At 67.4% G+C, this 115,343-nt stretch carries 97 protein-coding genes and 1 tRNA gene (2 of these 98 only partly in view); 51 read left to right on the top strand and 47 right to left on the bottom strand.

The features are described from left to right. From EYF70_RS14720 to EYF70_RS14700, 5 genes are all read left to right on the top strand, one after another. A protein-coding gene (locus tag EYF70_RS14720; RefSeq protein ID WP_131146084.1) for a bifunctional diguanylate cyclase/phosphodiesterase crosses the window boundary here: on the top strand, positions 1-1,263 show its 3' portion. Its footprint begins 1,494 nt before the window's first position; the window shows 1,263 of its 2,757 coding nt (coding positions 1,495-2,757); its start codon lies beyond the left edge, outside the window; the stop codon is at positions 1,261-1,263. Between the two features lie 63 nt (positions 1,264-1,326). Further along, positions 1,327-2,568, top strand: coding sequence for a SpoIIE family protein phosphatase (locus EYF70_RS14715; RefSeq protein ID WP_131146083.1), 1,242 nt, complete (start codon positions 1,327-1,329; stop codon positions 2,566-2,568). After that, positions 2,565-3,170, top strand: coding sequence for a SiaB family protein kinase (locus EYF70_RS14710; RefSeq protein WP_218943785.1), 606 nt, complete (start codon positions 2,565-2,567; stop codon positions 3,168-3,170). Before EYF70_RS14715 ends, EYF70_RS14710 begins: the two co-directional genes overlap by 4 nt. Positions 3,171-3,183: 13 nt before the next feature. Continuing rightward, positions 3,184-3,579, top strand: coding sequence for a DUF1987 domain-containing protein (locus EYF70_RS14705; RefSeq protein WP_131146082.1), 396 nt, complete (start codon positions 3,184-3,186; stop codon positions 3,577-3,579). Between the two features lie 5 nt (positions 3,580-3,584). After that, entirely contained in the window at positions 3,585-4,295 is a 711-nt protein-coding gene (locus EYF70_RS14700; RefSeq protein ID WP_218943813.1) for a GGDEF domain-containing protein, read from the top strand. Positions 4,296-4,391: 96 nt separating this feature from the next. Here the strand turns inward: EYF70_RS14700 and EYF70_RS31090 are convergent, their stop codons facing one another. Together EYF70_RS31090 and EYF70_RS14695 are read right to left on the bottom strand one after the other, a co-directional pair. Next, a complete protein-coding gene (locus tag EYF70_RS31090; RefSeq protein ID WP_165497669.1) occupies positions 4,392-4,532 on the bottom strand; it encodes a hypothetical protein in 141 nt (46 codons plus the stop codon). A 56-nt stretch (positions 4,533-4,588) separates the two neighbouring features. Further along, positions 4,589-4,834, bottom strand: coding sequence for a hypothetical protein (locus EYF70_RS14695; RefSeq protein ID WP_131146080.1), 246 nt, complete (start codon positions 4,832-4,834; stop codon positions 4,589-4,591). A gap of 270 nt (positions 4,835-5,104) precedes the next feature. On the opposite strand from EYF70_RS14695, the gene EYF70_RS14690 reads away from it, so the two are divergent. After that, on the top strand, positions 5,105-5,545 hold the full coding sequence (locus EYF70_RS14690; RefSeq protein ID WP_131146079.1) for a YsnF/AvaK domain-containing protein: 441 nt from the start codon (positions 5,105-5,107) through the stop codon (positions 5,543-5,545). Positions 5,546-5,563: 18 nt separating this feature from the next. Next, on the top strand, positions 5,564-6,772 hold the full coding sequence (locus tag EYF70_RS14685) for a YsnF/AvaK domain-containing protein (RefSeq protein ID WP_131146078.1): 1,209 nt from the start codon (positions 5,564-5,566) through the stop codon (positions 6,770-6,772). Between the two features lie 307 nt (positions 6,773-7,079). Here EYF70_RS14685 and EYF70_RS14680 read toward each other — a convergent pair whose 3' ends face one another. Further along, positions 7,080-9,959 (bottom strand): response regulator, encoded by a 2,880-nt coding sequence (locus EYF70_RS14680; RefSeq protein ID WP_131146077.1) that lies wholly within the window; start codon positions 9,957-9,959, stop codon positions 7,080-7,082. Further along, positions 9,956-11,125: an acyl-CoA dehydrogenase family protein gene (locus EYF70_RS14675; protein WP_131146076.1), complete on the bottom strand. Its 1,170-nt coding sequence runs from the start codon at positions 11,123-11,125 to the stop codon at positions 9,956-9,958. Before EYF70_RS14675 ends, EYF70_RS14680 begins: the two co-directional genes overlap by 4 nt. A 180-nt stretch (positions 11,126-11,305) precedes the next feature. Between EYF70_RS14675 and EYF70_RS14670 the strand changes: the two genes are divergently transcribed. Together EYF70_RS14670 and EYF70_RS14665 are read left to right on the top strand one after the other, a co-directional pair. Then, positions 11,306-14,449, top strand: a complete 3,144-nt coding sequence (locus EYF70_RS14670) for a glycoside hydrolase family 2 TIM barrel-domain containing protein (protein ID WP_229420869.1) — start codon at positions 11,306-11,308, stop codon at positions 14,447-14,449. 60 nt (positions 14,450-14,509) lie between these two features. Next, a complete protein-coding gene (locus tag EYF70_RS14665) occupies positions 14,510-15,040 on the top strand; it encodes a DUF2726 domain-containing protein (protein WP_131146075.1) in 531 nt (176 codons plus the stop codon). A gap of 75 nt (positions 15,041-15,115) precedes the next feature. Here the strand turns inward: EYF70_RS14665 and EYF70_RS14660 are convergent, their stop codons facing one another. The 3 genes from EYF70_RS14660 to EYF70_RS31930 form a co-directional block, all read right to left on the bottom strand. Then, positions 15,116-15,460 carry a hypothetical protein gene (locus tag EYF70_RS14660; protein ID WP_131146074.1) on the bottom strand — a complete coding sequence of 115 codons (345 nt, stop codon included), beginning with the start codon at positions 15,458-15,460 and terminating at the stop codon, positions 15,116-15,118. A 255-nt stretch (positions 15,461-15,715) separates the two neighbouring features. Next, positions 15,716-16,297: a PEP-CTERM sorting domain-containing protein gene (locus EYF70_RS14655; RefSeq protein WP_165497668.1), complete on the bottom strand. Its 582-nt coding sequence runs from the start codon at positions 16,295-16,297 to the stop codon at positions 15,716-15,718. A gap of 304 nt (positions 16,298-16,601) precedes the next feature. Further along, positions 16,602-16,934 (bottom strand): FxDxF family PEP-CTERM protein, encoded by a 333-nt coding sequence (locus tag EYF70_RS31930; protein WP_307722144.1) that lies wholly within the window; start codon positions 16,932-16,934, stop codon positions 16,602-16,604. 414 nt (positions 16,935-17,348) lie between these two features. Here EYF70_RS31930 and EYF70_RS14645 point away from each other — a divergent pair, with 414 nt between their 5' ends. After that, positions 17,349-17,669, top strand: a complete 321-nt coding sequence (locus EYF70_RS14645) for a terminase small subunit (RefSeq protein WP_131146072.1) — start codon at positions 17,349-17,351, stop codon at positions 17,667-17,669. Between the two features lie 325 nt (positions 17,670-17,994). Here the strand turns inward: EYF70_RS14645 and EYF70_RS14640 are convergent. Next, a tRNA-Leu gene (locus EYF70_RS14640) sits at positions 17,995-18,081 on the bottom strand. 167 nt (positions 18,082-18,248) lie between these two features. Here EYF70_RS14640 and EYF70_RS14635 point away from each other — a divergent pair. The 3 genes from EYF70_RS14635 to EYF70_RS14625 all read left to right on the top strand — a co-directional run bounded on the left by EYF70_RS14635 (position 18,249) and on the right by EYF70_RS14625 (position 23,118). Beyond that, positions 18,249-19,100 (top strand): hypothetical protein, encoded by an 852-nt coding sequence (locus EYF70_RS14635; RefSeq protein WP_131146071.1) that lies wholly within the window; start codon positions 18,249-18,251, stop codon positions 19,098-19,100. Between the two features lie 87 nt (positions 19,101-19,187). Beyond that, a complete protein-coding gene (locus EYF70_RS14630) occupies positions 19,188-21,383 on the top strand; it encodes a penicillin acylase family protein (RefSeq protein ID WP_131146070.1) in 2,196 nt (731 codons plus the stop codon). 364 nt (positions 21,384-21,747) lie between these two features. Beyond that, on the top strand, positions 21,748-23,118 hold the full coding sequence (locus EYF70_RS14625) for a hypothetical protein (RefSeq protein WP_131146069.1): 1,371 nt from the start codon (positions 21,748-21,750) through the stop codon (positions 23,116-23,118). Between the two features lie 34 nt (positions 23,119-23,152). Here the strand turns inward: EYF70_RS14625 and EYF70_RS14620 are convergent, their stop codons facing one another. Further along, the gene (locus EYF70_RS14620; RefSeq protein WP_131146068.1) at positions 23,153-24,406 is read right to left on the bottom strand and encodes a trans-sulfuration enzyme family protein; all 1,254 of its coding nucleotides are present in this window, start codon (positions 24,404-24,406) and stop codon (positions 23,153-23,155) included. Continuing rightward, on the bottom strand, positions 24,403-25,791 hold the full coding sequence (locus tag EYF70_RS14615; protein WP_131146067.1) for a pyridoxal-phosphate dependent enzyme: 1,389 nt from the start codon (positions 25,789-25,791) through the stop codon (positions 24,403-24,405). Before EYF70_RS14615 ends, EYF70_RS14620 begins: the two co-directional genes overlap by 4 nt. Before the next feature lie 235 nt (positions 25,792-26,026). Between EYF70_RS14615 and EYF70_RS14610 the strand changes: the two genes are divergently transcribed. The 5 genes from EYF70_RS14610 to EYF70_RS14590 all read left to right on the top strand — a co-directional run bounded on the left by EYF70_RS14610 (position 26,027) and on the right by EYF70_RS14590 (position 33,276). Further along, complete coding sequence (locus tag EYF70_RS14610; RefSeq protein WP_131146066.1) at positions 26,027-26,581, top strand: thymidine kinase; 555 nt, start codon at positions 26,027-26,029, stop codon at positions 26,579-26,581. Positions 26,582-26,815: 234 nt separating this feature from the next. Next, positions 26,816-29,059: a carboxy terminal-processing peptidase gene (locus EYF70_RS14605; protein ID WP_131146065.1), complete on the top strand. Its 2,244-nt coding sequence runs from the start codon at positions 26,816-26,818 to the stop codon at positions 29,057-29,059. 532 nt (positions 29,060-29,591) lie between these two features. Then, a complete protein-coding gene (locus tag EYF70_RS14600) occupies positions 29,592-30,083 on the top strand; it encodes a (2Fe-2S)-binding protein (RefSeq protein ID WP_131146064.1) in 492 nt (163 codons plus the stop codon). Beyond that, positions 30,080-31,090 (top strand): FAD binding domain-containing protein, encoded by a 1,011-nt coding sequence (locus EYF70_RS14595; RefSeq protein ID WP_131146063.1) that lies wholly within the window; start codon positions 30,080-30,082, stop codon positions 31,088-31,090. Before EYF70_RS14600 ends, EYF70_RS14595 begins: the two co-directional genes overlap by 4 nt. Continuing rightward, a complete protein-coding gene (locus tag EYF70_RS14590; protein ID WP_131146062.1) occupies positions 31,087-33,276 on the top strand; it encodes a xanthine dehydrogenase family protein molybdopterin-binding subunit in 2,190 nt (729 codons plus the stop codon). The genes EYF70_RS14595 and EYF70_RS14590 overlap by 4 nt, the downstream gene beginning before the upstream one ends. A gap of 130 nt (positions 33,277-33,406) precedes the next feature. On the opposite strand, the gene EYF70_RS14585 is transcribed toward EYF70_RS14590, so the two are convergent. Next, positions 33,407-35,044 (bottom strand): catalase, encoded by a 1,638-nt coding sequence (locus EYF70_RS14585; protein ID WP_131146061.1) that lies wholly within the window; start codon positions 35,042-35,044, stop codon positions 33,407-33,409. A gap of 121 nt (positions 35,045-35,165) precedes the next feature. Here EYF70_RS14585 and EYF70_RS14580 point away from each other — a divergent pair, with 121 nt between their 5' ends. Then, positions 35,166-37,349, top strand: coding sequence for an NHL repeat-containing protein (locus EYF70_RS14580; RefSeq protein WP_131146060.1), 2,184 nt, complete (start codon positions 35,166-35,168; stop codon positions 37,347-37,349). Between the two features lie 149 nt (positions 37,350-37,498). Here EYF70_RS14580 and EYF70_RS14575 read toward each other — a convergent pair whose 3' ends face one another. The 13 genes from EYF70_RS14575 to EYF70_RS14515 form a co-directional block, all read right to left on the bottom strand. After that, positions 37,499-38,458: a diacylglycerol/lipid kinase family protein gene (locus EYF70_RS14575; protein WP_131146059.1), complete on the bottom strand. Its 960-nt coding sequence runs from the start codon at positions 38,456-38,458 to the stop codon at positions 37,499-37,501. Between the two features lie 97 nt (positions 38,459-38,555). After that, complete coding sequence (locus EYF70_RS14570) at positions 38,556-40,394, bottom strand: rhamnogalacturonan lyase (RefSeq protein WP_131146058.1); 1,839 nt, start codon at positions 40,392-40,394, stop codon at positions 38,556-38,558. A gap of 331 nt (positions 40,395-40,725) precedes the next feature. Next, positions 40,726-42,216, bottom strand: coding sequence for an N-acyl-D-amino-acid deacylase family protein (locus EYF70_RS14565; protein ID WP_131146057.1), 1,491 nt, complete (start codon positions 42,214-42,216; stop codon positions 40,726-40,728). Next, a complete protein-coding gene (locus tag EYF70_RS14560) occupies positions 42,213-43,148 on the bottom strand; it encodes a MurR/RpiR family transcriptional regulator (RefSeq protein WP_131146056.1) in 936 nt (311 codons plus the stop codon). Before EYF70_RS14560 ends, EYF70_RS14565 begins: the two co-directional genes overlap by 4 nt. An 8-nt stretch (positions 43,149-43,156) precedes the next feature. After that, complete coding sequence (locus tag EYF70_RS14555; protein ID WP_229420868.1) at positions 43,157-44,515, bottom strand: amino acid deaminase; 1,359 nt, start codon at positions 44,513-44,515, stop codon at positions 43,157-43,159. After that, entirely contained in the window at positions 44,512-45,561 is a 1,050-nt protein-coding gene (locus EYF70_RS14550; RefSeq protein WP_131146055.1) for an ABC transporter ATP-binding protein, read from the bottom strand. The genes EYF70_RS14555 and EYF70_RS14550 overlap by 4 nt, the downstream gene beginning before the upstream one ends. 35 nt (positions 45,562-45,596) lie before the next feature. Then, positions 45,597-46,646, bottom strand: a complete 1,050-nt coding sequence (locus EYF70_RS14545) for an ABC transporter ATP-binding protein (protein ID WP_131146054.1) — start codon at positions 46,644-46,646, stop codon at positions 45,597-45,599. Then, positions 46,643-47,476 (bottom strand): ABC transporter permease, encoded by an 834-nt coding sequence (locus EYF70_RS14540; RefSeq protein ID WP_131146053.1) that lies wholly within the window; start codon positions 47,474-47,476, stop codon positions 46,643-46,645. Before EYF70_RS14540 ends, EYF70_RS14545 begins: the two co-directional genes overlap by 4 nt. 9 nt (positions 47,477-47,485) lie before the next feature. Next, entirely contained in the window at positions 47,486-48,430 is a 945-nt protein-coding gene (locus EYF70_RS14535; RefSeq protein ID WP_131149101.1) for an ABC transporter permease, read from the bottom strand. 8 nt (positions 48,431-48,438) lie between these two features. Continuing rightward, the gene (locus tag EYF70_RS14530) at positions 48,439-50,031 is read right to left on the bottom strand and encodes an ABC transporter substrate-binding protein (RefSeq protein WP_131146052.1); all 1,593 of its coding nucleotides are present in this window, start codon (positions 50,029-50,031) and stop codon (positions 48,439-48,441) included. A gap of 74 nt (positions 50,032-50,105) precedes the next feature. Continuing rightward, complete coding sequence (locus EYF70_RS14525; RefSeq protein WP_131146051.1) at positions 50,106-52,832, bottom strand: TonB-dependent receptor; 2,727 nt, start codon at positions 52,830-52,832, stop codon at positions 50,106-50,108. Positions 52,833-53,095: 263 nt separating this feature from the next. After that, entirely contained in the window at positions 53,096-54,823 is a 1,728-nt protein-coding gene (locus EYF70_RS14520; protein WP_218943783.1) for a beta-N-acetylhexosaminidase, read from the bottom strand. Between the two features lie 119 nt (positions 54,824-54,942). Then, positions 54,943-55,338 (bottom strand): RidA family protein, encoded by a 396-nt coding sequence (locus EYF70_RS14515; RefSeq protein ID WP_131146050.1) that lies wholly within the window; start codon positions 55,336-55,338, stop codon positions 54,943-54,945. Positions 55,339-55,659: 321 nt separating this feature from the next. Here EYF70_RS14515 and EYF70_RS14510 point away from each other — a divergent pair, with 321 nt between their 5' ends. Further along, positions 55,660-56,856 carry an acyl-CoA dehydrogenase family protein gene (locus EYF70_RS14510; protein ID WP_131146049.1) on the top strand — a complete coding sequence of 399 codons (1,197 nt, stop codon included), beginning with the start codon at positions 55,660-55,662 and terminating at the stop codon, positions 56,854-56,856. Positions 56,857-56,865: 9 nt separating this feature from the next. Then, positions 56,866-57,993 (top strand): acyl-CoA dehydrogenase family protein, encoded by a 1,128-nt coding sequence (locus EYF70_RS14505; protein ID WP_131146048.1) that lies wholly within the window; start codon positions 56,866-56,868, stop codon positions 57,991-57,993. Between the two features lie 335 nt (positions 57,994-58,328). On the opposite strand, the gene EYF70_RS14500 is transcribed toward EYF70_RS14505, so the two are convergent. The 14 genes from EYF70_RS14500 to EYF70_RS14435 form a co-directional block, all read right to left on the bottom strand. Beyond that, positions 58,329-58,907: a prepilin-type N-terminal cleavage/methylation domain-containing protein gene (locus EYF70_RS14500; protein ID WP_229420867.1), complete on the bottom strand. Its 579-nt coding sequence runs from the start codon at positions 58,905-58,907 to the stop codon at positions 58,329-58,331. A 53-nt stretch (positions 58,908-58,960) separates the two neighbouring features. Further along, the gene (locus EYF70_RS14495; protein ID WP_131146047.1) at positions 58,961-59,674 is read right to left on the bottom strand and encodes a hypothetical protein; all 714 of its coding nucleotides are present in this window, start codon (positions 59,672-59,674) and stop codon (positions 58,961-58,963) included. Next, the gene (locus EYF70_RS14490; protein ID WP_131146046.1) at positions 59,674-60,435 is read right to left on the bottom strand and encodes an ABC transporter permease subunit; all 762 of its coding nucleotides are present in this window, start codon (positions 60,433-60,435) and stop codon (positions 59,674-59,676) included. The genes EYF70_RS14495 and EYF70_RS14490 overlap by 1 nt, the downstream gene beginning before the upstream one ends. Before the next feature lie 131 nt (positions 60,436-60,566). Beyond that, complete coding sequence (locus tag EYF70_RS14485) at positions 60,567-61,280, bottom strand: prepilin-type N-terminal cleavage/methylation domain-containing protein (RefSeq protein ID WP_131146045.1); 714 nt, start codon at positions 61,278-61,280, stop codon at positions 60,567-60,569. Positions 61,281-61,311: 31 nt separating this feature from the next. After that, a complete protein-coding gene (locus tag EYF70_RS14480; protein ID WP_229420866.1) occupies positions 61,312-62,031 on the bottom strand; it encodes a hypothetical protein in 720 nt (239 codons plus the stop codon). Then, on the bottom strand, positions 62,021-62,485 hold the full coding sequence (locus EYF70_RS14475) for a hypothetical protein (RefSeq protein WP_131146043.1): 465 nt from the start codon (positions 62,483-62,485) through the stop codon (positions 62,021-62,023). Before EYF70_RS14475 ends, EYF70_RS14480 begins: the two co-directional genes overlap by 11 nt. Then, entirely contained in the window at positions 62,482-63,171 is a 690-nt protein-coding gene (locus EYF70_RS14470; RefSeq protein ID WP_131146042.1) for a hypothetical protein, read from the bottom strand. Before EYF70_RS14470 ends, EYF70_RS14475 begins: the two co-directional genes overlap by 4 nt. Then, positions 63,159-64,760 carry a hypothetical protein gene (locus EYF70_RS14465; protein ID WP_131146041.1) on the bottom strand — a complete coding sequence of 534 codons (1,602 nt, stop codon included), beginning with the start codon at positions 64,758-64,760 and terminating at the stop codon, positions 63,159-63,161. Before EYF70_RS14465 ends, EYF70_RS14470 begins: the two co-directional genes overlap by 13 nt. 1 nt (position 64,761) lies before the next feature. Then, on the bottom strand, positions 64,762-65,967 hold the full coding sequence (locus tag EYF70_RS14460) for a type II secretion system F family protein (protein ID WP_131146040.1): 1,206 nt from the start codon (positions 65,965-65,967) through the stop codon (positions 64,762-64,764). Position 65,968: 1 nt separating this feature from the next. Next, complete coding sequence (locus tag EYF70_RS14455) at positions 65,969-67,663, bottom strand: GspE/PulE family protein (protein ID WP_131146039.1); 1,695 nt, start codon at positions 67,661-67,663, stop codon at positions 65,969-65,971. A gap of 5 nt (positions 67,664-67,668) precedes the next feature. Beyond that, the gene (locus EYF70_RS14450) at positions 67,669-69,588 is read right to left on the bottom strand and encodes a tetratricopeptide repeat protein (protein WP_131146038.1); all 1,920 of its coding nucleotides are present in this window, start codon (positions 69,586-69,588) and stop codon (positions 67,669-67,671) included. Beyond that, positions 69,585-71,534 carry a pilus (MSHA type) biogenesis protein MshL gene (mshL, locus tag EYF70_RS14445; protein ID WP_131146037.1) on the bottom strand — a complete coding sequence of 650 codons (1,950 nt, stop codon included), beginning with the start codon at positions 71,532-71,534 and terminating at the stop codon, positions 69,585-69,587. Before mshL (EYF70_RS14445) ends, EYF70_RS14450 begins: the two co-directional genes overlap by 4 nt. 209 nt (positions 71,535-71,743) lie before the next feature. Beyond that, positions 71,744-72,682 (bottom strand): ExeA family protein, encoded by a 939-nt coding sequence (locus tag EYF70_RS14440; RefSeq protein ID WP_229420865.1) that lies wholly within the window; start codon positions 72,680-72,682, stop codon positions 71,744-71,746. Beyond that, positions 72,679-73,395 (bottom strand): ABC transporter ATP-binding protein, encoded by a 717-nt coding sequence (locus tag EYF70_RS14435; RefSeq protein ID WP_131146036.1) that lies wholly within the window; start codon positions 73,393-73,395, stop codon positions 72,679-72,681. The genes EYF70_RS14440 and EYF70_RS14435 overlap by 4 nt, the downstream gene beginning before the upstream one ends. A 167-nt stretch (positions 73,396-73,562) precedes the next feature. On the opposite strand from EYF70_RS14435, the gene EYF70_RS14430 reads away from it, so the two are divergent. The 16 genes from EYF70_RS14430 to EYF70_RS14355 all read left to right on the top strand — a co-directional run bounded on the left by EYF70_RS14430 (position 73,563) and on the right by EYF70_RS14355 (position 90,208). Next, positions 73,563-75,266 (top strand): GspE/PulE family protein, encoded by a 1,704-nt coding sequence (locus tag EYF70_RS14430; protein WP_131146035.1) that lies wholly within the window; start codon positions 73,563-73,565, stop codon positions 75,264-75,266. Then, the gene (locus EYF70_RS14425; protein ID WP_131146034.1) at positions 75,266-76,492 is read left to right on the top strand and encodes a type II secretion system F family protein; all 1,227 of its coding nucleotides are present in this window, start codon (positions 75,266-75,268) and stop codon (positions 76,490-76,492) included. Before EYF70_RS14430 ends, EYF70_RS14425 begins: the two co-directional genes overlap by 1 nt. Then, the gene (locus EYF70_RS14420; protein ID WP_131146033.1) at positions 76,492-77,010 is read left to right on the top strand and encodes a hypothetical protein; all 519 of its coding nucleotides are present in this window, start codon (positions 76,492-76,494) and stop codon (positions 77,008-77,010) included. Before EYF70_RS14425 ends, EYF70_RS14420 begins: the two co-directional genes overlap by 1 nt. A gap of 71 nt (positions 77,011-77,081) precedes the next feature. Further along, entirely contained in the window at positions 77,082-77,534 is a 453-nt protein-coding gene (locus EYF70_RS14415) for a type II secretion system protein (RefSeq protein ID WP_131146032.1), read from the top strand. 28 nt (positions 77,535-77,562) lie between these two features. Next, a complete protein-coding gene (locus EYF70_RS14410; protein WP_229420864.1) occupies positions 77,563-78,132 on the top strand; it encodes an MSHA biogenesis protein MshC in 570 nt (189 codons plus the stop codon). Next, positions 78,129-78,680, top strand: coding sequence for a PilV family protein (locus EYF70_RS14405; protein WP_131146031.1), 552 nt, complete (start codon positions 78,129-78,131; stop codon positions 78,678-78,680). Before EYF70_RS14410 ends, EYF70_RS14405 begins: the two co-directional genes overlap by 4 nt. Before the next feature lie 8 nt (positions 78,681-78,688). After that, a complete protein-coding gene (locus tag EYF70_RS14400; RefSeq protein ID WP_131146030.1) occupies positions 78,689-79,546 on the top strand; it encodes a prepilin-type N-terminal cleavage/methylation domain-containing protein in 858 nt (285 codons plus the stop codon). 56 nt (positions 79,547-79,602) lie between these two features. Then, positions 79,603-80,088, top strand: a complete 486-nt coding sequence (locus EYF70_RS14395; RefSeq protein ID WP_131146029.1) for an agglutinin biogenesis protein MshP — start codon at positions 79,603-79,605, stop codon at positions 80,086-80,088. 16 nt (positions 80,089-80,104) lie between these two features. Continuing rightward, positions 80,105-83,272 carry a DUF6701 domain-containing protein gene (locus tag EYF70_RS14390; protein ID WP_131146028.1) on the top strand — a complete coding sequence of 1,056 codons (3,168 nt, stop codon included), beginning with the start codon at positions 80,105-80,107 and terminating at the stop codon, positions 83,270-83,272. A 187-nt stretch (positions 83,273-83,459) separates the two neighbouring features. Then, positions 83,460-84,413, top strand: coding sequence for a type IV pilus biogenesis protein PilM (locus tag EYF70_RS14385; protein WP_131146027.1), 954 nt, complete (start codon positions 83,460-83,462; stop codon positions 84,411-84,413). Beyond that, positions 84,410-85,117 carry a PilN family protein gene (locus EYF70_RS14380; RefSeq protein ID WP_131146026.1) on the top strand — a complete coding sequence of 236 codons (708 nt, stop codon included), beginning with the start codon at positions 84,410-84,412 and terminating at the stop codon, positions 85,115-85,117. The genes EYF70_RS14385 and EYF70_RS14380 overlap by 4 nt, the downstream gene beginning before the upstream one ends. Then, on the top strand, positions 85,114-85,863 hold the full coding sequence (locus tag EYF70_RS14375; RefSeq protein ID WP_131146025.1) for a type II secretion system protein M: 750 nt from the start codon (positions 85,114-85,116) through the stop codon (positions 85,861-85,863). The genes EYF70_RS14380 and EYF70_RS14375 overlap by 4 nt, the downstream gene beginning before the upstream one ends. Then, on the top strand, positions 85,848-86,249 hold the full coding sequence (locus EYF70_RS14370; protein ID WP_229420863.1) for an MSHA biogenesis protein MshK: 402 nt from the start codon (positions 85,848-85,850) through the stop codon (positions 86,247-86,249). The genes EYF70_RS14375 and EYF70_RS14370 overlap by 16 nt, the downstream gene beginning before the upstream one ends. Before the next feature lie 41 nt (positions 86,250-86,290). Continuing rightward, complete coding sequence (gene mshL / locus EYF70_RS14365) at positions 86,291-88,048, top strand: pilus (MSHA type) biogenesis protein MshL (RefSeq protein WP_229420862.1); 1,758 nt, start codon at positions 86,291-86,293, stop codon at positions 88,046-88,048. After that, positions 88,048-88,944: an ExeA family protein gene (locus EYF70_RS14360; protein WP_131146024.1), complete on the top strand. Its 897-nt coding sequence runs from the start codon at positions 88,048-88,050 to the stop codon at positions 88,942-88,944. The genes mshL (EYF70_RS14365) and EYF70_RS14360 overlap by 1 nt, the downstream gene beginning before the upstream one ends. A 100-nt stretch (positions 88,945-89,044) precedes the next feature. Next, the gene (locus EYF70_RS14355) at positions 89,045-90,208 is read left to right on the top strand and encodes a tetratricopeptide repeat protein (RefSeq protein ID WP_131146023.1); all 1,164 of its coding nucleotides are present in this window, start codon (positions 89,045-89,047) and stop codon (positions 90,206-90,208) included. A 332-nt stretch (positions 90,209-90,540) separates the two neighbouring features. Here EYF70_RS14355 and EYF70_RS14350 read toward each other — a convergent pair whose 3' ends face one another. The 3 genes from EYF70_RS14350 to EYF70_RS14340 all read right to left on the bottom strand — a co-directional run bounded on the left by EYF70_RS14350 (position 90,541) and on the right by EYF70_RS14340 (position 93,278). After that, positions 90,541-91,419 (bottom strand): metal-dependent phosphohydrolase, encoded by an 879-nt coding sequence (locus EYF70_RS14350; protein ID WP_131146022.1) that lies wholly within the window; start codon positions 91,417-91,419, stop codon positions 90,541-90,543. A 5-nt stretch (positions 91,420-91,424) separates the two neighbouring features. After that, positions 91,425-92,657, bottom strand: coding sequence for a pyridoxal phosphate-dependent aminotransferase (locus EYF70_RS14345; RefSeq protein ID WP_131146021.1), 1,233 nt, complete (start codon positions 92,655-92,657; stop codon positions 91,425-91,427). Positions 92,658-92,729: 72 nt separating this feature from the next. After that, the gene (locus EYF70_RS14340) at positions 92,730-93,278 is read right to left on the bottom strand and encodes a putative toxin-antitoxin system toxin component, PIN family (RefSeq protein ID WP_131146020.1); all 549 of its coding nucleotides are present in this window, start codon (positions 93,276-93,278) and stop codon (positions 92,730-92,732) included. A 38-nt stretch (positions 93,279-93,316) separates the two neighbouring features. Between EYF70_RS14340 and yaaA the strand changes: the two genes are divergently transcribed. After that, positions 93,317-94,084 (top strand): peroxide stress protein YaaA, encoded by a 768-nt coding sequence (gene yaaA, locus EYF70_RS14335; RefSeq protein WP_131146019.1) that lies wholly within the window; start codon positions 93,317-93,319, stop codon positions 94,082-94,084. A gap of 42 nt (positions 94,085-94,126) precedes the next feature. Here yaaA and EYF70_RS14330 read toward each other — a convergent pair whose 3' ends face one another. After that, positions 94,127-94,936: an outer membrane protein assembly factor BamD gene (locus EYF70_RS14330; RefSeq protein WP_131146018.1), complete on the bottom strand. Its 810-nt coding sequence runs from the start codon at positions 94,934-94,936 to the stop codon at positions 94,127-94,129. 64 nt (positions 94,937-95,000) lie between these two features. On the opposite strand from EYF70_RS14330, the gene EYF70_RS14325 reads away from it, so the two are divergent. Together EYF70_RS14325 and pgeF are read left to right on the top strand one after the other, a co-directional pair. Further along, positions 95,001-96,146, top strand: coding sequence for an RluA family pseudouridine synthase (locus tag EYF70_RS14325; RefSeq protein WP_371861726.1), 1,146 nt, complete (start codon positions 95,001-95,003; stop codon positions 96,144-96,146). Next, entirely contained in the window at positions 96,143-96,934 is a 792-nt protein-coding gene (gene pgeF / locus EYF70_RS14320) for a peptidoglycan editing factor PgeF (protein WP_131146016.1), read from the top strand. The genes EYF70_RS14325 and pgeF overlap by 4 nt, the downstream gene beginning before the upstream one ends. A gap of 13 nt (positions 96,935-96,947) precedes the next feature. On the opposite strand, the gene EYF70_RS14315 is transcribed toward pgeF, so the two are convergent. Then, on the bottom strand, positions 96,948-97,166 hold the full coding sequence (locus tag EYF70_RS14315) for a hypothetical protein (RefSeq protein ID WP_131146015.1): 219 nt from the start codon (positions 97,164-97,166) through the stop codon (positions 96,948-96,950). A gap of 45 nt (positions 97,167-97,211) precedes the next feature. Between EYF70_RS14315 and phaC the strand changes: the two genes are divergently transcribed. From phaC to EYF70_RS14275, 8 genes are all read left to right on the top strand, one after another. Then, the gene (gene phaC, locus EYF70_RS14310; RefSeq protein WP_131146014.1) at positions 97,212-98,921 is read left to right on the top strand and encodes a class I poly(R)-hydroxyalkanoic acid synthase; all 1,710 of its coding nucleotides are present in this window, start codon (positions 97,212-97,214) and stop codon (positions 98,919-98,921) included. 273 nt (positions 98,922-99,194) lie between these two features. Beyond that, positions 99,195-99,761 (top strand): polyhydroxyalkanoate synthesis repressor PhaR, encoded by a 567-nt coding sequence (gene phaR, locus EYF70_RS14305; RefSeq protein ID WP_131146013.1) that lies wholly within the window; start codon positions 99,195-99,197, stop codon positions 99,759-99,761. 559 nt (positions 99,762-100,320) lie between these two features. Further along, positions 100,321-101,706: a GH1 family beta-glucosidase gene (locus EYF70_RS14300; RefSeq protein WP_174800404.1), complete on the top strand. Its 1,386-nt coding sequence runs from the start codon at positions 100,321-100,323 to the stop codon at positions 101,704-101,706. Between the two features lie 76 nt (positions 101,707-101,782). Next, positions 101,783-103,096, top strand: coding sequence for an ABC transporter substrate-binding protein (locus EYF70_RS14295; protein WP_131146011.1), 1,314 nt, complete (start codon positions 101,783-101,785; stop codon positions 103,094-103,096). Then, positions 103,090-103,989, top strand: coding sequence for a carbohydrate ABC transporter permease (locus tag EYF70_RS14290; protein WP_131146010.1), 900 nt, complete (start codon positions 103,090-103,092; stop codon positions 103,987-103,989). Before EYF70_RS14295 ends, EYF70_RS14290 begins: the two co-directional genes overlap by 7 nt. Positions 103,990-104,045: 56 nt before the next feature. Beyond that, entirely contained in the window at positions 104,046-105,005 is a 960-nt protein-coding gene (locus EYF70_RS14285; protein WP_229420861.1) for a carbohydrate ABC transporter permease, read from the top strand. A 4-nt stretch (positions 105,006-105,009) separates the two neighbouring features. Beyond that, positions 105,010-106,065, top strand: a complete 1,056-nt coding sequence (locus EYF70_RS14280; protein ID WP_131146008.1) for an ABC transporter ATP-binding protein — start codon at positions 105,010-105,012, stop codon at positions 106,063-106,065. Between the two features lie 159 nt (positions 106,066-106,224). After that, positions 106,225-108,666, top strand: a complete 2,442-nt coding sequence (locus EYF70_RS14275) for a TonB-dependent receptor (RefSeq protein WP_131146007.1) — start codon at positions 106,225-106,227, stop codon at positions 108,664-108,666. Between the two features lie 25 nt (positions 108,667-108,691). On the opposite strand, the gene EYF70_RS14270 is transcribed toward EYF70_RS14275, so the two are convergent. Beyond that, a complete protein-coding gene (locus EYF70_RS14270; RefSeq protein WP_174800403.1) occupies positions 108,692-109,711 on the bottom strand; it encodes a substrate-binding domain-containing protein in 1,020 nt (339 codons plus the stop codon). Between the two features lie 91 nt (positions 109,712-109,802). Between EYF70_RS14270 and rimO the strand changes: the two genes are divergently transcribed. From rimO to EYF70_RS14255, 3 genes are all read left to right on the top strand, one after another. Continuing rightward, positions 109,803-111,209: a 30S ribosomal protein S12 methylthiotransferase RimO gene (gene rimO, locus EYF70_RS14265; RefSeq protein WP_229420860.1), complete on the top strand. Its 1,407-nt coding sequence runs from the start codon at positions 109,803-109,805 to the stop codon at positions 111,207-111,209. 191 nt (positions 111,210-111,400) lie between these two features. After that, a complete protein-coding gene (locus EYF70_RS14260; protein WP_131146005.1) occupies positions 111,401-112,582 on the top strand; it encodes a cystathionine beta-lyase in 1,182 nt (393 codons plus the stop codon). Positions 112,583-112,727: 145 nt separating this feature from the next. Next, positions 112,728-114,143, top strand: a complete 1,416-nt coding sequence (locus tag EYF70_RS14255; protein WP_131146004.1) for a cytochrome B6 — start codon at positions 112,728-112,730, stop codon at positions 114,141-114,143. Between the two features lie 137 nt (positions 114,144-114,280). Here EYF70_RS14255 and EYF70_RS14250 read toward each other — a convergent pair whose 3' ends face one another. The 3 genes from EYF70_RS14250 to EYF70_RS14240 all read right to left on the bottom strand — a co-directional run. Further along, a complete protein-coding gene (locus tag EYF70_RS14250) occupies positions 114,281-114,637 on the bottom strand; it encodes a DUF4870 family protein (RefSeq protein ID WP_131146003.1) in 357 nt (118 codons plus the stop codon). Between the two features lie 96 nt (positions 114,638-114,733). Further along, the gene (locus EYF70_RS14245) at positions 114,734-115,081 is read right to left on the bottom strand and encodes a GFA family protein (protein ID WP_131146002.1); all 348 of its coding nucleotides are present in this window, start codon (positions 115,079-115,081) and stop codon (positions 114,734-114,736) included. Positions 115,082-115,141: 60 nt separating this feature from the next. Further along, positions 115,142-115,343, bottom strand: partial view of a hypothetical protein gene (locus tag EYF70_RS14240; protein WP_131146001.1) — the 3' portion only. 38 nt of this gene lie beyond the right edge of the window; only the last 202 of its 240 coding nucleotides appear in the window; the start codon falls outside the window, past its right edge — the gene reads right to left on this strand; its stop codon occupies positions 115,142-115,144.

The following is a 115,343-nucleotide window of genomic DNA, read 5'->3' as shown; positions in this document are numbered from 1 at the left end:
CAGCGCGACGGCACGCTGGCGCTGCTGCTGGTGGACCTCGACGGCTTCAAGCATGTCAACGAAACGCACGGCCACGACGCCGGCGACGACCTGCTGAAGCAGGCCGCGCTGCGCCTGGGCGGGCTGCTGCGGCCGCAGGATATCGTGGCGCGCCTGGGCGGCGACGAATTCGTGGTGGTGATCTCGCCCGGCGGCGCGGACGAGGAACTGGCCGCGATCGGCGGCCGGGTGGCTGCGGCGCTGTCGCGCCCCTATGACCTGGGTACCGCGCGCTACGCGATCAGCGCCTCGATCGGCATCAGCTGCTACCCGCGCGACGGCGAGGATGCCGCCACGCTGCTCAAGCATGGCGGCATCGCGCTGGCCGCCGCCAAGCGCGAGCACGGCGGCCGCTACCGCTTCTTCGATCCCGACCTGTATATCGCCGCCACGGCGCGCGCCCAGCTGCGCCACAGCCTGCAGGGTGCGCTCGCGGCGCGGCAGTTCGAGCTGTATTACCAGCCGCGCGTGAACCTGGCCACCGGCCGGCTGTGCAGCATGGAAGCGCTGCTGCGCTGGCGCCACCCGGAGCTGGGCATGGTGCCGCCGGCGAAGTTCATCCCCATCGCCGAAGAGTGCGGGCTGATCGGCCCGATCGGGCAATTCGTCATCGAGGAGGCGTGCCGGCAGATGGCGCTGTGGCGCGGCGCCGGACTGGCCGTGGTGCCGGTGTCGATCAACGTGTCGGCCCACCAGTTCGGCCATGGCGGCGTGCATGCCCACCTGGCGATGCACCTGGCCCGGCACCACCTGGCCGGCGCCATGCTGGAAGTCGAGATCACCGAATCGGCCATGTTCGCCGAGGGCGTGGACGTGCAGGGCGAGCTGGCGGCCTTGCGCGGCCTTGGCGTGCGGCTGCATGTCGACGACTTCGGTACCGGCTATTCGTCGCTGGCCCAGCTGCAGCGGCTGAACATGGATGTGCTGAAGATCGACCGCGCCTTCACCTCGGAGCTGACGGTGTCGCCGGAAGGGCGGGTGCTGTTCCAGGCCATCGTGTCGATGGCGAAGGCGCTCGACATGGCGGTGGTGGCGGAAGGCGTGGAAACGGCCGGCCAGCTGGCCGAGCTGATCGCGCTGGGCTGCGACGAAGGGCAGGGCTACCTGTTCGCCGCGCCCCTTCCGGCCCGCCAGGCGGCGGGATTGCTGGCACGGCCGCAACTGATGTCGGTACTGGCCGGTCCAGAGGAACTTGCAGTGCAAGCAACGCAAGTTGCAAATTAATATTTTCGTCATGGCCTCGTCACAATTTCTTCATAGAATGATTCGAGTCCATTTCGAATCGCCATGACCGAAACTTTCAACCCGTCGCGCCATTCCCTGCCGCGCTTCCGGCCCGCCACCGCGGCCGACCTGTGCGTCGCCACCCCGAGCGTTCCCGCCGATGCCAGCAACGGCGACGTGCTGGCGCTGTTCACCGAGCGGCGCGAGCTGATGACGCTGCCCGTGGTCGAGGATGGCCGCCCCATCGGCCTGATCAGCCGCAACATCTTCATGTCGCAGATGTCCAAGCCGTTCTACCAGGAGCTGTACGGGCGCAAGAGCTGCATCGCCTTCATGGACAAGTCGCCGCTGGTGGTGGAGGCCGGGCTGTCGATCGAGGCGCTGACCTTCCGCGCCGTGGAATCGGGCGAGAAGGCGCTGGCCGACGGCTTCATCATCACGCGCGGCGGCCAGCTGCAGGGCGTGGGCTTCGGCCTGCAGCTGATGAACGTGGTGGCCAACATGCAGGCCGAACGCAATCGCCAGATCATGCACAGCATCGAGTACGCCAGCGTGATCCAGCGGGCCATGCTGCGCGCCTCGGACGACGCGCTGGCCGAGGCGCTGCCCGATGCGGCGCTGGTCTGGCAGCCGCGCGACGTGGTCGGCGGCGACTTCTACCATGTGGCCCGCCATGCCGGCGGCTGGTGCGCCGTGATCGCCGACTGTACCGGCCATGGCGTGCCGGGCGCGTTCATGACGCTGATCGCCTCGTCGCTGCTGGCGCAGGCCCTGCAGGGCTGCGGACCGCGCGATCCGGCCGCGCTGCTGGCCGAACTCAATCGCGGCGTGAAGGACATGCTGGGCCAGCACGCCGGCGGCCGCCATGGTGGCGGTGCATCGCTGTCGAACGACGGCCTGGATGCGGCGGCGCTGTGGTTCGACGACACCACGCGGCAATTGTCTTACGCCGGGGCACGCCTGCCGCTGTTCGTGCTGGCGCCCGGCGAGGAAGCCTGCCGTGTCCTCGATGCCGGCCGCACCGGCATCGGCTATGCCGAGACCCCGGCGGCGCACGGCTGGCCTGTCCAGACCATGCATCTGCCGCCGGGCAGCCTGCTGTTCGCCTGCACCGATGGCCTGTTCGACCAGATCGGCGGCGAACGCGAGATCTCGTTCGGCAAGCGCCGCGTGCAGCAGCTGCTGCTGGAGCACCGCGACAGCAGTGCCGCCGCGCTGGCGGCGCTGCTGGCCGATGCGCTGGCGCGCTGGCAGGGCGGGCAGCCGCGCCGCGACGATGTCACGTATTTCTGCTGCAGGCCATGAACGGCCTGCCCGCCACCGATTTCACCGCCAACGGAGCGATACCCTTGCAATACCAACAGTTCCAGGAATTCTGGCGTGCCGCGAGCGAGCGCCAGGTCATCTTCTTCTATGCCGGCTATTTTTCTCAGCACGTGGTCAGCGCGATCGCCGAGACCATCCGGGCGCGCCTGGATGCCGCCGGAACCGCCGGCCCGACCAGCCGCCGGATCTTCTCCGCCTTCGTGGAAATGTCGCAGAACATCATGCATTATTCGGCCGACGCGCTGACGCCGGCCGAACAGCCGGACCGCCAGATCCGCGGCGGCGCCTTCTGCATCGGCGTGTGCGGCGAGCGCTTCCACCTGCTGTGCGCCAATCCTGTGGCCAGCGAGCGGGTCGAGGCGATCCGTGCCCGCATCGAGCCGCTGTGCGCGATGACGGTCGATGAAATCCGCTCCGCCTACCGCACCGCGCTGCGCCAGGCCGCGCCGGAAGACAGCAAGGGCGCCGGCCTGGGACTGCTGACCATGGCGCGCGACGCCAGCGCGCCGCTGGCCTTCCACTTCCTGCCCGACAGCACCGATGCCGGCCGTACCGTGTTCTGCATCGCCGCCACCATCTGACATTGAGCCCACCATGGAACCGTTCTTCCTTCCCGCATCGCCCACCTCGCCCGAGGTCTCGTTCGAATTCGCCCGCCACCACCTGTCGATCCGCGGCGAATCGTATCCGGAGAATGCCGCCGCCTTCTACGGCCCCGTGATCGACCGGCTGCGCAGCTACCTGGCGCTGTGCGACGGCCAGGCGATCGACGTGCATGTGGCGCTGGCCTATTTCAACAGTTCGAGCACGAAGATGCTGTTCGCGATCTTCGAGGCGCTGAACGACGCGGCCATCTTCGGCAACGAGGTGCGCCTGCACTGGTACCGCGACGAGGAAGACGACACGATCCAGGAATTCGGCCAGGAATTGCGGGACGATTTTTCCTCGCTGGAGTTCGTCGATTGCGTGCTGCCGGCAGGGCACGCATGACGGTGATGGAACAGCCGGACCTGTTCGCCGCCGAATCCCAGGCCCTGGTGCGCGCCCGGCAAGCCTTCGCCAGCGACGCGGCCGGCGCCGACCACCGCGGCGTGCTCGGCGAACTGATCGCGCACTACGAACGCCTGATGCGGGAAACCCGCCGGCTGATCGGGCGCAGCGACCGGGCCGAGCGCGACATGCAGCAGATGAACCGCGCCTTGCACCAGCTCGCGCTGCAGTTGCAGCACCGCGCCACGCACGATCCGCTGACCGGCGTGCTCAACCGGGGCGCGCTGATCGAGTACGCGGGTGGCGTGCTGCGGGGCGAACCGGCCGTACTGCTGGTGCTCGACATCGATCACTTCAAGGGCATCAACGACGATTTCGGCCACCCGGCCGGCGATGCGGTGATCTGCGCCGTGGTCGACTGCCTGAAGGCGCTGGTGCCGGCACCCGCCGCGATCGGCCGCGTGGGCGGGGAAGAATTCTCGATCGTGTGGCCGGCACTGGCGCCGTGCCAGGCGGCAGGGGTGGCGCAGCGGCTGTGCGACGCGGTGCGCGCGCTGCGGCACGCCGGCCCCGTGGACCGGGTTGTCACCGCCAGCATCGGTGCCGGCTGGTTCGCCCGCGGCACGGCGTTCGAGGCGGCGTATGGCAGGGCCGACGCGGCCTTGTACCGGGCGAAGCGCGAGGGCCGCGACTGCGTGCGGCTGGACGCGGACTGAGCCGCGCCGCCGGCGCCCCTCAAGCCGGCGGCATGTGCCGGATGTCGCTCATACTGGTAACGCTCGCTGCCGGTTGAGGTCCGCGCTAGCCGAGGTTCATGCCGGCCGTGCGCGCCGGGCGGCGTCTTCCGGCGCCAGCACCCTGGCGATCACGTCATCGGGTAGCTGCTCGCGCCGCAGCAACTGTTCCGCGCGGTCGCGGCCAAGCTGGTTCGCGATCGTGATCGCGGCCTCCACGATGGCCGCCTTGACCGTATTCCGGCGGCGGCCGGAGCTGCCATAGAAAATATTGTTCAGGTCGGGCGGCTGCGGGGCTGCGGGAGCACGTCCGCCGCTTCCGTCGCTTCCGCCGCTAGCGGCGCGGCGGTGTCCTGGTCGAGGCGGATAGTCTCGCCCGCAAGCACCCGTTCGATCACCGGTTCGGGAATGTTTTCGGCGCTCAGGTAGGCCCGCGCATCGTCGGGGCCGAGCATCTCCCGGAAAACCATGGCGATCCCGACTTTCTGGGCAGTCAGCTGGTCTTTGCGGATTTCTTTCATGGCTCAGTTTGCTTTGTGGGGCTGCTTGAGTGGTTGCGGCTGGTGAGGTTGGCGGCCCGCCCGATGCAGCACGCGGCGGCCTGCCGGCCGGGGCCGCCCGCATGCCTGCAAGCCTAACCTTTGTGACGCTGCTTGAAAAGGGAAGTAACGTTTCGTGCGCGCAAATTCGTCGGCTGGAGCGAGCGCCGGCGCGGCGCCGGCCTGCCGCGCAGAACATGCGGATGGGCAATGGAGCGCCCCCCCGAGGGTTATTACCGTAGACTTTTTGGCATGGACAAAACACCGGAATCATACGAGACCAGCAACGGACCAGTTTCCGTACCCGTGATGCGCGAGGAAATCGACGTCACCACCCGTGTCGTCGACACTGGCCGCGGCGTGCGTGTCACCCGCAACGTCACCGAGCAGCCAGCGGAAATCCACGAGCAGCTGTGGCACGAAGAGCTCGACGTGCAGCGTGTCGCCGTCGACCGCGTGGTGGCGGAAGCGCCGCCTTCGCGCTACGAAGGCGACGTGCTGGTGGTTCCGGTGCTCGAAGAGATCCTGGTCATCGAAAAACGCTACCGCATCAAGGAGGAACTTCGCATCACCCGGGTACGCAAGCAGCAGGAATATCGGGAAACCGTGCCGTTACGGGTCGAGGACGTGCAGGTCGAAACGTTCGACGACACCCGGCCGGACGGTGTTCCGCCACGAAACCAAGCCACTTGAAACAAGGAGATTGCCATCATGAGCCACACGCTAGCAGCCGTATTCGACAACCGCGCCGATGCCGAACGGGCACGGGATGAACTGGTCAGCTCGGGCATCGGGTCCGGCTCGATCAACCTCAGCACCAGCACCTCGTCCACCGCCGACGCCAGCAGCACCTCCACCTCCACCAGCAGCTACAGCAGCTCCAGCAGTTCCAGCACCAGCGGCGAGCACTCGATCGGCGACAGCATCAAGAACTTCTTCGGCAACATGTTCGGCGACGACGACGACGACCGCCACGTCTATGGCGAAGCGGTCAACCGCGGCAACGTGGTGCTGACCGTGACGGCCGCCACGCAGGACGAAGTGGAACAGGCCGCCGACATCGTCGAGCGCTTCGGCCCGATCGATATCGACGAACACCGCACCCAATGGGAAGCGAGCGGCTGGAACCTGCCGACCTCGCGCAGCGGCGGCGCCCTGCTGGGCGCTTCGCAGCAAAGCTCCTCGCTGCAGGACAACAACCTGCAGGGCACCACGGTATCGGGCACCCAGGGTCTGAACGTATCCGGCACCCAAGGCTCGGTGCAGGGCTACAGCGAATCCGGTTCGCTGCAGCGCGCCGAAACCCTGGCTGACACCGAATCCCAGGTGATCCCGGTGATGCAGGAAGAGCTGAAAGTGGGCAAGCGGATGGTGCAGCGCGGCGGCGTGCGCATCTACCAGCGCCTGGTGGAAACGCCGGTGCAGGAAAGCGTGAGCCTGCGCGAAGAGCACGTCAACGTGGAACGCCGTCCGGTGGATCGCCCGATCGATCCGTCGCAGGTGGGCGCGTTCCAGGAAACCTCGTTCGAGCTGCGTGAAAACGCCGAGGAGGCCGTCGTGCAGAAAACCGCCCGCGTGGTCGAGGAAGTGCTGGTCGGCAAGGAAGTCTCGCAGCGCACCGACCAGATCAGCGACACCGTGCGCCATACCGAGGTGGATGTCGAGCAGCTGGGCAGCACCGACGATGAAGACTACTATCGCAGCCACTGGACCAGCAATTTCGCTTCCGCCGGTGGCACATACGACGATTACGCGCCGGCCTATCGCTACGGCTCGTCGATGCGCAGCAACTACAGCGGCCGCTCGTGGGACGAGTCGGAATCCGGCCTGCGCAGCAGCTGGGAATCGCGTTATCCCGAATCCACCTGGGAAAAGGTGAAGGCCGCCGTGCGCCACGGCTGGGAACGCATCACGCAGTAAGGTCGCCACGTTACACCGTGAGACTGTAACGTTGTAACAGGTCCGCGGCGGCATTCCCGCCGCCGCCTGGGCAGCATGCGCAAGCCGCCGGCACCATATCGGTGCTTGGCGGCTTGCCGCGTTCTGGCCCTATTGACGTCAAGTTAAGCGCTTATTCAATGCATTGAGAGCGCATGCATTTACCCCAGAGGCGAAGGGCTGGGGTCAGACCCGCTGGGTCTGACCCCGGCATTTGCACTTGGGGTGGGCTGACGTTAACTGCATTACTTAGCGGCATCATGCGCTGCGTCGCTTTCCTCCGGTCTTTCTACGCTGCTCCCTTGAGCGCAAGCTCCAGCTGCGCCATCGAGAACGGCTTCCGGATCGCCGCCGCCGGGAAGTCCACGTCCGGCCGGGTGCCGCCGCTGGCGAACACGATGCGCACGCCCGGATGGTCGCGGTGCGCGTGGCGCGCCAGTTCCACGCCGGACATGCCGGGCAAGTTGACGTCGGTCAGCAGGATGTCCGCCGTGGCCAGCAATGGCAGCGCCTCCTCGGCCGTGCGCACGCCGGCCGCGTCGCAGCCGAGCAAGCCGATCATTTCGCACAGCAGGTCGCGGCCATCGTCGTTGTCTTCCACCACCACCACGCGGCGTAGGGCGGGTGGCGTCGCTGGCGCGGGTGGCGCGGCCGGGCCGGCCGGTGCCGCCTGCGCAGGCCGCCGGTCCAGCACCTGGCGCACGCGCGCGGCGAGCTGCTGCCGCGTGTAGGGCTTGCTCAGCAACTCGACGCCCGGATCGAGGCGGCCGGCATGGACGATGGCGTCCCGCGTATAGCCCGACGTGTACAGCACGCCGATGCCGGGCAATAGCTCGGCGGCGAGCCGCGCCAGTTCCGGGCTGCGCAGCTTGCCGGGCATGATGACGTCGGTAAACAGCAGGTCGACGCGGGCGCCGCCTTGCAGCACGGCCAGCGCCGCATCCGGATGCTCGGCCTGCAAGACCGTGTAACCCAGGCCGGCCAGGCCATCCGTGACGACGGCGCGCACCTCGGCATCGTCCTCGACGACAAGGATGGTTTCACTGCCGCCGCGTACTGCGCTGCCGGTCGGCTCCGTCTGGTACGCCGGCAATTCAAGCGTGCGCGGCAGGTAAAGCTGGACGGAGGTGCCCTTGCCGGGCTCGCTGTGGATCTTCAGGTGGCCGCCACTCTGCTTCATGAAGCCATAGGCCATGCTGAGCCCGAGGCCGGTGCCTTCGCCTTCCGGCTTGGTGGTGAAGAACGGTTCCACGGCACGGGCCAGCACTTCCGGTTCCATGCCGCGGCCGGTGTCGGACATGGCCAGCATCACATAGGGACCCGGCCGCAGGTCTTCCTGCCGGGCCGTGTAGCGCGCATCCAGCTCGACATTCGACAGCTCGATCGTGAGCCGCCCCGCACCCGCCATCGCGTCGCGGGCGTTGATGGCCAGGTTCAGCAGCACGTTCTCGAACTGCATGCGGTCGACCAGCGTGGCCCACAGGCCGGCCTCGGCCCTGGTCTCGATGTCGATCGCTTCGCCCAGTGCGCGGTGCAGCAGGTCGGACAGGCTGCGCACCACGACGGCCAGGTCCACCGGTTCGGGGCGCAGCGGTTGCCGCCGCGCGAAGGCCAGCAGCTGGGCCGTGAGCTTGGTGCCGCGGTCCACCGCGGCCAGTGCGCTGTCGACCCGCCGCGCCGCGCCGCCGGCGGGATCGACCGCTTGGCCCAGCAGCTCCAGGTTGGCCCGCAGGATCTGCAGGATATTGTTGAAGTCGTGGGCCACGCCGCCGGTCAGCTTGCCGATCGATTCCAGCTTCTGCGCATGGTGCAGCGCGGCCTGGGCGCTCTGCAGCTCGGCTGTGCGCTCCGCCACCAGCCGCTCCAGCTCGTTCTGGTGCGCCAGCAACTGGTCGCGCATCTGTTTTTGCCCGGTCACGTCGTTGCCCTGGCAGATGATGCCCCACACGCGCCCATCCTTGCCGGCCAGCGGCTGGTAGACGAATTCCAGGAAGCGTTCGACCGGTTCGGCGTCCGGGCGCAGGCGGACCTGGACCGGCACGTCGCGGCCCACGTACGGTTCGCCGGTGCGGTACACCTCGTCGCGCAGGCGCATGAAGAGCTGGTCGCGCAATTCCGGGAAGGCGTCGTGCATGGTGCGATCGAGCAGCGCGCGGCTGCCGAAGGTGGCGAGGTAGGCCCGGTTGGCCAGTTCGAACACATGGTCCGGCCCACGCGTGACGGCCAGGAAGCCGGGCGCGCGGTCGAACAGCATGGCCAGGTGGCGATAGCGGCTGTTCGCCACCGAGATGGCTTCGATGCTGCGCGAACGCTCCAGCGCCAGCTGCCGGTGGCGCTCGGACACGTCGCGCAGCAGCAGCATGGCGCCCGCGTAGGCCCCTTGCTCGTCGGCGATGGCGGACAGCGCCACTTCCAGCACGGCGACCGGGGTGTCCGGCACCGCCTGGACCTCGGCCACGGCGTGCTCGGCGCTTCCCCGCACGGCTGCCAGCGCCTGTGCGACAGCGTCGTTCCAGAACGGCAGCTCGCCGATGGCGCGGCCGCGCGCCTCGCGCGCCGTGGGACCGAGCAGGCGCGCGGCGGCATCGTTCCAGTACAGCACCCGGTCGCGCCCGTCGAGGCCGACGATGGCCTCGGCCGACTGTTCCAGGAAGCGGGTCAGGTAGCGTTCGGCGGTGACCAGGCGGTGGACATCGCTCGTGCCGGCGATGGCACCGGCCATGGCGGCGCTGGCGGGCGCGAGCCGGGCGTTGGCGCGCTGCAGCGTGGTGCGCAGCTGCCGGGCACGCGCCTCGGCCCGCACCGCCTTGACGATTTCGCCGGCCAGCGCGGGGTCGCTCTCTTCCAGCAGCGACACGTTCGGGCCCAGCATCGGCGTGTAGCTCAGGCGGCGGCGCAGTTCGGCCAGTTCATCGGCCGGGCAGGCCAGCAGCACGGGGCCCGACCAGCCCTGGCGCAATTCGCGCACCAGCGCCAGCGGCGCGGGCACGCCCGCCAGGATGCAGACGGCGGGCGAACTGCCGCGCTGCACGGCGGCCTCCAGCGTGGCAGCCGCTGTACCCGGCGCGGCCTGCAGCAGCGAGACATGCTCGGCTTCGAGGGCGGCGGCCAGTTCCCGCGCCGGCCCATCGCCGACCAGCAGCGCGGTGGCGTGCGCCGGCCCGCTCATAGCAGCGGCAGGCCCAGCAGGGCGCGCCCCGCCCAGATATTCAGCAGGTCGGTGGTGGGCGACATCACATGGCTGGCGCGGGCGTCTCGCAGCATCTGCGCGACGCGGCTGTTGTCGCGGTATGCGGTGCCACCGAAGATCGTCATCGCGTCGCTGGCCAGCGCGATGGCGGTCTCGCCGGCATCGGCCTTGCTGGCCAGGATGAACGGCAGCGCCTCCGGATCGCCGGCGTCGCCCCGCGCCGCCGCCTCGAACACGAGTGCGCGGGTCTTGCGGTAGGCGATCCACATCTTCGCGTAGCGCGTCTGCATGGTTTCGATGTCGCGCAGCGCCGTGCCCGAATGGGCGTAGCGCCGGTTGCGCAGGTGCGTGCCCGCCACTTCCAGCGCGGCCTGGGCGATGCCGAGATAGGTGCCGGCGATCGCGAGCAGGAAGTAGGGCGCCACCACCTCGAACGCATACCAGACCTGGTCGCCCTCGACGCCCAGCAGGTTCGCCGCCGGCACCGGCACGCCATCGAGCGCCAGCGTGCGCGACGAGTTGCCGCGCATGCCGAAACCGGCCCAGTCGCCCTGCCACGCCATGCCCGGGGTATCGCGATCGACCACCAGGCAGCTGAAATCGCCGCCGTCGGGGTTGCCGCCGCTGGCCACCGTGGAGACCACATACGAATCGGCGTGGCCGCCGTTCGTGACGAACTGCTTCGTGCCGGTGACGGTGTAGACGGCGTCGGCGCCGTCGCCCGCCAGGTCGAGCTGCGTTTCGGGCAGGTAGAAGTGGGCGCCCGTGCCCGCCTCGGACAGCGCCAGGGTGGTGATGTGCCGCCCGGCGGCGATCGGCCGCAGGTAGCGCTCCTGCTGGTATGCGGTGGCCTTGGCGGCGATGACGGCCGTGCCCACGCAATGCATGCCGAAACACAGCGACGAGGAGGGACACTCGCGGCCGATCTCGGCGCTGACGGCCGCCAGTGCCAGCAAGCCCTGGCCATGGCCGCCCAGCGCGGTGGGTACCTGCAGGCCGAGCAGGCCGGCCTGCGCGAAGGCGGCCATCGAGGCGGCTGGCCAGGTGCAGTGTTCGTCGACCTCGGCCGCGCGCGGCGCGACGACGCTGTCGACGATGCCCCGGGTCACGCCGACCAGCTGCTCGAGTTCGTTGGGAAAGATCATGGGGGGCACCATGGTGGATGTCCATCCAGTATAGGACAAGGTCGCGCCGGGCTCGCGCACGATGGCCCGGGCTGGGCTGGCGGCCCGGCGCGCGCATGATGTTGAGCGAATGGCCCGGAACGCTGACTTGGCGCGACGATGGGGATATGCTGGCGCGGTGCCAACTATCATTGCCATCCCATGCCCACGCCCATGCCCGCTTCGGCGCAGTTCATACCCGCTTCGGCCCGGCCGGCGGTCGCCGCCCTCCTGCTGGCATCAGCCGGCGCCGTGCTGGCCGCAGCCCCCGTCACCGAGCAGCGTTACCTGTCCGGCACCGGGCCGTCCAGCGCCGTGCCGTGGGAATTCAAGGTGTCGGATGGCCGGCGCGCCGGCGCCTGGAGCACCATTCCCGTGCCCTCGAACTGGGAACTGCAGGGATTCGGCGGCTACGACTACGGCGAGGGCGACAAGCGCCACGTGGAGCAGGGACAGTACCGCGTGAAGTTCGCCGTGCCGCCGGCCTGGAAGGGGCGCGCCATCAGGCTGGTGTTCGAAGGGGTGATGACGGAAGCCACCGTGCGCGTCAACGGGGTGCAGGCCGGGGCGCCGCACGTGGGCGGCTTCTACCGCTTCAGCTACGACATCACGGCGGCGGTGAAGCATGGGGACAGCGCCGACAATGTGCTGGAAGTCGATGTCAGCAAGAAGGCTGCCGACCCGCTGACGGACAAGGCGGAACGGCGCGGCGACTACTGGGTCTTCGGCGGCATCTTCCGCCCCGTATGGCTGGAGGCGGCGCCGGCGCGGTCGATCGCGCATGCCGCCATCGATGCGCGGGCGGATGGCAGCCTGGCCGCGCTGGTGACGCTGGCCGGCCCGGCGGCCGGCACCACGGTGGAAGCGCAGGTGCTCGACGCGGCAGGCAAGCCGGTCGGGCGTCCGGTCAGTAGCGCGGTCGGTAAACCGGCCGTTGCCGGCACGCCGCTGAAGGTGAACCTCGCCGTCGCCAGGCCGCGCCTGTGGTCGGCGGAGACCCCGCACCTGTATTCGCTCCGGCTGACCTTGCGCCAGGGCGGCAAGGCCCTGCACACGACGACCGAGCGCTTCGGCTTCCGCACGTTCGAGGTGCGCAAGGGCGATGGCCTGTACCTGAACGGCCGCAAGATCGTGATCAAGGGCGTCAACCGGCACAGTTTCCGGCCTGCGACGGGCCGCGCCCTCGACCCGGAAGACAACTACGCCGATGCGCGCCTGATCAAGTCGATGAACATGAACACGGCGCGCATGTCGCATTACCCGCCCGACCCGGCTTTCCTGCGCGCGGCCGACGAGCTGGGGCTGTACGTGATCGATGAACTGTCCGGCTGGCAGGCCGCGCACGGCACGGAGATCGGCCGCAAGCTGGTGGGGGAAATGGTGCCGCGCGACGTGAACCATCCCAGCATCCTGTTCTGGGCCAACGGCAACGAGGGCGGCTTCAACTTCGACCTGGACGGCGAATACCACAAGTATGACCCGCAGAAGCGCCCGGTGATCCACCCGTGGGCCATCTTCGGCGATATCGACACCAAGCACTATCCGAACTGGCAGCTGCTGAACGAGCGCCTGGGCGGGCCCAACCTGTTCCTGCCGACCGAGTTCCTGCACGCGCTGTACGACGGTGGCGGCGCGGCGAGCCTGGACGACTACTGGAACGCGATGATGGCGTCGCCGGTGGGCGTGGGCGGCGTGATCTGGGCCCTGAACGACGAAGGCGTGGTGCGCACCGACCAGGGCAACCGTGTCGACCCGTACGGCACCTATGGGCCGGACGGCATCGTCGGTCCGGCCCATGAAAAGGAGGGCAGCTACCACGCGGTGCGCCACATCTGGTCGCCCGTGCGGCTGACCAGTGCGGTGCTCGACCAGCGCTTCGATGGCAGGCTGGAAGTGGACAACCGGTATGACTTCCACAATCTCGACCAGGTGCGCTTCGCGTGGCGGCTGGTGCGCTATCCCGGCCCCTCGGCGGCGGCGGCCGATCCGCGCGTGCTGGCGAAGGGCGAGGTTGCCGGGCCACGGGTTGCGGCACGCCGCCGCGGCGTGCTGGACCTGCGCCTGCCGGCGAACTGGCGCAGCCACGCCGCCGACGCGCTGGAGGTGACAGCGCGCGGTCCTGATGGGGGCCAGCTGTGGACGTGGAGCTATCCGGTACCGGACCTGGCCGCCCGCGCCACGAGGACTGGCGAGGCGCTCGGCGCGCCGCGTGTCGAACAAGGTGACGGGACGGTTCGGCTGGTGGCCGGCAACGTCAGTGCGGACTTCGATGCCGGCGGCCAGTTGCGGGCGTTGCGTAACGGCGAGCGGGTATCGGCGCTGGCCAACGGCCCCCGGCTGGCGTTTGCCCGGCCGGCCAGGGATGCGGCGGTCGAGTGGCTGCCATTCGCCGGCGAAGAGCCCGGCAGCGGGATCCGGCGCCTGGCGAGCCCGCGGGTTGCCAGCGTGCTGGAGCTGATTCCCGACATGGACAAGAAGTCGGCCTATGCACGCTTCAAGGTGGAAATCAGCGCCGACGGGCAAGTGTGGAAAACCGTGTTCGATGCGTCGCGCCGCCGCTCGGATGGCAGCGAGTACCGTTTCCCGCCGCAGCCCGTGCTGGCGGTGCGGGTGTCGAAACCCGTGGACGAGCATGGCCAGCCGCTGGCCTTCAGCAGCGTGCGGCTGGGACATGCCGCGCAGCGCTTCCCCTCGCTGGCCGCAAGTGGCGCCAGCATCACCAGCGGCACGGATGCCCAGGGCACCGCGTGGCTGGAGGCGCGCAACAGTGGAGGGCTGGACAGCACGCGCTGGACGCTGCGGGCCGACGGCACGCTGCGGCTGGACTATGCCTACCGGCTCGAGGGCACGGTACAGTACCACGGCGTGACCTTCGACCATGCCGAAACGGCGCTGCGCTCGGTGCGCTGGCTGGGGCAGGGCCCGTACCGGGTCTGGAAAAACCGGCTGCACGGCACCTGGCTGGGCGTGCACGAGCTGGCGCGTTTCGACCAGCAGCCGGGCGAAACCTTCCGCTACCCGGAATCGCAGGGTTTCTTCGCTGGCGTGCGCTGGGCGCAACTGGCCACGCAGCCTGGCGAGCTGCTGGTGAGCGCCGGCCCGCAGGACGGCTACCTGCGCGTGGGCACGCCGCGCATCTCGCATGGGAACACGACGGTGGAATTCCCCGCCGGCGACCTGTCGTGGCTGCACGCGATTCCCGCCATCGGGGAAAAGTTCAGCGGTACGGAAGTGCTGGGGCCGGCGGCGGCATGGCCGGTGGCGCAGGGCGAGTATCGGGGGAGTTTGATGTTCCGGTTCAAATGAGACTGGCGCCGGCAGGATCGTGCGGCTAAGATGCCGAAATGATTCCTGGTGGATACTTTTATGATGGATGTGTTGAACTTGCTGGTGTTGGTCTTTGGCGCGCTGGCTTTGGTTGTAGCGATGGCCGCGGTGGCCTTGCTGTTCGCGCGGCGCCGTCCTTCCGGCACGCCGGGGACCTACCGCGGCCGGCCATTGATGACTGAGAACGAGCTGGAGTTCTTCGGCCGGCTCGTCGCCGCGCTCCCGCAGCACTATATCTTCCCGCAGGTGGCGATGTCGGCATTGCTCGAGCCGGCGAGCCACAGCAAGAAAAGCCGGCACAGCGACCGGCTGCGCGTTGCGCAACAGCGAGTCGACTACGTGGTCTGCGACAAGCGTTGCGACGTGGTTGCCGTGGTGGAGCTCGATGACAGGACTCACCAGCGTAGCAGGGACAAGATCCGCGACGAGCGCCTGCGCCAGGCCGGGGTACGGACGGTGCGCTTCGAAGCACGCGCGAAACCGACGGCAGCGGCGATCAGGTCGATCGTGCTGCCGGCCGATCCAGCCTCCGTCATCGCCGAGGCCAGTGTGCGCTTCAGTCCTGCCTGAGGTTCCCGCGCGGCAGCATGCCGCCGCTTACCCGTCGTACTGTTTATTCGTCGAACTGCTTATTCGTCGAACTGCTTATTCGTCGAACTCTTCGGCCAGGTTCTTCCAGCCGCGGCTCTTGGCGAAGGTGGCGAATTCCTCGGGCGCTTCCAGCACGATCAGCTTGCTTTCCTGCAAGCCGGGGTCGCTGAGCCCGAAGTCAGGCCCCTTGTAGCCCAGCGCGCGCAGGCGCTCGACGATCTGGCGCAGCAGGGCCGCGTCCTTGTGGCCGCCGTCGAGCGGCTTGGCGAAATCGACGTAGACGTCGATGATGCCGTAGCCCTCGTCGAAGATGCGGATGGCCTTCACTTCATGGGTGCGGCCGCTGCTGTCGGCGGCCTGGAACGGGCCGGACAGTTCAATATCGGAATCGGTAGTCATGGGCGAAGCATAGCAGGCGGCGCGCATGGCTGGCGCGTGTTCGGGAATCGCCGGGTACTTCGACAAGCTATAACGTCGCTTGCCAGCACGCGAATGCCTGCTTCAAGCGCGGCTGGCGCCGGGATACCCACGCTAATTGCGTTCGCGGCGATCAACCGATGTCGACCTGGTGGCGCCAGCGGTGCAGGCTGGGCAAGGGCAACCGGATGTTCGACCGTCTTGTCTTCTGGCTGATGGCGTGCGTTATCTCTTCGGTCAGCGGCCCTGGGACCGGCCGTGCTTGCGGATGGTTGCGACGACAAGGCCGAGGCCGCTGAGCAACATGATCCAGGAAGCCGGTTCCGGCACCGCCGCGATCTGGAATATCGTATCGTCCGTGATGCGGTACTCGTAGCCATCGCCGTGGTGAGCAGGCTCCCACGACATGCCATAGGGCGGCGAGAACCCGAACCAATGGTACGAGTCCCCTCTGTCTGAAATTTGATACGCGGCGCTGAAAGCCAGGTCGCCGCCGAGCTCGTACGTAAAACTGGTCAACATGCAATCGGAAGGGCCTACGACACTGGGTCCGGCTGCCGGACAGCCGACGACGAAATCAGGGTGATAGTCAGTCATGCGCAAGCTTGAAATCTCGTCCAGCCTGATCACACTATCGTGATCAATGTCTTCGCCCCGGAACGTGCCGCTGTAGGTAATGTTCGGATACCAGGCAATGAGCTCATCCATCGGGGACAGTTCTGCAAAGCCAGTCCATTGGAACGCATACTCGGTCTCGGCCGCTTGTGCCGTGACAGCGCTGGCGGCCAGTAGCCCGGCCGATAGAATCAGCTTCAACATAGTCCCTCCAATCGTTGAATGATTGCGCTTTCGCATTACAGGCGGGAGAACCGCCCAGACTTACAGCATAGGCTCAAGTCGTGGCCATGCGCTCGATAAGAGAGAATTTCGTGATTTTTTGCACTGAGCGATGCGTGCAATGCACCCTGATCGAGGATCACTCGTGTGCGGAGTTGGTCAGCAGGGCAGCCGGCGGCCACGCCATCGACTGACCAACGGCGAGGGGCCCCGGAGATGCGCGCCGTTCACGCGGAAGGCGCTTATGGCCATGCCGCCAAGTCAGCGCGCGCCGCTCACTTAGACATTAGCTTTGGCGACGGCGCAGTGCCACTCCGACCAAGCCCAGGCCTGCTAACATCATGCCGTACGTTGCTGGTTCGGGCACGGCCGAAATGGTTAGCGTGTAGCTGCCCGGGCCCATTGCCTCGGTCAGCACATGGGTACCAACCACGAAGTCGAAATCAGCTTCGCTGCCGCTGTAGAGCTGGGGGCCGCTGCTCAGGACCAGGGGCGAGTTGGGTCCGGAATCAACGATAAACAGGCCGCCACCTTGCGAACTGTTTCTGAAATATATGTCGGCAGTGCTCCACGTAGTGTCGGGAAACAAGCCGCCGACGCTGAGGTAGTAAAAGCTCACTCCGGGGTAGACAGCAGTCGGTGCCTTATCGGTATCAAGCTGCCACGTCGCCGAATAGTCGCCGCTTATAGCGAATTGATACAGTTCCGCGTTGGCCGCGTTGGCCCAAAGTAGTGTTGCCGCAGCGGCAGTGCCGCAGCGGCAGTGCCGCACAAGAGACGAGTCAGCTTCATTGCAGTCCTTGGAAGTGGTTGATATGGGTAGCACGCAACGGCGTACATGGCCACATGACGTTGTGACATTAGCATGTCTTCAACCGGCTTTGTTCGAAGCGGTTGCATTATTGCCATCGTGATGAGTAGGCCGGGAGGGCAACTGTTAGCAGAGGGGGGCGGGGCGAAAGTCTGAACCTTTCGGGCCGGACACCGCATTGTTCCTCACGCGAAGAATTTTTCTCCCTTGGAGGATTTTGTTATGGCTTTAACCGGCAAAAAGCGGGCCTTCGCCGATGCCGTTTTGGCCGGGCTCTCGAATAAAGACGCGGCGATTGCCGCAGGCTACAGCGCCGCGACGGCGTCGGCCGCGGGATCGCGACTTGTTAAAGACGCGGACGTTGCCGGCTACCTCGCTGAGCGCAAGAAGGAGGTGCGCAAGCGAGCAGCCGGCAAGCCTGCCGCGCCGCCGCCGAAGGAGCCAGCGCGCGCGGCCTTCGACCTGGCGTCCCTGGTGCACTTCTCCGACCCGAAGGCCTTCCTGAAGGCCGCGATGAACGAACGGGCCGCAGAGATCAAGTAACGCGTGGAAGATGACCGGTGCGATCAAAACCGCCGAGCGCAAGCTGGCCGAGGGCGTGATGGTAAAAAGCTCTTCGCCTCCCTCACCCCCAGGCACTGGATCTGGACGCGCCAGGACACACTGCTCTTGAGCTGCACCTTCTTGAAAGTCGCCATTCCTTGTTCGTGATTTGTTTGTGAAATGTTCGTGACGCGTAGCAGAAATCAGTGTTTTTTTTAGTGGTAAACAGTGCGTTCTGCCGAGTTGGCAAAAGTGCCTTAACTCGTTGATTTACATCGGGAAGTGAAGGAAGTGAGGGAAAGTGAGAGGTGGTGCAGATAGTCAGTGGTGCCCCCGGCCGGAATCGAACCGGCACGCCCTTGCAGGCAACGGATTTTAAGTCCGGTGTGTCTACCAATTTCACCACAGGGGCACAGCCCGCCATTATGACATGTCTGCACGCCAACTTCCAGAGCTGCCGTGCTATCGCGCCGGTCCTTCGCCAAAACAAGTCAGCCTTCCGCCAGCCCGCCCGATTGGTGTAGCATGCTGGACGGCACGCCATCGGCGTGCCGCTTGTTTTTCAAGGAACACGGAATAATGCAAATCCAGATCAATGACATGCTGCGCGCTTACATTGAGCCGCTGACCGAGGCCGAACACGAGGCGCTGGAGCGCAGCCTGCTGGCCGAAGGGTGCCGCGATGCGCTCGTGCTGTGGGGCGACGTACTCGTCGATGGCCATAACCGCTATGCGATCTGCCAGCAGCACGGCATACCGTTCAAGGTCGTGCAGAACGAGCGTTTCCAGAGCATGGAAGACGTGATGCTGTGGATGATCGACAACCACCTGGGCCGCCGCAGCGTTGGCGATTTCCAGCGCGGCGTGCTGGCACTTCGCAAGAAGGACATCCTGGCCAAGCGCCTGGAGGAAGACGCCGCGCGCATCAAGGCCGAGGACGCGGCCATCGCGCCGCCGGACCCGGATGCCGAAGCGTCGGCGGTGCCGAAAGTGCGCACGTCGCGCGAGGACATCGCCCGCGCCGCGCGCCTGTCCAGCAATACCATCTCGCAGATCGAGAAGATCCAGAAGACGGCCACGCCGGAGCTGGTGGAAGCCGTTCGCACCGGCACGATCTCGATCAACGCCGCCGCCACCGTGGCCACGCTGCCCGCCGAAGAGCAGGTAAGCGCGGTGGCCGGCGGGAAGAAGTCGCTGCAGCAGGCTGCCAAGGAAGTGCGCGAACAGCGTGCCGCCGCGCGCCCGGTGAAACCGGCCAAGCCGGCGCCATGGGAAGACGGCGGCGAAACGCCGTCGCAGCCGGACCAGCCGCTGACCGAAGTCGAGCACCTGCGCGCCGAAGTGGCGGAGCTGAAGGCGAAGAACGCGGCGCTGCGTGCCGAAAATGCCGAGCTGCGCGAGCGCATCGACCAACTGGTCGACGCTTCCTGAGCCAGCTGGTCGACGCCTCCTGAGCCGGCTGGCCGGCGCTTCCGGGCCGGCCGGCGACGCATCGTTATCCACCATCGAAAGGTCCGTATGCTGAAAACCGCCGCTGTACTTGGATGCCTGCTCCCGATCGCCGTCCTGGCGGCGCCGGCCGACCGGCCAGCCACAAAGCTGGCGCCCGCCGAAGTGCTGCGCTTGCAGGCGCAGGCGAAGCGGGTGACGATCCTGCGCGACAAGTGGGGGATCCCGCACGTGTACGGCAAGACGGATGCGGACGCGGTGTTCGGCATGCTGTACGCGCAGGCCGAGGATGATTTCCGGCGCGTGGAGCGCAATTTCATCACGGCGCTGGGGCGCATGGCCGAGGTGGAGGGTGAGAAGGCGCTGTACGACGACTTGCGGATGAAGCTCTTCATCCGTCCGGACGAACTGAAGGCGCAGTACAAGGCCAGCCCTGCGTGGCTGAAGAAGCTGATGAACGCGTGGGCCGACGGCTTGAACTGGTACCTGCATACGCACCCGCAGGTGCGGCCGCAGCTGCTGACGCGCTTCGAGCCGTGGATGGCGCTCAGCTTCTCGGAAGGCAGCATCGGCGGCGATATCGAGGAAGTCGACGTGCCGGCGCTGCAGCGCTTCTATGCGGACATGCCCGTACTGGCCGGGGCGCCGGATACGGGAAGTCTCGACCGGGAACCCGGCGGCTCGAACGGTTTCGCCATCGCGCCACACCTCAGCAAGAGCGGCCACGCGCTGCTGATGATCAATCCGCATACCTCGTTCTATTTCCGCCCGGAGATCCACGTGGTCAGCGAGGCGGGGCTGAATGCCTATGGGGCCGTGACGTGGGGCCAGTTCTTCGTCTACCAGGGATTCAATGACCGGCTGGGGTGGATGCATACGTCGGGCGGCGGCGACGTCATCGACGAATTCCTGGAAACCGTCGTCAAGAAGGATGGCAAGTACTGGTACCGGCATGGCAAGGAGCTGCGCCCGGTGAAGGAAGTGGCGATCACGCTGCCGTTCAAGGTACCCGGCGGCATGGCCGAAAAGAAGGTCACCGCGTACTTCACTCACCACGGTCCGGTGGTGCGGCGCGAGGGGGACAAGTGGGTGTCCGTGGCCCTGATGAACCAGCCGCTGAAGGCGCTGCAGCAGTCGTACCTGCGCACCCGTGCGCGTGACTACAAGGCGTTCTGGAAGGCGATGGAGTTGCGCACCAACTCGTCGAACAACACCGTGTACGCGGATGCGGACGGTAACATCGCCTACTTCCACGGCAATTTCATCCCGAAACGGGACCCGCGCTTCGATTTCACCAAGCCGGTCGATGGCAGCGATCCGGCCACCGACTGGAAGGGTTTGCACAGCGTGGAGGAAACCATCCGGCTGTTCAATCCGAAGAATGGCTGGATCCAGAACACCAATAACTGGCCGTACTCGGCGGCGGGACAGTACAGCCCGCGCCGGCAGGATTATCCGGCGTACATGTCGATGAATCCGGAAAACCCGCGTGGCATCCACGCCGTGCGCGTACTGCATGACAAGAAGGACTTCACGCTGGAGTCGCTGATCGCCGCCGCCTACGACAGCCAGCTGACTGCCTTCGAACCGCTGCTGCCGCTGCTGCTGCGTGCCTACGACGAATTACCCGCCGGATCGCCGGACAAGGCCGCGCTGGCGGAGCAGGTCGCCACGCTGCGCGGCTGGGACATGCGCTATGCGCTGGCATCGGTGCCCACTTCGCTCGGCATCTACTGGCTGCAGGATCTCGTGAAAGTCCACGGCCCGGCGGCGAAGGAGGCGGGCATCCCCGTGCTGGAATATGCCGAGAAGCGGCTCACGCCGGCGCAGCGGCTCGAAGCGCTGGCACGGGCATCGGCCACGCTGGAAAAGGCTTTCGGCACGTGGCGCACGCCGTGGGGCGAGATCAACCGCTTCCAGCGCGTGACGGGCGACATCGTGCAGCCGTTCGACGACAGCAAGCCGAGCATTCCGGTGCCGTACGCCTCGGGCAACTGGGGCGCGCTGGCCGCCTACGGCATGACGTCGCCGCAGACCACGAAGCGCATCTATGGCGAGCGTGGCAACAGCTTCGTGGCGGCTGTCGAGTTCGGGCCGCGGATCCGCGCCAAGAGCATCCTGGCGGGCGGGCAGAGCGGCGACCCCGCCTCGCCGCACTTCAGCGACCAGGCCGAGATGTATGCGCGCGGCGAATTCAAGGATGTGCTGTTCTACAAGGAAGACGTGCGGAAGAACCTGGAACGGCAGTACCACCCGGGGCTGTAGCGCTACTGGAAAACGGTAACAGGCTAATGGCGCTTGAATAAGCCCACCCCAAGTGCAGATTCCGGGGTCCGACCCGCCGGGGTGTAGCAGGGGTTTCGCGAAGCATGCTTCGCGCCTGCGGAACGATGCTGGCATGCAGGCCAGCATTCCTTCCTGACCCCGGCCCTTCGCCGTTGGGGTGAATGCATGCGCGTCGAATATGTAAAATATGGTGACAGGCTCCATTTAATTTGAAATGTTTCCCGAAAAATCGTGCCTGTCACCGTTTTTGAGTCTGAAATGTTTCAGGAAAAATGGTGCCTGTCACCGTTTTTCGTGGCGGGGGCGGGCGTAGAATCGATCCACCAGCACGGTGGAGGATGCCATGGCCGCAACCGACGACGAGCGTGCACCCGGCCCGGCGCCGGGTGACGGCGAGAAACTCCGGCTCGAGGAATTCATCTTCGTGCGCGAGCTGTACGAAGTCTTCCTGCTGCTCGACCATATTTCCGGCCGCTGGGACAAGGACTTGCGCGCCGAGGCGGGCGCGGACCCGGCGCAGATCATCCGCACGATCTGCGAGATCGGGCTGACACCGGCCGCCGATCCCGGATTGCGCCTGGAGCAGGCGGTGGCGCTGATGCGCGCCAAGGACATGCTCAACACCGTGGCACGCCCGGCCACCGGGCTCTCGGTGGCGTTCACGATCCTGGTGGTCGGCGAGGAAGACCGGCGCAAGAAGATGAACGTGCTGCGCCGGCTGCTGCGCGACGTGTTCTCGCGAACCCCGAAGGAAGCGCCGCCGTCGCCCCAGCGCGGGCAGGGCGGCCAGATGTGGGACAAGCCCACGCGCGTCACGCTGGCGCGCTACGCCTACCCGGGCCTGATCGGCGTGGCGATCAATTTCAACCACCGCATGCTGTGGCTCGTGCTGTTCCTGCTGTCGTCGCTGGCGCTGACGTGCGCGCTGTCGTGGCACGTGGCGGCGGGGAACGTGATCCTCGGCCATCTCGACGCGGTGCGCACCCGCACCAGCGAGCTGCGCGCGGAAATCTCCACCGCCGAGCTGAAATACACGGCCGACGAGCGGGCGCGCCTGATGGCGGCCGATGCGAAGGGCAGGCTGGCGCGCGATCCGGAGCCGGTGCGTTTCTGCGCGTTGACGGGGCCGGACGGCAAGCCGCGCTACCGCACCACCGAGGAATACCAGTTCTGCGACCGCGCCGAGGCGCTGCGCGAGGAGCGCCGCGCGGTGCGGCTGAATTTGCGCGAATGGCTGGCGCCGTGGCGCAGCTTCTACAGCATCTTCTACCGCCCCGAGCCGGTCAATACGCGCGATCCGGAAGACGCCAGCGTGCGGCGCCGGGGCACCGAGGAAATGGCGCGCATCGTCACGCTGGTGGTCGGGACATCGTTCCTGCCGCTGGCCTATGGCATGCTGGGCGCCGGCGCCGCCGTGGTGCGGCGGTTGTGGGAGCGGATGCGGGAAAGCCTGCTGTCGCCGCGCGATTCGACGATGGCCCTGCTGCAGCTGGCGCTGGGCGGCACGATCGGCGCCTGTATCGGGCTGTTCATCAATCCTTCCGGCGCGGCGCCCGGCGAATCGAAAGGCTTGCTGGATGCGTGGGCGCTGTCCGGTTCGGCGCTGTCGTTCATTGCCGGCTTCGGCGTCGAGGGCGTGTTCCAGGCGCTGGAGAACTTCGTCCGGCGCCTGTTCCGTACCGATGAGCCGAAGCGGGGCGGGTCAGGGCACTAGCCGCGCGCAGGAAGGCCGGGTTCAGGGAAGCCCATCAGATCGCGGCCAGCGCATCGGCGAGGTCGCGGCGCAGGTCGCCGACATCCTCGATGCCCACCGAAAGCCGCACCAGGCCGTCGCCGATGCCCAGTTGCGCGCGCTGCGCGGCGGGGATCGTGGCGTGCGTCATCAGCGCCGGGTGCTCGATCAGGCTCTCCACGCCGCCCAGGCTTTCGGCCAGCGCGAACAATTCGCAGCGCTCCAGGAAGCGGCGCGCCCCGGCCAGGTCGGTGGCGAGGTCGATCGAGATGATGCCGCCGAAGCCCTGCATCTGGCGCCGTGCCAGCGCATGTTGCGGGTGCGACGGCAGCCCCGGGTAATACACCTTGCGCACCGCCGGCTGGCGTTCCAGCCACTGGGCCAGTTCCAGCGCGCTGGCGCAATGGCGCTCCAGCCGGATCGCCAATGTCTTCACGCCGCGCAGCGCGAGGAAACTGTCGAACGGGCCCAGGATCGCGCCCACGGAGTTCTGCAGGAAGCCCAGCCCCTCGCGCCAGGCGGCCTGGCGTTCCTCGCCGGCGATGACGGCGATGCCGCCGATGATGTCGGAATGGCCGTTCAGGTACTTGGTGGCCGAGTGCACCACGATGTCGAAGCCGTGTTCCAGCGGGCGCTGCACGATCGGGCTGGCGAAGGTATTGTCGGCCACCGCGATGATGCCGCGCTCGCGGCAGATGCGGGCGATCGCCGCCAGGTCGGCGAGCTTGAGCATCGGGTTGGTCGGTGTCTCGACCCAGACCATCCTGGTCTCGGGCCGCAGCACGGCTAGCAGGTTCTCCGGGTTGGTCAGGTCGGCATAGGTGAACTCGTGGCCGGCGCTGCGGCGGCGCACCCGCTCGAACAGGCGGAAACTGCCGCCGTACATGTCGTCGCCGGCGACGATGTGGGAGCCGGCGTCCAGCAGTTCCAGTACCGTGGAAATCGCCGCCAGGCCGGAGGCGAAGGCATACCCCTGCGCGCCGCTTTCCAGGTCCGCGACGCAGCGCTCGAACGCCCAGCGCGTGGGGTTGTGCGAGCGGCCGTAGTCGAGCCCCTTGTGCACGCCGGGGCTTTGCTGCACGAAGGTGGAAGTGGCGTAGATGGGCGGCATGATCGCGCCCGTGGAAGGATCGGGCGACTGGCCGGCGTGGATCACGCGGGTGGCCAGTTGCTGGCGTTGTTCGCCGCGAGGCTGATCGTCGTGCCGTGGGTCGTCGCGCGGTTGGTCGTGCTGTTTCTCATTGTCCAGTTGATCGTCGGATTGGCTCATAGCGTCCTGCGCAGGTGGTTGAGGAGGTCGTAGCGGGTGACCAGGCCGTAGAACCGCTGGCTGTCCGCCACCACGGCGGTCAGGCCCCGGTCGAGCGTGCTGCGCAGCGCCTGCACGCTGTCGCCCGGCTGCAGCGTTTCCAGGCGGGACGTCATCGTGTCGCCGACGGGGCTGGCGAAGTGCGCGGCCTGGTTGCCCACCTTCAGCAGCAGGTCCGATTCATCGAGGATGCCCACCAGCCTGCCGTTCTCGATCACGGGCAGCTGCGCCAGGTCGGCCGCGCGCATGCGGTTGAAGGCCACCAGCAGGGTGTCGGTCGGCGCCACGCTGACCACCTCGCCCGCGTCGTAGCGGCGGCCGATCAGGTCGCGCAGGTCGCCGGTGGGCGGCCGCTCGATCAGGCCCTGGTCGAACATCCAGCCATCGTTGTACATCTTCGACAGGTAGCGCGTGCCCGTGTCGCAGACGAAGGTGGCCACGCGCTTCGGCTCGGTCTGCTCGCGGCAGTATTTCAGGGCCGCGGCCAGCAGCGTGCCGGTCGACGAGCCGCCCAGGATGCCTTCGGCCCGCACCAGGGCGCGCGCGCAGTCGAAGCTTTCCTGGTCGGTGATCGTGTAGGCCTGTTTCACGCGCGAGAAATCGGCGATGGATGGCACGAAATCCTCGCCGATGCCTTCCACCGCCCACGACCCGCTGGTCGACGGCACGCGCGCGGTGCGCAGGAATTCGGTGAGGATGGAACCCTTGGGATCGGCCAGCACGAAGGCCAGGTCCGGATTGGCCCGGGCGAAATAGCGCGACAGGCCGGTCAGCGTGCCCGACGAGCCGACACCGACGACGATCGCGTCCAGCTGCTGGCTGCTCTGCTGCCACAGCTCCGGCCCGGTGGTGGTCTCGTGGGCCAGCGGGTTCGCCGGATTGTTGAACTGGTCCGCATAGAACGCGCCGGGAATGTCGGCGGCCAGCCGGGCGGCCTGGTCCTGGTAATACTCGGGGTGCCCCTTGCCCACGTCGGAGCGGGTGATGTGGATCTCGGCGCCGAGCGCCTTCAGGTGCAGGACCTTCTCGGTGGCCATCTTGTCCGGCACCACCAGTACCACGCGGTAGCCCTTGATGCGGCCGACCAGCGCGAGGCCCAGGCCGGTGTTGCCGGCGGTGGCTTCGACGATCACGCCGCCCGGCTGCAGGCGCCCGTCGCGCTCGGCCGCTTCGATCATCGACAGCGCGATGCGATCCTTGATGGAGCCGCCGGGATTCTGGGATTCGAGTTTCAGGAACAGCCGGCAGGGACCGGTGTCCAGGCGGGTGACTTCGACCAGGGGGGTATTGCCGATCAGCCCATACAGCGCGGGCGTGGCGGCTTCGGGGGAGCTGGTGTTCGGCATGGTCTCTCCTTGTGGGATCGAATGAGCGCGAATGAACGGGTGTCCATATGAGATGTCCATGAGCCGTGGTGCGGCCGCGGACGGTGCCATGGCAGTATGCGCCGATTCGCGGCCCGGGGGCAAGCGCAGCTGGGCGCGTGGCGCGGGCACTGTGGGCGGGGCACCAGCCGCTGTTCACTGACCGCTGTGCACTCACCTATAATCCGGGATTACACTTTTTTACAGCAGGTCCGCAGTGGCAAAACTCTATTTCCGTTACTCCGCGATGAACGCGGGAAAATCCACCGCGATGCTCCAGGTCGCCCACAACTATGAGGAGCAGGGCCAGGCGGTGCGGCTGTTTACCGCCGCGATCGACGACCGCTTCGGCGTGGGCAAGATCACCTCACGGCTGGGCTTGCAGCGCGACGTGGAAACCTTCGATGCCGCCACCAATTTCCTGGAGATCGACAAGGTGGCGTGCGTGCTCGTCGACGAGGCGCAATTCCTCACCGTGCCGCAGGTGCAGCAATTGCACCAGCTGGCGCAGGTGAAAGGCGTGCCGGTAATCTGCTATGGCCTGCGTACCGATTTCCGCGGCGAACCTTTCCCGGGCTCGGTCTACCTGCTGGCGCTGGCCGATACGATCGAGGAGCTGAAGAATATCTGCACTTGCGGCAAGAAGGCGACGATGAATATCCGCGTGGACGAGCACGGCAATCGCATCCGCGAAGGCGCGCAGATCGCCATCGGTGGTAACGAGCGCTACCGTCAGGCATGCGGCCGCTGCTTTTATAGCGGCGGACATTAACGTTTATTTATATATGGTGCTAACGGATTTACAAGCTTTTGCAATCCGGTCAATTGATTTCCAGATCGCTGCCGCGTCGTTGCCAATTCGTTGCCAGAACGGTTCGCATTCTTTAATACGCACTTAAGCGTGAGGGGCGAATCAGCGCCGTGTCTCCTGTAGAATAAGCCGGGAGCGGGCTTGTAATGAACGAGCCTGTCCGCAAATCGTCATTTTAGAATTCGGAGCATGCCGATGAAGAAGCAAATGCTGCTGGCCGCGATGTCGCTGGCTATCCTGTCCGCCTATGGTAATGCCGCGCCCGCCGACAAGGCGGCCGTCGAGCAGCTCAAGCCTGCCGCACAGCAGACCCAGGCCGCGCTGTGGGCGTCCCGCGTGCTGTCCCGCTATCACTACAAGGCGACGCCGCTGGACGATGCGATGTCGGAAAAGATCTACGACCGCTATTTCAAGTCGCTGGATGCGGAAAAGCTGTTTTTCGTACAAGCCGACCTGGACAAATATGCCGGTGCCAAAGGCAAGCTCGACGATGCGATCGTCGGCGAAAACCTGCAGATGCCGTTCGACATCTACAACCTTTACCAGCAGCGCTTCAACGAGCGCATCGCGTACGCCCGCGAATTGCTGAAGACCAAGCCCGATTTCACGCTGGACGAAAGCTACCAGTACGACCGCGAAAAGGCCGAATGGCCGAAGAGCGAGGCCGATGTGAAGGACCTGTGGCGCAAGCGTGTCAAGAATGACTGGCTGCGCCTGAAACTGGCCGGCAAGGACGACAAGGCGATCCGCGACACGCTGGACAAGCGCTATGAAAACTACCTGTCGCGTTCGCGCAAGCTGAACGGCGAGGATGTGTTCCAGATCTTCATGAACGCGTATGCGATGTCGATCGAACCGCACACCAATTACCTGGGCCCGCGCGCTTCCGACAATTTCGACATCCAGATGCGCCTGTCGCTGGAAGGCATCGGCGCCGTGCTGCAGACGCGCGACGAATACACGGTGATCCGGGAGATCGTTACCGGCAGCCCGGCCGGCATGTCCGGCAAGCTGAAGGTGGGCGACAAGATCGTCGGCGTGGCGCAGGGCGAGACCGGCGCCGTCACGGACGTGCTGGGCTGGCGCATCGACGACGTGGTGCAGCAGATCCGCGGCCCGAAGGATTCCAAGGTGCGCCTGCAGGTGCTGCCGGGCGACGCCGGTCCCGATGCGAAGCCGGTGATGATTTCGCTGGTGCGCAAGAAGATCAGCATGGAAGAGCAGTCGGCCAAGAAGACGATCATGGAAGTGAAGGATGGCGCCGTGAAACGCCGCATCGGCGTGATCTCGCTGCCCACTTTCTACCAGGATTTCGAGGCCCGCCGCCGCGGCGACAAGGACTACAAGAGCGCCACGCGCGACGTGGCACGCCTGCTTGCCGAGCTGAAGAAGGACAAGGTCGACAACGTGCTGATCGACCTGCGCAACAACGGCGGCGGTTCGCTGACCGAGGCGGTGGAGCTGACCGGCCTGTTCATCGACAAGGGCCCCGTGGTGCAGCAGCGCAGCGCCGAAGGCCGCGTGGAAGTGGAAAACGACACGCTGCCCGGCCTGGCATGGGATGGTCCGATCGGCGTGCTGATCAACCGCGGCTCGGCATCGGCATCGGAAATCTTCGCCGCCGCCGTGCAGGATTACGGCCGCGGCATCGTCATCGGCGAACCGAGCTTCGGCAAGGGTACCGTGCAGACGCTGATCAGCCTGGACCGCTTCGCGCAGGACAAGCAGCGCCTGGGCGAACTGAAGATGACGGTGGCGCAGTTCTTCCGCATCAACGGTGGCACCACGCAGCTGCGCGGCGTCACGCCGGACATCAAGCTGCCGCAGCTGACCGATGCCGAGAACTTCGGCGAGTCGAGCTACGACAATGCGCTGCCGTACACGGTGATCAAGCCGGCCGTCTACATCCCGGCCGGCGAGGTGAAGGACATCGTTCCGCTGCTGGCCAAGAAGCATGAGGCACGGGTGGCGAAGGACAAGGACTTCCAGTTCCTCGTCGAGGACGTCAACTACGTGAAGCAGCAGCGCAAGGACAACCTCATCTCGCTGAACGAGAAGGAGCGCCGCAAGGAGCGCGACGAGCAGGAAGCGCGCGCCAAGCAGCGCGATGCCCGCCTGGCCGCCGCGCCGTCCGCGGACGATCCGATCCTGGTGCCCGATCCGAAGGAAGCGGCCAAGAACGCCGTCGCCGCCAAGCCGGCCGGCGCCAAGCAGGCCAAGCAGGCTGCCGCCGCCGTGAAGGGCGTCAGCCGCACCGATGATGGCCTGCAGGGCGACGAACGCTCGCTGAGCGCCGAACTGGAAGCGGAAAAGGCCGCCAAGAACGCCAAGGACGTGCTGCTGCTGGAAGCGGTGCACATCATGGCCGATGAAGTGAGCCTGCTGAAAACCGATACCCGTCTCGCCTCGCGCGTGCTGCCGTACGCGCCGGACCGCTGATCATTCCTGGCAGGGATGACTCCTGGGGAGCCTTCGGGCTCCCCTTTTTTTCGCCGGCATTCCATTGCCGGCCCGACGCTCCGCCGCGCTTCGATCAGATCGCTGACTATTTGCAGTTATGGGGCCTGCCTATAACTAGTATCACTACAAACGAGTTGCGCAATATGGCGCGCCGCAGCATAATTGAACCGTCTCCTCTATTCTCCTCCAAGGAAATAGACTTCAGCCCGCCAGCTTGGCGGGCTTTTTTTTTGCTCGTTGTGGAGTGCGCCGGGCACCGTTTCCTTCGCGTATTCGTGGCAAGATTGCCATGAAAGCGCATAGATTTACCCCTACAGCGAAAGGCCGGGGTCAGACCCGCCGGGTCTGACCCCTGAATTTGCCGTTGGGGTGGCCTAACTCAACAGCGCGAGGTGCCGCCGCAGTTACTTCTGCAAACGTTGCCGCCAAGGCAATCGTGCGCCGCCCGGGGGCGTTTTTGCGTGTAGTCGAGTTTCAGCAGCCTGGGTCGCCGGGCGGAAAGGACTCTCCCATGCAAGCAGTCAAGCCGGCCCGGCCGACGGGACCCGCGATCGTCGTCAATGGCGTGGAGCACCACATGAACGTGGACGTGCGCACCACGCTGCTCGATTACCTGCGCGACCACCTGCACCTGACGGGCGCCAAGAAGGGCTGCGACCACGGCCAGTGCGGCGCCTGCACGGTGCACCTGAACGGCCGGCGCATCAATGCCTGCCTGGCGCTTGCGCTGGCGCACGAGGGCGATGGAGTCACCACCATCGAGGGCCTGGGGTCGCCCGAACGCCTGCATCCGATGCAGGCCGCCTTCGTGCAGCACGACGGCTACCAGTGCGGCTACTGCACGGCCGGCCAGATCATGTCCGCCGTGGCGCTGCTGGAGGAACCGTGCGGCGGCGACGATGCGGCGATCCGGGAATGCATGAGCGGCAACCTGTGCCGCTGCGGCGCGTATGCCAACATCGTCGCGGCGATCCGGCAGGTGCGCGGGGAGGGCGGGGAATGAGGCCCTTCGAACTGCGCCGCGCCGCCAGCGTGGACGACGCGGTGCTGCTGGGCGCCTCCTCGCCGACCGCGCAGCAGGGCGCCACCGTGCGCTACCTGGCCGGTGGCACCACCCTGCTGGACCTGATGAAGCTGGACGTCGAGCATCCCGCCCACGTGGTGCAGATCGGGCACCTGGGACTGGACCGCATCGAGACGGCGCCGGACGGCGGCCTGTCGATCGGCGCCATGGTGCGCAACAGCGACCTGGCGCATGACGAGCGGGTGCGGCGCGGCTATCCGGTGCTGTCGCAGGCGCTGCTGTCGGGCGCATCCGGCCAGCTGCGCAACATGGCGACCACCGCCGGTAACCTGCTGCAGCGCACCCGCTGCGTGTACTTCCGCGATCCGCACATGGCGTGCAACAAGCGCGCGCCGGGCAGCGGCTGCGATGCCATGGAAGGCTATCACCGCAACCTGGCGCTGCTCGGCACCAGCGAACATTGCATCGCTTCCAATCCCTCGGACATGAACGTGGCGCTGGTGGTGCTGGAGGCGCGCATCCACGTGGCCGGCCTGCATGGCGGGCGCCAGATCCCGATCGCCAACTTCCACCTGCTGCCGCGCGACACCCCGCACATCGAGACCCCGCTCGCGGCCGGCGACCTGATCACGCACGTGACGCTGCCGCCGCTGCCGCCGGGCACCCGCTCGGGCTACCTGAAGCTGCGCGACCGGGCGTCGTTTGAATTCGCGCTGGCATCCTGCGCCATCGTGCTGCGGCTGGACGGCGGCAAGGTGGAAGAGATCCGCATCGGGCTGGGCGGCGTGGCCACGCGGCCGTGGCGCGCTGTGCAGGCGGAGCACATGCTGGTTGGCCAGCCGCTCACGATGGCCGCGATCACGGCCGCCGCCGCGGTGGCAATGCAGGATGCCGTGCCGCGGCCCGGCAATGCCTTCAAGGTGGAGCTGGCGCGGCGCTGCATCGTCGAGGCAATCGGCAACCTGGCCGGGGAGGAACTGCAATGAGCACGGATCTCATCGGCGCGGCATCGCCGCAGGACATCATCGGCGCGGCGTTGCCACGCGTGGAAGGGCCGCTGAAGGTCAGCGGCCACGCCCGCTACACGGCCGACCACCATTTCCCGGACATGCTGGTGGCCGTGCCGGTGTGCGCCACCATCGCCGTGGGCACCGTGCGCCATATCGACTGCAACGCGGCGCGGGCGATGCCCGGCGTGCGCGCCATCCTCACGCGCGAGAACATCGGCCACATCGCCCGCCTGCCGGAAAAGAGCCGGCTGAAGATCGACGAAACGGTGCCGCCGCTGCAGGACGATGAAGTGCGCTACTACGGCCAGTTCGTGGCGCTGGTGCTGGCCGATACGTTCGAAGCGGCGCGCGACGGTGCCCGCGCCGTGCAGGTGGACTACGCGGCTTCCGCGCCGGACGTGCGCATGGACATGGCACCGGACGACGAGCCCGAGGTCGTCACGGAGCGGGGCGACCCGGAGGCCGCATACGAGCAGGCCGCCGCGCAGGTCGACGAAACCTACCGCACGCCCGTCGAAACGCACAATCCGATGGAACTGCACGCCACCGTCGCCCGCTGGGAAGGCGACCGGCTGACGGTCCATGAAACCACGCAGGCCGTCGTCAACCACCGCGGCGTGCTGGCCGCCATGCTGCAGGTGCCGGAAGAGCGCGTGCGCGTCGTCACGTCTTACCTGGGCGGCGGCTTTGGCGGCAAGCTGTGGCCGTGGACCCATTCATTGCTGGCCGCGCAGGCGGCCCGGGTGGCGGGGCGGCCCGTCAAGCTGGTCGTCACGCGGCAGATGATGTTCCGTAACGTTGGCCACCGCACCAATACGCAGCAGCGCATGCGGCTTGCCGCCGGCGCGGATGGGCGGCTGCTGTCGCTGCGCCAGGATTTCCTGTACCACGACTCGCGCGCCGGCGTTTCCGAGGAATCGTGCGGCGAGGCGACCGGCTACCTCTATTCCACGCCGAACCTGCGCGTGACGGGGGCATCGTGCCGCCGCGATCTCGGCGTGAACACGGCGATGCGGGGGCCCGGCGTGGTGCCCGGCATGTACGCGGTGGAATCGGCGATGAACGAACTGGCCGACCGGCTGGGCATGGACCCGCTGGCGCTGCGGCTGCTGAACGACACGGCGCGCGACGAATCGAAGAACGTGCCGTTCTCGTCGCGGCACCTGAAGGAATGCCTGGAGCTGGGCGCCCGGCGTTTCGGCTGGGAGCGCCGCGATCCGGGCATCGGCGCGATGCGCGACGGCGCCACGATCCTCGGCTGGGGCATGGCGAGCGCCACGTGGCCGGGCATGCGCACCAAGGCGCAGGTGTCGATCAGCCTGCACGACGACGGCACTGTGCGGGTGCGCTCGGCCACGCAGGACATCGGCACCGGCACGTACACGGTGCTGGCGCAGATGGCCGCGCACGAGACGGGCGTCGACATCGCGCGGGTCAAGGTGGAGATCGGCGATACCGACTTCCCGGCCGGGCCGGTATCCGGCGGTTCGATGGCCACCGCTTCGCTGGTGCCGGCCGTGGTGATGGCGGCGCGCCATGCGATCCGGCAGCTGCTCGACGTGGCGGCCCGCCTGGACCCGGATGGCGAGCCGGCATTCGAAGGCGGACGGGTGATGCCCGCCGGGGTCGCGTTCGGCGAGGTCCTGCGGCGTGCCGCTGTCGAGGTTGTGGAGGGGCAGGGCGTCTCGAAGGCCAGTTCGGCCGACCCGCAGGCCAAGGCCGTATCGATACGGTCGTTCGGCGCCCATTTCGTGGAAGTGGGCTGGCAGCCGTCCATCGCGCGCCTGGCCGTGCGGCGGGTGGTTTCCGTGATCGACGGCGGCAGGATCGTCAACGCCCGCACGGCGCGCAACCAGATCGAGGGCGCCGTGCACATGGGCGTGGGCATGGCGCTGTTCGAGGAAACCCATTACGACCCCCGCTATGGCGCGCCCGTGAACGGCAACCTGGCCGACTACCTGATGGTCACGCACGCGGACGCGCCCGACGTCGACGTGACATTCCTCGACTATCCCGACGCCGCATTGAACGAGTACGGCGCGCGCGGCGTGGGCGAGATCGGGCTGGTGGGCGTGGCGCCGGCGATCACCGCCGCCGTCTACCACGCCACGGGCAAGCGCATCCGCTCACTGCCGGTGAAGATCGAGAATTTGCTGGGGTAGGCGGTGGGGGAGTGGGTATCGCATGCCTGCACCCCAACGGCGAAGGCCGGGGTCAGACCCGTCGGGTCTGACCCCAGATTCTGCACTTGGGTTTATTTGCACGGCATGCCACCCGCTACCGCTCGGCATCCTACTTCGCCGGCGCCTCCTCCCGTGCCCCTTCTTCCGGTTCGCCATCCGTATAGGTCGGCACCGGCCGGTGCTGGTTGGGCGCCGGCTTGCCCGCCAGCGGCGGCAGGGCGCGGGCCCGCTCCAGGTCGATGCCGGCGGCTTCGGCAACGCGGCGGCCGTAGTCCGCGTCGCAGTGCCAGAAGTGCCACACCATGCGCAGCGCGATCGGCTCGGGGCACTGGCGCAGGTCGTCGCCCAGGTTCTTCACCAGTTCGTCGCGCTCCCAGTCCTGGAAGGTGCGCCAGCGCTCGCCCGCCTGGCGGTAATCGTCCAGCGTGCGGCTGGTCTGGTAGCGGCCCAGGTGCCCTTCGACCCACTGCCGGTACTCCCTGGCGGGCCGGGGCGCTTCCTGGAGGCCGCCCATGCTGCTGGGCTCATAGTTGATGTGCCGGTCGAGTTTGCCGCCGTTGCCCGCATCGTCGACGTAGTACGCCATCTGCGCGTCGCGCTGGTTGGTGCGGGGCCTGGCCGCTTCCTGCGGCGCATTGATGGGCAGCTGCAGGTAGTTCGGCCCCACCCGGTAGCGCTGCGTATCGGAGTAGGACAGGGTGCGGCCCTGCAGCATCTTGTCGTCCGAAAAATCGACGCCGTCCACCAGCACGCCGGTGCCGAAGGCCGACTGCTCGGTTTCCGCGAACACATTGTCCGGATTCCGGTCCAGCACCATGCGGCCCAGCGGCAGCAGCGGGAACTGGTCTTCCGGCCAGCGCTTGGTATCGTCCAGCGGGTCGAAGTCGAGTTCCGGATGGTCGTCGTCGCTCATGAGCTGCACGCAGAATTCCCACTCGGGGAAGTCGCCGCGCTCGATGGCTTCGTACAGGTCCTTGGTGGCATGCCCGGTGTCGTTTGCCTGGATCTCGGCGGCCTGCGCGGCGGTGAGGTTGCGCACGCCCTGTTTCGGCACCCAGTGGAATTTCACCAGGTGGGCGATGCCTTCGTCGTTGACCAGCTTGTAGGTGTTCACGCCCGAGCCTTCCATCTCGCGGTAACTGGCGGGAATGCCCCACGGGCTTTTCACCCAGGTGACCATGTGCAGCGCTTCCGGCGAGTTGGAGACGAAATCGTAGAAGCGCCACGGCTCCTGGCGGTTGGTCACGGGGTCCGGCTTGAAGGCGTGGATCATGTCCGGGAACTTGACGGCGTCGCGGATGAAGAAGATCTTGAGGTTGTTGCCGACCAGGTCCCAGTTGCCGTCGACGGTCTTCAGCTTGACGGCGAAGCCGCGCGGATCGCGCGCCGTTTCCGGCGAATCCTTGCCGCCGATCACGGTCGAGAAACGCACGAACACGGGGGTGCGCACGCCGGTTTCGGTGAGCACGCGGGCGCGGGTGTACCGGGCGGCCGGCTCGTCGCCGATCTTTCCATAGGCTTCGAAGTAACCGTGCGCGCCGGTGCCGCGCGCGTGCACCACGCGCTCCGGAATGCGTTCGCGGTCGAAGTGCGTGATCTTTTCGATGAACTGGTAATTCTCCAGCGTGGCCGGACCGCGTTCGCCGACCGAGCGCAGCGCCTGGTTGTCGCGCACCGGGTGGCCCTGGCGGGTGGTGAGGATGGGGCGCTCGCTGCCGGCTCCCTCTGAAGTTGGCTTGCTGCTCATGGCTTTCCTTTCAGTGTGAATGACTGTGCGGGGCGACCACATGCTACCTTCGGCCGCCGTGCTCCGGCGCGCGCATGGCGTTCCTGCTAAGCTTGCGCTTCCTGTAACGAAGAGCCCTCTTGTGAATCGAACACTCATCGTCGGCATGCTGTCCGGCGCCCTCCTGCTGGCCGGCGCCGGCGCCCTGTATTACACCCTCCAGCCCGCGGAGCCCGGCGGCAAGCCGGCCGACGTTCTCGCGGTGCTGACGCCGGCCCAGGCCCGCACCGAACGGTTCTGGAGCGCGCGCGTGTCCACGCTGGGCGGCATCGGGGCAGCCGGTTTCGCCGATGGCGCCGCGGCGCGCAGCGCCTTCGCCGACCCGTTCGGCGTGGCGGCCGGGCCGCGCGGCACCGTCTACGTGACCGACGGCGGCGACAACAACCGCATCCGCACCATCGCGCCGGACGGCACCGTGGCCACCCTGGCCGGCGGCCGCGAAGGCTACGCGGATGGCAAGGGCACGGCGGCCATGTTCCACACGCCATCCGGGCTGGCGCTCGACCATGCGGGCAACCTCTACGTGGCCGATACGGGCAACCACGCGATCCGCCGGATCGCGCCAGACGGCACCGTGACCACGCTGGCCGGCAATGGCCAGCCCGGCTACGTGGATGGCCGAGGCAATGCCGCGCGCTTCAATGGGCCGGTGGGCATCGCCGTGGACGATACCGGCGTGGTGTACGTGGCCGACACCTACAACGACCGCATCCGCCGCATCGCGCCGGACGGCACCGTGACCACGGTGGCGGGCAGCGGGCAGCCCGGCCTGCTCGATGGACCGGGCACCGCGGCGTCGTTCGACACGCCGGGCGGCATCGCGGTCGCGCGCGACGGTACGCTGTTCGTTGCCGACACGGGCAACCATGCGGTGCGGCGCATCGATGCGGCGGGCACCGTGTCCACCGTGGCGGTGCCGGCGGAAGGGGAACGGCGCTCGCCGCTGCGGCGCCCGGTGGGCATCGCCGCCACGCGCGACGGCTACCTGTACGTGACCGCAGGTTCGGGCCGCGTGCTGCAGGTCACGCCGGAAGGCGCCTTCCAGCCGCTGGCCGACTTCGACCGCCCGGCCGAACCGGGCTACGGCAGCGATGGCACGGTGAACCTGTCCAGCCCGCGCGGCGTGGCCGTGGCGCGCGACGGCAGCGTGATCGTCGCCGAGGGCCTGGCCTTCACGGTGCTGCGCCTGGCGCCCGCGGTCGACGGTGGTGCCGCGCCGGTGCGCCGTGCGCGGGCGCCGGTGCCGCGCCGCGAACAGCCGATGCCGTGGCCCGTGCTGCCCCAGAATGGGCCGCACGAGGTGGTGGGCGTGATGGGCGAGGTGCGCGGCAATTTCGAAGGCGACAGCCGCGACCACTTCCACATGGGGCTCGACGTGCGCGCCGACGTGGGCGCGCAGGTGGTGGCCGTGGCCGCCGCGAAGGTGACCGATCCTTATCCGAACTGGGGCTACGCCAGCCTGAGCGAAGGCATGACCGTGGGCACGCTGTCCTACATCCACATGAAGGTAGGCCGCGACCGGCGCGACAAGCCGCTCGATGCGCGCTTCACGGTGCTGCCGGACGCGCGGGGCAAGCCGGCGCGGGTGCGCGTGCAGCGGGGCACCCGCTTCGCCGTGGGCGACACGCTGGGCACCATCAATGGCATGGCCCACGTGCACCTCGACTATTTCCCCACCGGCGGCGTGGAAAACCCGTTGACGCTGCCGTTCGCCGGCCTGCGCGATACCGTGCCGCCGCGCATCCAGGGCGTGGTGCTGCTGGCCGGCGGCGGCAAGCGGCTCGGCGCCCCGCCGGTCGCGCGCGGCAAGAAACGCAAGGCCCCGCCGCCGCCGCGCCGCGTGACGGTACCGCGCGCGGTGGGCGAGGTGGACATCGTCGTCGATGCGTGGGACCAGATGGATGGCAACCTGGAACGGCGCCGGCTGGGCCTCTACAAACTGGGCTACCAGTTGCTGAAGGAAGACGGCTCGCCGGCGCCCGGCTACGAGCAGCCCCGCATCACGCAGGTGTACGACCGGCTGCCGCGCAACCAGGATGCGGTGAAGGTGCTGTATGCGGCCAGCAGCGGCATCACCGTGTACGGTAGCAAGTCCACCCAGTTCGCCTATGCGCTGAACAATACGCTGGCGGACGGGCAGGTCAGCCCCGGCGCCTGGGATGTGTCGGGCATCGCGCCGGGCAACTACACGCTGCGGATCTACGCGGCGGATTATGCGGGGAATGTGGCGGTGGAGGGGCGGGACGTGGCGATCACGGTGGAGTGAGGATCAGGCCCGGGAGGATAAACCCCAGTGCAGAATCCGGGGTCAGACCCGGCGGGTCTGACCCCAGCCCTTCGCTTTTGGGGTGAATGCTTGCGCTTTCATGTGCTGGGTAACGCCTAACTGAACGGCATTGGGGTACGTCCCCATTTTTACGACAATGCTTCCGCAGGGGAGCCCGCTGGCACCAGCAGCCGCAGCCTGCCGTCGAGGGCCTCGAAATGCAGCGGCGTGGACAGGGTCAGCACTTCGCCGTCGACGGCGGCCTTGATGCGCTTGCGGCCATAGAACGGCGTACGCACCGTCATGCGGCGGAAACCGAAGGTGACGACATCGCCCGTGTCGCCCAGGCGGCCCAGCACGCCGTTGAGCACGATGCCCAGCATGCCCAGCTTGCCGGCCGGCTTCGGCGCCACGGCGGCCAGTTCGCCATCGGCCACGTCGGGAGCCTGTTCGGTCAGCCCCACCTGTTCCATCTGCAGGCGGTTGTTGCCCACGAAGAGGGTATGGGTGCGCAGGTGCAGCGTGCGGTCTTCGGCCTCCAGCGTGAGGCGCAGGCGGCGGTGCGGCAGGAAGATGGTCTTCAGCGCGGACAGGAAGGCGACCACGCGGCTGCGGCCATAATGCCGCTTGTCCTGCTCGCGCTCTTCGAGCAGTTTCGGATACAGCCCGATGCTGGCGTTGACGAGGAAGATGCGGCCATTCACGGAACCGATCTGCACCGGCCGGATCGTGGCCCCCAGCAGCGCATGGACGGCTTCCGTGAGGTCTTCCGAAATGCCGTGCGTGCGCCCGAAGTAATTGAAGGTGCCCTGCGGCAGCGCGCCGAACGGACAGCCATGGCGGACGGCCTGGCGGGCCACGGCGTTGATGGTGCCGTCGCCGCCGGCTGCGACCAGGATGCCGCCGTTGGCGCAAGCCTTGCCGGCATGGGCGATGGCGGCTTCGTCGAGCTCGCCGCCATCTTCCACCAGGTGCAGGTAAAAACGCCGTCCCGCCGCCGTCAGGACTTCCTCGATGGCGGCGCGGCGTTCTTCTTTTTCCGAAGCGCCGGAACCGGCGTTGAGGACGATGTACAGCGGCGCGTCGGCGGGTAGCGTGGTGTCGGTCATGGTGACCAACTGTAACACCGAGCGGGCCGCCACGCGCGCACGAACGGCTGAGCGTGGCGGCCGCGCATCGGCGGGCGATGGCGCCGCTGGTCCTGGCTTACCGCGCCACTTCCACCGTGGCCGCTGCCGCCGGCGCCGCGCCTTCACCCAGGTAGAAACTGGTGTGCGGCGGCTGGTTGTAGCCGGCGTTCTGGCCCGCCACCTGCACGCGGTACTGCGCATCGTGCATCAGCGTCGGGATCCGGTGCGCGGTCGGGATGGTGGTGGAAAACACCAGCAGTTCGGTATTGTCCGCCGTGCGCCACACCACTTCCTCGCGCCAGTCGCCCAGGATGTCGGCCGACAGCACCGGTGTGGCCTTGGTGCCGTTGTTCGACGCCGCGTTGTACGCCGCGCCGTCGAGCAGGTTCTCGAAGGCGAAGGCGGCCGGATTCCACTTGGCGATCGCCACGCCGTCCAGCGATTCGCGCAGCAGGTCGCCATCCCACCAGCTGGCGAAGTTCATGCTGCCCGGCCGGTTGGTGGAGATCTGCTGGCCGCTCACGTTGAACAGGCCGCCGCGCGATGCCCAGCACTCGGCGCCCGGGTAGGCGGGATCGATGTCGTAGCACACGCCGCGGCCCACGTCGACGGTGGCCGGGGCGCCCCACAGCAGCGCACCGGTGGCGGCGTCATGGAAGCTGGCGCCATTGCCCTTGTAGCAGGAGGGGCTCTCGTGCACCATGTAGATCTGCTGGCCGGTGCGGGCCGGATCGAGCTTGCCGACGTGCAGCGCATCGCCGTGGCACAGGCCGGTGCTGTACATCAGGTGGCCGTCGCTGCCGATGGTGGCCGCGCCGTAGACGATGTCGTCCTTGCCATCCTCGTTCACGTCCGCCACCGAGAACCAGTGGGCGCCCTGGCCGCGCGCCTCGGCGCCTTCGTGGTCGGTATCGAACACCCAGCGGCTGGTCAGCTGGCCGTCGCGGTAATCCCACGCGGCGATCACGGCGCGCGTGTAGTAGCCGCGCGAGAAGATGGCGCTGGGCCGCTTGCCGTCCAGGTAGGCCACGCCGCCCAGGAAGCGGTCGACGCGGTTGCCATAGTTGTCGCCCCACGAGCCGACGGTGCCGCGCGCCGGCAGGTAGTCGGTGGTGGCCAGCGCCTTGCCGGTACGGCCATCGAAGACGGTGAGGAATTCCGGGCCGGCCAGCACGTAGCCGGCGCTGTTGCGGTAGTCCGCGGCCGGATCGCCGATCACGGTGCCACGGCCATCGACCGTGCCGTCGGCCGTCTTTACCATCACTTCGGCCTTGCCGTTGCCATCCAGGTCATACACCACCATTGTCGTGTAGTGGGCGCCGGCGCGGATGTTGCGGCCCAGGTCGATGCGCCACAGGCGCTTGCCATCGAGCCGGTAGGCATCGAGGTAGGTATTGCCGGTGTGGCCGCTCTGCGAATTGTCCTTGGCATTGGTGGGCTGCCACTTCACCACCAGTTCGTACTTGCCGTCGCCATCCAGGTCGGCCGTGGCGCCGTCGTTCATCTCATACGTGTACGCCACGCCGGTGGGTGTCACGCCGCCTTCCGGCTGCTGCAGCGGAATGCGCAGCACCGGCTCGCTCCAGGTGGCTAGCGCGTATTCTTCCTGCCCCTTCTTTTCCTTGCCCTCGACCACCGGCCGGATCAGGTAGCGGGCGCCGCTGGTGCCCGCCGTGTCGGTGAAATTGCTCGCCACCAGCGGTTCGGCGTTCAGTTTCACCTCGTCGCGGTAGATGTTGAAGCGGGTCGCTGGATCGTCGGTGCCGAGCACGCGCCAGCTGATGAAGACGGTGCCGCCGGTGGCGATGGCGACGGCGCCGCGATCGAGTTTCTCGAGCTGCCTGCCCTGGGCGGCGAATGCCGGCTGCGTCAGCGCGAGCGCCAGCAGTGCGATCGGTGCAAAGGTACGGTTCATTGATTCCCCATTGTTATGGTTGGCGAAAGAGCGGTGATCGGCTGCGCCGTGCGCCGTGCGCATCTGCGTAGCCGTACTGCGCGGTGCTGTGCATCGCCGGCGCGTCTCCTCGCGCCGAGGCCGTGGGTACTGCCGTGGCCGGCCGTCACGCCGCATGCGCCGGGTCGGCGCATGTTCATTGGGAAGCAGGGCGCGGTGCGCCGTGCTGTCGCCTGGAGTGGGAATCGAGTATCGGGATTGGCCGGACCAGTGTCAATCGAGGGGAGCGAAGCACTCATCAAGATGAGCGTTGAGCGGGTATTGGCTGTGCGTGCGCGTCATGGTGGTGTGTTCACGGTGTACGCGGGGTGCGCCCACGCGGCAGGAAGTGGCCGGCGCGGGCGGGCAGGCTCTCGCCGGCGCGATAGGACAGCACCCCGTTGACGAACACCAGCTCGATGCCGGCACTGGCCTGGATCGGGGCTTCGAAGGTGGCGCGGTCGCCCACCTGCTCCGGGTCGAGCACCACGAGGTCGGCGTGGAACCCGGCCTCTATCCGGCCGCGCCGGTCCAGCCCGAAGCGGGCGGCGGACATGCCTGTCATCTTGTGCACCGCCGTCTCCAGCCCGAACAGCTTCAGCTCCCGGCTGTAGTGCCCCAGCACGCGCGGGAAGGTGCCCCACAGCCGTGGATGCGGGTGGCGGTCATGCGGCAGGCCATCCGAGCCGATCATCGTGGCCGGATGCCGGAGCACGCGCTGTACATCGGCTTCGTCCATCTGGAAATAGCAGGCGCCGCCGGGCTGCAGGCGTTCGCACGCCTCGCGCTGGGTACAGTTCCAGTCGGCGGCGATATCGGCCAGGTAGCGGCCCGCCAGCTGCGGATGGGTGTCGGACCAGGTGACGAGGATGTCGATCACATCGTCCACCAGGTCGGCGCGCAGCACGGTGGACCCGGCGACATAGGGATAGGCGTCGAGCCCGATCGACTGGTGCTTTCCCGCGCACTCCACGTACGCCAGCGTCTCGCGGGTACGGCCCCAGTTGGCCGGTCCGGCGCACTTGTGGTGCGACAGCACCAGCGAAATGCCTGCCTCGCGGGCCACTTCCGTGGCTTCCTCCATCGAGGCGAGGATGGCTTCGAACTCGTCGCGCAGGTGGGTGGCGTAGACGCCGCCATGGCGCGCGGCGATCCGGGCCAGCGCGGTCAGCTCCCCCATGTCGGCGGCCGCGGCGGGGCCGTAGAAGACACCGCTGCTTAAACCGATCGCTCCATCGCGCATGGCGCGGTCGAGCACATCGCACATGGCGTCCAGTTCGGCGGGCAGCGCGGCGCGCGCCAGGTCGGCCACATTGTCGACGCGCAACGTCGTATGGCCCACCAGAGCCGCCACGTTGACGGCTGGCCGCGCCGCGTTGACAGCGTTTGCATACGCGTCCAGGCTGTCGAAACGGAAGCCACCGGCGTCGCCCAGCAAGGTCAATGGCGCAGGCACGGCGTGATCGGTACCGGCACGCACGAGAGGGGCGAGGCTGATGCCGCAGTTGCCCACGATCACCGTGCAGATGCCCTGGCTGATCTTGGGCAGCATCGCCGGCGCGGTCAGCACGATATGGTCATCGTGGGTGTGCACGTCGATGAAGCCCGGCGCGATGACCTTGCCGCCGGCATCGAATACCGTCACGTCCGCGCCACGGCTGCCGGCCAGGCCGGGGCCGATCGCCTGGATCCGGCCATGCTCGACCAGCACGTCGGCGCGGTAGCGCGGCGAGCCGGTGCCGTCGATCACGGTACCGCCCCGCAGCAGGATGGCGCCTGGCGGGCGCTGGGCCGGCGGCGTCATGCCGGCTCCGGCGCGTCGGGGTCGTCGCCGGCCTTGTTGAGCGCATTGCGTTCGGCCTGCGACCAGCCAAGCCGCATGGCGGGGTGGTTGCTGTCGATGCCGCGCTCGATCAGCACGTCATGGAACCTGCGCATGCGCGCGATGGCGGCGTCGCCGCGGCGCAGGCCGACGCCCACCATCAGGATCTCCAGGAAGCTCATGTGTGCAAGGTAGGCCTCGGTACTGACCCGTACCACCGCGTCTTCCGGCACGGTCACGGTGATGGGAATGTGCGCCAGCTCCGCCAGCGGGGTATCGGGCTGGGTCAGGGCGATGATCGTGGCGCCCTGTTCCCTCGCCACTTCGACGGCTTCGAGCAGCGACGGCATGCGCCCCACGTGGGAAATCGCCAGGACCGCGTCGTCGCTGGTCAGGGTCGCCGCCGATACCAGCTGCATGTGGGCGTCCGAATAGGCATTGGTGGTGAGTCCGATGCGGAAGAAGCGTGCCTGCGCATCGGTCGCCATGAAGCTGGAGGTGGCGCCTACGCCATAGCAATCCAGCCGTTTCGCCCGGGCCAGCGTGGCGATGGCCTTTTCCAGCACGACCGCATCGAGCTTCTGCTCCAGGTCCACCATCGACGCGACCATGCCGCGCAGGATTTTCTGCGCCACGGTCAGCGCGTCGTCGCTGGCCTGCACGGTGCGGTGCAGGAACGGCGTGCCCACCGCAAGCTGCTGGGCCAGCTGCAGCTTGAATTCGCGCAGCCCTTCCAGTCCCAGTGCACGGCACAGCCGCACGATGGTGGGAGGGCTGACATTGGCGCGCTGGGCCAGCGCATCGACATTGGCCCGCAATGCCCATTGCGGATCGGCCAAAATGGCGACGCCCACCTGGCGCTGCGCGGCCGGCAGCAGGTCCAGCTGGGCCTTGAGAAGTTCGACGACATTCATGGGTGGCCTCAGAAAAATGTTTGGATGGCGGAGCGGACGTTGTAGCTGTCGTCGACGACAGGCAGCCACCGCCATTTATCGAAAGTGGTGCAGGGGTGCGAGATACCGCAACCGATCAGGTCGCCAACTGCCGGCGCCGGTCCGGGTGGAAAGCGCAGGTAGGCGTGCTGGTCGTTCATCTTCGCGATGGTCCAGTCCTTGCCGATTGGCGCGCGTCCTGCCGCATCGACCCAGGCGAACGGCATGGGCAGGTCGAGGTCGAACGAGGCGTCACGCTTGCCCAGTGCCAGGATCGCCAGGCCGGGTTCGGGCTGCGACTGCACCTGGCACCAGATTTCCAGCGCCGGCTGCAGGCCCGGGCGCTCCTGCCAGCGTGCGCCACTGCGGGCCCGGATGTCTTCCATGAAGCGCTGGTAAAAGCCCGAATCGTGGGCCAGGTAGCAGCCGCTGCGCAAAATGGTGCGGACGGGACGCGACAGCTGCATGGGCAAGGTACGGGCCACCACATCGAAGGCGGCCGAGCCGCCGGCGGAAAGCACGATCTCCTCTCCATGGAACAGGCCTTCCGCATCGCACTGGCGTGCCACTTGCTGTACCACCTGCATCAGGCCGGTCACGGCCGCCGCATCCGTCGCGCTGTGGCCAGTCACTTGCAGGCCTTCGTAGCATTCGATTCCGCTCAGGGCCACGGCGCTGGAACCGGCGATGGCCCGCGCCAGCGCCATTGCCTGCGCGACGCTGCGGCAACCCGTGCGGCCGCCGTCGATGCCGCATTCGATCATCGCCAGCAGGCGGCAATCGTGCGCGTCCGCGGCCAGCACGCCCTCGATCAGGGCAAGCTGCGCCATCGAATCGACCAGCACATGCAGTTCCAGGCCAGGGGTGTCGCGCAGCAGCCGGGCGGCTTGCAGGATATCCGCACGCGCCACCAGCTGGTTGGCCAGGATGACGCGGCGCAGTCCGAGCCGGACCGCCAGGCTGACCTGCTGCATGGTGGCCAGCGTCATGCCCCATGCGCCGGCGGCGAGCTGTTGCGCGAACAGCTGGGGCGCCATGGTGGTCTTCCCATGCGGGGCGATGAGCACGCCGCTCTCGCGGGTAAAGTCGGCCATCCACGCCAAGTTGTGGTCCAGTGCGGAGCGCTTGAGCAATGCCACCGGAAACGGCAGGTCGCCGCGCAGGACGTTCCACCCGGCGCTGCCGATGTCGCGGATGGCGCGCGGCGCCGCGTCGTGCGGATACCCTTTCAGTTCAGGGGTGAGGACGAACTGTTCGATGGTACTCAGGTCGAGCACGTTGGGATCGACCGTGTTGGGATCGACCGTACTGGGATCGGGCGTGTCTGGAGCGGGCATCCTGTTGATCATGGAAAGTCAATTGGTTGGGATAGTTGGAGGTGAGAAGGCGCCGGTGCCGGAATGATCGCCGGCACATCGGTGCGGAGACACGCGCGCCAGCGCCCTGGTTCGGTTTCGGTCAGCTGCGGTACGTCCCGTGCGCAGGCATCCTGCGCATACGGACACCGGGTGCGGAATACGCAGCCGGAAGGCGGCATCGCCGGGCTCGGGAGATCGCCGCGCAAGACGCGCCGCGTGTGCGCCAGTGCCCGCGCACCGCCCTCCGGACGCGGTGAAGCCGCCAGCAGGGCTTCGGTATACGGATGCAGCGGGCGCGCGAACAGTGCCGCGGTCGATGCGATCTCCATCACTTTTCCCAGGTAGAGCACCACGACCCGGTCGCACATGTATTCCACCACATCGAGATCGTGCGAAATGAACAGCATCGACAGGTTGAGGCGCTCCCTGAGATCGAGCAGGAGGTTGATGACCTGGGCCTGGATCGATACGTCCAGCGCCGATACCGGTTCGTCGGCAACGATGAAGCGCGGCTCGACGGCCAGCGCGCGGGCGATGCCGATGCGCTGGCGCTGGCCACCGGAAAACTCGTGGGGATAGCGTTCCGCATGCTCCGGGCGAAGGCCGACCAGTTCGAGCAGGGCCGCGATGCGGGCGGGGCGCGCGGCGCCGGGATGCAGGCCATGCGTGCCGAGCGCCTCGCCGATGGCCTGGCCGATACGCAGGCGCGGATTGAGGCTGGCGTACGGGTCCTGGAACACGATCTGCAGCTCCCGCCGCAGCGAGCGCATGCGGCGGGCCGAGGCCTGGCCCAGGTCCTCGCCGAGGTAGCGGACGGCGCCTCCGCTGGCTTCCTGCAGGCGAAGGATGGTCCTGCCGATCGTGCTCTTGCCAGAGCCCGACTCGCCCACCAGTCCCAGCACTTCGCCGGCGGCCAGCGTAAAACTGACGTCATCCACCGCGCGCACCGGATGGCCGGGTACCTTGCCTGGATAATACTTGCGCAAACCCCTTACCTCCAGAAAAGGCAGGGCATGCGTTCCGGATTCTCGCTTCATGCCGCACTCTTCCCGCTTCATGCCGCTCTCCCGCTTCATGCCGCGCTCCGGTCGATGCAGCGCACGCTGCGCCGCGAAGGCAGCGCCACCAGCTCGGGCATGGCGCTCACGCAGGCGTCGCGCGCCAGGTGGCAGCGCGGTGCGAAGGCGCAGCCGGGCGGCGGCGACAGCGGGCTGGCCACCTGGCCGGGAATCGCCTGCAGGCGGCGCCGTGCCGTACCGCCGGCACTGCCGCCAGGGCCCCGGTTCCGCCCGGGCAGGCACGCCAGCAGGCCGCGCGTGTACGGATGCAGCGGATGGTCGAAGATCTGCGCGACATTGCCCTGCTCGAGCACCCGCCCGCCGTACATGACGACCACGCGATCGGCGATTTCCGCCACCACGCCCAGGTTATGGGTGATGAACAGGATACCGGTGCCGGTCTCGCGCTGCAGCTTCTGCAGCAGGGCGAGGATCTGTACCTGGATGGTCACGTCCAGTGCGGTGGTGGGTTCGTCCGCGATCAGCAACCGCGGTTTGCAGGACAGCGCCAGGGCGATCATGGCGCGCTGGCGCATGCCGCCCGACAGCTGGTGCGGGTAGGCCTGCACGCAGCGCGCGGCGTCGGGGATCTCGACAAGCTCGAGCATCTCCTTCGCATGGCGCAATGCGGCGTGGCGATCCAGTCCGAGGTGCAGCCGCGTGCTCTCGGCAATCTGCGCGCCGATCGTCATCAGCGGGTTCAGGCTCGTCATGGGTTCCTGGAACACCATCGCGATCTCCTTGCCGCGCAAGGCGCGCAGCTGGCCGGGCGGCAGGCCCGCAAGATCGACCGCCACGCCGTCGCGACGGCGAAACAGGATGCTGCCGCCGACGATGCGGCCCGCCGTCGGAGGAATCAGGCCCATGATGGACAGGCTGGTCACGGATTTGCCAGAACCCGACTCGCCCACCACCGCGAGCGTCTCCCCGGGGAACAGCTCGAAACTGACGGATTCCACCGAGCGCACCGTCCCCTGGCCGGTGAAGAAATGGGTTTGCAGCTGGTCCAGCACCAGCAGGGGCGCGGGCTCGGGGGCGCTCGCGGGCACGGATGCGATGGTCATAGCGATTTCCTCAAGCGTGGGTCGAGCATGTCGCGCAGGCCGTCGCCCACCATCTGGAGCGAGACGGCAGCCAGCATGATGGCCAGTCCGGGGAACAGGACCAGCCAGATGGCCTGGTCGGTAAAGGCCTGTCCGGAGGCCACCATGGCGCCCCAGGTCGGCACTTCCGGCGGCACGCCCATGCCCAGGAAGGACAGCCCGGCCTCGGCCAGCATCGCATAGGCGAAGATGAAGCTGGCCTGCACCAGGATGGGTGAACTCATGTTCCCCAGCACGTGGACGAAGACGATCCGGATAGTCGGCACGCCCAGCGCGCGCGCCGCCTCCACGAAGAGCATTTCGCGCACCACCAGGGTGGCGGCGCGAACCACACGCGCCACCCGGGGGGTGTAGACGATCGACAGCGCCAGCACCACGCTCCGTACCGAGGCGCCCAGGGTAGCCACCAGTGCGATGGCCAGCAGGATGTCCGGGAACGACATCAGCGCATCGACCACGCGCATGAGCGGCGCGTCCAGCCGCGGGAAGAAGCCCGCGCACAAGCCGATCAGCACCCCGGCGCCCGTGGAGAACACCACGACCATCGCACCGATCAGCATGGACCAGCGTCCGCCTTCCACCACGCGGGTGAACATGTCGCGCCCGAACTCGTCGGTGCCGCACCAATGCCGTACCGAAGGGGAGAGCAGGCGCGACGGCACATCGAGTTCGCCCGCGTCGTAGGGCGAGAGCATGGGGCCGAACAGGGCAAGTGTGGAAAGCACGAGCAGGCTGAGTGCGCCAAACAGCACCAGCTTGCGCTTGCGGCAAAGTGCGATGAACGATCGCATGGCGCTCCTTCAGTAGCGGATCCGCGGATCGATCGCCATGTACAGCAGATCGATGCCGAGGTTGATCAGGACATAGGTGGCGGCAATGACGAGCAGGGCGCCCTGGATGACCGGATAGTCGCGCCGCAGCACGGCCGATACCACCAGGCTGCCGATACCGGGCAGGCCGAACACGGTTTCGGTCACGGCGGCGCCGCCGATCATCAGGGCGGCCGTCAAGCCGATGACGGTGACCACCGGGACGAGCGCATTGCGCAGCGCATGCCGGACGATGGTCTGGACTTCCGGGAGGCCCTTCGCGCGGGCCGTGCGCACATAGTCGTCGGACAGCACGTCGAGCATCGAAGCGCGGGTGAAGCGAATGATCAGCGACGAATTGAGCACGCCCAGCACCACGGCCGGCAGCACCAGGTGGCGCAGTTTTTCAAAGAAGAGCGGCGCTTCCGGGTTTCCGTAGCCCGCCACGGGGAACCAGCCCAGTTCGACGGCGAACAGCTGCATCAGCAGCATGCCGAACCAGAAACTGGGCATGCTGGCCCCCAGCATGGCCACGCCGGTGACGGCCTGGTCGACCATGCGCCCATGCCACACGGCGGACAGGACGCCGCACGGGATGCCGATCGCGCACGCCAGGGTCACGCCCAGCAAGGCCAGCAGCAGGGTGGGTTCGGCGCGCGCCAGCAGCGCTTCGCCAACCGGGATTTGCAGGAAGATGGAGTGGCCCAGGTTGCCGCGCGCCACCTCCATGAGCCAGCGGCCGAACTGCTCCGGCAGCGGCCGGTCGAGCCCGTACTGCGCGCTCAGGCGCGCCACGTCGGCGGCGCTGGCCTGCTCACCCAGCATCATCGCGGCCGGATCGCCGGGCGCCAGCCGGGTGATGAGGAACACCAGCGTGGCGACGATCAGCATGACCACCGCCATGCCAAGCAGGCGGGTGCCCAGGTATCGCAGCAGTGCCGCGCTCATGCCGCAACCCCGGCGTTCCAGAAGAAGGGCCAGGGCATCGCGACGTAGCCACGCAGCGAGGCGGCGCAGGCAGCCAGGCTGTTGAAGCTGCCGAGTTTGATGTACGGCACTTCCGTATAGACCAGGGCCTGCACGCGGCCCCATTCCGAGGCGCGCCGGGCACCGTCGGCCAGCCGGTTCAGCCGCTCCATGGCCGCGCGCTTGGCCGCGCTGTCCCAGCCGCCCGGCGCGCCGCTGCCCAGCTGCGGCGGCGCCAGCACCGGTTCCGGCAGCAGGACCGAATGGGTGATGTAGATGTCCCACAGCGCGCTCTGGTTGCGGCGCTGGACCAGCGTGGCCCAGTCGACGACCTGCAGGTCGACCAGGAACCCGGCCTTGCGCAGCTGGCTGCCGATGACCATCGCGATCCGGTAGTGGAACTCGTACTGCTTGCTGACCAGCAGGCGCACGGCGCCGCCACGGTAGCCGGACTGGCTGGCCAGGCGGCGGGCCTTGTCCGGGTTGTTCTGGTTGTAGTCGCTTGCCCTGGCGTCGGAGTGAAATGGCGAGCCGGGCGGATAGTGGCTGGCCTCGACAGTATAGAAGCGCCGGTCGCCGAAGGCCGCGGCCATGATGTCGTTCATGTTCAGCGCTGCCTGGACACCCTGGCGCATGGCCTGGTCCGCGAGGATCCCCGCGCTGGTATTCAGGACCGCATAAGGAAAGCCGAACGGGGCGGTGACGACCGGCCGTACCTGGGGCTGCCCGTCGAAGCGCACCAGCTTTTCGACCGGCAGCTGGTCGGCATAATGAAACTGGCCCGACATGGCGCCTTCGATCCGGGTGTTCGGATTGGGCACCGGAATGAAGCGCAGCTCCGCCAGCAGGGCCTGGCGCCGCCCGGCATAGCCATCGGCCGGTTCGGCGCGCGCGCTGTACTGGTCGAAGCGGCGCAGCAGCACATACTGGTCGGCCCGGCGTTCGACAAAGCGATAGGGGCCGGTGCCAATAAAGCGCTGGAGTGGGCCGTCACCGGTGGCAGCCGGCATGATGGCGGCAAAGCCGGCTGGCAGCGCCAGCTGGGCCAGCAAGGGCGCGTAGCTGCCGCGCAGCACCAGCTCCAGCGTGTACCGGTTGGGCGCATGCAGGCTGACGATTTCGCCGGCGACGGTCTTGCCGCGCGGGGCCAGGCGCATCCAGCGCCGCAGCGAGGCGATCACGTCGGCGGCAACCATCTCGGTGCCATCATGGAAACGCACGCCCTGGCGCAGCGGGATCGCCAGGTGCCGGCCGTCGCCGGACTGGATCGGCATGCCGGCCGCCAGCATCGGGACCACCCGCCAGCGGGCGTCGAACGTGTACAGGGTTTCGAAGACATGCTGCATGATGGTGCCGACCAGGTCCGAGGTCGACGCCATCGGGTCGAGCGTCTGCGGTTCGCCGATCATCGCCAGGTTGGCACTGGCGCCGGACTGCGCCGTGCCGCCGGATGCGCCGGATGCGCCGGATGTGCTGGCTGCGCCGACCGGCAGTGCCAGGCCGGCCAGTGCCAGCAGGGAGCGCCGCCGCGCGGGGCGCGGTGGCGGGCGAAGCTTGTTCAATAAGGTCATCGATCGCTGGTTGGTAGGGATGACTGAAAAAGCGGCGGCGCATACGCCGCCACCCGGGCTGCACGGCGACTAACTTACCACCTGGCGCCGACCCGCACGCCGAACATGCGCGGATCGTTGTAGGAGCCCAGCACATAGCCCGGTTCGACAACCCTGGCAAAGTTCTTCGAGATCGTGTCGCCGGCGTTCTTGACGTACGCTTCGACATGCCACTTGCCGTTCGGCGCTTCGAGCCGCAGGGCCGCATCGACGACGCCATACGACGGTTCGGCATCGGAGACATGCGAGGTGTCCAGGTTGCGCAGTGTAAAGTACATCTTGTCCTGCCAGCGAGCCGCCAGCCACGGCGTCAGCGTGTAGCCATTGGCGAGCTCGAAGTCGTGCGCGATGTCGATGCGCACGCTGTGGCGCGGCGCGTTGGGCAGGTCGTGCCCCGTGATATCGACAGGGAACAGGTTGCGCAATGCCGGATCGGTGCCGGTATAGCGCACGCAGGGCGGCGCGCCGGCGCTGGTGCGGATGTTGCAGCTGATGTCGCGATTCTCGCTGTAGCCCGGATAGGAACGCACCTTGGCCCGCAGGTAACCATAGGCATAGTTGATCCGGGTGCCTGGCTGCGGACGGTACTGGCCTTCCAGTTCGAGGCCCGACATGGCCGATTTCGCCGCGTTGGTGGTGCCGTACAGGACGACCACGTCGCAATAGGGCTCGGCGGCACTGCAGGGAATCTTTGGAATGATCTTGCCCACGGTGACACCGCCGGTCAGCTGCATGTCGTCGTAGCGGCTGTGGAATACCGTGGCCGACAGCGACAGCTTGTCGCCGAACAGGCGCCCCTTGTAGCCGAATTCGAGATTGGTGACCGTCTCCGGTTCCCAGGGGAGGTTGGTATAGTGGGGACCAGGGGGGCGGTCGGCGCAGTTGCCGTTCAAGCCGTTGGCGCAGATATTCTGCACATCGCTGAAACCGCCCGCCTTGTAGCCGGTCGATAACGAGGTGAACAGCATGTCCTTCGGCGTGGCCTGGTAGTTCAGGCCAAGACGCCAGGTCGCCTTCTTCCAGGTACCGGCGTTGTTGCTCACCTGCGGTACCAGGGTCGGGCTCAGCCCGGCCAGCCCATAGTAGGCGCCCATGCCCGGCAACAGATGGGTGCTGTTGAATGGCTGGTATCCCGGCGTGCCCGGAACGCCCGGGGTGTATTGGCCGAGGAAGTAGATACCGCGATCACTCGAGGTGCGCGTGTCGTAGTATTCGCCGTTGCTATCGGTGCGTTTGTCGCGGGTATAGCGGGCGCCGGCCGTCACGGTCCACCGTGGTGCGAACGTCCAGTCGGCCTGTGCGAACACGGCTTTGGAATCGGCCTGGCGATCGGTCTGGTGATACAGGTAGGCGTAAGTGGGATAGCCATAGGTGCCGCTCGCGTTGGCAAGGTAGTCCTGGCCGAAGTCGATCGCATTCTTCTCGTGCAGCCAGAACAGCCCGGTCACGTAGCGCACCTGGGCCACCTGGCCGCGCAACTGCAGCTCATGGACACGCGAGACGTACTTGGACGATGTGGTGAAGGTCGCCTGGTCGTTGTACGGCGAGGTGCCGGGACGATTGACCAGGTCGCTCAACACCGGCTGATAGCCGAGGTCGGTGTCGATGATCTGGCGCCGTTTCTGGGTCGCGTAGGCGGCGTTGTATTCGAGCGTATTGCCGGCGTTGATGTTCCACGATAGCCCCGTGCGCACGGTGTCGATCGACATGTCCATCTCGCCGGGCGTGTTGATGGTGATGTCCCACTGGCTGCCTGGACAGGCATACGGGGTGCCGGCGGCCAGCCTGCAGTCCTTGAGCGAGATATCGCCGGCGCCGTCGTTCTGGTACTTCTCGTAGGCCAGGCGCCACTCCACGTCGTTCGTCACCTTCAGGCGCGACTGCAGGCGGTACGCATACTCATCCTTGTTGTTGTACCACTTGTCCCGGCCGATCGCGGCGTTGTGGCGCTGGTCGACCGCTGGAATGGGCGCGCCATTGGCATCGAGCGCGGGGGTGATGCCCAGGCTGGGAAAGTTCGGCGCGTAGAAGTCGCGGCTCTGGTTGAGGTAGCTGTCACGCTGGAGCTTCGAATACGTGGCGCGCAGCGCCCACCGTTCGTTGATGCCGATGTTCTGCACGACGGACACCTGGCGGTGGTTGTAGTTGCCGACCTCCGCCTCGACCTTGCCGTCGCGGTTGCCGAATTCCGGCCTGGCGGGAATGATGTTGATGCTGCCCGCGGTGGAATTGCGGCCGAACAGCGTGCCCTGCGGTCCGCGCAGCACCTCGACCTGCTCCAGGTCGAACAGCAATCCCAGCGCGGCCTGCGGACGCGGCGAGTACAGGCCGGCGACGTGCAGGCCGACGGCGGGATTGCCGATTTCGGTGAAGTCGTTGCTGCTCACGCCGCGGATGGCGATCTTGACGCCGGAACTGCCGTTCGGCGCACTGCCGAGCTGGAGGTTGGGGATCTGGCCGCTCAGGCCCCGCACATCGGTGATGCCCTGGCGTGTCAAGGCCTCCTGGGTCACGGCGGTCATCGAGACAGGGGTTTTCAGCAGCGAGGTCGAATGCCGCGTCGCGGTCACGATCACCTCCTGGAAAGTGCTGCTCCCATTGTCCGGCGCGGGTGCGGCGGCCTGCGGGGCCTGCACGGGGCTGCTGGCGACCTCCGGCCCGGACGGCTCGGTCTGCTGGGCGGTGGCACTGGCCGCCATGGCGCAGCAGGCGCTGGCGATGGCAAGGGTCGTTTTGCTGAGGTTGTAAGGCGATCGTTTCATCTTTTGTACCCGGGTTAACGGCATATGTTTGGATTTTCGGATCACACGAAAGCAGCGCGTGACTGGCGTAACGACAACTGGAACGACGATGCGGACTCGACAGGGCGCAACTGCCCGGCGTGCACGCAAATGCACGGCACGTAGCGCACCGCATGGCACGCGCGATGGCGCGACCACGGAGAGTTCGACAGTGGGAGGGGCGACCGGACAACCTCGATGACGCCCCTGGTACTGACGCCCCTGGTACTTATTTTCCTGCCGGATTATTTCGGCCAGGGCGGCCCGTCCAGCGGGCGGTAATTCACATGCTGGACCTGCAGGCGCAGCAGGGCTTGCGGCAAGCGTTGCTGGAAATCGCCGTAGTCCTTCAGGGCCTTCGGGGTCCACATGGTTTCGGACAGCGCCAGCAGCCGTGGCCATGCCATGTACTCGACCTGGGCAGGGGTCGGCATGCGTTCGCTCCACAGCTGGCCCTGGCTGCCGAGGATGCGCACCGCGTGGGCGGCGGGCAGGGTTGCCGGGATCGGGTCGAAAGCATAGACCTTGTCGAGCAGGTTGAACTTGCGGGCACCGATCGGCTCGCGGAAGGCCGGATCGCTCAGTTCCGCCTGGTAATAGTCGAGGTAGGTGCCGCGTTCCGGCGTCATCACCACATCGTGGCCCAGGGCGGCGGCCTTGATGCCGCCTTCCTCGCCGCGCCAGCTCATCACGGTGGCCCCTTTCGGCAAGCCGCCATCGAGGATTTCGTCCCAGCCGACCATGCGCCGGCCTTTCTGCTTCAGGTGGTCGTTCATCTGGTTGATGAACCAGCTCTGCAGGCCGTGCAGGGCGGGATGGTCCGCAGGCTTGCCGTCGGCGCCCCGATAGGATTGCAGTTCCTGCGCCGTGGTGCCGTCTGGAACCAGCTTGAGCTGTTTCATGCGTGCCAGTGCCTTTGGCGAGGCTGCCCATTCGGGCTTGAGGACTTCGTCGCCACCGATATGGATGTAGGTACCCGGAAACAGCGTCAGGACTTCGTCCAGGACGTTCTTCAGGAAGGTGATCGTGCCGTCTTCGACGTTGAAGATCTCGGGCATGATGCCCCACACGCGGCCGACCTGCAGCTGTCTCGCCGGATCGTTGCCCAGCTCCGGATAGGCAGCGATGGCGGCCGTCGCGTGGCCCGGCATTTCGATTTCCGGAACCACCGTGATGTGGCGCGCGGCGGCGTACGCCACGACCTCGCGAATGTCGTCCTGCGTGTAGAAGCCGCCGTGCGGCTTGCCGTCGTAGAGCTGGCGGGCCGGCTCGGGGTTTTTCGGCTCGACCATCGTCTCCCTCCGCCACGCTCCGATCGAGGTCAGTTTGGGATAGCGCTTGATCTCGATGCGCCAACCCTGGTCATCGGTCAGGTGCCAGTGAAAGACATTGAGTTTTTGCTGCGCCATCAGCTCCAGGTGCCTGAGCACGAAGCTGGCGGGCATGTAGTGGCGCGCAACGTCGAGGTGGCTGCCGCGCCAGCCGAACCGCGGCTGGTCTTCGATGGTGACGGCCGGGATGGACCAGGTGCGCGCCAGCGGCGCCATGCGGTAGATGTCGGCAGGGAACAGCTGGCGCAGCGTCTGGATGCCGTAGAACAGTCCGGCGGGCTGGGCGGCGGTGATGGTCGCACCGGTGCTGTTGCTGACGAGGCGATAGCCCTCCTTGCCCAGTTTTTCCAGCGCCGGATCGAGGGCAAGGCGGATACTGTTGTCACCACCGCTGGCCACGACCGGCAGGGAATAGCCGGTGGTCGGCCGGAGGTAGTCACGCAGCTTGTCCGCTTCGACGGCCGCGGCGCCCGTCGCCACGATCCGGGTTGCCGCGGTGAGCGTGAATGTGCCTTGTCCGCGCTGTATCTGGGCCGGTCGCGGCACGATTTCCTGGGCGCTGGCGGGAATCGCCAGGCATGATGAACCAAGCATCAGGGTGCAGGACAGCAGGGTACAAGACAGCAGGGTGTGCGAACGCATGCGGATCTCCACGCGAAAATGGGCTGGTGTCAGAGGTGCTGACAGGTTCAGTCGATATGGCCGTTCAGTCGATATCGCCGCTCAGTCGATATGGCCGGCCGGCGCCTGGACGGAGACCGTCATGTCAATGGCTTGTAGGCGATCGCTTCGATTTCGATTTTCGCGTCCACCACCAGCCTTGCCTGCGTCGTCGAGCGGGCTGGCTTATCGCCAGGGAAGAATTCCGCGTACACGCGGTTGAAGGTCCAGAAGTCGCGTGCATCGTCCAGCCACACGGTGCACTTGATGACATCGGCCAGTTCGCAGCCGGCCAGCGCCAGGGCACGGCCCAGGTTTTCCATGGTCACCCGCGTCTGTACCGCAATCCCGCCGCTGGCAATATCCCCGTGCTCATCCATGGCCACCTGGCCTGAGACATAGACGAAATCGCCGGCCCGTACCGCCGGGGAGAACGGCAGCGCCTGCCCGCCTGCGCCGTTGCGGGGGTTGCCGAGATACTGTGCCTGTTGAACCATGACGAACCTTTCGTGGATGACTTGCGTAATGTCAGGGGGGTGAGGTAATTATATTTCACGTTACTTGTGCAATTGGATACGGATTAGCCGATATTTTTCGTAATGTAGGGTTTACGCGACGAATTGCGTACTTTTCAAACACCCGGAGTGAAATAAAGTTTCATCAAGATGACAGTTCGGTGTCATGCCACCGTGGTTTGGCGGAAGGCGCGACGCTCCGTAAAGCCTGCGTCGGCCCGATACACCGCCTCGTGTATGATGAAACGACCGTGCTATTCACGGCGCGGCCAGCATGTCGAACAGCGAACACGAGGAGACAGCATGGACTTGAACTATTCCCCGGAGGACGACGCGTTCCGCCAGCAGGTGCGCGATTTCCTCGCGGCGAACCTGCCGCCGGACCTGCGGCGCAAGGTGCGCGGCCACCTGCGGCTCGGCAAGGATGACTACGTGCGCTGGCACCGCATCGTGGCCGCGCAGGGCTGGGCCGCGCCGGGCTGGCCGGTCGAGTACGGCGGCACGGGCTGGAATGCGGTGCAGCGCCATATCTGGGACGAGGAATGCGCGCTGGCCGGCGCGCCGCCGATCCTGCCGTTCGGCGTCAACATGGTGGCGCCCGTCATCATGGCGTTCGGCAGCGCGGCGCAGAAGGCCCATTTCCTGCCGCGCATCCTGCACTGCGACGACTGGTGGTGCCAGGGGTATTCGGAACCGGGCGCCGGCTCGGACCTGGCCTCGCTGGCGACCACCGCCGTGCGCGACGGCGGCCATTACGTGGTGAACGGCCAGAAGACATGGACCACGCTGGCCCAGCACGCCGACATGATCTTTTGCCTGGTCCGCACGGACCCGGCGGCGCGCAAGCAGGACGGCATCTCGTTTCTGCTGATCGACATGAAGAGTCCCGGCATCACGGTGCGGCCGATCGTCATGCTCGACGAGGAGCACGAAGTCAATGAAGTCTTCTTCGACAACGTGCGCGTGCCCGTGGAGAACCTGGTGGGCAAGGAAAACCAGGGGTGGACGTATGCGAAGTTCCTGCTCGGCCATGAGCGCACCGGCATCGCCGCGGTGGGCCGCAGCAAGCGCGAACTGCGCTTCCTGAAAGCGCTGGCGCTGCGGCAGCAGCTGGGCGGCCGGCCGCTGCTGGACGACCCGGTGTTCGCCGCGAAAATCGCCCAGGTGGAAATCGAACTGATGGCGCTGGAGGTCACGGTGCTGCGCACCATCGCGCAGGAAGACCGCGCACCCGGCCCGCAGGCATCGCTGCTGAAGATCAAGGGCACCGAGGTGCAGCAGGCCCTGGCCGAACTGATGGTCGAGGCCGCCGGACCGGCCGCGCTGCCGTTCGATTCGGCCCTGCTGGAAGGGCGGCATGGCATCGCGCACGACAGCGCGGACGAGATGCAGGCCGCGCCACTGGCCGCGTACTACTTCAACTACCGCAAGACGTCGATCTACGGCGGCTCGAACGAAATCCAGAAGAACATCATCGCCCGGATGATCCTGGGCCTGTGAGGAGGCGGCATGGACTTTGAACCGAAGGAAGAACAGCGCCAGCTTGCCGATGCGCTGCGCCGCTGGATCGAACGCGACTACGGCTTCGCGGCGCGCAGGGACATCATCCATTCGCCGGCGGGCGAGTCGCCGGAGGCATGGCGGATGCTGGTGGAACTGGGGCTGACGGCGCTGCCGGTGCCGGAGGCGCAGGGCGGCTTCGGCGGCGGCGCCGCGGACATGTTCTTCGTCATGCAGGAACTGGGGCGCGGCCTGGTCGCCGAACCCTATTTCGCCACGGTGCTCGGTGCGCGTGTGCTGCAACTGGCGGGTGGCCAGGAAGAACTGCTCGAACGCGTGGCGGCCGGGGAAGTGAAGCTCGCGTGCGCACTGGGCGAGGCGCAGTCGCGCCACGACCTGGCCGACATCGCGGCGAAGGTCTCGGGCCCGGTGGACGCGGCCGCGGTATCCGGCGTGAAGACCGTGGTCGAGGGCGGCGGCCAGGCGGACATGCTGATCGTCTCGGCACGCAGCCATGGCGGCCAGCGCGACCGCGACGGCATCTCGCTGCTGCTGGTCGATGCCGGCACGTCGGGCCTGGTGATCCGCGATGGCCGCGCGATCGATGGCCGGCGCTGCGCCGGCGTCACGTTCGACCATGCCCCCGCCACGTTGCTGGGCGACCCCGGCACGGCCTGGCCGGTCCTGGAAGCGGCCACGGACTGGGGCGCAGCGTTGCTGTGCGCGGAAGCCGTCGGCGCGATGGATGCGCTGTTCGGCGCCACGCTCGACTACCTGAAGACGCGCCGCCAGTTCGGCGTGCCGATCGGCAGCTTCCAGGCCCTGCAGCACCGCATGGCGGACATGTTCATCCACCTCGAACAGGCCCGCTCGATGGCCATGCTGGCAGCGGCCAAGGCCGATTCAGGCGATGCGGAAGAACGCCGCCGCGTGGTCTCCGCGGCCCGGGTGCGGGTCGGCGAGGCGGCCCGCTTCGTCGGGCAGCAGGCGGTGCAGCTGCATGGCGGCATGGGCATCACCGACGAGCTGCCCGCCGCGCACTGGTTCAAGCGGCTGACGGCGATCGGGCTGACGCTGGGGGACGTGGACCATCACTTGCGGCGGTTTGCCGGACAGCCGGGGTTCCGGGTGGCTTGACAGGGGTTTCGCGAAGCATGCTTCGCGCCTGTCACGCGGTGATGGCTTGCAAGCCATCACTCCTCCGGAGCGCTGCGGCGGACCGACCGGTTTTCGCATGATGTTGCCGATTTCCTGAGCAAAAACCGATGTCCGACACATTTTCCGGATAAAGCGCCCGGAAAAAATGTCCGACACCAAGCACGCTGACGCCAACTCATGTAGTCACGTGGCCTTAACTTAACGGCATTAGTGTCCGACACCCTTGGGTGTCCGACACCAGTGAGTGTCCGAAAACAGGGGCGCGGGCGGTTCCGGCGAATGCCGGCATGGCGCTATTCCAGCGCCGGCCGGCATCAGAAGAACACGGCGGTGCGCGTGACGATCGTGCCGTTGTTGCTGTATGGCCCCGTGGCGCGCACGGCGCCGGTATCGGGTTTGCCGTCGTCCAGCTTGGCATCGATCTGTTCGGCGAAGCTGTCGGGCAGGTTGTCGAAGCGGATGCCGTTGCCGCCGCGCCCGGCCACCACGTCGTTGAACACGTACACGGCGCCGCCGTGCGCGCTCGTCATGAAATCGGTGGTGCCGTTGAACGAGCCGGTGATGAAGCCGCCCAGCGCCAGGTGCTGCGGGGCGAGCTGGTACTCGGCGATCTGGCCGTCGCCATTGCCGTTGCCGCTGGTGCCCGGCACGTGCGCGGTGGCCTGGGCATCGTCGCCGGGCAGGGCGCGGAACTTGTCCTGGTAGGCATTGACGGCCGCCTGCAGCGACGTCGACTGCTGGATCACGTTCTTGACCTTGGCATTGTCGATCAGGCTCTGGCCCTTCAGCACGCCACCCAGCAGCAGGCCGATGATGACGAGCACGATCGCGATTTCCACCAGCGTGAAGCCTTGTGCGCGGCGGCGGATCCGCGGCATGTGAAAGGGTTGCAAGATTGTTACTCCTTGATGCTTTACGTGGTTTACATCTTACAGGCCCGGCGGCGTTAACGCACCTGCCCGTGTGTGCCGTGCGATGCGGCCCGTTCCAGTTCGCGCAGCCGGCCCTCCAGGAAGGCGATGTCGTTCGGGTCCGTGATCGTGCCGCTGGCCAGCAGCGCGCCGGCGACGGCGCGCGCGCTGTCGAGCTCATTCATGTCCTGCAGGATGAACAGTTCCAGCTGGCGCGCCCAGGCCGGCGCCAGCGGCGCGCGCAGCCGCAGCGCCTGGGCATAACGCCGCGCCAGCGCCATGTCGTGCAGGCTGTGGCGTGCCAGCAGCGCGGCCTGCACCATGTCCGGCCAGCGGCGCGCCGGATCGGCCGCGAAGGCCCGTTCGACGACACCGAGCATGATGCGCACCCGCGCCGGATCGGCCACCACGCCGTAGACCTGTGCCGCGGCCACCAGCGGCTGCCTGCTGCGCGGATCGAGCGCCAGTGCCGCCTCGAGCCAGCCGGCCAGGTGGCCGTAGTCGAGTTCGCGCAGCGGGATGCCGGCGTCGGATGCATGCAGGTACAGCATGACGAGCCGCGCGGCGGTGGGGCCGTCGCCCAGGCTGGCCAGGCGCAATGCGGCATCCGGCAGGGGCGGGCCGGGCGGCGGCATCACGGACACCGGCGCCGATCGCGCAGGCCCGGGCGCCACGGCGTGCAGCGCGCACTGGGCGGCCAGCGCGGCCAGCAGCAGCGCGGCGATGCCGGCGGGCGCGCGGCGGGCCATCAGAATTCCTTGCGGTACAGGTCGAACAGCGCGGCGCCCGCCAGCAGCGCCACATACACCAGGCTCTGGAGCGCCACGAAGCCCAGGTCGGCCGCGGTGCCGGTGCCGTACAGCAGCCAGTCGCTGCGCGCGAAGGCATCGAGGCGGGGCAGCACGAATGCCAGGAGGTCGGTGCCGGCGCCGATGACGCGCTGGCCGGCATCCGGCAGCGCGCCATGGCCGGCCTGCTGCAGCGCCGTCACGCTGCGCGCCAGCACGTAGAAGCCGGCCGTGGCGCACAGCGACGGCAGCGCGTGCTGCAGCGTGAGCGTGCAGAACACGGCGAAGGCGGCGACGATCCACAGCTCGCCCAGCAGTGCCACGGTCCACAGCGCCGCCTGGGCCGGTGGCGCCGCCATGGCGACCAGCAGGCCGGCCACGCCCGCCGGCAGCAGCGCCAGCAGGGCGCAGCCGGCCAGCCGGCCGAGCAGCCAGGTGGCGCGCGGATACGGCAGGGCGAGCAGCATCTCGACCTGCTTGTCGGCATGCTCGCGCACGATGGCCGTGACCGCGAAGGTGGCCACGATGCCGGCGCCGGCCAGGCGCAGCAGGGCGGCCAGCAGCGCCGTATTGGTGGCGCGGCCCTCGGCCGGCACCACGGCCTGCAGGAAGCCGGCCAGGCCGACGGCGGCCAGCGCCAGCACGGCCAGCAGCCACAGCAGGCGGCTGCGCAGCGCTTCCTTCAGCGTGCCGGTGGCGATCGCGCGCACGGCGGTATTCACGGCGCAGTCCTCATCGGCTGGACCTCATCGGCTGGACCTCATCGGCGCGGCATCCTTGACCGGCCACCGCCGGCGCGAATGGATCGGGGCCATAGATCCGGCCCATGCATCGGCAGGCACCGCGCAGCACATCATGGCAGGCGGCCGGCCGCGATCAGGCGGTTGAACAGCACGTTCGGCGACACCCACACCACCAGGTCGTCGTAGGCGCCGCCCGGCAGGGCCGCGTTGTCGCTGGCCCCGCGGGCGATGTAGGCGGTGCCGGCCAGCGACATGTTGGCCTTCTCGTCGGCGTTGCCGGCGCCGGCATCCGCCGCCCGCACCCCCAGGTCCGAGAAGCCGCCGTAGCCGTTCTTGCCCATCGACACGATCACGGCGGGGATGTCGTTCGGCGCGGTGGCCGCCACCAGGTTGCCGGTCGCGTCGCGCGTGGCCACCGTGATGTCGCGCGGGGTCGCCAGGCGGAAGCGGTCCCCGCTGTCGGCGAAGGCGGGCGTCACGCTGTACATGAAGATATGGCCCCAGCTGTCGAGCTTGGGCATGCCCAGCGTGGCCCAGGGCAGGAAGCCGGCGCGCCGCTCGCCCGCGCAGCGCTCGCCGTCGCGCGCTTCCAGGCCGTTGGCGGCCGACACGGCGGGGCAGGGCAGGTAGCCGTTCAGGGCCGCGAAGCCGACCAGCGCCTCGCGTGCTTCTTCCATCGCGCGCTGGGTATCGGCCACGCGGCGCTGTTCCAGCTGGGTCGACAGCGGCGTGATCAGGCCGCCGACCAGCAGGCCGACGACGACCAGCACGATGGCGATCTCGACCAGCGTGAAACCCGGTTGATGGTGTGCAGGATGGGTCATGGTGGGTGTGTTGGGAAGGATGCGCGGCGGGTCAGGGGAGCGTGCGTGCCGCGGCCATCCGGGCGTACAGCGTGTACAGGGGAACCGCGACCAGCAGGTCGTCGAACGGACCGCCGGGCGTGGCGGGATCGGCCGAACCGGCGCGCCGGATGAAGTCCGTGCTGGCCAGGTCGTTGTTGATTTCATCCAGGTTGCCCGGGCTGCCATTGGCCTGCGGCAGCCCGGCGACGCTGGTGCCGAGGTTGTTGCGGCCCTGCGAAAACACCACCGCGGGCAGGCATTGGGCGTAGATCAGGCACTCGGCCTGGCCGGCGTCGTAGCGCAGGTTGCCGGCGCCGTCGCGGGTCAGCAGGCGCTTGGTGGCGATGGCGGACAGGCGCCGCACCGGGGTCAGCGTGTACTCCGGCGTGACGCTGTAGCGCAGCCGCTTGCCCCAGCTGTCGGCGCCGTCGACACCCAGCGTGACCCACGGCAGGAAGCCGCTGCAGGCCGCTTCGTCGGCGCAGGGCTCGGCGCGCTCGTTGCCGTCGGTGGCCGAGATGGCCGGCCGCGGCAGGCGCCCATGCGTGCTGGCGAAGCCCACCAGCGCATCGGCCGCCTGCGCCAGCACCGCCAGCGTGCGGCGTTCCCGCACGCGTTCCACGTCGCTGCGGCCGAACGCCGAGATCAGCACGGCGGCAAAGCCCACGCTGGCCACGGCCAGCAGCAGCAACAGCGCCGCGCCTTGCTGGCGCCGCGGGTCAGCGCGCATCCGGCGGCGCGCCATCGTTCGTGCCGATGTTTTCGCCGGGCTTGACCAGCACGCGGCCGCCGGGCGTTTCCACGGGAATCGCGCTGCCCGGCCGGTAGCGGCCCAGCGTCGTTTCGCGCGGCTCGCCGTCGATCCACACGGTGGCCCGGCCGTCGCTGCGGCGTATCACGCCCGTCAACCGCGACGGCACGGGCGGCGGCGGCGCTTCGGCCACGGGCGGCGGCGGCTGCTGCTGCGCCGGCTCGGCGGCGGTGGCGGTGGCCACGGGCGCGCTGGCGCGGTCGCGGTCGAGGCGCATGCGCTCGTCCGGCGCGGTGAACAGGCGCCCCAGCACCGGTTCGGTGTACTGGGCCGCCGCGGGCGCCATCGCGGCGCCGGCCAGCACGGCGGCCAGCAGGCGGGCATGGAAGGCGGCCGGCAGGGCGATCGGCCGGGCGGGCGGGCGCTTCGTCATCGCGGGCTCCCCGTGGTCCGCGCGCCGCGCCCGGCGGGCGTCAGCGTCAGCCAGTTCAGCGTGCAGTCGGCGGTCAGGCCCGGCGCCGGACCGGGCGCCGCCGGGGCCGCGGCGGTACCCGCCGTGCGCCGCATGTCGCACTGCTGCACCGTGAACACGCCATGCTGCCGCAGGTCGCCCAGGAAGGCGAACAGATCCATCTCGTGCAGCAGGTCCATGTGCAGCGTCATCCGGCTGCCCAGCAGCTGGTAGTCGCCGGTCGGCAGCCGGCCCTCGATCTTGTACGGTTGCTGCGGTTCGATTTCATAGGTCAGCGGCAGGAGCCGGCGGCGCTCCTGGATCTGCCGGATCGCATCGACCCAGTCCAGCCGGCTCTCGGTGCCGACGAAGTGGCGGCGCTGCAGTTCCACGAACAGCGGCTGGTAGGCGCGGATCTCCTGTTTTTCCGATTCGGCGTACAGGAAGCGCTTGCGCGCCGCGTCGCGCATCGCATGCGCCTGCCGCTCGTCCTCGCGGGCCTGCTCGAGCTGCAGGTAGCTGGCCAGCACGCACGTGAAACTGATGCCGGCCGTGATGACGAAGGTCATCACGGCGGGGCGTACCAGGGCGAAATCGCGCACCCAGTACGGCAGCGGCAGGCGGATGCCGGCGCTGCGCGCGGCGGCGCGGGTACTCAGGGCGTCCATGTCAAGTCCAGGGTGAATTTGTTCTGTTCCTGGCCGGCGGTGGGGGCCCCGACGGTGCCGGACAGCTTCTGCGTGGGCCGGATATCGAACGGCAGCTGCACGATCTCCACGGTCACGTTCGGAATGCTGGCCAGCCGCTGCGCGAACACGTTCATTTCGCCGAGCACCTTGCGGTAGTCGTTGCGCGCGGACAGGACCTCGGCCTCCACGCGCAGCTTTTGCGGCGGCGACTTCGGGATGCCCAGCGCCAGCGACGAGGTGGGCGCGGCCAGTGCCGGCGTGCCGGCCGTGCCGCTCGCGCCGCTCGCGCCGCCCGCGCCACCCACTATGGGCCCGCTGGGCGCGCCGGGCACGTCGGCGCGCCAGTCGAGCCGGGAGATGCGGACCTGCGGCGACTGCTCGAGCGCGCCGCTGACCATGCGCATCATGGCCACCGGCCACGGGCCCTGCCTGGCCACGGTACGGTCGATCGATACCGCGGCGCGCATGTTGGCGGTCTTGTCGGCGGCCGGCGGCATGCTCGACATGCTGCGGTCGTAGTTGGCCCGGTAGTGCGCGGTCTCGGAGCGGAAGCCCTCGGCACTGCCGTGCGCCAGCGTGTAGCTGGCCAGGTTCAGGATCGACCAGACCACGCCGGCGGTGGCCAGCACCGCGCTCGATGCGTACAGCGACAGGCGGGCCTGCAGCAGCCGGTAATAGTTGCCCGCGGCGCCGGTCGGATAGTGGCTGGCCGGCGGATTGCGGGCCAGCATGGCCAGCAGCGTGGGCTCGGCCACGTGCGCCGCCACGCCCTGCGCCGCGCCGCCCACGTGCAGCGCGGTGGCCGCCGTGTCCAGGGGCACGATGTGGTAGATCGTTTCGGCCGTGTTGGTGCATTCCGCCGCCAGGCGCTCGACCTGGTCGGGCGCGGCCAGCACCAGCACGTGCAGCACGTCGCCCCGCGCCAGCAGGCGCACGCTGCCCAGGAATTGCTGGGTGCGGGCGGTCTGCGTGGCCACGGCATGCAGCTGCGCTTCCTCGGGCGTGGCCTGCACCAGGCGCGAGAACTTCACGGCGCCGCGCAGGAAGTAGGTCTGCCGCAGGCCTGCCGTGTGCCAGCTCGCCAGCAGCACGTGGCGATGGCGCATCGCCAGCCGGTGCAGCACGTCGCGGCCCAGCATGGCGCACGAGTAGACGCCGGCCAGCGGCGTCTGCATCAGCTCCATCGCATCCACCCACGGCGTCAGCAGCAGCGGGTTGGTCAGCGCGGTGAACAGCACCTCGTCGTCGCGCCGGCCTTCGACGCTGCGCCCCTGCACCAGTGCGGCGCGGTAGGGCGTGTCGCGATAGTGCTGGACCAGCCGGCGCTCGCGCAGCTTGCGTCCCGCGCGGCCGCGCACGTGGGGCAGCAGCAGCCGCGTGTAGTCTTCCTCGATCAGGTCGGTCAACAGGTAGCCGGGGCGGTTGCCGTGCCGGTCCAGGTAAGCGAGGAAATCGTTCAGGCCCGCCCGGGTGGCGGGGAAGATGTGCGGCCCGAACAGCGTGTTGCGCTGCCATTGCCAGGCATGCAACTGGTCGCTGGTGAGATAGAAGAGCTGTTTGGCCAACATGTCAGATCCTGATCGCGCTGATCGTGTCGTAGATCGGGCCGAGCACGGACAGCATGATCCAGCCCAGCAGCAGGCCCAGCACCACCGTCATGGTCGGTTCGATCATGGCCTGCACCCGTTCGATCTGTTCGCGCACTTCGCGATTGTAGAAGTAGGCCACGTTGCGCAGCGCGCCGTCGAGCGCGCCGGTGGCTTCGCCCACTTTCAGCATGCGCACCACCAGCGGCGGGAACAGGCCGGTATGGCCGAACGCGCCGCTGACGCTCTGGCCCTCGGAAATGAGCTGGGCCACGCGGCGCAGCGCGGCCGCCACGGCGCGGTTGCCGGCGATCCCCTCGGACAGCCGGATGCATTCGAGGATCGTGATGCCCGAGCCGTACATCATGGCGAAGAAGGTGGCGAAGCGCGCCAGGATGATCTTGTGCAGCACCGGCCCCACCGGCCAGGCGCGCAGCTTGGCGCGGTCGAACGCGAACGCGGCCCGTTCGTCGCGGCGCAGCCACCACCGGCCGCCGAACCACGCCGCCACGGGCGCGGCCAGCAGCACGAACCAGTAGTCGATGAACACGTTCGACACGGCGATCAGCGCGCGCGTGTGCAGCGGCAGTTCCTGCCCCATGTTGCGGATGAAACTGGTCAGCTGCGGCACCAGGTAGATCATCAGGAAGAACGTGACCGCCGTGACCACCACCAGCACGATGGCCGGGTAGGTGACGATCTTCCTGGTCTGGGCGGCCAGTTCGTCCTGCCATTTCAGGCTGTCGGCCAGGTTGCGGAATACCTCGTTGACCTTGCCGCTTTCCTCGCCCGCCCGCACCAGGCTGGTGAAGGTCTGGTCGAACGCTTCCGGGTAGTTGCCCAGCGCGGCCGACAACGGCACGCCGCCCTCGATGTTCTCGATCAGGTCGGTGATGATCTCGCGGAAGCGCGGATGGTCCATCGATTCGCGCAGGTCGTTCAGCGCATCGAGGATCGGCACGCCGGCGCTGGACATCTGCTCCATGTGGAAGCAGAAATTGATCAGGTCGCGCCGGTCGATGCGGCGGCGCCCCAGCGCAATCACCTTCTGGCGCGACTGCCGGTAGTCGATCAGGTCCAGGTCCATCCTGGACAGGCGCAGCTCCAGGTCCGGCACGTTCAGCGCATCCATATTGCCGGGCACGATCTGGCCGGCGGTATCCATGGCACGGTAGATGTACTGCGGCATATCAGGCCAGCCTGTCGGTCAGGTCGACTACGCGCGAGATCTCGTCGATGGTCGTGGCGCCCTGCAGCACGCGGCGCATGCCGTCGTCGACCAGCGAGCGGAAGCCGGCGGCGCGCGCGGCGGCGCGCAATTCGCGCACGGCGGCGCGGCGCGCGACCAGTTCGTCGAGCTCGGCGTTCATCTTCAGCAGTTCCATGATCGCCACGCGGCCCTTGTAGCCCTGGTGAGCGCAGCGCTCGCAGCCCACCGCCCGGTAGATGGTCGCCGGCGGATCTTCCTCGCCGAGCCCCAGCAGGCGACGTTCCAGCGCATCGGCTTCGAAGCCTTCGCGGCAATGCATGCACAGGCGCCGCACCAGGCGCTGGGCGATGATGCCGATGATGTTCCCGGCCAGCACGTCGGCGATCACGCCAATGTCGAGCAGGCGGGGAATCGCTCCCACCGCGGAGTTGGTGTGCAGCGTCGAATAGACCTGGTGGCCCGTCATCGCCGCCGCGAGCGCCATGTCGGCGGTTTCCTTGTCGCGGATTTCGCCGACCAGGATCACGTCCGGGTCCTGGCGCAGGATCGAGCGGATGCCGTCGGCGAAGCCCAGCTTGGCCGACTCGTTGACCGAGGTCTGGCGGATCATGTTCATCGGGTACTCAACCGGGTCTTCCAGCGTCATGATGTTGACGCCCTCGGTATTGATGTGGTTCAGGATCGAGTACAGCGTGGTGGTCTTGCCGCTGCCGGTCGGGCCGGTGACGAGGATCAGGCCATCGGGCCGGGCGATCATCAGGCGCAGCAGGTCCAGCTCGTGCTCGGCCAGGCCCAGGCCATCGAGCGGCACGATGCCTTTCTGGCGGTCCAGCACGCGCAGCACGAAGTTCTCGCCGTGCGTGGTGGGCTGCGCGCTGGCGCGGAAGTCGATCTGGCGGCCGGAAAACTTGATCGAGATGCGGCCATCCTGCGGCGCGCGGGTCTCGGCGATGTTCATGTTGCTGATCACCTTCAGGCGCACGGCCATGGCCGGCCAGTACGACTTGTGCAGGCTGCGGATCTGGCGCAGGATGCCATCGATGCGGTAGCGGATGCGCAGGAAACTCTGTTCCGGCTCGAAGTGCACGTCCGACGCGCCATTCTGCACCGCATCGGCCAGCAGCGCGTCGATCAGCCGTACCATCGGGTGGCTGTACTCGTCGGACGTGCCCTGGTACGTCACGTCGCCCGTCTCGATCTCGTGCAGGATGCCGTCGATCGACAGTTCGAAGCCGTAGTACTGGTCGATCGCGCGGGCGATGTCGGAATCGTTGACCAGCAGGGGCGTGATCGTGATGCCCTTGACCAGCATCGCGTGGATCTGGTCCAGCGCCACGATATTGCTGGTGTTGGACATGGCCAGCACCAGGTTGTCGCGCTCGCGCTCGTAGACGATGGGGAACACGCTGTAGCGCTTCGCCACGTCCTTGGGAATCAGCTTCAGCGCGATGGCGTCGACCACCAGGCTGTTCAGGTCGGCCGACTGCGTGTTGAGGTTTTCCGACAGCGCTTCGCGGATCGTGGCCTCGGTCACGAAGCCCATGCCGACCAGCAGCTTGCCGAGCGGTTCCCGTTCGCGCTTCTGCTCGATCAGTGCGATGCGCAGCTGGTCTTCGCTGATGACGCCCTTGTCGATCAGCAGCTTGCCGATCGGTTGCTTGATGCGTTCCGCCATCGCGCTCAATTCCCCGGAGCGGCCGGCACGGACGCCGGTGCGGGGGCGGACGCCGGTGCCGGGGCGGCGATGGCGGCGGGATCGGCCGCCGCCGCTGCCGCAGCCGGCGCCTGGGCGGCGGACAGCTCGGCCAGCCGGCGCTGGACCGCGGCGCGGTCGAAGGCGGCGGCGCCGCTGGCGGCCAGCGCCAGCGCGCGCTGGTAATACTGGCTGGCCAGGCGGGCCTGGTTCAGCCGGTCCAGGCCCACGGCCAGGTTGAACGCATAGTCGGCGTTGGCGGGCGCGGCGGACCAGGCATGGAAATACGCCTGCTGTGCTTCCTGCCAGCGGCGCTGGCGGGCATACAGGTTGCCCAGCGCAAAGTGCACCGGCGCGGCATCCGGATTGTCGCGCAACACGCCTTTCAGGCGCACCTCGGCACGGTCGCCATCGCCCGGCCGCAGCGCCGTCAGGCCGGCGATGGCTTCCGCATCGCGCGGATTGTTGGACAGCAGGCGCAGGTAGGAACGCGCGGCATCGTCGTCGCGCCGTTCACGCGCGGCGATGGCGGCACTGCCGAGCAGCGCATCGCGGTTGTTCGGATCGTTGCGCAGCGCGGTGGCGTACTGCCGCGCCGCGGCGGCCAGGTCGCCGGCCGCGAACGCGGCATAGCCGGCCTGCACCGCGGGATGGATGGCGGGGCTGGACGCGCCCCGCGCCACCTGCACGTCGCCCCGGCCGTTGGCCTCGGCGGCGGCCGGGGCCGTGGACGTGGACGTGGACGTGGACGCTGCCGGCGCCGACGCGGCGGCGGCGCCGTCCGGCTCGCCGAATGCGCCTGCCGCGCCCGGCGCCTCGCCCATCTGTTCCATGCGCCCGGCACGTTCCATGGCGTCGCGCATCGCTTCACGGCGGATCTCGGGATCCTCGATGGCCGCCAGCTGGGCCGGGGTGGGGCCGGCCAGCGGCGCGGGGCGGCTGGCACGCGGCGCAGCGCCCGGCGCCCGCGTGGTGGCCGGCGCCGCCGCCACCGGTGCTGCTGGTGGCGCGACTGGTGCCGGTGCCGGGGGAGCGGCGGGGTCGATGGGCGGCGGCACGGCGGCGGTGTCGGCGGCGGGCGCGGGCGTGCCCAGCGCGCCGAACGGTGCGCCGCTCGGCGCGACGACGATGCCGAGATCGCCGCCGGCCGTGGTGGCGCCAGTGGCGCTGGGCGGCGGCATCGGCACCATGGGCAGGCTGGCGCCCGGTCCCGGGCCGTTGACGGCTTGCCAGTACAGGTAGCCAAACGTGCCGGCGATCATCACCAGCACGCCGGCCAGGCCCGCGATCCGCAGCCGCGGCAGGTCGATGCCCGAAGCGGCATCCGCCTGCACCGGCGCGCTGCGCGGTACCGCCCGGCGTTCGGGCGCCCCCGGGCCGCGCCGGCTGTCGGCGCCCGCCGGGGCGGGCCGGGGTGCCGCGCGGGCATCCCTGACGGGAATCTCGCCGGCATCGCCGCGCACCCGCCCGCCTTCATGGCGTGCCTGGGGCGGTACCGGATTATGCGATGCCTCGACGGCCGGTTCGATCGCCGGCGGCGGTGGCGGCAGCGGCGGGTCGGCACGCAGGGTATCGGACTGCACCGCTTCCGCCCGTGTTGCTTCGGCTTGCCGTGCTTCGTTTTGCGGTGCCTGGGCTTGCGGTGCCTGGGCTCGCTGTGCGTCTACCCGCGCCGGCGGGGCGTCGAGCGGCTCCAGGCTCAGTTCCAGCGGCCCGCTGGACGATCCCGGCGCGCGGGCCGGCGGGATATCCGGCATGCCTGCGTCCAGGTCGGGAGCGCGCCGCGGCGCGCCGCCCGCCACCGTGTCATCCGCGGGCTCCTGCCCGTTGTCCGGCAAGTCTTCTTCCTGCAGGCCGCTTTGCCGTGCGCGCTCGGCTTTCTTCAACGCTTGCATCAGCAGGCTCATGGTGTCCCCGCCGGCACGGCCTGGCCCGCGGTGGGGCCATACGGCGTCTTGTTCAGCGCATCCTTGCCGGGCAGCAGGTAGCGCAGGTCCTGGTAGTCGCCTTCCATGCTGGCGTCGCGCACCACGACGGCGCGCAGGAAGATCACCAGTTCGGTCTTCGACACGCTTTCGTCGCGGTAGGAAAGCAGGTTGCCTAGCAGGGGCACGCGCGACAGCAGCGGCAGGCCATCGCGCCTGTTGTCGACCGAATCCTGCATGAGTCCGCCCATCACGGCGGTCTGGCCGCTGTGCAGCTTCATCACCGATTCAAGTTCGCGTGCCTGGATCACCGGCACCGTGCTGGTCACGTCCAGCCGCTTCAGTTCCGGGTTCGGATCCGCCACTTCGCCGACCACGCGCGTGATGGTGGGCCGCACGTTCAGCGTGACTTCGCCGTCTTCGGATATCTGCGGGGTCACGCTCATCACGAAGCCGACCGGCACGGTCTCCACGCGCGATTCGTAGGTGGCCGGTGCCGACACGCCGCCCGACGAATTGGTGACGGCCGGCGTGACCTTCAGCGTGAAGAAGATGCTGTTGTCCACCACTTTCAACAGCGCTGTCTGGTTGTTCAGCACGGACAGCTTCGGGCTGGAAAGCACGTGGACCTTGCCGTACGATTCCAGCAGCTGGATGGCCGTCCTGATGTTGCCGATGGCGCTCATCGGATTGAAGTAGGTCAGGCTGAACATGCCGTCGAGGTTGGCCTCGCCGCGGGTCAGCGGCAGGCTGTCCGGATTGGGGTTGCCCTGCCCGAACACCGCGCCGCCGCTGGCGATGCGCTGCCAGTTGATGCCCTGCTGGTACTGGTCGGACAGGCGCACCTCGAGGATCGTGGCCTCGATCATCACCTGCCGCTTGGCGGCGGCCTGCAGCGTATCGAGGAACTCGCGCACCCTGTCGTGCTGCCGGCTGCTGGCGCGCACGGTGACGATGCCGCCTTCCGGGTTGACGATCACGGCGGGCGCGGTGCGCTGCGCGGCGGCACGGCCTTGCGCGGCGCCGGCCTGCACGCCGGGATAGCCGGCATCGGCCGGCTGGGTGGCGCCGCCGGCCGGCGAGAATGCCGGCTGGTACGTGCCTGGCTGGCCGTTGCCGAACTGTCCGGCCTGCGGCTGGCCTGGCTGGCCCTGCTGGCCCGGCTGGCCGGCTTGGCCCGGCTGCTGTCCGCCGGCCTGCTGGCCCTGCATGGCGGTCTGCTCGCGCAACTGCGCCAGCGGATCGGCCAGCGGATCGTTCAGGTTGGTGGGCCGCAGCATGTCGCGGATGTTCTTTTCCAGGTTGTACCAGAAATTGTTGTCGGCCCGGTTGGCCACCGAGGTGGTCGAATTGTTGTTGCCCGGCGAGAGCGAGGTGCCGGCGCCGGCGATCGTGCCGGTGCCCGTGTTCGACCCCGTGTAGCTGGTACCGGCGCTGCCGCCGCCCGTGGTGGAAATCTGCGTGGCGATGCTGACGTTGCTGTTGGTGGTGCGCGCGATGTTCACGTAGTCGATGCGGTAGTTGCGCCAGTGCGGCTCGTCCGGCAGCACCAGCAGCGTGGCGCCATCGATCTCGTAGCGCATGTCCACCTGCCGGGAAATCCGGTCCAGCAATTGCGGCAAGGTCTGGTCGAGCGCATTCAGCGTGACCACGCCGGTAATCGCCGGGTGCACGTCGACATTCATGCCGGCATCGCGCGCCAGCGCGAACAGCACCGATTCCACCGGGGCGCGGTGCACGGTCACGCTGAACGTTTCCGCCCTGGGCGCCGCCTGGGGAGCGGGCAGCACGGCGCTTTGCTGCACCGGGTCGGGAATCGCGCCGGCGGGGCGCGGCGCTTCGGTGACGTGGGCCGGCGAGACCGGCAGCCTGGGCGCGGCGCATGCGCCAAGCAGCGAACAGAGCACGGTGGCCGCGACTTTTTTCATTGTTATGTTTGCCGGAAGTGAGTTTACAGGGGCGATCATAATCTTATAAAACGAACGGATGTGCAAATACTGGGGGATCGCTCCCGCCATCACGTGCCGCGATCACGTGCCGGCCGCATGCCGCGACCACGTACCGTTCAACAGCCGCGTTCAAAATTTGCGCCTCGAAAGCCCGCGCCTCGAAAGCCCGCGCCTCGAAAGCCCGCGCCTCAAAAGCCTGTACTCCGCGCCGTGGCCAGTACCGCGGCCGTGGCGACCGCGGCCAGGGCCGCGATGGCAAGCACGATGGCAAGCACCCCGGCTGCGCGGCGGCCGGGAGCCGGCAGCGCCGGGCGGGCCCGCACGAACCCGCATTCCCGCTCGGCCAGCCGCACATGGCGCACCTGCACGGTGTTGGCATCGTCCGCATACGCGGCCAGCAAGGCCTTGTCGGCAAGGACGTTGATACGGCGAATGATACCGCGTGACGCGCGCGCGATGCGCCGCGTTGACGCTGCGGTAAACAAGCCGCCGTCCGGATGGCCGGCGGCGCGCAGCCGGAAGGCCAGGAAAGCGCCGACCTGGTCCGGCGGCAGGGCCGGCACGAAAAAGCTGTGCGTGATGCGCTCGGCCAGCTGCCGCATGCGCGGCAGGGCCAGGTGCGCATCGAGCTCGGGCTGGCCGAACAGCACGATCTGCAGCAGCTTGTGGCGCGCCGTTTCCAGGTTCGTCAGCAGGCGCACCGCTTCCAGCGATTCGAGCGGCATGGCCTGCGCTTCCTCGACCAGCAGCAGCACCTGGCGGCCGTCCGCGTGCCGCGCGATCAGTTCGTCGTTGAGCTGGCGCAGCACCTGGTCGCCGCGCCGGCCCGAGGCGTCGAGCCCCAGCTCGGCGGCGATCGCGTACGGCACCTCGCCCGGCGCCAGGTTCGGATTGACCAGCCACAGCACGTCCACGCGGGGCGGCAGGCGGCGTTCCAGCATGCGGCACAGCATGGTCTTGCCGCTGCCGACCTCGCCCGTGACCTTGACGATGCCTTCGCCCTGCGCCACCGCGTACAGCAGCGCCGCCAGCATGTCGCCGCGCTGGTTGCCGCCATAGAAGAAGGCGGGGTCGGGCGTGATCGAGAACGGCGCCTGCCGCAGGCCGAAGTGGGTAAAGTACATCATGCAACCGCGTCCAGGAACGCCGCTTCCAGGTCCGCGGCGCCGAACTGGCCGATGCATTCCGCGGGCGTGCCGTCAAAGCGGATGCGCCCGCCATGCAGGATCGCGATCCGGTCGCACAGTTCGCCGAGATCGGCCAGCGCGTGCGAGGTGAGCAATACAGCGGCGCCGGCCGCGCGGCGGGCCAGCACGGCGCGCTTGAACAGGGCACGCGCCTGCGGATCGAGGCCGCTGGCCGGTTCGTCCAGCACGTACAGGCGCTTGTCGAGGAGCAGCGTGGCGGCCAGGCCCAGCTTCTGCGTCATGCCTTTCGAATAGTGGCGCGTGGTGCGGCGCAGCGCGGCGGCATCGAGGTCCAGCGCCCGCAGCATCGCCGCGGTGGCGCCGGCATCGGCGCGCTGGCCATGCAGCGCCTGCACCTGCGCGAGGAATTCGCCGCCCGTGAGGTGGGCGGGCGGATTGAAGCGCTCGGGGAGATAGGCCAGCGGCTGGCGCGCGGCGGGCCGCGCATGAGGAACGCCGAAGATCGCGATGTCGCCGCTGTCGATGTCGCAAAAGTCCAGCAGGCAGCGCAGCAGCGTGGTCTTGCCGGCGCCGTTGACGCCGGCGAGGCCAAGGATCTCGCCCGGCGCCAGCGCCAGGTCGACGCCGGCCAGCACGGCGCGGCCGCCTTGCTGCCGGGCGACGTGCCGGAAGCACAGGGCGGGTTCTGGCATTCGATGGGATTGTGACATGGACGCTGACATTGACGATTCGGCACTGTAGCAAAGAACCGACGCCGCACGCCAGTGCCGGACCGGTATTTCCTAGCCCATGGGCAACCTTTCGTTCTACAATCGACGGTTAATTACTTGATGTACCGCAACATGGGAGATGCGCGCATATGGCAAGGCCGGAAAAGGTAAGGCTCGGGGAAATTCTGGTGCAGCAAAAACTGCTGTCCGAGGAACAGCTCGGCCTGGCACTGGCGGAGCAGAAGCGCAGCGGACGCAAGCTGGGCCGCGTGTTCATCGACAGCGGCTATGTCACGGAAGAGCAGATCGCCGGCGCGCTGGCGCGCCAGCTGAACATTCCGTACATCAACCTCAAGTTCTATAACATCAACCCGGACCTGGTGCGCCTGCTGCCGGAAACGCAGGCGCGGCGCTTCCGTGCGCTGGTGCTGGAGCAGCGCGATTCGGGCATGCTGGTGGGCATTTCGGACCCGACCGACCTGTTCGCGTACGACGAGATCGCCCGCATCGTCAAGCAGAACGTCGAACTGGCCGTCGTCAACGAAACCGAGGTGCTGGCCGCGATCGACCGCATCTACCGCCGTACCGACGACATCACCGACCTGGCGCGCGAGCTGGAAGAGGAGATGGGCGATGTGTCCGTCGACTTCGGCGCGCTGGCCGCCAATCCGGGGCTGGAAGAAGCGCCGGTGGTGAAACTGCTGCAATCGGTGTTCGACGATGCCGCCCAGGTGCGCGCCTCGGACATCCACATCGAACCGCAGGAAGCCCGGCTGCACATCCGCTTCCGCATCGACGGCGTGCTGCACCTGCAGACCCAGGCCGACATCAAGATCGCGGCCGCGCTGGCGCTGCGCCTGAAGCTGATGTCGGAGCTCGACATCTCGGAAAAGCGGCTGCCGCAGGATGGCCGCTTCGCCGTGCGCGTCAAGAATACCCGCATCGACGTGCGTATCTCGACCATGCCCACGCAGTACGGCGAATCCATTGTCATGCGACTGCTGTCGCAGGGCAGCACCAACCTGCGGCTCGATGCGATCGGCATGCCGCGCCCGCTGATGGAAAAGTTCCGCGCCATCGTGCAGCGGCCGAACGGCCTGGTGCTGGTGACGGGGCCGACCGGTTCCGGCAAGACCACCACGCTGTACAGCGCGCTGGCGGAACTCAATTCCGTGGAAAAAAAGCTCATCACCGTGGAAGACCCGGTCGAGTACCGGCTGCCCGGCATCAACCAGGTGCAGGTCAATGAAAAGATCGAGCTGAACTTCGCCCGCGTGCTGCGCTCGGCGCTGCGGCAGGATCCCGACGTGGTGCTGGTGGGCGAGATGCGCGACCAGGAAACGGCGCAGATCGGCCTGCGCGCCGCCATGACGGGCCACCTTGTGCTGTCCACGCTGCACACCAACGATGCCGCCAGCACGCCGCTGCGCCTGATGGACATGGGCGTGCCGCGCTACATGGTGGCCAGTTCCCTGCAGGCCGTGCTGGCCCAGCGCCTGGTGCGCGTGATCTGCGAAAGCTGCACGGAACCGTACACGCCGACGCCCACCGAACGCGAATGGCTGAGCCTGGAATTGAACGACAAGGTCGACATGGCCCGCTATTTCCATGGCAAGGGTTGCTCGCATTGCAATGGCATGGGCTACCGCGGCCGGACCGGCGTGTATGAACTGCTGGAAATGACGAATGCCGTCGTCGATGCCGCCAACGACCCGGACCCGGCGCACTTCCTGAAGGCGGCTGCCCGCGAAATGGCGGGGCAGACGCTGCGCCGCCATGGCGTGCAGCTGGTGGTGCAGGGCCGCACCACGATTTCCGAAGCCATGCGGATCAGTAACCAGCAAGAGGATTGATGCCTTATTTTGCCTACAAGGCGCGCGATACGCGCGGCGAGCTGATGCAGGGTGTGCTGGAAGCCGTCGATTCGGCGGCCGTGGCGGACCAGCTGATGGGATCGGGGGCCACCCCGGTCGACATCTCGCCCACGCGCGCCCCGGCCAAGGGCGGCGGCCAGTCCACCTGGGCCCGGCTGCGGGAAAAAAAGGTCACGCCGCTGGACGTGCAACTGTTTTCCCGCCAGATGTACACGCTGCTCAAGGCCGGCGTGCCGATCATGCGCGGCCTGGCGGGCCTGCAGGAATCGGCCGTGTCGCCCGCCTTCGCCAAGGTGATCCGCGACCTGCGCGAATCGCTCGACGCCGGCCGCGAACTGTCCATCTCGATGCGCAACCACCCGACCGTGTTCAATAATTTCTATCTGTCCATGGTGCGCGTGGGCGAAATGACGGGCCGGCTCGACGAAGTCATGCTGCGGCTGTACGACCACCTGGAATTCGACCGCGACATGCGCGGCAAGGTGAAAAGCGCGCTGCGCTACCCGATGTTCGTGGTGATCGCCATGGTCATCGCCATGTTCATCGTCAACATGTTCGTGATTCCCCAGTTCGTGCAGGTGTTCCAGAGCTTCAAGGCCGAGCTGCCGCTGATGACGCGGATCCTCATCGCCACGTCGAACTTCACCACGCAATACTGGTACATCATGCTCGGCGCGGCTGCGGTGGCCGGCTTCGCGCTGCGCGGCTGGGTGCGCACGCCGCTGGGCCTGCTGCGCTGGGACCGCTGGAAGCTGAAGCTGCCGGTGGCCGGCAAGATCATCCACAAGGCCACCATGGCCCGCTTCGCACGCAGCTTCGCGCTGTCGTCCAAGAGCGGCGTGCCGATCGTGCAAGCCCTGACGGTGGTGTCGCAGACCGTCGACAATGCGCACCTGAGCCAGCGCGTCGAGAGCATGCGCGACAGCGTCGAACGGGGTGAGAGCATCCTGCGCACGTCGGTCGCGGCCGGCATCTTCACCCCCATCGTGCTGCAGATGATTGCCGTGGGCGAGGAATCGGGTTCGCTGGACGACCTGATGGACGAGATCGCGCTGCTGTACGAGCGGGAAGTGGACTACGAACTGAAGACACTGGCCGCGCAGATCGAACCGATCCTGATCACCTTCCTGGGCGTGATGGTGCTGATCCTGGCGCTGGGCATCTTCCTGCCGATCTGGAACCTGGGCAAGGCCGCGCTGCACTGATGGTGGCCGGCGCCGTCCAGCGGGCGCGCGGCGCCACGCGCTTCGAATTCGCCATCTGCGCCATGGTGTTCAGCGTGCTGGCGGGCGTGCTGCTGCATTACGTGCTGCGCTACCGGGCCGAGGCCGAACTGGCCGGCGTGCGCTTCCAGGTGGCGGCCATGCGCACGGCCCTGGCCGGCAAAATCATGGAAGCGGCCCTGGCCGGCGACACGGGACGGTTGCAAGCCCTGGTCGGCAGCAATCCGGTTGCTCTCCTTGAACACGCACCACCGGGATATGTGGGTGAGGTGGATCAACTAAATGGTCGAAACATCCCCCGCGGCAGCTGGGTTTTCGACAGAAAACAACAGATCATTGTGTATTTGTTCAGCGGAAACAAAACTTTTTCCACACGTCACTATACACATTGGAGTTACCGTGTAGAATCACTTTGCTTGCCCACGAACAACGCCAAGCCGCCAGGAACGACAGCAGATGTAGCGAAGCTGAGCGTTGCCCTTACCCAGGTAGACGGTTGAACAGAATGTAAAACGCATCCTCGTGTCGCTTCCGTCACAAACACATTCTTATTGTTACGTTGGAGATTCTCATGCAATTCAAACAAGCTTCGTTCTCGCAAGTTTCCCGTGGTCAAGGCGGCTTCACCCTCATCGAACTGATCGTCGTCATCGTGATCCTGGGCATCCTGGCCGCGACGGCACTGCCGAAGTTCGCCGACATGGGCAGCGACGCACGCCGCGCCAAGATGCAGGGCGCCCGCGGTGCGGTCTCCAGCGCGGCAGCGATCACCCGTGCGCAGTGGCTGGTGACCGGTACCGCCAGCAGCCGCTCCGTGACGCTCGATGGCGTGGCGATCTCGGTGACCGACAAGGGCTACCCGGATGCTGCCGGCATCGCCCTGGCGGCCGGCCTGGATGGCACCGTCGACTACGAGATCACGGGTACCGCCCCAGTCACGATCGCCGACAAGAAGACGACCACCTGCGCCTTCACCTACACGCCAGCCAACGGTACGGTCACCGCCGTCTCCGGTACCTGCTGATCCGGCGGATAGTGGCATACTCGTCTTCGTGACGACCGCCAAGCCTATCCGACCTGTTTCCCGGCTGCCCCGACCTCGTGCGGGGCAGTTTGGGTTTACGCTGGTCGAACTGGTCCTGATCCTGCTCATCGTCGGTATCCTCGGCGCCGTGGCCGCGCCGCGCTTCTTCGAACAGCGCACCTTCGACGTGGCCGGCTTTTCCCAGCAGACCACCGCCCTGATCCGTTTGGCCCAGAAACAGGCGATCGCGCAGAACCGCAACGTGTATGTGCGCCTCGATGGCAACAGCGTGGCGCTTTGCTACGACACGGGCTGCAACGGCAAGGTGCCGGCGCCCGCGAACAGCAACAGCGGCAGTGCCACCACGCTGGCCCGGTGCGGCAATCTCACCACCTGGGCCTGCGAAGGCATTCCCAACGGACTGGCGATCACGGCGGCCCCCATGTTTTATTTCGACCCTGCCGGAAAGCCGTTCAACGCCTCCGATGGCGACAGCGTGGTCAATTCCACCTTCGTGGCCCGGCTGGCGGTGCGCGTCAGCGGCGGCGGCATCAGCCAGGACACGGTCATCGAACCGGAAACGGGGTTTACCCGATGACGGCCCGGCGGACCATGCGCCGCCAGCGCGGCCTGACGATGATCGAACTGGTCATGTTCATTGTCATCGTCAGCACCGCCGTGGTCGGCGTGCTGGGCGTGATCAGCTACAACACCCGGAGCAGCGCCGACCCGATCCGGCAAAAGCAGGCGATGGCGATCGCCGAGAGCCTGGTCGACGAGATCCGCGCCGCGCGCTTTTCGTGGTGCGATATCAGCGATCCCGATTTCCTCACCGCCACGTCGGCCGCCGATTGCACGAAACCCGAAGGTGTCGGCCAGGAAGCGGGCGGCGGCCTGCGCCCGTTCGATAACGTCAACGACTACGTGGGCACGTACGGCGTGCCGCAGACCTACGCCACCGATGTGATCGGCACGCCGTTCCCGGCGGGCTACACGGCCACCGTCACGATCACGCAGGCCGGCTTCGGCCCGGCCGGCAGTGCCGTGCCGGCCGACGCCGGCCTGCGGATCCAGGTGACGGTCAACTATGACAACAGCGCGGTCACGCTGGAAAGCTGGCGCAGCCGCTACGCACCGAACAACTGAACATGGACATGGCGCGCAGACAAGGCATCGAAGTGAGCAGGCGGGCCGCCAGGAGCGGCGGCTTTACGCTGGTGGAGGCGGTGATCGTGATCGTCATCACCGGCATTGTCGCCAGCATGGCGGCGCTGTTCATCCGGGTGCCGGTGCAAAGCAACCTGGCCACCGAGGCGCGTGCCGACCTGGCGGACGCGGCCGACCTGGCGCTGCGGCGCATGAGCCGTGAATTGCGGCTTGCCGCGCCGAGGACGGTCACCATCCTGAACGGCAACCTGGCGATCCAGTTCCTGCTGTCGAAGACCGGCGCCCGCTATGTCAGCGTCAACGACAATCCTCCCGCGACACTGCTGCCGCTCGATTTCGTCGGCGGCAGCAGCAGCTTCGACCTCATCGGCGCGCCGCCCGCGGGCCGGCAGGCCATCGTGCCGGGCGACTACATCGTGTTCGGCAACCTGGGCTTTGCGCCGTACGACGCCTACCAGTTCGGCAAGGGCGCCGCCAATATCTCGCGGGTCGGCGCCATCAACGGCAGCCGCATTACCTTGCAGACGAATTACTTTTCCGGCGCCGAACCGGCCGGCCAGATGTTCCAGGTGGTGACGGGCAAGGTCACCTTTGTCTGCACGCCCGGCGCCAATGGCGGGGGCACGCTGCAGCGCTTCTTCAACGCGGCGGACCTGACTCCGGGCATGGGCGCGCTGGGCACCGGCGCCGTGCTGACCGACAAGGTCGCCGGCTGCATCTTCGGTAATACCCTGCTGCCGGGGGCGAACAACGGTTCGCTGATGACGTTGGTGCTGTCGCTGCAGCATGCCAACGGCGAGGGGGCGCAGATGGTGCGCCAGACCCAGCTCGACAATCCAACTTGAACCGAGCCGACTTGAACCGAGCTGCCATGAACCAAGCTGCCACGAACCAAGCTGCCATGAACCGAGCCGCCATGAACCGGGCTGTCGTTACCCGTACTGGATCGCACCGCATCGACCCGCGCCTCGTGCGCCGCCATATTCGCAGCCGCGGTGTCAGCATCGTCACGGCGATCTTCCTGCTCGTCGTGCTCAGCGGCGTCGGCGCGGCCATCGTCACCACCGCCACCACGCAGCGGCAGTCCGCCACGATCGACCTGCTGGGCACCCGCGCCTACGAAGCGGCACGGACCGGCGTCGAGTTCGGCTTGTTCCAGTTCCTCGGCAACAACGGCGCGTGCGTCAACACGAGCTTTACGGCACCCGGCGCGCTGTCGGCAATGACCGTCACCGTCACCTGCGTCACGGTCGGCACGGATGGCGCGCCGGCGCTGACGCAGACGCGCATCACGGCCACCGCCTGCAACGCGCCGGCCGGCGGCGCCTGCCCGAACGCCGCGCCCGGCGCCGACTACGTGCAGCGTGTCGTGCAGGTGGTCATCTGACATGAAAGCGTTCCGCATGCTCCGACAATCTTCCCGCCGCGCGCTGTGCGCGGCCACCCTGGCGCTGTGCGCCGCGCCGGCGCTGGCCGATACGCCCATCGTGCTGTTCAAGAGCTTTGCCGGCAATGTGACCATGACCGGCACGCAAAAATCGCTGCGCACCAAGTCGAACGACGACGATCCGTGCGCCACGACGACGTCGGTCAACATGAGCCTGTCGGGCCTGCCGACGGGAGCCCGGGTGCTGGCGGCCTACCTGTACTGGGCCGGCTCCGGCAGCAGCGCAGACTATTCGGTCACGTTCGATGGCAAGGCGGTCAGCGCGCCGGCCACCCGGCGCTACACGTCCTCGACGGTGGGCTACAATTATTTCGGCGGTGCCGCCGACGTGACCGACCAGGTCAAGGCCAAGGGCAACGGCACGTATTCGGCCAAGGACCTGGCCATCGACAAGAGCCTGTTCTGCGCCGTGTCGGGCGTGCTGGGCGGGTTCCAGCTGCTGGTCATCTACAGCGCCAGCGACCAGCCGTTCCGCGTGCTGAACGTCTATGAAGGTTTTCAGTACATCCGCTATTCGTCGCTCGAGCTGACGCTGGCCAATTTCCTGATCCCCAATCCGCCGGGCACGGGCAGGGTGGGGCACATCACCTGGGAAGGCGATACCACGCTGTCGGGCGGCGGCGAAACGCTGCGCTTCAATGGCGTCGAGCAGGCCGATGCCACCAATCAGCCAGGCAACCAGTTCAATTCCGTCAGCGGCGTGAACGGCGACAAGGCTTCCTACGGCATCGATTTCGATGTCTATACCATCAAGGAGCCGGCGATCGCCAGTGGCCAGAAGTCGGCCAAGACAATCTACACATCGGGGCAGGACCTGGTGCTGCTGAACGCAGAAGTGATCGCCGCGCCCAACGTGTCGGCCACCGACCGCGGCGTGACGATGACGCTGGACGGCCCGCTGATCCCTTCCGCCCCCACCACGTACACGATCAGCGTCGTCAACAACGGCCCGATGGACGAGGGCGGTCCCCTGACCGTGACGGGCACGCTGCCGGCCTCGCTGATCTATGGCGAGGCCACCGGTACCGGCTGGAGCTGCAGCACCAGGGGGCAGCTGCTGACCTGCATACACAGCGGCACCGTCAAGGTCGACACCACGCTGCCGCCGATCACGCTGACGGTCACGCCGGCGGCATCGGCCAGCGGCCTGATTTCCTTCGGCGTCACGGTGGGCGGCAAGCTGTTCGACTATTACGACGGCAACGACACGTCGACCGTGAGTACCCGCGTGGGTAACCAGACCTTCACGCCGGTCTTCATGTTTACCGACAAGCCGTGCGAGCACAACAAGCCGTTCGGCGACCCGAACCAGCCCTGCAAGCCGCTGACGCTGGAGCACATGCAGGCGAATACGGATTTGAGCACCTACATCTCCTATGTGGTGAAGAACGTACCCACCGCGCTGGCCAGCGGCAACACCACGCTGCCGATGCGCTTCGCGATGAGTTGCCACGATCCCAGCACGAACGCCGGCGTGCGCGGCACGTATGCGCTGCGCAGCAATACGGTCACCCTGCCGCTGTGCGCCGCGAACGGCGTGATTCCACCGCAGGACTCGGTGGCCTGGAGCGCGGCCAGCAACGTGATGTTCCCGGGGGGCTCGCCATCGAGCCAGGCCACCACCACGAAGAACAGGGGGGAGTTCGACGACTTCCTGCTGCGCTACCAGGACGTGGGACGGATCGAGCTGTTCGTCACCGACGCCGATGCCCGGCTGGGCTCCACGGGTGCCTTCGTATCGCGGCCGGAAAAATTGCTGCTGCTGGCGCAGTCGAGCAACAAGGCCGGCGACCCGGCCAGCGCGACCGACCCCCGCTTCGTCCCGGCCGGCACGCCGTTCACGATGACGGTGCGCGCGCTGATGCAGGGCCTGACGGTGGCGGCGCCCAATTTCGGCCGCGAGACCGAGCCCGAGAAGATCAAGCTGCGCGCGGTGCCGGCCTCCACCGAGGATGGCTCGCCGATCCGGGCGATGGTGGCGGACCGCGAGCCCGGCAAGTATTTCGACCCGGTGGACCTGGAGGGAGAATTCGGGCCGTTCGTCTCCGGCATCGCCACGGGCACCTTCGTGTTCGACGACCTGGGCGTGATCAAGGTGGACTCGATGCTGGCGCCCACCCCGGCGGAACTCGCCGAGAACGCCAGCAGGGAAGTGGGCTCGTACCTGGGTACGGGCAACGTCGTCGGCACCACGATCAACGTGGGCCGCTTCTACCCGGACCATTTCGATACGATCGTCACGGGCCCGATGGAATGCGCGGCTGCCGTGGCCTGCCCGAAGAATCCCAGCAAGACCACGGTGCCGTCGGTGGAGATCCTCACCATGGCGTATTCCGGCCAGCCGTTCACGGTGGACGTGAAAGCGTTCAGCAGCCGCGGCACGCTGCTCAAGAACTACCGCGACGACCTGGCGCACGACGTGCTGCTGAGCGCGTGGAAGGCGCCCAACGGTGCCACGGCGCAAGACGCGCCGCTGGCGGGCACCACCAAGTCCGTGCTGAGCACCGCCACGATCACCGCCGGCGCGTTCGATGCCGGCACGGCGACCGTTACGCGGACGTACACGTTCCCGTCGACGCTGGCCTACAACGCCAGCGCGCCGAACGCCAACAACTGGCCGCAGCCCGTCTCCGTGTACCTGCGCGCCGCCGAAGTGGCCAACTTCGACGATGTCACGTCGAAGCGCGCGGCCGCCGTCGAGGGCGGCGTGCGGATCGCGGCCGGCCGCTGGTTCGTGCCCAACCTGCAAGGTTCGGCGGCGCTGGCGATGGACGTGCCGGTCAGGCCGCAATTCTTCAGTACCCAGAACGGGATAGCGGCCTGGTATGACTCGGTGACCGATTCGGCCACCACCTTCGCCCCGCTGACGGAAGTGAACTTTTCCGCGTGCACCAAGCTGGCGGGCGCGAGTGGCTGCAAACTCGCGCTCACGGTCGACAAGGCCACCGTAGGCAAGGTCAGCGCTGGCGCCGGCACCGTGAAGCTGTTGGCACCGGGCAGCGGCAGCAGCGGCTCGGTATACATGTGGATGACGGGCCCGGCGTGGCTGCCGAGCGTACGGGGGGTGCTCACCTATGGCACAGTATCGATGAGCCCCTACACCTACCTGCGCGAAATCTATTAGGCAGCGGTGCCGGGAGGCGTTTCGCCGGGGGAGCGCCACCTTGCACACGAATCGGCGCTGCCCCGGAACGCGACGCAAAAAAATACGGCAAAAATAGCTTTTTGCTACCGGAACATGCTGGAATCTTGAATATAATCAAGACACTGCATGGTTTTCTGCAAGCATTACCCGATATCGGAACAGGCGCATGGCTTTCTGGCACAAGGCAAGGAAAAAGGATGGCTGGCTGGCGTTGAGCGCCGGTGCGGCCGGCGTGACCGCGGCCGTGGTGCGGCGCGCCGCGGACACCAAGGCGGGCGTCAAGCCGGCGGTGCTGGCGGCCGCGCAGCATCCGGGTGGCCGGGCCGAGGCGGCCGGATTGGTCGCGCGCATCGGCAAAGAACTCGATGCCGCCGAGCACCTTTGCTCGAGCGTGCTGGTGCCCGGTGAATACCAGCTGCTGGTGCTGGAAGCGCCCAACGTGCCGGTTGCGGAAATGAAGACGGCGGTCGGCTGGAAGCTGAAGGACATGATCGATTTCCCCGTGCTCGAGGCCACCATCGACGTGCTGGACATCCCCGTCGCCCCGAACGGCCCGGCGCACAACCACCAGGTGTTCGCGGTGGCGGCGCGCAACGGCATCATCGAGGCGCTGCAGAACCTGTACGTGGAAGCCAAAATGGACCTGGCCGCGATCGACATTCCCGAAATCGCCCAGCGCAACATTTCGGCGTTGCTGGAACCGGAAGGGCGCGGCCTGGCCATGCTGGCGTTCGACGAGCACGGCGGCCTGCTGACGGTGACGTTCCGCGGCGAGCTCTACCTGGCGCGCCGGATGGATATCGCGCTCGGCCAGGTCGAGGGCCCGCAGGAGCAGCGCCAGCAGCTGTACGACCGCATCGCGCTGGAACTGCAGCGTTCGCTGGACAATTTCGAGCGGCAGTTCCAGTACGTCGCCGTGTCGAAGCTGGTGCTGGCGCCGACCGGCAGCGCCAGCCTGCACGATTACCTGTCCGCCAACCTGTACCTGCCTGTCGACCTGCTCGACCTGGACAGCGTGTTCGATTTCGACAAGGTGCCGGAATTGCGCGACGCGGCGCAGCAGGCGCGCTTTTTCACCGTGCTGGGCGGCGGATTGCGCGATGAAGGTGCGGTGGCATGAGCCAGCAGATCAACCTGTTCAACCCGCGCTTCCGCAAGGAAAAGCGCTACCTGACGGCGCCGGCGCTGGCCATCGTCGTCGGGGTCGCGCTGGCCGGTTCGGTGGCGCTGTCGGTCGCGGCGAGCGGCCGCGTGACGGTGCTGGAAGAAGAATCGGCGCGCCTGAGGGAACAGCTGGCCGAGGCGGAAGCCCGCAAGGCCAGCGTGCTGGCCGGGCTGGTGCCGCGGCCGAAGGATGCCGCCGTGGAAAGCGAACTGGAGCGGGCCGGGCTGGACCAGCGCGCGCTGCGCGGCGTGGCGGACATCCTGGAACAGAACCGGGTCGGCGATCCGCGCGGCTATTCCGCCTATTTCCAGGCCCTGGCACGCACCCGCGTCAGCGGCTTGTGGCTGACCGGGGTGGAGATCGGCGGCGCGAACGCCGACATCGGCCTGCGCGGCCGGGCACTGCGCGCCGAGCTGCTGCCCGGCTACCTGAACGGCCTGGCGCGCGAACCGGCGCTGCAGGGCAAGGCGTTCGAGCAGCTGGAAATATCGCGGCCGGGGCTGGCGCCGGGCGGCGTTGAAGCGCGCCCGGGAGAGCCGCCGCGGCTCGCGCCGCCGCCGATGACGCCGGCCGACGGCGCCGCTGCCGCTGCCGCAGCCCCGCTGCCGCCGCCGTATGTGGAATTCACGCTGCAGGCGCGTGCCGGGGGGGCGCGATGAAGGAACTGTGGCTGAAATGGGCGGCCCGCATCGATGCGCTGACGCTGCGCGAGCGGATCATGGCGTGCGCCGCCACGGTGGCGGGCGTGATCTTCATCGCCTACATGGGCTTCATCGAACCGGCCGGGGCGCGCGAGCGCACGCTGCGCACCGCGATCCTGCAGCAAAAGGTGCAACTGGCCGGCATCGACGTGGAAATCGCCGAAAAGCAGGCGGCCGCGCAAGCCGATCCCGATGCCGACCTGCGCAAGCGCCTGGCCGCCGTGCGGGCGGAAAACGACCAGCTGCGCGCCACGCTGCGCACCACGCAGAGCGCGCTGGTGTCGCCGGACAGGATGACGGTCCTGTTGCAGCAGATGGTGCAGCAGAACGGCAAGCTCAAGCTGCTGTCGCTGCGCACGCTGGCGCCGGCCGGCACGACCGATGGCAATTTCGGCGACGCCGGCACCGATGGCGGCCTGGCCGGGCCGGTGCTGCCGCGGGCCGGGCTGTCGGCCACGCCGCCCGGCGTAGCGGCGGACAGCGCCGATGGGGAACCGCAAAAGCCGCTGCTGTACCGCCATGGCGTGCGCATCGTGCTGCAGGGCGGCTATGGCGACATGGTGGCCTACATGGCGGCGCTGGAACGCTTGCCGGCCCGGCTGTACTGGGGCCAGGCCACGCTGGATGCCACCGAACACGACAAGGCCACGCTGACCTTGACCTTATATACGCTGAGCCTGGACCAACAATGGATCGCCCTGTAGTGCGCCTCTTCTTCGACCGCCTGCGCCCCGTGCTGCTGGCACCGGCCATCGCCCTGGCCATCGCACTGGCGCTTCCCGGCGGTGCGCGGGCGCAGGTCGCCGACCCGACGCTGCCACCGCCCGGCCTGGACGCGCTGGCGGCCGGCGGGGAAGCGCCGCCGGTCGCGCCGCCCGGCCCGGAATTGCAGTCGATCCTCGTGTCGCGCGAGCCAGGCGGGCGCCGGATTGCCGTGATTAGTGGCGAAATGGTACGGCAGGGCAGCCGTTTCCAGGGCGCACTGGTGGAATCGGTGGGCGAAGATCGCGTGGTGCTGCGCCGCGGCAAGGCCCGTGAAACGCTGCGGCTGTACGTCAAGCCCGAAGCCATGCCGGCACGGCAGGAATGAACAACATGAAACAGAAGCGAACCATGCGAACGGAGCAAACGATGCGAACCCTGGCGGCGATGACCTGCGTGGCAATGCTGGCGGCGGGATGCGACAGCGCCAACCGCCGTGATACCTATGACACGATCAGCGGCGAGATGCGCAACGCCACCGCGAAATCGGCCCAGCGCCAGCACGTGGCGCCCGATGCGGTGGAGGCGGCGCTGCTGCCGCCCGCGCCGGCCCTGGCCGCCACGCTGCCGAAGGCGCGCGCCGTGCTGGACGAGCGCTTCAACGTGGCGCTCAACAACGTACCGGCCCAGCAGTTCTTCACGTCGATCGCCACCGGAACGCGCTACAACATGCTGGTGTCGCCGGAGGTGACCGGCACGCTGTCGGCCAACCTGAAGGACGTGACGATCTTCGAGGCGCTGGACGCCGTGCGCGAGCTGTACGGCTACGACTGGAAGGTGGAGGGCAACCGCATCTACATCCGGCCGCTGACCATGCAGACCCGCATGTTCAAGGTGAATTACCTGACCGGCAGCCGGCGCGGCGTGTCCAACGTGCGCGTGTCGTCGACCTCGATCAACAGCGTGCCCACGCGCAGCGAGGAGGGCCAGGAGGGCGGCCAGCAGAACGCCTCCCAAGGCCAGTCGCAGACGCAGAACGGTTCGCCATCCGGCACCACCTCGGTGCAGGACGATGCCAGCAACGTCAAGATGACCTCCGAGACGGATTTCTGGGGCGACCTGAAGGCCGCGCTGGAAGCGATCGTCGGCACCGGCGACGACGGGCGCAACGTGATCATCTCGCCGCAATCGGGCGTGGTACTGGTGCGCGCGCTGCCGGCGCAGCTGCGCTCGGTGGACGAGTACCTGAAGGCCACCCGGCTGGCCGTGGAACGCCAGGTGATCCTGGAAGCGAAGATCCTCGAAGTGCAGCTGAACAACGGTTTCCAGACCGGCGTCAACTGGGCGGCGTTCCGCCAGGGCGGCAACAGCGCCGGCGGCATCGGCGTGATCGCGCCAGGGACCAACCTGGTGCAGCGCAATCCGCTGACCGGGGCGGTCGGCCAGCAGAGCGGCGGCGACACGGGTTTCGCCTCCACCCCGGGCGCCTCGCTCGGCAGTGCCGCCGATGCGCTGGGCACGATGTTCGGCCTGGCGATCCAGACCAGCAATTTCTCGGCGATGCTGTCGTTCCTGGAGTCGCAGGGCACGGTGCACGTGCTGTCCAGCCCGCGCATCGCCACGCTGAACAACCAGAAGGCCGTGCTGAAGATCGGTACCGACGAGTTCTACGTGACCGGCATCAGCACCACCACCAGTTCGAACGTGGGCGGCAATACGGTGACGCCGAACGTGATCGTCAAGCCATTCTTTTCCGGCGTGCTGCTGGACGTGACGCCGCAGATCGACGACGATGGTCACATCATGCTGCACGTGCACCCATCGGTGAGCTCGGTCACCACCATCAACAAGACGGTCAGCCTCGGCAGCGCCGGGTCGCTGAACCTGCCGCTGGCGGCCTCGTCCACGTCGGAAATGGACAGCATGGTGCGTGGGCGAAACGGCGAGATCGTCGCCATCGGCGGCCTGATGCGCCAGGCCACGTCCAGCGACCAGTCGCAGCTGCCCGGCGTGGGCAACGTGCCGGTGCTGGGCGCGCTGTTCCGCAACAAGGACAGCGTGAGCCAGAAGCGCGAGCTGGTGGTGCTGATCAAGCCGACCATCGTCGACGATGCCGGCAGCATGGCCCCCGAGATGCAGGAAACCATGCGCCGCATCGAGCGTCTCGATCCGCAGCGGGGCCGCTGATGTACGAAGCCCACTTCGGCCTGGCCGAGCTGCCGTTTTCCATCACGCCGGATACCAGCTTTTTTTTCGGCAGCCCCCACTCGCAGGAGGGGCTCAATACGCTGCTGGTGGCGGCGCGCAGCGGCGAGGGATTCATCAAGATCACCGGTGAAGTGGGCACCGGCAAGACCCTGTTGTGCCGCAAGTTCATGGCCATGCTGGGCGACGCCTTTCATACGGCCTATGTGCCCAATCCTTACCTGGAGCCGCGCGCGCTGATGCTGGCGCTGGCCGACGAACTGGAAATCGTGCTGCCGCGCGACGTCGACCAGCACCAGCTGGTGAAGTCGCTGACGGTGCGGCTGCTGGAACTGGCGGCGCGCGGCAAGCACGTGGTGCTGTGCCTGGACGAAGCGCAGGCGCTGCCGCTGGAAAGCCTGGAAGCGCTGCGGCTGCTGACCAACCTGGAAACGGAAAAGCGCAAGCTGCTGCAGATCGTGCTGTTCGGCCAGCCGGAACTGAATGCCCACCTGGCCAGTCCGAAGATTCGGCAGCTGGCACAGCGCATCACGTTCCACTATCACCTGGGCGCGCTGCGGCGCGACGACCTCGACTACTACCTGGCGCACCGGCTGCGCGTGGCGGGTTTCACGGGCGCCCGGCTGTTCAGCGCGGCGTCGGTGCGGCGCCTGTACCGCGCCACCGGCGGCATTCCACGGCTGGTCAACATCGTCGCGCACAAGTCGCTGATGCTGGCCTACGGCGAAGGGCGCCACCTGGTGGAAAAGCGGCACGTGGCGCTGGCCGCCGGCGACACGATCGGCACGCGGCCGGCGCGCGCGATGCGCTGGGCGTGGCTGGCCAGCGCGGCCGCCCTCGCGGCGGCGGGCGGCATCACCCTGGCCCTGACGAGATGAGGCGGAAGCATGAGCCTGAAGAATGCGCTGGCTGTGCAGGCACGATAATAGAGCCGGAAGACAGAGCCCGAAGACAGAGCCCGAAGATAGAGCCATATAAATGAGCTTGATAAACAAGATGCTGCAGGACCTGGATGCGCGGGGCGGCACGGCACGGCCGGCCGCCGGCGGCGACGTGCGCCCGGTCGCGGCCGAACGCAGCTCGCGCACCGCGATCGCCATCGGCGCCGGTATCGGTGCCCTGATCGTGGCCGCAGGCGCCGGCGGCTGGTATTACCTGCACCGGGAAGCCGCGCCTGCCGCCGCTGTCCTTGCCCCCGCGGTTCCCGCCGCGGTGGTACCTGCTCCCGCTGTGCCGGCCCCTGCGGTGACTTCTTCCGCATCGCCCGACCCTACCGTGCCCGCGCCCACTGTGCCGTCTCCCGCCGAGCCGGTCGCCACGGCGCCCGCGCCCCAGGCGGTGGTAGCCGAGCCGCAGGTGGCTGCGACGCCTGCGCCTGCGCCTGCGGAGGCGGCTGCGCCTCGGCAGGCAGCCTTGCCGCAGCCGGCCGTGGCCGCAACGCCATCCGTCGAAAGCACACCAACGCCGCAAGCGGCCAGGCCGCGGCCCCCGCGAGCGCCCCGCACGGAACGCGACAGTACCGCGGCCGCACCCGCCATCGCGGTGCCGGAACGCCAGGCCGGGGAGGGCGCCACGCTGACGTCCCGCCAACAGGGCGAGAACGCCTACCGCCGCGCGCTGGCTGCGCTGCAGGAAGGCCGCGTGACCGAAGGCGTGGGCGCGCTGGAGCATGCGGTGCAAGTCTATCCCCGCCACGAAGCGGCACGCCAGACGCTGGTGGGCCTGCTACTCGAGAACGGCCAGGCGGACGAGGCGATGCGCCATGCGCAGCTGGGGCTGGGCCTGGACAGTAACCAGCCCCAGCTGGCGATGGTGCTGGCGCGCCTGCAGCTGGAACGGGGCGGCCCCGCCGACGTGACGCTGCTGCGCTCGCTGCCGCACGCTAGCGGCAACGCCGAGTACCGGGCTTTCCTGGCCGGCGTGCTGCAAAAGCAGGGCCGGCACCGCGAAGCCGCCGAGCAGTATGAAGCGGCGCTGGCGCTGCGGCCGCGCAATGGCGTGTGGTGGATGGGGCTGGGTATCTCGCGGCAGGCCCAAGACCTTCGCCCCGGTGCGCGGGAGGCGTACGGCAAGGCGAAGGAAGCCGGGCTGGCGCCGGAACTGCAGGCTTTCGTCGAGCGGCGGCTGGGGCAGCTGGAGTAGCGGATTTTTCCGGCCAAGCGCATTTTTCGAGCAATCTTTTCCGAAAAATGGGGACGTACTGAAACTTTGTTACGTTAAGTAAAGCCGGCACGTCGAAGGCGCATGCATTTACCCCAACAGCGAACTGCTGGGGTCAGACCCGACGGGGTGGAGCAGGGGTTTCGTGAAGCATGCTTCGCGCCTGCGGAACGATGCCGGCATGCATGCCAGCATTCCTTCCTGACCCCGGATTCTGCACTTGGGTTGGCTTGTCTTAAGTGTGAGGACGGCCCCCATTTTTCAGGCAATGTTTTAGCGGCCACCCGACCGGCTCCCTGCCAACGCCGGGCCGCCTACAGGCTGCCCAGCGGCCCCCACACCTGCTTCATCGGCACGCGGATCTCGCTGTCCTCGTCGTCCAGCGCGGCGGCGATCGCGCAGCCGTCCTCGCCGACACGGCGCGGCAGCGGTACGGTCAACGTGCGGCCGGCGGCGTCGCGCAGGCAGAATACGGCGGGGCGGCCGCCATCGCGATGCGCGACGATGCCCCATTCGCCGCTGGCCAGCCGCACCACCGTACCGGGCGGATACGGCCCGATTTCATCGCGGAACGCGGCCGCCAGCTCGGCATCGGGCGACAGCTCCAGCACGCGGCCAAGCGCATCGTCGGACAGCAGGGCGCGGCGGTAATTGCGCGGTGAAATCCCGGCGCAGTAGCGGTCGGCCATGCGCAGAAGGTGCGCGGCGGCGTCCACGTCCGCGCCGGCGCCCGCATCCGGCGCATGGTCGAGCAGCAGGCAGGCAAACCAGTCCGGCTCGCCGGCGCGGGTGCAGTGCACGGCCTGCGCCACGGCCTGGTCATGGCGGCCGGTGGCGTGCAGGGCCAGCGCGGCCGAGACCAGCGACAGCAGGTGGGCAGGGCGCATGTGCAGGCGCCGGCCCACCAGGGCCGCGACGACGGCCGTCTCGATGCTGTGGCGCATCGCATAGCTGCCGGCCACCTGGTTGCGCAGCACGCAGGCCAGCGCCACGTCGGCGGACAGGTCGACGGCATGGAGCAGGTCGCGTGCGGTGGCGCGCAGGTCGGCGGGGTCGCCGTGCGACGGCGCGGCCGCGATCGCTTCGAGCCGCTGCTGCACCGCGTTCAGTGCGCGCAGGACGGACGGCGGCGCGCCCGGGTGGCCGGGTCCGTCCGGTTCGTCGAGGTCGCGCAGGCGCTCGTGGGGCAGCATGGCGGTCAGATACGCGCCAGGCGTTGCAGCGCCAGCGCCAGCGTTTCATCGCGCTTGGCAAAGCAGAAGCGCACGATGCCCGATTCCCTGGCCTGGCGGTAGAACGCCGACACGGGAATCGCCGCCACGCCGACCTCGGCCGTCAGCCATTCGGCGAAGGCGGCTTCGGGCATGGCCGAGATGGCGCCGTAGCGCACGCACTGGAAATAGGTGCCGTCCGCCGGCAGCAGCTCGAAGCGGCTGCCGGCCAGGCCGGCGCGGAACAGGTCGCGCTTGTTCTGGTAGAACGCCGGCAGCTCGCGATACGGCGCGGGGTCGGCCAGGTAGCCGGCGATGCCGTGCTGCATCGGCGCATTCACAGAGAACACGTTGTACTGGTGGACCTTGCGGAACTCCGCCATCAGGGGCGCGGGTGCGGCCACGTAACCGATCTTCCAGCCGGTGGTGTGGAACGTCTTGCCGAAGCTGGACACGACGAAGCTGCGCGCGGCCAGCACGGGGTGGCGGCTCATCGACGCATGCCGCTCGCCGTCGTACACCATGTGTTCGTAGACCTCGTCCGCCAGCACCAGGATATCGGTGCCGCGCACGATGCCGGCCAGCGCTTCCAGGTCGGCGTCGCGCAGCACGGTGCCGGTGGGATTGTGCGGCGTGTTGACGACGATGAGGCGCGTCCTGGTCGACACGGCGGCCTGGATGCGCTCCCACGGCACGTGGTAGCCCCGCTCGTCGAGCGCCATCTGCACCGGCACCACGACGCCGCCGGCCAGCTCGATCGCCGGCATGTAGCTGTCATAGGCCGGTTCGATGACGATCACTTCGTCGCCGGGGTGCACGGCGCACAGGATGGCCGTCGTCAGCGCCTGGGTGGCGCCGGCCGTCACGGTGATCTCGGCGTCGGCGTCGTAGACATGGCCGTACAGCGCGCCGATCTTGGCGGCGATGGCCTGGCGCAGCGCTGGCGTGCCCGTCATCGGCGGGTACTGGTTGTGGCCGGCGCGCATTGCCCCGGCGACCAGGTCCACCAGCCGCGGATCGCAGGCGAAGTCCGGGAAGCCCTGGCCGAGGTTGACGGCATCGTGCTGCGCCGCCAGGGCCGACATGCGCGTAAAGATGGTGGTGCCGACGGCGGGCAGGCGCGTGGCGAGGGGCGGCGTCACGGCATCGGCGGGATCGAAAGCGTCGGCGGCATGCGAATGCACGGCGGGGGCAACGGCGGGCGGAGATGGGGTGCTCATCGCTGGGGTGCTCATCGCTGGTTGTTCATCGCAGGGTTGTTCTTCGCTGGCTCGTGGGCGGTCGGGTGCGACTCATTCTAGCGCAGCATCGGCGCGCGCGGGGAGCGCCCACTGTTCCGGCGGGATCACGGCGAACATGCCGGCATTGCGCAGGCGCCGCGCCAGCTTGAGCAGCGCCTTGTCCTTGGTGATCAGCACGTCGGCACCGGCATCGCGCGCCAGTTCCAGGAACTTCTGGTCGTCGCGGTCGGTGCACACGGGCAGGCGCACGCCCGACTCCGGCGGCGCGACGACCTTGATCAGCGCGTCGAAGCGCGCCGCGCTGGCCGGGCGGGTAGTCTCGTCCAGCGGCAGGTGGGGATAGTGCAGCACGATGTGGTATTCGTCGCGGCAGTCGGCCCGCGTGATCGCTTCCACGGCGCCGCTCTCGATCGCCGCCAGCAGGCCGGCCCAGCGCGGGTCGCGGAACACGAACAGGTCGAGGCAGACATTGGTATCGATGACGATGCGCTGCGGCGCGCCGGTGATGCCGGCCGGCGTTGCTTCGGCGGATGTTGTCTCGGCAGATGCAGCAGCAGTTGTTGCTTCGGCGGACGTTACTTCGGAAAATACAGGTATCATGCGGGAAATTATTTCTGAGTAAGCCAGTTTCGAATCATATGCTGATAGTGCTTTCCCCCGCAAAGAGTCTCGACCTCGATACGCCCCCCACCACCGATATCGCCACCCGCCCCGCCTTCCTCGACCATTCGGCCCAGCTGATCGAGCGCATGCGCGAGTTCGCGCCGCACGAACTGGCCGACCTGATGGACCTGTCCGATGCGCTGGCCACGCTGAACGTGGGCCGCTACGCCTCGTGGACGATGGACACCACGCACGCGCGCCAGGCCGTGATGACCTTCAATGGCGATGTGTACGACGGCTTGGACGCGCGCACGCTGAGCGCGCCCCAGCTCGACTATGCGCAGGGCCGCGTGCGCATCCTGTCCGGCCTGTACGGGCTGCTGCGGCCGCTGGACCTGATCCACCCGCACCGGCTAGAAATGGGCACGCGCCTGACCACCCCGCGCGGCAAGGACCTGTATGCGTTCTGGGGCGACCTGATCACGCGAGAGCTGAACGGCGCGGCGCGCGAAGGCGGTGCCCGCTGGCTGGTGAATTGCGCGTCGGAAGAGTATTTCAAGTCGGTGCGCCCGGCCCAGCTCGACGTGCCGGTGATCACGCCCGTGTTCGAGGAATTCAAGAACGGCAAGTACAAGATCATCTCGTTCTACGCCAAGCGGGCGCGCGGCATGCTGGCCCGCTATGCGGCCGTCAATAACATCCTCGATCCGGAAGAGCTGAAGCGCTTCGACGTGGATGGCTACGCGTTCGCGCCGGACGCGTCGAACGACAGCCGCTGGGTGTTCAGGCGGAACGCGGCTTGATGGAATGAGGCCGGGACGCTGTCCCGGCCTCGGTACGCCGGCTTACGAAGCGGACCAGAACTTCCACCACTTGCGCTCCGGCTTCGGGGCGCCTTCGTCGAGGAATTTGCTGGACGGGAAATTGAGCTTGAAGACGCGCATCGCATCGTCGCGCAGCGCCACGTTGCCCAGCTTGTCGTAGCTGCGCACCATGATCCACAGCGCTTCCTCGATGGCCGGCGAATCGGCGTACTCGCGCACGGCATCCATCGCGCGGTTGGCGGCGGCCAGGTAGGCGCCGCGGCGGTAGTAATACCGCGCCACGTAGACTTCATACGCGGCCATCGCGTTGATCAGGTACTTCATGCGGTCGATCGCGTCCGGCGTGTATTTACTTTCCGGGAACTTGTCGACCAGCGCCTTGAAGGCGGCGAACGCTTCGCGCGTGGCCTTCGGGTCGCGCTCGGCGGGATCCTGTTCGTAGACGAAATTGAGCAGGCCGATCTGGTCATTGAAATTGATCAGGCCGCGCAGGTAGTACATGTAGTCGACGTTGGGATGGTTCGGGTGCAGCTTGATGAACCGTTCCACGGCGGCCAGCGCCTGGGCCTGGTCCTGCGCCTTGTAGTAGGCATAGGCCACTTCCAGCTGCGCCTGCTGGGCGTACACGCCGAACGGATAGCTCGCTTCAAGCCGGTTGAACAACTGGATTGCCCGTTCGTAGTGCTGTCCGGCCAATTCTTCCTTGGCCTCCGAGTATAATTTCGAAGCGGACCAACCTTTGGTCTCATCCGATTGTTCCGGTAACAGGCTGCATGCCGAGAGACTGGCGAATACAACGGATGCTGCGACTACCTTCAATTTTTTTTGCATGTTCTCGTGCAAGAAGACGTTTAAACAAGATACGACCTGGCTGATTATAGCCGATGGGAATGCTGTGATATTGAATCCTGAGCCGAATCCGGCCCACCAACCCTCCGACCACGACCTCCGCACGGACCTGGACGCCACCCTGCAAGCCGACCTGGAAGCCGACGTGCTTGCCGACGACCTGCTGCCGGACGACGGCGAAGTTGCCGGTTTCGCCAACCCGCTGGCCCCGATCGAACTGCAGCTGACGCCCGATGCCTGCGGCGAACGCCTGGACAAGGTGATCGCGAAACTGGTGCCGCAATTCTCGCGCGGCCGCCTGCAAAGCTGGATCGAAGAGGGCTTCGTCACCGTCGACGGCAAGCCGGCCAAGGTGCGCGCCACCGTGTACGGCGATGAAAAAATCGTCGTGCTGCCGCAGGCCGCGCCGGAGGATGTCGCGTTCGCCCCCGAGCCGATCGACGTGGACGTGGTGTACGAGGACGATCACCTCATCGTCATCAACAAGCCGGCCGGCCTGGTCGTGCATCCCGGCGCGGGCAACTGGTCCGGCACGCTGCTGAACGGCCTGCTGCACCGCTGGCCCCAGCTGGGCGGCGTGCCGCGCGCCGGCATCGTGCACCGCCTCGACAAGGATACCAGCGGCCTGATGGTCATCGGCAAGGACTTGCCGACCCAGACCGACCTGGTGCGCCAGCTGCAGGCGCGTACCGTGAAGCGCGAATACTGGGCGCTGGCGTGGGGCACGCCGCGCCTGTCCGGCACGATCGACGCGCCGATGGGCCGCCACCAGCGCGACCGCGTGAAGATGGCCGTCTCCACCGGCTTCGGCGCCAAGCCGGCCATCACGCACTACGAGCGCCTGGCGTCCGGCGAACTGGACCGCCGTCCCGTCAGCCTGGTGCAGTGCCGCCTCGAAACGGGCCGCACCCACCAGATCCGCGTGCACATGGCGCACCTGGGCTACCCGCTGGTGGGCGATTACGTGTACGGCAAGCCGCACCTCACCGGCGTGTTCCACCGCCAGGCCCTGCAGGCGCGCCGTCTCGGCCTGGTGCACCCGGCCACCGGCGAGCAGTGCGAATGGGAGATTCCGCTGGCGGAGGACTTCCGCGCGCTGCTGGAGGAATGCGGCATCGACGAAGCGTCGCTGCACCAGGATCCCGAAGGGGAATTCGACGATGACGGCGACGACGACTACGACGACGAATGAGCACGCAGAACGTCACCCAATGGCTGGTTCCGGACTGGCCCGACCTGCCTGCGGGCGTCGGCGTGCTGTGCACCACGCGCCGCGGTGGCGTCAGCCCGGCGCCCTATGACGATGGCCAGGGCCGCGGTGGCCTGAACCTGGCCACCCACGTGGGCGATGCGCCGAAATGCGTGGAGCGCAACCGCGACATCCTGCGCGCCGAATTGCCGGCCGAGCCAGTGTGGCTGACGCAGGTGCACGGCACGCGCGTGCTCGACGCGGCCGGCATCGATATCGATGCCGAACCGCCGATCGCCGATGCCAGCTTCGCTGCCGCGCGCGGCGTGGTGTGCGCCATCCTCACCGCCGATTGCCTGCCGGTGCTGCTGTGCGATGCCGAAGGCCGCATGGTCGGCGCCGTGCACGCGGGCTGGCGCGGCCTGGCCGATGGCGTGCTGGAAGCCACGGTGGCGTCGATGCGCGAAGCCGGCGCGGGCGAGCTGATGGCCTGGCTGGGCGCGGCGATCGGCCCGAACCGCTTCGAGGTGGGGCAGGACGTGCTCGACGCGTTCCTGCGCCGCCCCGGGGTAGACGAAGCGGCTATCCGCGCCGCGTTTAGCCCGTTCGGCCTGAAGCCCGGCAAGTATTTCGCCGACCTGTATGCGCTGGCCCGCATCGCGCTGGCGGGTGCCGGCGTGCGGCGGGTATGGGGCGGCGATTTCTGCACCGTCTCCAATTCCGGCCGTTTCTACTCGTACCGGCGCGACGGCGTGACGGGGCGGCAGGCCAGCCTGATCTGGCTGAAGTAACGGGAAGGCCGCTTCAGTGGGGGCGATCGTTGTCCGCACGGGCCGCGGCCTGCCGCTCGCGCCGCGCCCTGCGGCGCTGGCCGATGCGCCGGAATCCACCGGTCACATAGAGTAAAATTGCAAGAGGAACAACGCAGTAGAGCAGGAACGTCATGATGCCTGCGACGACTGTCGGCTCGGTTACCGACATCAGCAGCACGACATAAATCCAGGCAAGAGCAACGATCAGCATCGGTAGTTTCGGTTGGAATCACAAACAATTCTAAATGGAATATACATGAACATGCCCGACGCGCAGTCCCTGGCCAGCTGGATGAATCCAAGCCAGTGGCAATCCTGGATGTCCAACCCGGACGCCCTGGCAGGTGTTCCCATGCCCGGTGCCGCGCTGCTGCGCGACGCCGGTGCGACGGTGAAGCCGGAAGTACTGGACACCCTGAAGAACGAATACATGGCCGAATTCGGAGCACTGTGGCAGCAGCTCCTGGAAGGCAAGACGCCCGAGATCCGCGACCGGCGGTTCTCCGCCCCGGCATGGACCGCCAATCCCGTCACCGCGTTCAGCGCGGCGGCTTACCTGCTCAATGCCAAGTTCCTGCTGGCGATGGCCGATGCCGTCGAGGCGGCGCCCCAGCAACGGCAGAAGATCCGCTTCGCCCTGCAGCAGGTGGTCGATGCGATGTCGCCGGCCAACTTCCTGGCGACCAATCCGGAAGCCCAGCAGGCGCTAATCGAATCGAAGGGCGAAAGCCTGACCCGCGGCCTGAAGAACATGCTGGCCGACATGCAGAAGGGGCAGATTTCGCTGTCCGACGACAAGGCGTTCGAGGTCGGCCGCAACCTGGCCACGACCGAGGGCGACATCGTGCTGGAAACGCCGCTGTTCCAGTTGATCCAGTACCGGCCGCGCACGGAGACGGTCCGGCAGCGGCCGCTGCTGATGGTGCCGCCGTGCATCAACAAGTACTACATCCTGGACCTGCAGCCAAGCAATTCGCTGGTGCGCTACGCGGTCGAGCAGGGCAATACCGTGTTTCTGGTCTCGTGGCGCAACCCGGATGCCTCGCTGGCGAAAACGTCGTGGGACGACTACACCGAGCAGGGCGTGATCCGGGCCATCCGCGCCGTGCAGGACATCAGCGGGGAAGACACGCTGAACCTGCTGGGCTTCTGCGTGGGCGGCACGCTGCTGTCGACCGCGCTGGCGGTGCTGGCCGCACGCGGCGAGCAGCCGGCGGCCAGCCTCACCCTGCTGACCACGTTCCTGGACTTTTCCGACACGGGCGTGCTGAGCGTGTTCGTCGACGAACCGCAGGTGCAGTTGCGCGAGCAGGCGCTGGCGCAGGGCGGCCTGATGCCGGGGCGCGACCTGGCCAGCACGTTCTCGAGCCTGCGGCCGAACGACCTGGTGTGGAACTATGTGCAGTCGAACTACCTGAAGGGCAACGAACCGGCCGCGTTCGATCTGCTGTACTGGAACTCCGATTCGACCAACCTGCCGGGCCCGATGTTCTGCTGGTACCTGCGCAATACGTACCTGGAGAACCGGCTGAAGGAGCCGGGCCGCCTGACGGTGGCCGGCGAGAAGGTCGACCTGGCGACGATCGACGCGCCCGCCTTCATCTACGGATCGCGCGAAGACCATATCGTGCCGTGGACCTCCGCCTATGGCTCGATGAATATCCTCAACCCGGCGCGGCGCGACGCCAACCGCTTCGTGCTGGGCGCTTCCGGGCACATCGCCGGCGTCATCAATCCGCCATCGAAGAACAAGCGCAGCTACTGGGTCAATGACGACCGGCCGGAGAATCCCGATGCGTGGATGGCCGACGCCGTCGAGCATCCGGGCAGCTGGTGGCCCCTGTGGGCGGCCTTCCTGGCCGAGCACGGTGGCGAGGACGTGCCAGCCCGCACGCAAGCCGGCAACGCCGACTACCCGCCGGTCGAGCCGGCGCCTGGCCGTTACGTCAAGGAAAAGGCTGATTAAGCCGGGAAAGCCAGACGGTGGGAACAGTCTTTGTCCGGCGCTTATTTTCGTTGCGTTGCAATAAGCGCCATTCCACCGGCCCCCGGGTCGGTTTTATTCTGGATTTCATGCCGCTTTCATCCTACTGCGTGCGCATATAGTGAAATTTTCACTCTATAATAGGGTGAGCAGGGCTAGTGAAAGCGAACTCTACGTTCGCTTTTTTTCGTTTTTTTCATGGCCCTTTTTGAAACCCACAAGGAATGCGCTGCGGCGCAAAATACGGAACTCGTGATGAGTAGTGTAAAGAAAACTGCCGAACGCCTGATCAAGAAGTATCCCAACCGCCGACTCTACGATACGCAGACCAGTTCCTATATCACGCTGACCGACGTGAAACAGCTTGTGCTGGACAATGAGCCGTTCACCGTGGTGGATGCCAAGTCGAACGAAGACCTGACCCGCAGCATCCTGCTGCAGATCATCCTGGAAGAAGAGGCGAGCGGCGCGCCGATGTTCTCGACGGACGTGCTGGCGCAGATCATCCGTTATTACGGCCATGCGATGCAGGGCATGATGGGCTCATACCTGGAAAAGAATATCCAGGCCTTCACCGACATCCAGCGCCGCCTTACCACCGGCGCCGTGAATTTCGACGGCAAGACCTTCAGCCCGGAGATGTGGACGCAGTTCATGAACGTGCAGGCCCCGATCATGCAGGGCATGATGAACAACTACATCGACCAGAGCAAGAGCCTGTTCGTGCAGATGCAGGAACAGATGCAAAACCAGAGCAAGAACCTGTTCGGCGCCTTCCCGTTCGCCGTGCCACCCGTCACGCCCCCCAACGACAAGAAATAACATCCCCGCCTGCGCCACTCCGGTGCAGGCGAACATTCCCGCCGGCGACGTTACGCCCTCCACCGCCTGATGCGTAGGGTTTCCTTCAGTAGTACTAGTGCCGCTCAAGCAAGCCCACCCCAGATGCAAGTTCCGGGGTCAGGGAGGAATGCTGGCATGCACGCCAGCATCGTTCCGCAGGCGCGAAGCAGACTTCGCGAAACCCCTGCTACACCCCGGCGGGGCAGAGCAGGGGGTTCGAGGAGCACCGCTCCTCGCCTGCGTAGCGGTACCGGCATGCATGCCGGTACTCCTTCTTGACCCCAGCCCTTCGCTGTTGGGGTGAATGCATGCGCTTTCAATGTGTCGGGTTACGTTTTGACGTGGCGGCGTGAGGGACTGTCCCCTGTTGTTTAGCAGCCAGCTCGACAGTGGAATGCGGTAGATCACCCGTGATGTGTGCTTTTTACGACGACAGGAAACGTTTCCAAAAAAGTGTTTGACGCCGTAAAAAGCAGGCTGATAGTATTGGCAACAACAAGTGGAAGCGCTTCCACACTGATTCAGCCAAGGAGTGTCCGTGTTCAAGAAAGCATTGCATGCGCAGGTTGCCGAGACGTTCGACGTGCCGCCCGATTCGGTCCTGTGGCGCCGGGACTTCCTGCTGGGCGTGGCCACCGCCGCCTACCAGATCGAAGGCGCGGTGGACGAAGATGGCCGCCTGCCGTCGATCTGGGATACCTTCTCGGCGACGCCCGGCAAGGTGCTGCGCGGCGACACGGGCGCCGTGGCCTGCGACCACTATCACCGCTGGCGCGACGACGTCGACCTGATCGCCGCGCTGAACGTGGATGCCTACCGCCTGTCGATTGCCTGGCCGCGGGTGATGGACCGCGATGGCCGCGCCAACGAAAAGGGCATCGCCTTCTATCGCGAGCTGCTCCAGGCGTTGCGCGCCAGGGGCATTCGCACCTCCGTCACGCTGTACCACTGGGACCTGCCGCAACACCTCGAGGATGCCGGCGGCTGGTGCAACCGGGCGACGGCTTACCGGTTCGCCGAGTATGCGGACCTGGTGAGCCGCGAGCTGGCCGGCCTGGTCGACTTCTGGTCGACACTGAACGAGCCGTGGTGCTCGGCGATGCACGGCTACGGCACCGGCCACCACGCGCCGGGCCACACCAGCGTCACCGAGGCCAGCGCGGCGATGCACCACCTGCTGCTGGGCCACGGCCTGGCGCTGCAGGCGCTGCGCCGCAACGACCCGGCCTCGCAGAAGGGCATCGTCCTCAACGTGGGGCGCGGCACCACGGATGGCGATCGCCCCGAGGACCGCCGCGCCGCCGAACTGTTCGAGCTGCAGCACAATGACTGGGTGCTCGATCCGCTGCTGAAGGGCAGCTATCCCGCGGCGCTGTTCGAACAGCTGTGGCAGGGCGCCGAGCCGCCGGTGGAGGAGGGCGACCTGGCCATCATCGCCGCGCCGCTCGATTTCCTGGGCATCAATTACTACTTCCGCACCAACGTCCGCGGCGACGGCAACGGCGGTTATGTCGAAGTGGACCTGGAAGGCGTCGAGCGCACCCAGATGGGATGGGAGGTGTATCCCGAAGGCCTGGCGCACCTGCTGGTCGGCTTCCACGAACGCTACGCCAGCCTGCCGCCCATCTACATCACGGAAAACGGCATGGCCTGCGACGACGAGGTGATGGACGGCCACGTGGTCGACGGCCAGCGCATCGCCTTCCTGAACCGCCACCTGGCGGCGGTGGACCGGGCGGTGAAGGCGGGCGTCGACGTGCGCGGCTACTACATCTGGTCGCTGATGGACAATTTCGAGTGGGCCTTCGGCTACGAGCGGCGCTTCGGCATCGTCCATGTCGACTACGCCACGCAGCGGCGCACGGTCAAGCGCAGCGCCGAACTGGTGCGCGACTTCCTGGCGCGGCGCAACGGCCGATCCTGATTCCAGCCGGCAGCCTGTTTCACTTATCATTAGCATCCCATACCTATAAGGCGCCCCGATGCGCCATGGAGACGACATGAACAAGGCTACCCCCGGCGCCGTGGCGCGGGCCGCCGCCCTGGCGCTGGCATGGTCGCTGCCTCCGGCGCAGGCCACGCAGCAGCCGGCCGCGCCGCAGCCATCCGCCAAGGCATCCGCCAGGGCGCCCGCCGGTGCTCCCCTGAAGGCTACCGTGTCGCACTGGTGGACTTCCGGCGGCGAGTCGGCCGCGATCCGCCAGTTCGCCGATGCCTACACCCGCGCCGGCGGCCAGTGGATCGACCAGGCGGTGGCCGGCGCCGACCAGTCGCGCGCCTCGACGATCAACCGCATCGTCGGCGGCAACGCGCCGGTGGCGGCGCAATTCAACACCTCGAAGCAGTTCCGCGACATCGTCGACCAGGGCTTGCTGAACAACCTGGACGATGTCGCCGCGCGCGGCAATTGGGACAACATCCTGCCCCGCACCATCATCGACGCCATCAAGATCAACGGCCATTACTATGCCGCGCCGGTCGACATCCACATGCCGGCCTGGTTCTTCTACTCGAAGGCGGCCTACGCGAAAGCCGGCATCCAGGCCGAGCCGAAGAGCTGGGAGGAGTTCGTGGCCCAGCTGGAGCGACTGAAGAAGGCCGGCCTGATACCGCTCGCATTCGGCGGCCAGGTATGGCAGGAAAAGATCGTCTTCGACGCCATCTTCGCGCTGGTCGGCGGCCCCGAGCTATACCTCAAGATCTACCGCGACCGCGACCTGCGCGCCGTCGCGTCGCCGGCGTTCCGCGATGTGCTGGTCAAATTCAAGGCGCTGCGAGCGTACACCGATCCCGGCTCGCCGGGCCGCAACTGGAACGATGCCACGGCGCTGGTGGTCTCGGGGCGCGCCGGCGTGCAGATCATGGGCGACTGGGCCAAGGGCGAATTCACGTCGGCCGGGCAGGTGGCGGGCAAGCACTTCGGCTGCTTCCCCGGCTTCGGCCCGCGGCCGCCGTACATGGTCGCGGGCGACGCGTTCGTGTTCCCGAAGACCGCCAAGCCGCAGATCGTGCAGGCGCAGAAGCTGCTGGCGACCGTGATGACGGCGCCCGGCCCGCAGGCAGAGTTCAGCGCCCGCAAGGGTTCCATCCCGATCCGCCCGGACGTCGACATGAGCAAGCTCGATGTATGCGCCCGCATGGGCATCGAGATCATGCAGGACAAGGCGCGCCAGCTGCCCAACGCCGAGATGCTGCTCGACCCGGACCTGAACGGGGCGCTGCAGGACGTGCTGACGAACTACTGGAACCGCAACGAGACGCCGGAACGCGCGCAGCAGGCGTTTGCCCAGGCGATCCGGGACAACACATGGTAGCCGCGCCGAGGAAGCGCGTGCGCGCGGCGTCCCTGTCCGCCTGGATTGCGCTGGTGCCGATGGTCGCGACGGCGCTGGGCGCCTATGTGCTGACGATCCTGTGGACCGCGCGGGTCTCCGTGTCGTCCAGCCGCATCTTCCCGTCCGGCGACTTCGTCGGCCTCGGCCAGTACGAGCGGCTGTTCCGCAATGCCCGCTGGCTGCTGTCGCTGGAAAACCTGGCGATCTACGGCCTGCTGTTCATCGCCGCCTGCATGGTGCTGGGCTTCCTGCTGGCCGTGTTCATCGACCAGAAGGTGGCAGGCGAGGGCGTGCTGCGCACCGTGTTCCTGTATCCGTATGCGATGTCGTTCGTGGCCACGGGCCTGGTGTGGCAGTGGATCCTGAACCCCGAGCTGGGCATCCAGCAGGTGGCGCGCCATCTCGGCTTCGGCGATTTCACGTTCGACTGGATCGTCCAGCAGGACAAGGTGCTGTTCACGATCGTCATCGCCACGGTCTGGCAGGCTTCGGGGCTGGTGATGGCGCTGCTGCTGTCCGGCCTGCGCGGCATCGACGAAGAATTGTGGAAGGCCGCCCGCATCGACGGCATCCCGAAGTGGCGTGTCTACCTGTCGATCGTGCTGCCGATGCTGTGGCCATCGCTGTCGACCGCCTTCATCCTGCTGTTCGTGCTGGTGGTGAAGCTGTTCGACGCCGTGGTGGCGATGACGCAGGGCGGCCCCGGCACGGCCAGCGAAGTGCCGGCCAAGTTCATCATGGATTACCTGTTCGGCCGCGCCAATATCGGGCTGGCCTCGGCGGCCTCGATGGTACTGCTGCTGACGGTGCTGGCGATCGTCGCGCCGCTCTACTATGCGCGCCACAAGGCCATGCAAAGGGGAGTGAAATGAATCGCGATATCGTCCTGAGTGGGCCGCAACCCGTGCCACAATCCGTGCCACAACCTGTGTCTCATCCTTCTGCACGCCCCGTGCCGCAACCGCCGCCACCGGCCACGCCACGGCCGGCCGACTCCCGCTTCGCCGCGGCGCTCGCCGGCCCACGCCGCAAGCAGGCCTACTTCACGCCCGCCCGCATCGGCATCTACCTGTTCCTCGTGACGGCAGCCATGTTCTTCCTGGTGCCCCTGTACGTCATGCTGGTGACGTCCGTGAAGCCGATGGCCGAGATCCGGCTGGGTAACATCTTCGCGCCGCCGATGGCACCCACCCTGGCGCCTTGGCACAACGCCTGGCAGGCCGCCTGCACGGGCCTGGAATGCGAAGGCATCCGGGGCGGCTTCTGGAACTCCGTGAAGATCACCGTGCCCAGCGTGGCGCTGTCCATCGCGCTCGGCGCCGTGAACGGCTATGCGCTGTCGTTCTGGCGGCCGCGCGGCGCCAACGCGCTGTTCGCGGTGCTCATGATCGGCGCGTTCATCCCCGGCCAGGTGATGCTGTATCCGCTGGTGCGCGCGCTGGCCGCCGTGGAGCTGTACAGCAGCCTGCCGGGCATCGTGCTGGTCCACATCGTGTTCGGCATGCCGATGATGACGCTGCTGTTCCGGAATTATTACGCATCCCTGCCGCAGGAGCTGTTCAAGGCGGCCCGCATCGATGGCGGCGGCTTCTGGCGCATCTTCTTCGAACTGATGCTGCCGATGTCGACGCCGGTGATCGTGGTCGCGATGATCATGCAGGTGACGAACATCTGGAACGATTTCCTGCTCGGCCTCGTGTTCGCGGGATCGGACAACCTGCCGATGACGGTCCAGCTCAACAACATCATCAACACCACGACGGGCGAGCGCCTGTACAACGTGAACATGGCAGCCACGATCCTCACGTCGCTCGTGCCGCTCGCCCTGTATTTCTTTTCCGGCCGCTGGTTCGTCCGCGGTATCGCCAACGGTGCAGTGAAGGGGTAAAACCATGGCCAACGTTTCCATCCGCAACCTGCAGATCCAGCTGGGCGCCAACCGCGTCATCGATGCGCTCGACCTGGAAGTGGGCGCCGGCGAATTCATCGTGCTGCTCGGCCCTTCGGGCTGCGGCAAGTCGACCCTGCTGCACAGCATCGCCGGCCTGAACGACGCCGCCGGCGGCAGCATCTGCATCGGCGGGCGCGACATGACCTACGCCGACCCGAAGGACCGCGGCATCGCGCTGGTGTTCCAGTCGTATGCGCTGTACCCGACCATGAATGTCGAGCGCAACATGTCGTTCGGCCTGCGCATCAACGGCACGCCGAAGGCGGAGATCGCCCGGCGCGTGGCCCGCGCCGCCGAGATGCTGCAACTGGGCCCGCTGCTCAAGCGCAAGCCCGGCGAGTTGTCCGGCGGGCAGCGCCAGCGCGTGGCGATCGGCCGCGCCATCGTGCGTGAAGCCGACGTGTTCCTGTTCGACGAACCGCTGTCGAACCTGGACGCGAAGCTGCGCACCGAGCTGCGCCGCGAGCTGAAGGCGCTGCACCGGCAGCTGGGCGCCACGATGATCTACGTGACCCACGACCAGGTCGAGGCGATGACGCTGGCCGACCGGATGGCTGTCATGAAGGGCGGCGTGATCCAGCAGTTCGACACGCCCGACGCGATCTACCGGGCCCCGGAAAACCTGTTCGTGGCGGGCTTCCTCGGTTCGCCCGGCATGAACCAGTTCCAGGGACGCCTCGACACGGCGCACGGCATCCGCTTCGACAATGGCCACATGGCGCTGGACCTGTCGCACTATCCGTTCCGCCAGCCGCCCGTGCACGGCCAGCCGGTGGTGCTGGGTGTGCGGCCGGAAGATGTGCACGTCGCCGCCGATGGCGCCTTCGCGGCCCCCGTCACGCTGGTCGAGGCGATGGGCGCCCACCGCGTGGTGTGGCACAGCTTCCATGGCACCCAGGTGGCCGCCATCGTGCAGGACGACCGCCCCGGTGGCGCGTTCTCCCTGAACACCGGCCAGGCGTCGCTGTTCGACACGGCGACCGGCCAGCGCCTGTAACCCCAGCCCACCGATACGCAGGACCGGCCGCGCGAGCGGCATGCACCGTCGCGCGCGCACGGCTGGCCGGCTCGCGCCCGGCATTTCACCTGAAGCTTGCTGTACCCGCAGGGGCCCGCTGCACGCCCCATCCACCAACCGGAAGAAGAGGACAGGCAGATGAAACAGATGAGGAAGAGCGCGCTGGCGCTGGCGATTGCCGCGGCGATCGGCGCTCCCGCGGCGCAGGGCCAAACCACGACCCAGGCGCAAACCACGGCGGCCGGCGACAGTGCCACGGCGCAGGGCGGTGTCGAGCGCATCGTCGTGACGGCCAACCGCCGCGACCAGCTGGTGCAGGACACGCCGCTGGCCGTCTCCGCGTTCACGCAGGACACGCTGCAGAACAACCAGGTAAAAGACCTGGCCTCGCTGACCGCCCTGGTACCAAGCCTGCTCGTCGAGCCGCACAGCGATTCCGGCGGCGTGCACGTCTACATGAGGGGCGTCGGCTCGGCGAACCACACGGAGCTGGGCGACCCGGCCGTGGCCTTCTATGTCGACGGCATCTACCTGCCGCGGCCGCAGGGCGCCACGGCGCTGATGTACGACCTGTCGCACGTGGAGGTGGCGCGCGGCCCGCAAGGCACGCTCAATGGGCGTAACTCGACGGCCGGCGCCGTCAATCTCGTGTCCGCCGCGCCGAACACGCAGAAGCTGATGGGTTCCGCCTCCGTCACGTTCGGCAACCATCACCGCATCCAGACGCAGGGCATGATCAACATCCCGTTCAGCGAGAATGTCGCGCTACGCGTGGCGGCGATCAAGGACAGCCATGACGGCTACGTGGACTTCGCGCGCGGCTCGAACGTGCCGCCTGGCGCCGACAAGTACGGCGCACAGGACCAGGCCGGCGCGCGGGCCACGCTGCTGTGGAAGATCCTGCCGGCCTTGCGGGCCACCTTCATCGCCGACTATTACGAGGACAAGGGCGCCGGCAGCGTGTACCTGGCCGTCGAACCGGGCAACCGCGACCGCTGGAGCACCGTGATCGACACGCCCGGCACGCTGGACCAGTCCATCACCACCTACAAGACCAAGTGGAACTGGGCGCTGAACGACGCCGTGGACGTGCAATACCTGGGCAGCTGGAGCCGGCTCGAGCGCAGCAACGCCAGCGACGCCGATGCTGGCCTGTTCCTCGGCTTCAAGGCCGAGAACCGCACCGAATGGGGCCAGTTCGACAGCCACTCGAACGAGCTGCAGTTCCGTTCCGCCGAGGGCGGCGCGATCGAATGGGTGGCGGGCCTGTTCGAATTCGGCGAGAAGAACAAGATCCGCTTCGACATCGACCGCAGCCAGATTTCCGAGGCGGCCCTGCAGCAGGACCTTGCCGCCGGCAACGTGATCTTCGTCCAGCCCACCGTCGGCCAGTACGCCTCGGCGATGACGTTCATCCAGGGCGACCGCCAGCTGAAATCGAAAGCCGTGTTTGCGCAGGGCAGCTACAACCTCGACGAGCGCACCAAGCTGACGGCCGGCGCGCGCTATACGAAGGACCACAAGTTCGACCGGGGTGGCCAGAACTGGGCCTGCCCGAACTGGCCGGACAATGCGCCACGCGGCGCCACGGTGCTGACGCCGAACCAGGTGGCCCAGCTGGTCACGCCGGGCACGGGCCTGATCAATACCCACAACATCGGCCCCGGCGGCATCGTCACCGCTGCCACGTGCGGCAATACCCCAGGCGACAACACGGCGGACCTGAAGTACGGCCAGGCCACGTGGCTGGGCCGCGCCGAGTACAAGCCGGCGCCCGGCATCCTTGCCTTCGCCTCGGTGACGACGGGCTTCCACTCGCCGGCGATCGGCGACGGCGGCGCGACGACCAGGCCGGAAAAGCTGACCAGCTACGAGCTCGGCTTCAAGTCAGACCTGCTGGGCCGCACGCTGACGCTGAACCTGGACGCGTTCTGGATGAAGTACAAGGACAAGCTGGAATCGCAGGTGGTCAACAACACGCTGCAGAACTTCAACGCGGCCGGCGCCACCGTGAAGGGCATCGAGGCGGAATTCGCGTGGCGGCCGACGCCTGCCGCACGCATTTCCGGCAATGCCACGTGGCTCGACGCGACCTACGACAGCTTCCTGTCGTGCGATGTCGACGCGGCGCGGGCCAACGGGCAGGCGTGCGGCACCACGGCACCCACCGAGGACGTGGGCGGCTCGAAACTGAAGCACGCGCCGCGCTTCGCCACGACGCTGATGGCCGAGCATGATTTCACGCTCCGGGGCGGGCGCCTGACGCCGCGTGCCCAGGCGCATTTCGAGACCGAGTCCTTCGTCGGCGCAGGCGCGTTCAACCGCGACGTGCCCGGCCATCCAGGCGTCAAGCAGCAGCCGTCGTACACCACGGTGGACCTGTCGCTGCGCTGGGAACCGCTGGACAAGGCTTACACGGCCGAGCTGTTCGTCAACAATGCCACGGACAGGGAAGTGAAGTTCGACGCGATCGAGGTATGCACCCAGGTCGGCGCGCCGTGCCAGCCGAACCAGCAGATCTGGGCGGCCTACTACAACCAGCCGCGCACGTTCGGCGCGCGGTTGTCGATGAAGTTCTGAGCCTCGACGGTGGCCACGGCGCGGCTCATGCCGCCGTGGTTGCTGCGGGACCGACCGAATCGCGCATCGTCACCGTGGCCGGGAATTCGCGCACGATCGGGTAGCTCGTGCCGTAGCACTGGTTGGCAAGCCAGCGCACGGCATTCTGGGTGAGCTCGCGGATCGGGATGTGGATCGACGTGAGGCCCGGCGCCGTGAAGGCGGCGGAATAATCGTCGTCGTAGCCTATCACGGAAACCTCGCCGGGCACGCGCACGCCGTGCCGGTGCAGGCAGGCCAGCGCGCCAACGGCCATTTCATCGTTCGCGCAGAACAGCGCCGTGAAGGGCCGGCCGGCCGCGAGCAGTGCCTCGGCCGAGGCAAACCCGCCTTCCCGCGAAAAATCGGCATCGATGCGCTGCACGGCGCCGGCGGCGATGCCGGCCATCGCCAGTTCGGCGAAGAAGCCCTGCAGGCGCGCCGCGTTGTCGGTGGCGCCATGCGGCCCGGCGATGACGGCGATGCGGCGGTGGCCGTGCTGGAGCAGCGTGCGCGCGGCCAGTGCGCCGCCGGCGCGGTGGTCCGGGCAGAACGACGAGTCGGGCAGTGCGGGATGGGCGCGGTTCAGGAAAGCGATGCGGGGATGCAGCTCGTGCAGCATCGCCACGTCGTCGTCGCGCAGGTCGTGGCCCAGCACCACGATGCCGTCGCAGTCGCGGCCGATCAGGAACTTGACGGCCTCGATCGCTTCCTCGCGCGGCGGCAGCGGCCCGCAGCCTGTCGCGACCACCACGTGCCGGCGCAGCGCGCGCAGCTCCACGTCGGTCTGTTTCAGGATGGTGCCGTAGTAGGCGCCGAAGAAGGTGGGCGCGAAGATGCCGATCATGCCCAGCGATTGCGCCGACAGCGAGCGGCCGATGGAGGAAGGGCGGAAGTTCAGCTGCTCGACGGCCGCGCTGACGCGGCGCAGCGCATCGGCGGAAACGGGGCCGGCGCCGGAAATCGCACGCGATGCGGTCGACATGCCGACACCGGCGAGGGCTGCGACATCCTTCAGCGTGGCCACACGAACTCCCTGGATTGCGACGAGGTATGGTAGCACGTGGCCCGTTCGGGTAAAATAGCCGATTGGTCCGAACATTCGTTGACACTTGAACATGCAATCTCAGCCACTTTCCCGTCTTCCCAAGCCCGCCGATGGATCGCCAGCACAAGGTACGCCAGCACCGAAGGTGGGTTTCGTCTCGCTCGGCTGCCCGAAGGCGCTGGTCGATTCCGAACAGATCCTCACGCAGCTGCGCGCGGAAGGGTACGACACCGCCAAGTCGTACGCCGGCGCCGATCTCGTGATCGTCAACACCTGCGGCTTCATCGATGCGGCGGTCCAGGAATCGCTGGACGCCATCGGCGAAGCGCTGGCCGAGAACGGCAAGGTCATCGTCACCGGCTGCCTGGGCGCCAAGAAGGATGCCGATGGCAGTGACCTGATCCAGAAGATCCACCCGAAGGTGCTGGCCGTGACCGGCCCGCATGCGGTGGGCGAAGTGATGTCGCAAGTGCACACCCACCTGCCCAAGCCGCACGAGCCGTTCATCGACCTCGTGCCGCCGCAGGGCGTGAAGCTGACGCCGAAGCACTATGCCTACCTGAAGATCTCGGAAGGCTGCAACCACCGCTGCTCGTTCTGCATCATCCCGTCGATGCGCGGCGACCTCGTGTCGCGCCCGATCGGCGAACTGATGATCGAAGCGGAAAACCTGTTCAAGGCCGGCGTCAAGGAACTGCTGGTGATTTCGCAGGACACCTCGGCTTATGGCATCGACGTCAAGTTCCGCTCCGGCTTCTGGAACGGCCGCCCGGTGAAGACGCACATGACGCAGCTGACCGAAGCGCTGGGCCAGCTGGCCAAGCAGTACGGCGCCTGGGTGCGCCTGCACTACGTGTACCCGTACCCGCACGTGGACGAGATCATCCCGATGATGAGCGGCGGCCATGTGCTGCCTTACCTCGACATCCCGATGCAGCATGCCCACCCGGAAGTGCTGAAGCGCATGAAGCGCCCGGCGTCCGGCGAGAAGAACCTGGAGCGCATCCTGAAATGGCGCCAGATGAACCCGGACCTGACGATCCGCTCCACCTTCATCGCCGGCTTCCCCGGCGAAACGGAAGCCGAGTTCGAGTACCTGCTGGACTTCCTGAAGGAAGCGCAGATCGACCGCCTGGGCTGCTTCGCCTATTCGCCGGTAGAGGGCGCGACCGCCAACGAGATCGCCAACCCGGTCCCTGCGGAACTGCGTGAAGAGCGCCGCGGCCGCGTGATGCTGCTGCAGGAAGAGATCTCGAAGGCGCGCCTGAAGGCCAAGGTCGGCAAGACCATCAAGGTGCTGATCGACGAGCTCACCCCGTCCGGCGCGATCGGCCGCTCGGCCGCCGATGCGCCCGAGATCGACGGCGTGGTGCACGTCAAGAAACCGTTCGAGCCGCACAAGAAGCTGGCCGTCGGGCAGTTCTTCGACGTCGAGATCACCCGCGCCGACGCGCATGATTTGTGGGGGGAATCCTGAGCCCAGTGGGCTCAGGATTCCGACTGGCCGAGTTACCCCCGGCCGCCTGGAAGTAACGGCTACAATGAAAGGCGGACCATCATGGTCCGCCTTTTTTTATGCCGCGCTGTTACCACGCGCAGTTATTCACGCTGTTATTCGCGCTGTTTTCCCGCGCTGTTTATTAGACTTTCGCCCGATCCGACGCCGACATGACGACCAAGACCATCTCCCCGCAAACCTCGCTGATCCACTCCGATTACCAGCCGCCGGCCGGCTTCGGCGCCTTCCCGCCCGCCATCCACCACGCCTCGACGGTGCTGTTCCCGAACGTGGCGGCGCTCCGCTCGGGTAACTGGAAGGACAAGAGCGCCTATACGTACGGCCTGCACGGCACGCCCACCACGTTCACGCTGGAAGCGCGGCTGGCGGAGATCGAGGGCGGTACCGATTGCCTGCTGGCGCCTTCCGGCCTCGCCGCCATCGCGATGGTCGACTTCGCGCTGCTGAAGACGGGCGACGACATCCTCCTGCCCGACAATATCTACAACCCGAACCGCGTGCTGGGCAACTGGCTGCAGGAGTCGATGGGTATCACGGCGCGCTACTACGACCCGCTGGCCGGCGCCGGCATCGCGGAGCTGATCCGCCCGAATACGCGCCTGATCTGGACCGAGGCGCCCGGTTCCGTGTCGATGGAAGTGCCGGATCTGCCGGCGATCTGCGCCGCCGCGAAGGCCAGGGGCGTGGTGGTCGCGCTGGACAACACCTGGTCCGCCGGCATCGCGCTGCGCGCCTTCGACCTGGGCGTGGACATCGTGGTGCAGGCGCTGACGAAGTACCAGTCCGGCGGCGCGGATGTGCTGATGGGCGCAGTCATCACGCGCGGCACCGGCCAGGATGGTGGCCTGCACGACAGGCTGTCGCTGTCGCACATGCGGCTCGGCTATGGCGTCGGTGCCGACGACGCCTACCTCGTGATGCGCGGCCTGCCGACCATGAAGCTGCGCTTCGATGCCCACGACGCGGGCGCCCGCAAGGTCGCCGCGTGGCTGAAGGGGCGGCCGGAAATCACCAAGGTGCTGCACCCGGCATTCGCCGATTGTCCGGGACACGAAACGTGGAAGCGCGACTTCACCGGCGCCGGCGGCCTGTTCTCCGTGCTGTTCGATGCGCGCTATACGGAGGAGCAGACCGACCGCTTCGTCGACTCGCTGAAGCTGTTCAAGATCGGCTACAGCTGGGGTGGACCGAACAGCCTGTGCATTCCGTACCGCATCCAGGCGATGCGGCGCGGCTGGCTGGACCAGGGCACGCTCGTGCGCTTCAACATCGGCCTGGAAGAGCCGGACGATCTCATTGCCGATATCGAAGCGGCACTGGCAACGCTGTAGCCCTTAGTTCAAGCCTATCGTCTCGATGGAGTAAATCAATCGATCGCGACCTTTCAATCGATGGTCCCGCCTGCTTTAATGAAGAACGTAAGTCCATAAAAGGAGAAGTCTGCCAGCCCTTCATCGATAACTACAAGGAGGAGTCATGAAAGCTTCACGCGGTCTTGTCATCGGCGCCGGCGCCATCGCGCTTGCATTGATCCCGGCACTGGTGTGGACGCAGGACGGCAAGCCCAAGCCGCCGCCCGCGCAAACGCCGACCAGCTACATGAAGGTCGACATCACCGAACCCTTTCACGTGACGATGGAGCGGATGAAGGCGGCGCGGCCGGCCATCGAGCGCCGCCAGCAGGAACTGCTGGCGCAGCGCTACGACATGGCCAACCGGCCCGCGGCGGGCGTGACCATGTTCCGCGGCAAACCGGTACAGGAAGGAGTCAGGGTCAGGCTGCCGAAGGGAGTGACATGGCAGTCTCTCGCCGCGATGAGCCCCGAGGATATCCGGGCCCGGGGCGTGTATCCGAGTGGCTTCCTGCCGCTGTCGCACCCGAACCATCCGGAAGGCGGCATGCTGTTCCCGCAATTCCACATCGACGAGATCCTCCGGCAGGAGCGGCGCGACCTGAACCGCTTCGACCTGTCGTTCGACTTGCCCGACCACGTGCTGCCGGAATTCCCGGCCCCAATGTTTCTGACCACGCACCCGGAAATGGGCGACGTGACGAAGGGCCGGCTGCTGACGATCGATAACTACTACGAGATCTTCAACGGCCTGCTGAACCCCAAGCAGATCGAAGGCCTGCGCCTGCTGCTCACGCCATTCCCGCAGCAGCAGTTCAACCAGACGGAAGACCGGCGCTCGGCCCGGCCCAGCATGGGTGTGTCGTGCTTCGACTGCCACTCCAACGGCCATACCAACGGTTCCAATCACCTGGTCGGCGATATCCGGCCGCAGGAACTGCGCCACCGCATCGAAACGCCGACCCTGCGCGGCGTAAGCGTGCAGCGCCTGTTCGGTTCGCAGCGGGCGCTGAAGACGGTCGAGGACTTCACCGAGTTCGAACAGCGCGCCGCGTATTTCGACGGCGATCCCGTGATCGCCACGAAGAAGGGCGTCAACATCCTGGAGCGGGGCAGCCAGGTGCATTTCATGGCCGAATTCCAGGCACTGATGGATTTCCCGCCGGCGCCGAAACTGAACGTGTACGGCAAGCTCGATCCGAGGAAGGCCACCGCCCAGGAACTGCGCGGCGAGGCGGTCTTCAACGGCAAGGGCCAGTGCGTGGCCTGCCACGCGGCACCGTACTACACGGACAACCTGATGCACGACCTCAAGACCGAGCGGTTCTACAAGGTGCAGATGGTGAACGGCATGAAGGCGGTCGGCGACGGCAAGATCAAGACCTTCCCGCTGCGGGGCATCAAGGAATCGCCGCCGTACCTGCACGACGGGCGGCTGATCACGCTGGAAGATACCGTGGAGTTCTTCAACCTCGTGCTGGAGACGAAGCTGTCGGATGGGGAGAAGGCCGACCTGGTGGCATTCCTGCGGGTGCTGTAGGTCTGCGGCCTACACATTGAAGCACATGCCTTCACCCCAACAGCGAAGACCTGGGGTCAGACCCGCCGGGTCTGACCCCTGAACTTGCACTTGGGGTGGGCTTACCTTGAAGCCGTCATCTCGTCACGGCAGTGGCGTCACACCGGCTCGTTGTTGTTCAGCGCAAGGAAGCCGCGGATCAGCCGGTAAGCCTTCCAGACCCACGCGCCGACCCAGATGATCCAGGCGAACAGGATGCCGATGATCGTGGCGAACAGCACCCAGCCGATCGCCATCCAGACGAAATACCACCAGAACGAGCGGATTTGCCAGCCGTGGTGGCTGTGCACGAAGGTGCCCGCCGTCTCCGGCCGCTTCACGTAGTTCAGGATCAGCGGAATGAAGGAGAACAGGCCGAGCGTAAACAGAAAGCTGACAGCATGCGCCACGTAGAGCCACCATGCCCAGCTCTTGGCCGAGTCGGTGCGGGCATCGAGAACCAGGTCCTGGACCATTTGCACACTCCCTGTCTTGAAGGATGAAAGGAAGGCACAGTCTATAGCAATTTTGCCAAGCCCGGCGCGCAGCGAGCGGCTACGCCAGCGCCAACGTCAGAGGCTGCGCCCGTCGTAATGCTGGACGGGAATGGCGTCGAGGTCGATGTCGTCGATGCAGCGGAGGTTGATGGCCGCCGTCGCATTGCCGTTCGGGTCGGAGCCTTCGCCATACGGATGGATGCCGCAGGCCGGGCAGAAACGGTGCCGGATCACGTGCTTGTTGAACAGGTACGCGGCCGCGTTGTCTTCCGGCGTCGTCACCTTCAGCTGGTCGCGCGCCACGAACCACAGCAGCGATCCCTTGCGACGGCAGATCGAGCAGTTGCACGCCAGCGCACCATCGATCGTGCCTTCGACTTCGAACGCCACGTTACCGCAGTGGCAGCTTCCCTTGTAAAGCATGGCTCCTCCGTGGATTGGACAGCAATGGCCTGATCGTCAGGCTGATCGTCAAGCTGATGGTCAGGATTGGTCGCTGCTGGCGTATTCGGCCGCGGCCTTGGCGGACCACATCGCTTCATTTTCGGAAGGATAGGGTTCGTCGTAGCCTTCGACGCTGCCGTCGTCGCCGATGAACCACAGCGTCCAGCCGCCTTCGACCTGCTGGATGGCGATGTCGCCGGGGCGGCAATGGGTGGCGGGTTCCTCGCCGGTATCGAGGGTG

The organism is Pseudoduganella albidiflava, assembly GCF_004322755.1.
GTDB lineage: Bacteria > Pseudomonadota > Gammaproteobacteria > Burkholderiales > Burkholderiaceae_D > Rugamonas > Rugamonas albidiflava.
This window is presented reverse-complemented; position numbering and strand designations above follow the sequence as displayed.

What these genes read in the sequence shown, in the direction of transcription:
- EYF70_RS14440 (WP_229420865.1), bottom strand. Translation starts at nt 72,682, where the DNA reads ATGATGTACTTTACCCACTTCGGCCTGCGGCAGGCGCCGTTCTCGATC.
- EYF70_RS14550 (WP_131146055.1), bottom strand. Translation starts at nt 45,561, where the DNA reads ATGAAGCGAGAATCCGGAACGCATGCCCTGCCTTTTCTGGAGGTAAGG.
- mshL (WP_131146037.1), bottom strand. Translation starts at nt 71,534, where the DNA reads ATGAAAAAAGTCGCGGCCACCGTGCTCTGTTCGCTGCTTGGCGCATGC.
- EYF70_RS14295 (WP_131146011.1), top strand. Translation starts at nt 101,783, where the DNA reads ATGAACAAGGCTACCCCCGGCGCCGTGGCGCGGGCCGCCGCCCTGGCG.
- EYF70_RS14675 (WP_131146076.1), bottom strand. Translation starts at nt 11,125, where the DNA reads ATGATCTTTCCCAACGAACTCGAGCAGCTGGTCGGCGTGACCCGGGGC.
- EYF70_RS14600 (WP_131146064.1), top strand. Translation starts at nt 29,592, where the DNA reads ATGCAAGCAGTCAAGCCGGCCCGGCCGACGGGACCCGCGATCGTCGTC.
- EYF70_RS14250 (WP_131146003.1), bottom strand. Translation starts at nt 114,637, where the DNA reads ATGGTCCAGGACCTGGTTCTCGATGCCCGCACCGACTCGGCCAAGAGC.
- EYF70_RS14525 (WP_131146051.1), bottom strand. Translation starts at nt 52,832, where the DNA reads ATGAAACGATCGCCTTACAACCTCAGCAAAACGACCCTTGCCATCGCC.
- EYF70_RS14645 (WP_131146072.1), top strand. Translation starts at nt 17,349, where the DNA reads ATGGCTTTAACCGGCAAAAAGCGGGCCTTCGCCGATGCCGTTTTGGCC.
- EYF70_RS14530 (WP_131146052.1), bottom strand. Translation starts at nt 50,031, where the DNA reads ATGACCTTATTGAACAAGCTTCGCCCGCCACCGCGCCCCGCGCGGCGG.
- mshL (WP_229420862.1), top strand. Translation starts at nt 86,291, where the DNA reads ATGCGAACCCTGGCGGCGATGACCTGCGTGGCAATGCTGGCGGCGGGA.
- EYF70_RS14315 (WP_131146015.1), bottom strand. Translation starts at nt 97,166, where the DNA reads ATGCTGATCGTTGCTCTTGCCTGGATTTATGTCGTGCTGCTGATGTCG.
- EYF70_RS14665 (WP_131146075.1), top strand. Translation starts at nt 14,510, where the DNA reads ATGATGGATGTGTTGAACTTGCTGGTGTTGGTCTTTGGCGCGCTGGCT.
- EYF70_RS14495 (WP_131146047.1), bottom strand. Translation starts at nt 59,674, where the DNA reads ATGGCCCGCCGCGCGCCCGCCGGCATCGCCGCGCTGCTGCTGGCCGCG.
- EYF70_RS14505 (WP_131146048.1), top strand. Translation starts at nt 56,866, where the DNA reads ATGGACTTTGAACCGAAGGAAGAACAGCGCCAGCTTGCCGATGCGCTG.
- phaR (WP_131146013.1), top strand. Translation starts at nt 99,195, where the DNA reads ATGAGTAGTGTAAAGAAAACTGCCGAACGCCTGATCAAGAAGTATCCC.
- EYF70_RS14450 (WP_131146038.1), bottom strand. Translation starts at nt 69,588, where the DNA reads ATGAGCCTGCTGATGCAAGCGTTGAAGAAAGCCGAGCGCGCACGGCAA.
- EYF70_RS14385 (WP_131146027.1), top strand. Translation starts at nt 83,460, where the DNA reads ATGGCTTTCTGGCACAAGGCAAGGAAAAAGGATGGCTGGCTGGCGTTG.
- EYF70_RS14540 (WP_131146053.1), bottom strand. Translation starts at nt 47,476, where the DNA reads ATGCGATCGTTCATCGCACTTTGCCGCAAGCGCAAGCTGGTGCTGTTT.
- EYF70_RS14380 (WP_131146026.1), top strand. Translation starts at nt 84,410, where the DNA reads ATGAGCCAGCAGATCAACCTGTTCAACCCGCGCTTCCGCAAGGAAAAG.
- EYF70_RS14545 (WP_131146054.1), bottom strand. Translation starts at nt 46,646, where the DNA reads ATGACCATCGCATCCGTGCCCGCGAGCGCCCCCGAGCCCGCGCCCCTG.
- EYF70_RS14520 (WP_218943783.1), bottom strand. Translation starts at nt 54,823, where the DNA reads ATGCGTTCGCACACCCTGCTGTCTTGTACCCTGCTGTCCTGCACCCTG.
- EYF70_RS14405 (WP_131146031.1), top strand. Translation starts at nt 78,129, where the DNA reads ATGACGGCCCGGCGGACCATGCGCCGCCAGCGCGGCCTGACGATGATC.
- EYF70_RS14670 (WP_229420869.1), top strand. Translation starts at nt 11,306, where the DNA reads ATGCCCACGCCCATGCCCGCTTCGGCGCAGTTCATACCCGCTTCGGCC.
- EYF70_RS14375 (WP_131146025.1), top strand. Translation starts at nt 85,114, where the DNA reads ATGAAGGAACTGTGGCTGAAATGGGCGGCCCGCATCGATGCGCTGACG.
- EYF70_RS14660 (WP_131146074.1), bottom strand. Translation starts at nt 15,460, where the DNA reads ATGACTACCGATTCCGATATTGAACTGTCCGGCCCGTTCCAGGCCGCC.
- EYF70_RS14400 (WP_131146030.1), top strand. Translation starts at nt 78,689, where the DNA reads ATGGCGCGCAGACAAGGCATCGAAGTGAGCAGGCGGGCCGCCAGGAGC.
- EYF70_RS14245 (WP_131146002.1), bottom strand. Translation starts at nt 115,081, where the DNA reads ATGCTTTACAAGGGAAGCTGCCACTGCGGTAACGTGGCGTTCGAAGTC.
- EYF70_RS14710 (WP_218943785.1), top strand. Translation starts at nt 2,565, where the DNA reads ATGAACGGCCTGCCCGCCACCGATTTCACCGCCAACGGAGCGATACCC.
- EYF70_RS14475 (WP_131146043.1), bottom strand. Translation starts at nt 62,485, where the DNA reads ATGACGAAGCGCCCGCCCGCCCGGCCGATCGCCCTGCCGGCCGCCTTC.
- EYF70_RS14690 (WP_131146079.1), top strand. Translation starts at nt 5,105, where the DNA reads ATGGACAAAACACCGGAATCATACGAGACCAGCAACGGACCAGTTTCC.
- EYF70_RS14470 (WP_131146042.1), bottom strand. Translation starts at nt 63,171, where the DNA reads ATGGACGCCCTGAGTACCCGCGCCGCCGCGCGCAGCGCCGGCATCCGC.
- EYF70_RS14685 (WP_131146078.1), top strand. Translation starts at nt 5,564, where the DNA reads ATGAGCCACACGCTAGCAGCCGTATTCGACAACCGCGCCGATGCCGAA.
- EYF70_RS14620 (WP_131146068.1), bottom strand. Translation starts at nt 24,406, where the DNA reads ATGAGCCAATCCGACGATCAACTGGACAATGAGAAACAGCACGACCAA.
- EYF70_RS14280 (WP_131146008.1), top strand. Translation starts at nt 105,010, where the DNA reads ATGGCCAACGTTTCCATCCGCAACCTGCAGATCCAGCTGGGCGCCAAC.
- EYF70_RS14460 (WP_131146040.1), bottom strand. Translation starts at nt 65,967, where the DNA reads ATGCCGCAGTACATCTACCGTGCCATGGATACCGCCGGCCAGATCGTG.
- EYF70_RS14330 (WP_131146018.1), bottom strand. Translation starts at nt 94,936, where the DNA reads ATGCAAAAAAAATTGAAGGTAGTCGCAGCATCCGTTGTATTCGCCAGT.
- EYF70_RS14425 (WP_131146034.1), top strand. Translation starts at nt 75,266, where the DNA reads ATGCCTTATTTTGCCTACAAGGCGCGCGATACGCGCGGCGAGCTGATG.
- EYF70_RS14260 (WP_131146005.1), top strand. Translation starts at nt 111,401, where the DNA reads ATGACGACCAAGACCATCTCCCCGCAAACCTCGCTGATCCACTCCGAT.
- EYF70_RS14705 (WP_131146082.1), top strand. Translation starts at nt 3,184, where the DNA reads ATGGAACCGTTCTTCCTTCCCGCATCGCCCACCTCGCCCGAGGTCTCG.
- EYF70_RS14700 (WP_218943813.1), top strand. Translation starts at nt 3,585, where the DNA reads ATGGAACAGCCGGACCTGTTCGCCGCCGAATCCCAGGCCCTGGTGCGC.
- EYF70_RS14630 (WP_131146070.1), top strand. Translation starts at nt 19,188, where the DNA reads ATGCTGAAAACCGCCGCTGTACTTGGATGCCTGCTCCCGATCGCCGTC.
- EYF70_RS14370 (WP_229420863.1), top strand. Translation starts at nt 85,848, where the DNA reads ATGGATCGCCCTGTAGTGCGCCTCTTCTTCGACCGCCTGCGCCCCGTG.
- EYF70_RS14605 (WP_131146065.1), top strand. Translation starts at nt 26,816, where the DNA reads ATGAAGAAGCAAATGCTGCTGGCCGCGATGTCGCTGGCTATCCTGTCC.
- rimO (WP_229420860.1), top strand. Translation starts at nt 109,803, where the DNA reads ATGCAATCTCAGCCACTTTCCCGTCTTCCCAAGCCCGCCGATGGATCG.
- EYF70_RS14555 (WP_229420868.1), bottom strand. Translation starts at nt 44,515, where the DNA reads ATGATCAACAGGATGCCCGCTCCAGACACGCCCGATCCCAGTACGGTC.
- EYF70_RS14715 (WP_131146083.1), top strand. Translation starts at nt 1,327, where the DNA reads ATGACCGAAACTTTCAACCCGTCGCGCCATTCCCTGCCGCGCTTCCGG.
- EYF70_RS14275 (WP_131146007.1), top strand. Translation starts at nt 106,225, where the DNA reads ATGAAACAGATGAGGAAGAGCGCGCTGGCGCTGGCGATTGCCGCGGCG.
- EYF70_RS14480 (WP_229420866.1), bottom strand. Translation starts at nt 62,031, where the DNA reads ATGCGCGCTGACCCGCGGCGCCAGCAAGGCGCGGCGCTGTTGCTGCTG.
- EYF70_RS14570 (WP_131146058.1), bottom strand. Translation starts at nt 40,394, where the DNA reads ATGAACCGTACCTTTGCACCGATCGCACTGCTGGCGCTCGCGCTGACG.
- EYF70_RS14360 (WP_131146024.1), top strand. Translation starts at nt 88,048, where the DNA reads ATGTACGAAGCCCACTTCGGCCTGGCCGAGCTGCCGTTTTCCATCACG.
- phaC (WP_131146014.1), top strand. Translation starts at nt 97,212, where the DNA reads ATGAACATGCCCGACGCGCAGTCCCTGGCCAGCTGGATGAATCCAAGC.
- EYF70_RS14340 (WP_131146020.1), bottom strand. Translation starts at nt 93,278, where the DNA reads ATGATACCTGTATTTTCCGAAGTAACGTCCGCCGAAGCAACAACTGCT.
- EYF70_RS14575 (WP_131146059.1), bottom strand. Translation starts at nt 38,458, where the DNA reads ATGACCGACACCACGCTACCCGCCGACGCGCCGCTGTACATCGTCCTC.
- EYF70_RS14345 (WP_131146021.1), bottom strand. Translation starts at nt 92,657, where the DNA reads ATGAGCACCCCATCTCCGCCCGCCGTTGCCCCCGCCGTGCATTCGCAT.
- EYF70_RS14695 (WP_131146080.1), bottom strand. Translation starts at nt 4,834, where the DNA reads ATGAAAGAAATCCGCAAAGACCAGCTGACTGCCCAGAAAGTCGGGATC.
- EYF70_RS14510 (WP_131146049.1), top strand. Translation starts at nt 55,660, where the DNA reads ATGGACTTGAACTATTCCCCGGAGGACGACGCGTTCCGCCAGCAGGTG.
- EYF70_RS14655 (WP_165497668.1), bottom strand. Translation starts at nt 16,297, where the DNA reads ATGTTGAAGCTGATTCTATCGGCCGGGCTACTGGCCGCCAGCGCTGTC.
- EYF70_RS14625 (WP_131146069.1), top strand. Translation starts at nt 21,748, where the DNA reads ATGGCCGCAACCGACGACGAGCGTGCACCCGGCCCGGCGCCGGGTGAC.
- EYF70_RS14615 (WP_131146067.1), bottom strand. Translation starts at nt 25,791, where the DNA reads ATGCCGAACACCAGCTCCCCCGAAGCCGCCACGCCCGCGCTGTATGGG.
- EYF70_RS14590 (WP_131146062.1), top strand. Translation starts at nt 31,087, where the DNA reads ATGAGCACGGATCTCATCGGCGCGGCATCGCCGCAGGACATCATCGGC.
- EYF70_RS14255 (WP_131146004.1), top strand. Translation starts at nt 112,728, where the DNA reads ATGAAAGCTTCACGCGGTCTTGTCATCGGCGCCGGCGCCATCGCGCTT.
- EYF70_RS14435 (WP_131146036.1), bottom strand. Translation starts at nt 73,395, where the DNA reads ATGCCAGAACCCGCCCTGTGCTTCCGGCACGTCGCCCGGCAGCAAGGC.
- pgeF (WP_131146016.1), top strand. Translation starts at nt 96,143, where the DNA reads ATGAGCACGCAGAACGTCACCCAATGGCTGGTTCCGGACTGGCCCGAC.
- EYF70_RS14635 (WP_131146071.1), top strand. Translation starts at nt 18,249, where the DNA reads ATGCAAATCCAGATCAATGACATGCTGCGCGCTTACATTGAGCCGCTG.
- EYF70_RS14455 (WP_131146039.1), bottom strand. Translation starts at nt 67,663, where the DNA reads ATGGCGGAACGCATCAAGCAACCGATCGGCAAGCTGCTGATCGACAAG.
- EYF70_RS14430 (WP_131146035.1), top strand. Translation starts at nt 73,563, where the DNA reads ATGGCAAGGCCGGAAAAGGTAAGGCTCGGGGAAATTCTGGTGCAGCAA.
- EYF70_RS14585 (WP_131146061.1), bottom strand. Translation starts at nt 35,044, where the DNA reads ATGAGCAGCAAGCCAACTTCAGAGGGAGCCGGCAGCGAGCGCCCCATC.
- EYF70_RS14420 (WP_131146033.1), top strand. Translation starts at nt 76,492, where the DNA reads ATGGTGGCCGGCGCCGTCCAGCGGGCGCGCGGCGCCACGCGCTTCGAA.
- EYF70_RS14515 (WP_131146050.1), bottom strand. Translation starts at nt 55,338, where the DNA reads ATGGTTCAACAGGCACAGTATCTCGGCAACCCCCGCAACGGCGCAGGC.
- EYF70_RS14290 (WP_131146010.1), top strand. Translation starts at nt 103,090, where the DNA reads ATGGTAGCCGCGCCGAGGAAGCGCGTGCGCGCGGCGTCCCTGTCCGCC.
- EYF70_RS14395 (WP_131146029.1), top strand. Translation starts at nt 79,603, where the DNA reads ATGAACCGAGCCGCCATGAACCGGGCTGTCGTTACCCGTACTGGATCG.
- EYF70_RS14680 (WP_131146077.1), bottom strand. Translation starts at nt 9,959, where the DNA reads ATGAGCGGGCCGGCGCACGCCACCGCGCTGCTGGTCGGCGATGGGCCG.
- EYF70_RS14465 (WP_131146041.1), bottom strand. Translation starts at nt 64,760, where the DNA reads ATGTTGGCCAAACAGCTCTTCTATCTCACCAGCGACCAGTTGCATGCC.
- EYF70_RS14565 (WP_131146057.1), bottom strand. Translation starts at nt 42,216, where the DNA reads ATGACGCCGCCGGCCCAGCGCCCGCCAGGCGCCATCCTGCTGCGGGGC.
- EYF70_RS14390 (WP_131146028.1), top strand. Translation starts at nt 80,105, where the DNA reads ATGCTCCGACAATCTTCCCGCCGCGCGCTGTGCGCGGCCACCCTGGCG.
- EYF70_RS14560 (WP_131146056.1), bottom strand. Translation starts at nt 43,148, where the DNA reads ATGAATGTCGTCGAACTTCTCAAGGCCCAGCTGGACCTGCTGCCGGCC.
- EYF70_RS14595 (WP_131146063.1), top strand. Translation starts at nt 30,080, where the DNA reads ATGAGGCCCTTCGAACTGCGCCGCGCCGCCAGCGTGGACGACGCGGTG.
- EYF70_RS14485 (WP_131146045.1), bottom strand. Translation starts at nt 61,280, where the DNA reads ATGACCCATCCTGCACACCATCAACCGGGTTTCACGCTGGTCGAGATC.
- EYF70_RS14415 (WP_131146032.1), top strand. Translation starts at nt 77,082, where the DNA reads ATGCAATTCAAACAAGCTTCGTTCTCGCAAGTTTCCCGTGGTCAAGGC.
- EYF70_RS14355 (WP_131146023.1), top strand. Translation starts at nt 89,045, where the DNA reads ATGAGCTTGATAAACAAGATGCTGCAGGACCTGGATGCGCGGGGCGGC.
- yaaA (WP_131146019.1), top strand. Translation starts at nt 93,317, where the DNA reads ATGCTGATAGTGCTTTCCCCCGCAAAGAGTCTCGACCTCGATACGCCC.
- EYF70_RS14350 (WP_131146022.1), bottom strand. Translation starts at nt 91,419, where the DNA reads ATGCTGCCCCACGAGCGCCTGCGCGACCTCGACGAACCGGACGGACCC.